Origin of the sequence: Kutzneria sp. NPDC052558 (genome assembly GCF_044547355.1) — a bacterium.
Taxonomy (GTDB): domain Bacteria; phylum Actinomycetota; class Actinomycetes; order Mycobacteriales; family Pseudonocardiaceae; genus Kutzneria.
On the sequence record NZ_JBIUAG010000001.1, the window covers coordinates 68,420 to 181,912 of the forward strand.

Here is a 113,493-nt window from a genome sequence, read left to right on the forward strand (position 1 = left end):
GCCCCCCCGCCGGCGCCCGGGGGGGCGCGTGCGGGGCGGGGGGGGGCCGGGGGCCCGGGGGGGGGGGGGGGGCCCGGGGCGCCCCCCGCCCCCCGCCACCGGAGCCACCGCCCTGCCCGGTCGCGGCGGCTCCGTGCGACCCACGGCCAGCATCCGGCAGTCGCTGCTGGACGGCGTCGAGGTGTGCCGGGTCGTCGTGCCCGCCCTGGCGGAGGTCTTCACCGCCGACCGGGTCGACCTGCTCTGCTACGACGTGCTCACCCCGTACGGCGGGCCGCTGGCGCACCGGCTGGGCGTGCCGACCGTGACCCTGTCACCCACCCACGCCGGCTCGACGTCGAAGCTGCGGCGGCTGCTGATCCCGCCCGACTTCGACACCAGCGAGTACGCCGCCGCCTGGGTCAAGCTCGCCGCCGACCTCGGCGTGCCCGCCGATCCGCCCGCCCCCGTGCGGCAGATCGTGTTCCTGCCCCGCCGTTTCCAGCTCGACGGCGACACCTTCGACGACTCCCACGTCTTCGTCGGCCCCACCCTGGCCGACCGACACGAGGACTGGTCGCCGCCGGGCCCGAAGGTGCTGTTCGTGTCGCTGGGCACCGTCATGAACTACCGGCCCGACTTCTTCCGCGCCGTCATCGAGGCGTTCGCCGACACTGACTGGCACGTGGCCATGGCCGTCGGCGACCGCGTCGACCCGGCGGCCCTCGGCCCCATCCCCGGCAACGTCGAGATCCGGCCGTTCTTCCCGCAGCAGGCGGTGCTGGCCCACGCCGCCGCGTTCCTCACCCACGCCGGCATGAACTCGGTGATGGAGGCCCTGCTGCGCCAGGTCCCCCTCATCGCCTACCCGCAGACCCCGGAGCAGAGGGCCAACGCCGAACGGGTCGAGGAGCTCGGTCTCGGCCGGATCCTGACCGACCTGTCCGACCTCGCCGTCACCGTGACGGAAGTGGCCGAGGATCCCGAGATCCGCGCCAACCTCGCCGTCATGGCCGACGACCTCCGTGCCGCCGGCGGCGCCCCGGCCGCCGCCGACGCCATCGAAGCCGTCCTCGCCACCACCCGCCGCTGAGCTACTCACGTAGAAAAAAAGCAGGGGCGTCAGTGCCAGCCGGTGCAGGTGAAGACGCCGGCGGTGTCGGTGCACGCCCGCACCTTGTAGCCGGGGCCGTCGAACACGTACTTGGTGACCACGTCGAACTCGAAGCTGCCGGTGCCGTTGCCCTTCACGCGGTTCACCCAGCCGTGGTACGTGCCGTCCGGGTCGGTGATGTCCAGGTACAGCCAGCGGTTCTCCGGGATGTGCCCACGGCCCCGCGCGGACTCGTGGTGGTCCGAGCCGAGCACCGTCTCCAGCGAGATCCACGCCGCCGGGAACTGCCGCACCGGCAGCTTGCCGCTGCAATAGTAGAGATGGTCCGCCCCGCACGGCGTCGCGCTGGCCGGCAGCGCCGTGGTCACCGCCACCCCGCCGACCGCGGCCGCGACGATCAACACCCTCGAGATGAGCTTGCGCATCCGAACTCCCCTTGTCGGTTGTGCTGTGGAGGGCAACCAGCGTGCCGACGACCGTCCCCGGCTCGTCCCCATGCCGTCCTTTTCCCAGGTCGACCTGGGTATGCTGGGCGCCCACGAGGGGGGACGGCATGGAGTTCCGGGTGCTCGGCCCGCTGGAGGTCTGGACCGATCAGGGCCGGTTGCCGCTGCCCGCCGTGCGTCACCAGCGGGTCCTGGCGACCCTGCTGCTGGCCCCCAACTCGGTGGTGGCCACGACCAAACTGGTCGAGGCGACCTGGGACGACGAGCCGCCCGCGACCGCCGTCAAACAGATCCAGAACGCGGTCTCGGCGCTGCGGGACCGGCTCGGCGACACCGGCCAACAGATCATCGCCACCGACGGCTCCGGCTACCGGATCACCGTCGACGAGGACCAGCTCGACCTGCTCCGCTTCACCCGGGGTATCGCCGACGCCCGCCGCCTGGCCGAGCGCGGGGCCCTGCGCGACGGGGTCCGGGAGATCCGCGCCGCGCTCAAGCTGTGGCGCGGCCCGATCCTGGACGGGCAGGGTTCCGACGCCCTGACCCGCCGCACGACCCGCCTGGAAGAACAGCGCCTGGCCGCGATCGAGTCGTGTGTGGACTGGCAGCTCGCCCTCGGCCAGCACCGCGAGGTCCTCGACGACCTCATCGAAATCACCGACGAGCACCCGCTGCGCGAACGCCCCCACGCCCAGCTGATGCTGGCCCTGGACCGCGCCGGCCGCTCCGGCGAGGCGCTGGCCGTCTACCAGCGACTACGCGCCGCGCTCGCCGAGGAACTCGGCATCGACCCCGGCCCCGAGCTCCGCCGCCTGCACGAGCAGATCCTGCGCGGCGAGAACCACCTCGCGCCCGAGACCGAACGGCCGCGTGACAAGGACGACCGGGCCGGCCAGCTCGACCGCGCCGCCCAGGAACTGGCCGCCGCGATCACCCGCCAATGGACCGCCGAAGCCGAGGTCCGCTCGCTCAACCGCCCCGAGCCGGTCCCGCTGCGCTGGTCCAGCACCGAACGCGAGGTGGCGGCCGTCGCCTCGACCGTGCTGGGCGCACGCCCCGGCGAAGGCCCGGAACGCCTGGTGCTCAGCGGCGACCTCACCGACGTCGTCGCCAAGTTCCGGCAGGTCCCGGCCCGCCAACTCGTGGTCCTCGGCGAACCCGGCGCCGGCAAGTCCGTGCTGGCGATCCTGCTGACCCTCGGTCTGCTGGCCGATCCGCCCGCCGGCGAACCCGTGCCGGTCCTGCTGCCGCTGGCCTCCTGGGACCCCCACACCGAACACCTGCACGCCTGGCTGGCCCGCAAGCTCGTCGAGGAATACCCCGGCCTGGCCAACACCGCCGCCTACGGCAAGGACGCCGCCATGCGACTGGTGCTGGGCAACCGGATCATCCCCGTGCTCGACGGCCTCGACGAGACCCCGCCGGCCCTGCACACCGCCGCCATCGACGCCCTGGACCGCGCCGCCGCCGGCGGCCGCCCGCTGGTCGTGACCTGCCGCAGCGCCGAGTACGAAGACGCCGTGCAGCGCACCGGCGCGTTCCTGACCCGGGCCGCGGTCGTGGAGATCGAGCCGGTCGAACCCGAGGACGCGCTGGCCTTCCTCACCGCCCGCCGGCGGCTGGGGGAGACCCGCTGGCGGCCGATCGCCGACCGGCTGCGCCGCGACCCGACCGGGGCCCTCGCGCAGGCGCTGCGCACACCCCTGATGGTCGACCTGACCCGCACCGCCTACGCCGACCCGGCCCGCGACCCCGCCGAACTGTGCGACCCCGAGCGGTTTCCCGACCGGGCCAGCATCGAACGGCACCTGCTCGACTCCTACCTGCCGGCGGTGTACCCGGCCCAGCCGCCCCCGCCCGACCGGCCCGCCCGCTTCCACGGCTACCGCCTCGACCAGGCCGAACGCTGGCTGGGCTTTCTGGCCCGGCCCGAACAGCACGACCTGGCCTGGTGGCGGCTGGACCGCACCGAACCCCGGCTGGCCATGGGCCTGTGCCTCGGACTGCCCCCGGCGCTGCTGTTCGCCCTCACCGGCTGGCTCGCCGCCGGCCCGTGGCTGGCCGCCGTCTACGGGGTGTCGTTCGGGGCCGCCGGCTTCGTCACCCACACCTTCGGCCGCCGGCCCGGGCCGCTGCGCGTCGAGGCCCGCTTCCACGGCACCGCCGGCCGCTTCGCCCGCCGGTTCGCCGTCGGCGCGATCATCGGCACCGCCCTGTGCCTGGGCTGGTCCCTGCCGGCCGGGGCGATCGCGCTGTTCGCCGGCGTGTTCGGCCTGGCCGTCGGCGTGCACGTCTGGCTCGACACCCCCATGGACGCCGACCGCGTCGCCAGCCCGCTGACCGTCCTGCGCCACGACCGGGCCGCCACGCTGCTGTTCACCGCCTCGTTCATGGTGTCGCTGGGCCTGTTCTTCGCCCTCGCGCTGCTGCTGACCCCGGACGAGAGCGGCATCGAGATCCTCGACGGCCGCTACGACCTCGAACTCGGCCTGGCCGGCGGCGTCGCCGGGGGACTGCTCGGCCACTTCTTCGTCCCCCGCCTGGGCGGCGTCGCCTACGGTCTGGCCGGCGCGGTCATCGGCGGCCAGATCATCCCGGCCGCCGCCGGCCTGCCCCAGGCCCTGCTGCCCGGCGCGCTGTTCGGGCTCTCGGTCGGCCTGAGCGTCTGCCTGTCCCGCGCCTGGGGCACGTTCGCCATGACCCGCCTCTGGCTGGCCTCCCGCGGCCGGATTCCCTGGCGGCTGCTGCCTTTCCTCGACGACGCCCACCGCCGCGGCGTGCTGCGCCAGGTCGGCGCCGTCTACCAGTTCCGCCACGCCCGCCTGCGTGAACGCCTCGTGCCGCGTTAACCGGTGGACGCGGCGGCCGCCCGGCTTGTAGCGTGCGCACGACCGTGACACCGCCCGAGGAGGTGAGACCCATGAACGCAGCAGCGAAGTGGGTGCTCCCCCTGCCGGTCATGGTCGGGCGATCGACGTAGGTGTCGCCGGGAGCGCCCCAGACACTCCCGAAAGGCAACACCATGTACGACGTGATCATCGCCGGCTGCGGGCCAACCGGCGCCATGCTGGCCGCCGAACTGCGACTGCACGACGTCCGCGTTCTCGTGCTGGAGAAGGAAACCGAGCCCGCGCCGTTCGTCCGCATCGTCGGACTGCACGTCCGCAGCATTGAACTGCTGGCCATGCGCGGCCTGCTCGACCGCGTCGAGCAGCACGGACGCCGCCGCCCGGCCGGCGGCTTCTTCGCCGGCATCCCCGCCCCCGCGCCCGACCTGGACTCCGCGCACGCCTACATGATCGGCATCCCGCAGCCGGTCATCACCACCCTGCTCGAACAGCACGCCCTCGACCTCGGCGCCCAGATCCGCCACGGCAGCACGGTCACCGGCCTCGACCAGGACGACGACGGCGTCACCGTCTCAGTCGCCGACGGCCAGCGGCTCCGTGCCCGCTACCTCGTCGGCTGCGACGGCGCCCGCAGTACGGTCCGCAAACTGCTCGGGGTCGCCTTCCCCGGCGAGCCCTCACGCCACGACACGCTGATGGGGGAGATGGCCGTGGCCGCGCCCCCGGCCGAGATCGCCGCCACCATGGCCGGGATCCGCCGCTCCTGGCTCCGCCCCGTCGGCGACGGCGTCTACAGCGTCGTGGTCCCCGCCGCCGACGTCGTCGCGGACCGCACGACACCGCCCACCCTCGACGACTTCTCCCGGCAGCTCACGGCCATCGCCGGCACCGACTTCGGCATCCACTCCCCGCGCTGGCTGTCCCGCTTTGGCGACGCCACCCGCCAGGCCGAGCACTACCGGGTCGGCCGGGTCCTGCTGGCCGGCGACGCCGCCCACATCCACCCGCCCACCGGCGGCCAGGGCCTCAACCTCGGCCTCCAGGACGCCGTCAACCTCGGCTGGAAACTCGCCGCCCAGCTCCTCGGCTGGGCCCCCGACACCCTGCTGGACACCTACCACGCCGAACGCCACCCCGTCGCCGCCGCCGTCCTCGACAACACCCTCGCCCAGACCACGCTCTCGTCCCCCGACCCGGGCCCACAAGCCGTGCGCCGCCTCCTGGCCGAGCTGATCGCCCTGCCCGAGGTCAACCGCCACCTGACCGAGAAGATCACCGCCCTCGACATCCGCTACGGCCCCGGCCACCTGGGCGGCCGCCAACGCGACCTCGACCTCAAGCACGGTCGCCTCTACGACCACCTCCACCACGGCCGTGGCCTGCTCCTCGACCGCACCGACAAGCTGACCGTCGACGGCTGGCCCGACCGCGTCGACCTCATCACCGACCCCACCGCCGCCCTCGACGTCCCCGCCGTGCTGCTGCGCCCCGACGGCCACATCGCCTGGACCGGCGACGACCAGCACGACCTCGACGCCCACCTCGCCCGCTGGTTCGGCCAACCCGCCTGACGCAGTCCGCTGAGTCCGCCAACCGGCGGACTCAGCGGGCGGCGAGCTTCACGACCAGGTCGCGCAGGCCGGTGAACCGGCGGGCGTGGGCGGCCCGGTTGACCAGCAGGGACGCCGTGACCATGCGTTGGGTCGGGCGGCGGCGGAGCTTGTCGTAGCGGCGCAGGCCGGCCTCGACTCCCAGCGTGCACACCGAATCAGCCAGGGTCACGGCGTCGACGAGGGCCTCGCACGCGCCCCGGCCCATGTCGGGAGTCATCGCGTGCGCGGCGTCGCCGATGAGCGCCACATTGCCGTCCACATAGGAGGGAAGCGGACGGGCCAGGTAGTACAAGTCGTTACGGGCCACGGTGTCCTCGTCGATGCCGGCCAGCACGCGCCGAACCTCGGCGTGCCAGTGCCCGAACCGGCTGCGCACGGCGGCGGCCTCGGCCCCGGGGAAACGCTGCCGCTGCGGGGCCAACACGCAGGCATACCAATTGGTGCGGCCGCCTTCCTGCGGGGTGACGCCGAACCGGGCGCGTTCGCCCCAGGTCTCGGTGAACTCGGCGGTGTCGCCGTCGACGGTGCCGCGCCACGCGGTCGCGCCGACATAACGCGGCCGGTAGGCCTCGCCGAACACCACGTCCCGGGCGGCACTGTTGATGCCGTCGGCCACCACGACCAGGTCATGCCCGGTCAGCTCCCGCACATCCGGGGCCGTCACGCCGAATTCGACCTCGCCGGCGGCCTTGTGCAGCAACCGCAACAGGGGCGGCCGCGACAACAGCCAGATCGGATCCTTCTGGGTCAGCGACGCCACCCGGGACCCGTCGGCCCGTAACAACGAGGTTCTCAGCTGCGGACGCCCCTGCTCGCGCGCCGCCTCGCCCACCCCGATCGCGTCCAGCGCCCGCACCGCGGCCGGCCACAACCCCAGCGCCGTCCCCGTCTCCGGCAGCCCCTCGGCGCGTTCGAACACCCGCACCCGCCAGCCGTCCATCCGCAACCGGGCCGCCACGGCCAACCCGCCGACGCCGCCCCCGACCACCATCGCCGTCCTCGTCATACCCACGAGCGTACTACGGACATAGTATTTTTCACTACGGATATAGTAGGCCGATGCAGGCGCGCAGGAAGGACCAGGTGCTCGACGCGGCCGTCGACGTGCTGGGCACCGACGGCATGAGACGGCTCACCTACCAGGCCGTCGACCAGCGGGCCGGCGTGCCCTCGGGCACCACCTCCAACTACTTCCGCAGCCGCGACGCCCTGCTCGACGGCATCGTCGACCACATCGAGGCTCTGGACCGGGCCGACCTCGGGCGCCTGAGCCTGGCCGCCGACGGCCTCGACGGCGTGGCCCTCACCCTGGCCGGCTTCGTGCGCCACGCCCTCGGGCCGGGCCGGCCCCGCGTCGTCGCCCGCTACGCCCTGTTCCTGGAGACCCTGACCCGTCCCGAACTGCGAGACTCCCTCACCCGCAGCCGCGAGGCGCTGGTCGTGCGAGGCGGGGACTGGATGCGGGCCATCGGCTCCACCGAACCGACCGCGCACTCCCGGATCGTGCTCGACCTGCTGGACGGCGTGATCCTGCACCAGATCGCCATGCCCATGCCCGACTTCGACCCGCTGCCCGGCATAATCGCTGTCCTGCGCGGACTGGGCCTGGGTAGCGTCTGACGCCGTGGACCGAGCCGAGCGGATCGCCGCGCTGATGGCCGCCTGGTCGCCACCAAGCCGACCTCCTGCGCGCCACCGCCCGTCCGCGCGGGAACCCGGCCCTGCCGGCGTAGTCGATCACGGCCGATCGACCATACTGAGGCCGTGACCGACGACCTGCGCGCCGACTGCTCCAACTGCTTCGCCCTGTGCTGCGTCGCGCTGCCCTTCACCGCCTCCGCCGACTTCGCGATCACCAAGAACGCCGGCACGCCCTGCCGCAACCTGCTGGCCGACCACCGCTGCGGCATCCACGCCGACCTGCGGGCCAAGGGCTTCCCCGGATGCACGGTGTTCGACTGCTTCGGCGCGGGCCAGAAGGTCTCCCAGACCACGTTCGGCGGCGTGAGCTGGCGCGAGGCCGGCGACCGCCGGAGGGTGTTCGACGCGTTCACGATCATGCTCCCGCTGCACGAACTGCTGTGGTACCTGGCGCAGGCCCGGACCCTGTCCCCGGCCCGGGCGCTGCACGACCGCATCTCCGCCGCCTACGAGCAGGTCGAGCGGATCACACTGTCCACAGTGGACACCCTGTTGGCCGTCGACGTTCCCGCGCGTCGCAAGGAGGTCAACGAGTTGCTGGTCAAGGCCAGCGAGCTCACGCGGGCCACCGTCAAGGGCAAGAAGCCCGACCGCCGCGGCGCCGACCTCATGGGCGCGAAGCTCAAGGGCGCCGCCCTGGCCGGCGCCAACCTGCGCAGCGCCTACCTGATCGCCGCCGACCTGCGCGGCGCGGACCTGCGGCTGGCCGATGTCATCGGCGCGGACTTCCGCGACGCCGACCTGCGCGGGGCCGACCTGACCGACGCGCTTTTCCTGACCCAGTCCCAGGTCAACGCCGCCCGTGGCGACGCGGCCACCCGCATCCCGGCCGGCCTGAGCCGGCCGCCGCACTGGTCAGCGGCGGGGAAGTAGCCGCTTCACCGCCCGGCACAACACCTCGCGGGCCTCGTCGTCGGCCAGCTCCGGCAGCGCCGAGATGCTGTCGCTCAACGGCGCGATCGCCCGCACCGCCAACACCTGGTCGGGGCTCGGGTCCTCGCCGTAGAGCACGCGGGCGGCCTGGTCCAGCAGCTCGTCCATCTTGCTGGCCGCCTTCATCCGCCCGTGCATCACCGGATCCGCGGCCAGCACGCTGATCGTCGACCGCCTCGACACCGTCAGATCGGCGAACCCCTCGGCCAGCACGTCGATGCGCCGCTGCCGCGTGCCCTGCTCGGCGGTGCGGGCGATGATCGCCGACACGCTCTCGTAGACCGGCTCGCAGATCGACTGAAGCAGCTCCAGCTTGCTGGGGAAGTGGTAGTACACCGCCGCTTTGGTCAGCCCCAGCCCGTCGGCGATGTCCTGCAACGAGGTGGCGTCGTAGCCGCGCTCGGCGAACAACGCCAGCGCGGCGGCCTGAATGCCGGCGCGAGTGCGGCGGGCCTGTTCGGCGCGGACTCCGGTCACATCGTCATCATGGCAGTTTCACCTGCCAGCGGCAAGTGACTCACTTGACGGCCGGCAGGTCAACGGAGCAAGGTGGAGGGGCGATACCCCCTCACACTTTGGAGCAGAAGCCATGCCGTTGCAGGGCGAGTACGAGCCGGGCGCGCAGGATTGGGTGCGGGACCAGGTCGAGAAGTACGAGCGGTCCGGAGGCACCGAGGGCACCGAGTTGCGAGGGGTGCCGGTCATCGTGGTCACCTCCGTCGGCGCCAAGTCCGGCAAGCTGCGCAAGAACCCGGTGATGCGGGTCGAGCACGACGGCGTCTACGCCGCGGTCGCCTCCTACGGCGGCGCGCCCCAGCACCCCGTCTGGTACCACAACTTCAAGGCCCACCCGCTGGTCGAGGTGCAGGACAAGACCGTCAAGAAGGACTACCGGGCCCGCGAGGTCACCGGCGAGGAGCGCGCCCTGTGGTGGGGCCGGGCCACCCAGGTCTGGCCGGACTACGACGAGTACGTCACCCGGACCTCCCGCGAAATCCCCGTCTTCGTACTAGAGCCGGTCGACTGACCCCGCCGATCCGCGGCGGACTCAAGTGTAGGAAGGGGGCTTTCCTCCACTCCGAGTGTAGGAAAGTCCCCTTCCAACCTTCGCTGGCAGACCTACCGCTCCGCCTGACCGCGTGTGAGTGGCTTGTTCGGCGGCCGCTCACACGCACGGAATCCTCAGGCGAAGGCGGCGCGATTGCGGGCGACCCAGTCGCGGAAGGCGCCCGCGGGTCGGCCGGTGATCTCGGGGACGGTCGGGTGCACGACGGAGGTGAAGTCCTCCAGGGCGGTGGCTCGCAGGGCCATGATGGCGTCGGCCATGGACGGGGCGACGCCGTGGGAGATGATCGCCGCCCGGGCGGCGTCCGGGGTGACCTCGACAAAGCGCAGCGGCCGGCCGAGGACCGAGGCGATGATGTCGACCTGCTCGCCGGGGGACAGCGCCTCGGGGCCGGACAGGGTGAGGATCTGGCCGGTGGGGGTGGAGGTCAGGGCGATCGCTGCCACGGCGGCGATGTCGAGGGGATCGATGACCGTGACCCGGCCGGCGGCGTAGGGGGCGAACACCGCGCCTTGCTCACGGATGGAGCCGGCCCACATCAGGGCGTTGGACATGAAACCCATGGGCCGCAGCATGATCCACGGCACGCCGGACTCCCGTACGGCCCGTTCGCCCGCGCGGTGCCACTGCGGAATCGGGTCGGTGGCGGTGTCGTCGCCAGCCCGTCCGCTGGACAGCTTGACGATCCGCTGCACGCCGGCCGAGGCCGCCGCGGTGGCGACCGTCTTGTCGTGCAGGGGAATCTCGGAGCCGCCGGTCAGCAGGAACACACCGTCCACACCGGACACCGCAGCGGCCACCGCCGAGGCGTCGCCGAGATCGGCCGCCACGACCTCGACGCCGTCGGGCAGCCGGGCCCGGGCCGGGTCGCGGCTGGTGGCCCGGACCGGAATGCCTTGCGCCAGCAGCGAATCCACCACAGCGCGGCCGACCTCGCCGGTGGCGCCGGTGACCAGGATCATGTCGTCTCCCTCAGTCGGTCGAGCACGCGGTCGTGCCACGCCAGCTCCGCCTCCAGGCGGGCGACGCAGTGTTCGAAGATCAGCGGTTCCAGCCCCGTGAGGTCCGGGGCGGCGGTGACCTGCTCACGCCGGAACTGCGCCAGCTGCTCGGCCACGGCCTGCCGGCGCACGGTGAACAGCGTGGTCAGTCGGTCGGGGGACAGGTCGGGGGTGAACTGCAGGGCCAGGTCGACCGGATCCGGCCGCAGGCGCACGTCCAGCAGCGCGGCGTCGCGCTGCCGTACCAGCTCGGCCCGGCCGGCCTCGGTGATCTCGAAGACGGTCCGCTCGGGCGGATTCCCGTCACGCTCCGTGCGCGCCACCCGGACCAGGCCCTCGTCGGCCATCCGCTTCAACACGCTGTAGAGCGAGCCCGGCTTCACGTCGGTCCACAGCTCGGTGCGGTCGAGCTGGGCGGCCTGGCGGATCGCGTAGCCGTGCATCGCGCCACCCCGGGCCAGGGCGCTGAGCGCGAAGAGCCGTGTGCTGTTCACGCCGCTAGTCAAACACGACTATGAATCCATAGTCAAACGCGACTACGCCATTGCGGCCGGGATCGGCCGTGCCCTCACGGCGTCGGCCGAAACTCGGTCGTGAGGTGGGGACGACCGCCGTAGCGTGCACGGCCATGAGCGACATCGAACGGGAGTCACTGCTGGAGTTTCTGCAGCGGCAGCGGGATCTGGTGGCGTGGAAGGTGCAGGGCGGCGACGAGCAGGCGTTGCGGGCGGTGAGCACGGCGAGCGGGCTGACGGCGCAGGGGGTGGTGAACCACCTGACCAACTGCGAGCGGGGATGGTTCCGGCAGACCTTCGCCGATCAGTCGGGGCTGACCTTCGACTTCAGCGACGAGGACGAGGACGGGGACTTCCGGGTCCCCGACGACGTGACCATGGCCCAGCTGCTGGCGGAGTACGCCGCGGAGCAGAAGCGGTGTGACGAGGTGATCCTGGCGGCGGAGACGCTGGACCAGAAGGCAGTCCACCGGGATCGGACGCTGCGCTGGATCATGCTCCACCTGATCGAGGAGACGGCCCGGCACCTGGGCCAGTTGGACCTGCTGCGCGAGCAGGCGGACGGGTCGACGGGCGAACGTCCCGAGTGATCGGCGTTCGCCGCATGGGCGGCCTCGATCCCGAGATCACGTGACCGGGCGATCGCCGTCGGAGATCCCGGTCGCGGCAGCGTCGCGGACGTCCTTCCCCTGTTCGGCGAAGGCCTTGAAGTCCTCCATGTGCTGCTGCGACTGCTTGTGGAAGGCGCCGGGCATGAGCAGCCCAACCAGCCGCATCAGCGGGCCGCGGAACCGGTATTCGCTCTCGGACTCCCAGAGCGTCGTCTGCGGGCCGGCTTCGGTCAGCCGGTCGCGCACGACGCTCCACATGCCCGCGGCGACGACCTCGCGGTCGAAGTGAACGACGATCCCGGCGGGGATCCCGTGCAGGTCGGCCGGCTCCCGGCGGGTGATCGTCTCGGTGCCCTCGAACTGCCGGCGCCCCGACTGCATCACGACCCTCGACCGCGTGCCGAGCTGCCCGTGGATCCCGCTCACCGGCTCGTGCGACACCAGGCCCCGCAGCCACTTCGGCAGGTGAGCCGGGTCGGCCAGCAGCTGGGCCACCCGCTCCCGCGGCAGCGCGATCTCGATCGAGTTGGTGTACTTCACGGCGCTTTCCTTCCGGATGGGGGATCACTGTGCGGGCCTAGGGAAGCTCGTGTAGAACCTGGTGGTGGCTTCGACCGCGGCCGCGACGTGCCTCGGTTCGCCACCGGCGGCCAGGTGAGCCTGCCCCCAGGCCGCGGCGCTGCGCCGGATGAACTCGCTGTGCTCACCGCCGCAGATCTCCGGTGACCGGCCGCAACCAGCGGCGCACCCGCTCGGGGTTGGTGATCGCGTCCCAGACCTCCTCGACCCGCGCCTCATACCGACGCCGCACCTCGACGGTGTACGCCTCGCCGGCGGGCAGGCCGGCCTTGCCCATCGCCCGGCGCGCGGCGGCCAACTCCCGCAACACGTCTTTCATGCCATGCCCCCTACACCGCCGGCCGGCTCGCACCAACGCGGAGCATACCAGCCTCCACTTATATAAGCAGCCGGTAGTGTTCGCCGGGCAGATCCTGGACGCCGTCGATCCCGGGGCGCGTTACCCGACCCGGGACACCGCCGCCCGAAAAGGCGATCTTCCGGCCGGGTGATCACCGGGACCACCCCGCATGATCGGGCAGATCCGCAGCTGAGCGCCCATATCCGTCCAAACCTCCGATTTTCCTTGGCCGCCAAGGGCTCTCCTACAGTCGCCGACGAGCGAATCGCCGACTGCTATGGGGCGCCACATGACAGAGATGATCATTCCGTCGACCTATGTCGACGTGCGGGCCGAGGGGTTGATCTCCGCCGGCGGGGTCGCGACCGGGGTGCTGGGCGTGGTGGGCACCGCCTCGGGCGGCCCGGTCGGCCAGGTGGTGACCCTGTCCGGCCTGGCCGCCGCCCGCGACCTGTTCGGCGTGCCCGACGACTTCGACGCCCCGACCGGCGCGGCCCCGCTGACCCTGGTCCGCGCGCTGGAGCAGGCCTACGCCAACGGCGCCTCCTCGGTGCTGGCGGTCCGGGTCGCCGGCGCCGGCAGCGCGGCGGCGACGTTCGTGTTGGGGGACAAGGCAGGCGCGCCGGTGGCTACGCTGTCCGCCCGCGCGGCCGGCACCGACGGCAACAACATCCACGTCACCGTGACACCGTCCACTGTGGCCGGCAGCGTCGCCGGTGAGGAGCTGACCGCCCCGGTCACCGCGCTGCGCCACCCCCGTGTGCTGCCCTCGCCGGCCAACCGGATCCGGGTGGTGCGCGGCACTTCCCGGCGCGTCGACTCGTTCGCGATCACCTACCGCACGGTCGTGGAGAACGAGCGCGTCGCCGCCGCCGGCACCCGCTACTTCCTGTCGCGCACCCCGGTCGCCACGCCGACCGACAGCGCCACGGTCGCCTCGGTCACTACCGTCACCGTGACCTCGCCGACCGGCGCCGTGAAGACCTACGGCAACGGGGACTTCGTCTACGGCCCGGGCGACGCTCCGGCGGCCGGCGTGATCCGCGTGCTGGCCGACGCCGGCGAGCTGGTCTTCGCCCCGACCGAGCAGCCCACCGGCTCAACCGTGGTCGCCAGCTACGGCGTGTTCGCGCCGGCCCCGACCGCCGGCCAGGTGCGGATCACGGTGTGGGACGGCACCCTGGACTTCGCCGCCGCGGACGCGCCCAAGGCCGCCGACGGCGACAAGGTCCAGGCCTGGTACCAGGTCGCGGCGGCCAGTTGCGTGGCCGTGCGCCTGGACCGCGGCTCCATCGTGGAGAACTACGTCGCGCCGGACGGCGCCACCCTGGCCGCCGCGGTCACCGCCGGCTCCACGCTGGCCACGGCCACCGCCGACGCCACGCACGGCAGCGAACTGCCGGCCGCCGGCGTCGACGGCTACTTCGGCACCGGCGCCAACAAGACCGGCGCCAACGGTGAGTCTGCCACCGCCGACGACTACGCCGCCGGCCTGGAGCTGCTGGCCAACCAGACCGTCAACATCGTGGTCCCGGCCGGCCAGGACGCCACCTCGTTCGGCGCTCAGTTGCAGGCCCACCTGGCCGAGACCGAGCAGGCCGACCACGAGCGGATCGGCGTGCTGGGCGCGCCCGGCTCGACGGTGCCGGAGTTCCTGGGCCACTCCATCGCCTCCGACCGGATCGTGCTCGTCGCCCCCGGCATCGCGCTGGCCGGCGGCACGCACCTGCCTCCCGCCTACACCGCGGCCGCGGTCGCCGGCCTGCTCGGCTCGGCGCCGGCGCAGACCAGCCTCACCAACAAGGCGCTGACCGTGCCCGGCCTGGCCGTGGCGGCCAATCGCGGCGAGCAGGCCCAACTGATCACCCGCGGCGTTCTGTCCATTGTGGACAAGCAGGGCTTCCGCGTGGTCAAGGGCGTCACCACCGAGGGCCCTGGCGAGCCGTTCTCGGCCATCCCGACCCGGCGCATCGTGGACTTCGCCAAGTACGGCGTGCGCGCGGCGGCCAACCCCTACATCGGCCGGCTGAACAACGACAGGGTCCGCTCGGCGCTGAAGTCCACTGTGGACGCGTTCCTGACCGGCATGGTCTCCGACGAGGCCCTGACCTCCTACAGCCTGTCGGTGTCGGCCACCCGGGCCCAGGAGATCGCCGGCGAGGTCGCCGTGACCATGACGATCCAGCCCACGTTCAGCATCGACTACATCCGCGTGACGATGGTCCTGAGCTGACCATGAGAAAGGTGAACTCCTGACATGGCGAACGATGTGTACCGCGCTGTCGATGCCAGCCTGGTGGTGAGCGTCGGGGACAGCGCGGCGCCGGAGGGCGCGGCGGCGGCCGGGATCGTCGAGAAGTACGACCTGAGCAACGTGGTGGGCAGCCTGCGCAACGTGGTCGTCAACGCGACCAGCGACGTGCGCCCGTTCTACGAGATCGGCAGCCGGTACCCGACTCACCTGCGGCCGGGCGTGATCTCGGTGACCGGGTCGGCCGAGCGGGCCCACGTCAACGGCGCGCTGCTACGGCTGCTGCTGGGCGACGGCGCGGTCAGCCCGCCGGCCGCGGCCAACTTCGCCCAGCCTGCCTTCAACATCGTGACCACGCTGGCCTCCTCGGCCATCCCCGGCGGCTTCACCAAGGTCACCCTGTTCGGGGTGCGCTTCGACAGCTGGGGCTACCAGGTGCCGCTGGACGACTTCGTGATGGAGCGGGTCACCTTCCAGGCCCTGCGGATCGCGTTCGAGGAAGCGTGACCTCGGTGTTGTCGGCCGGGGACCTGCTCGCCGGCAGCGGCCTGGTCCACGACGTCGAGGTCCCGGCGCAGCTGGTGGACGGCGGCGGCGTGGTCCGGATCCGGGCGCTCACGCTGGCCGTGCTGGCCGCGATCTCCAAGGCCGCGCGGGACGACACCGGGCTGGTGCCGGTGCTGACGATCAAGGAGGCGGTGGTCGAGCCGCCGCTGTCGTTCGACCAGATCCGGCAGCTGCGGGTCGGGCTGGTGCGGTTCCTGCTCGACGAGATCAACGCCATCTCCGGCCTGGACGGCGGCGCGGACGCCGAAGCGGCCGCCCGCAGCACGCTGGGGGCATCACACCTGTTGCTGGCCAAGCACTTCGGCTGGACGCCGGCCCAGGTCGGCGAGCTCACGCCGGGCCAGGTCGCGGTGTACCTGGCCGGGGTACGGCAGCTGGTCGAGTACGACCGGGCCACGTCGTGAGCGACGTGTTCGCGGCGGCCGACGCCGTCCGGTCGGCGGCGGCGCGAGTGCTGCGGCCGCCGACCGGGATCGCCGTGCCGGCGACGGACCTGCGGTTCGAGGATCCCGCCGTGGCGCTGGACCGGGCGCTCGGCGGCCTGCTGCCGGAGCCGTTCGAGCAGGTGGAACCGTTGGTGGCCAATGGCTCGCGGCCGACGGCGCGGGACGCGGCGGCCGGCGATGCGCAGGCGGGTCGGTTCGGCCGCCCAGCGCGAGGCCGGACAGCGGAGGGCCGGCAGCCCAGCGGTGGGATGTCGGGCCACCCGGCGGAACGTGTGGGGCCGGGCGAAGCGACGACGAGCCGGTCTGCCGATGGGGTGTTGGAACGGATCGCCGGTGACGCGGAGCGGGCCGGCGGCCGGGCAAGCGCGCGAGGCCGGGCCGAGGACGGTGCGGAGCCGGCCAGCGGAGCGGATTCGGCCAGCGGGATGCCGGGCGGCCCGGTTGGCGGCGCCGGGACAACGGGCTGGCCGAGTGGCGTCGGGGAGCGGTCGAGTCGTCCGGCGCAGGGCCGGCTGGATGGAGCGGACTGGTTGGACGACACGCGCCAGCCGGAGGCGGTCGGCGCGGCGGGGGAAGCGGTGGAACAGCCGCAGGGTCGGCATCGGTCGGCGGTGCCGCGGGCGCCAGGTCAGGAAAGGAACGAGGGCTTGCTGACGCAGGCGAACGCGGCGCGGGAGTCGGTGCGGCTCGTGCGCGGGGCGGCGTCGTTGACGTCGGTGCTCGAGACGGCCGCCGGCCAGGCGAGGGCGGCAGCGGATGACACCCCGGCAGCGGACAGCAGAGCGGAACCGATGAGCGCGCCGGCGATCGATCTCGACTCGCTGGCCGACGAGGTCGCCGAGCGGCTGCGCGAGCAGTTGGAGTGGGAGTTCATGCGCAGCTACGGAACGGGAGAAATGCCGTGACCGTGGAACTGGGCGGCGTGGCCGTCGCCAATCTCACCGACGTCCGCGTGCGCGAGCGGACGCGGCTGGTCCGGCACGCGGTGCCGGGCCTGGCCGGCGACATCGTGCAGACGCTCGGCCGGCCCTCGGCCGAGATCGGCTTCGCCGGCATCTGCTACGGCCCGGACGCCCCGGCCCAGCTGGCCCGGCTGCGCAAGGCGCACCTGGACGCCGAGCCGGTCGACTTCGTGGCCGAGGCTGTCGGCGACGGCTTCGTCACGCGGGTGCTCATCGAGGCCCTTGAGGTCACGCAGCAGGCCGGCGACCTGGATGAGTTCGGTTTCCGTTGCGTGGTCCTGGAGTACGTGGAACCGCCGGCCCCGCCCGGCGACAACCCGTTCGCGGCGATCGACGACGCCATCGGCGCCAACGCCCTGAGCTACGTCGACGACGTCCAGAACGCCCTCGACCAGGTCGACGGCCTCACTAGACTGGTGGCCGCCGCCCCGGACTTCGGCGACCCCACGGCTCGCCTGCACGACGCCCTCGACGAGTTCACCACGGCCGTCGGCGACGGCCCGGCGCTGCTGGGTTCCGTGCGCGACAACGTCACCGGCGCCGCCGCCACCGTCCCGGGCACCGACGCCGTCACGTCCTCGGCCGCCGCTGCCGCCGGGCAGGCCGGCGAGCTGGCCGCTCACCTCCGGGGCCTGGCCCAGGGATCCCCGGACTCGCCGCTGGCCCCGGTCAGCATGGCACTGCAAAGCCTGGCTCAGAAGTCCGATGTGGACGTCAGCAGCCTCAGCGTCCGCCTGCCCGCCGCCGTTGACGCCGTCGGCGGCGTGGTGCAGCCGGCCAACGTCGAGTACGTGCAGTCCATCGGCGCCGCCTACACCGCCGCGAAATCGACGGTCGCCGACCACCCGCTCAACGCCGGTATCGGCATGGCCGGCAACGTGTCGGCGATCCTGACCCAAGTCGACGGCTCCTTCACCGACAACCTCGGCGCCGGCCTCGGCAAGGTGCTGGACAGGCAGGCCGCCGGCGCCCTCACCCGGACCCTGGGCCAGATGCGGGACCTGCACGACTCGTTCCCCGCGCACGCCGGCGAGCTGATGCCGTTCCTGGCCGACAACCTCACCGGCCTGCCGCCGGACCTGCTCAAGCCGGCCGCCGACCACGTGCGAACCGCCGTCGCCCTGAACTCCACGGTTCAGGACCCGGGGGCCGGCGCGGCCCAGGACGCGCTTGTCGCCGCCCACGCCAAGGCCGCTGCCGCGCTGACCGGCTTCGACCCGGCCTCGGCCGCCTCCTACACGACCCTGCGCTCCGCCCTCGACGGCGTCCGCACGGCGGCCACGGCAGTCGCAAGTGGACTGACCAAGGCTTACGGCGATCTCGGCGCCGCGGTCGACACCCACGACTGGAACTCCGTTTTCGGCTACGGCCCGCTGCTGGACACGGCAGCGGCGTCGACTGGCGGCGTGTCCACGGTGACCGACTTGCTGAACCAGATCTCCGACGTGGTCTCCGGCATCTCCAGCGGCTTCGACCGGGTGCTGGACCCCGAGGAGATGACCCGCCGCGGCCTGATGCTGGCCGACGCCATCGGCTCCGCGCTGTCGGCGTCCCCGCTCGCCACCGTGCGGAACATCCTGCACGGCTTCGTCGACGAGCTCCGCCGACTGCTGGCCGAGGTTCCCCTGGAACAGGTCCGCTCGGCCGTGGAGGACCTGCTCAAGCAGGCCCGGTCGGCACTGGAGACGCTGGGCATCGACCGCGTCGCGGCCGGCGTCGAAGCCGCCTTCGCCGAGCTGGAGGCGTTGGTGGACAGCGTGATCGGCGCGCAGTCGGTCGATCAGGTCCGGCAGGCCGTCGCCGGTCTGGCCGGGCGGCTGCCGCAGCTGCCGGTCAAGGACCTGTTGGCCAAACTGGACTTCCTCGCCACCAGCGCGGCCCAGGTCGTGACCTCGCTGGCCGACGCGGCCACCCCGCAGCTCGACCGGCTCACCGCGCTGGCGGCCCAGCTGACCAGCCTGAACTTCACGCCGCTCGGCGACGAGGTCGTCGGCGAACTCGGGCAGCTGCGGGCCAAGCTCGCCGCCATCAACCCCGACGCGCTGTCCGCGCCGGAGCGGCTGGCGATTGCCGCCGCGCTGGCCGGCCTGCGCGCGATCGACCTGCGCGGCAAGGTGATCGCCGCGCTCAAACAGGGCTACGCCGCGCTCGACACGCAGCTGGGGCCGGCGCTGGGCGTGGTCCAGAACGTGCTCGGCGACCTCGACGGCGCGCTGGCCAATCTCGACCCGGACCTGCTGCTCAAGCCCGTGCACAGCGCGCTCGGTGACGCCGCCGAGGCCGTGCGGGGATTGTCGGCCCGGACGCTGGTCGCGCCGCTGCGCCATCAGCTCGACGAGATCACCGCCGTGCTGGCCGAGGCTCGGCCGGGAGCGGTGCTCGATCCGCTGCGGGGCCCGTATTCGGTGGTGTCGGACGCGGTTGGCCAGCTCGACCCGCAGGTGTGGTTGGCGCCGCTGGGCGCGGTGTGGCACGACGTGGAATCAGCGCTGGGCAAGCTGGACCTCCGGCCCGTGCTGGACGACCTGGCCGCGCGGCAGGACGCGTTGGTGGCCAAGGCCCGCGACACCATCATCGCCGCCCTCGACGGCCTCGCGCTGCCGGAACCCCTGGCGACGTTCGTGACCGGCCTGCGCGCCGCCGTGGCCGGGATGACCGGCGCGATCCTCACCGACCCGGGCGCCGCCCTGCCGGCGGCGCTGCTCTACCAGAGCGCCGAGCAGCAGGTCGCGTCCCTGCTCAAGCCGCTGGACGACGTCTACCAGCGGCTGATCGACCTGGTGCGGGCCGCACCGCAGGACGCCGTCGTGGCCGCGATGAACGCGGTCCGCACCGGCATCGGCTCGCTCGACACCGTTGACCCGCAATCGGTCCTGGCCCAGTTCCGGCAGGCCCGTGACGAGCTCCAACGACACGACCCCGCCTTCTACCTGGAGCCCGTCGGGGCCACGATGTCGCTACGGGCCCGGTTCGACGCCCTCACCGCCAACGCCCCGGCCGAGCGGCACGACGACGTGGCCGCGACCTACACGAGCTTCGGCGCCGTGGCCGCCCTGGTCACGCCGCCGGCTGACGCCGTGCAGGCCCACGAGCACCTCGCCGCCAAGCTCACCCAGCGGGTCGGCGCGCTTGACGCGAGTCCGCTGGCCGGCTCCTACGGCAAGCTGCACGACGGCGTGCTCCGCCTGGTGCCGGACTTCCTGCGCAGCAAGGAACCCCTGACCTCGGAGAGCATCCTCGCCGGCCTGGCCGCGCTCCGGCCCTCGGCGTTGGCCGCGCCACTGGTGCGGGACACCGCCCGGCTCGCGCAAAGCTTCGGCAACGCGCAGGCGGCGATCCAGCCCGTGGTCACGGCGATCTTCGCCAAGATCCGCGACGTGCTGGCCGCGATCAGCCCGGCCGTGCTCAAGGACGCCCTCGACGAGGTGTACGCCGCGGTACAGGACCGGCTCTCGGTGCTCGACCCCGGCGGCCTCGCCCCGACGATCCGCGCCCAGCTGTTCCAGCCGCTGGCCGACGCCCTGGCCGCGGTCGACCCGGCCAAGCTCCGCGACCGCCTCGACGCCGCCTACACCCGCGCCCTGGCCAAGCTGACCACCGGCGTCAACGGCCTGCTCGACGAACTCGCCACCGTGCTGGATCCGCCGCTGCGGCAGCTGGCCGCCGACGTCTCCGCCCTGGTGACGCAGGTCGACGCCGACGTGACCGCCGCCGGCAAGGCCCTCACCGACACCCGGGACAAGCTGCGCGGCCTGGACCTGGTGCGCCTGTGCGGGCAGCTGACCCAGGTGCTGGACAACCTGCGCAAGAACTTCGACAGCGAACTGGACCGGGTGGCCCGCGCCTTCGACCAGACGCTCGCCGCGGCCCCCGGGGGTGCTCATGCCTGACCAGGACCTGTTGGCCCGCCTGGACATCGTGCTGGCGGCTGAGGCCGCCGAACACCCCGCCCCGGCCGACTGCCGGTATGACGGGCACGGCGACGTGACGTCCATTGTGGACGGCGACGCCGTCACCGCCTACCGCTACGACGACCGCCGGCGGCTGGTTGAGGTGGCGCACCCGGACGGCCGGCCAACCCGGTACACCTACGATGAGCACGACCGCCTGGCCAGCGTGGACGACCGAGGTGTGGCCCACCGCTACACCTATGACGCCGAGGGTCGGATCGCCCGCGCCCAGCACGGCCGGTCCGGGGCGATCGCCTACGCCTACGACGAGAACGGCCGCCTCGTCGAGGGCCGATCGGCCACGGTCACCACCCGCTACCACCACGACACCACCGGCCTGCTCGTCACCCAGGCCTGCGACGGCGTCACCATCGAAGCCCGCCTGACCTACGCCGACAACCGCCTCCAGGCCGTCCAGACCGGCACGGCGCACCTGGCCTACGAGTGGAACGAAGGCCGCCTTCGCACCGTCACCGCCAACGGCGACACCCTGGTCGAAGCGCGCCGACGCGACGGCGCGCTGGAACTGAGGCTGGGCAACGGCCTGACCGAGACCCGGGAGTTCGACGGCGACGACGGCCGGCCGCTGGCCGTGACCATCGCCGGCGCCGAATTCCGCCGCACCTACCGTGCCGACGGCAAGCTGGCCGACGACGCCGGCCGCACTTTCGACTACGACCGCCTCGGCCGCCTGACCACCGCCGAAGACCCCGACGGCACGCGATGGCGCTACCACTACGACGACGCCGGCAACCGCGTCCACGACGAGGCGCTGTTCGACGACGAGCACGGCCGCCTGCTCGAACGCGGGGAGTTCGCCTACCGCTACGACGACGCCGACCAGCTCACCGAGGTCCGCAAGGCCGGTGAGATCGTCGCCCGGTTCCGTTACGACCACAGTGGACGGTTGGCCCACGCTGCGTTTCCCGACCGGACCGAGCGCTACCTGTACGGCAAGGACGGGGCCCTGCTCCTGGTCGCGGACGGCGACGGCCTCCCGGTCCGCATCCCCGTGCACACGCCTTACGGCACCCTGGCCGAGCTGCGCCCCGACGGCGTCCGCTACCTGCACGCCGACCACATCGGCACCGTCCTGCTGACCACCGACACCAAAGGCGGCGTCATCGACCGCGTGGCCGTCGGTCCGTACGGCGAGACCACCGGCCCGGCGACGTTCGGCGGCAAGACACACCATCCCGAGATCGGCATCTACGACTTCGGATTCCGCTGGTACGACCCGACAATCGGCCGCTTCCTCACCCGCGACACCCACACCTGCGGCCCCGATGACGCCCGTCTCGTGCACCCCTTCGGCACCGGCGCCCAGCAGGTCGCCGACCGCGACGCCTGGCTGCGTCACTGGCTGGCGCGCCCCCGCCGCCGCAACCGGCACGCCTTCTGCGAGGGCGACCCGGTCAACCGCTTCGACCCCGACGGCCACTGGGCGTTCGGCTGGCTCGTGCTGAGCATCCTCGGCGCGATCTGGACCCTGCCCAACACCGTGTTCGCCCTGCTCATCGAGGTCACCAACCTGATCATGGCCCCGGTGAACTGGCTGGTGCGGGCGCTCGGGGGCGGCGGCTGGCAGGGCATCGGCTTCGACGCGGCCGCCTACGGCGAGCTCAACGCGTTCGGCCTGGTCTTCGTCGGCGGCTGGATGGGCTCGGCGCTGGAGGGCGGCGGCGTCTCCGGCATCACCTTCGGCAACGGCATCTTCATCCGCGAACAGCGCCGCGGACAGAAAAGCCTGTACCACCACGAACTTCGGCACACCAACCAGTACGCGTGGTTCGGGCCGCTGTTCGGCGCCGTCTACCTGGTCGACTGGATCCAGCACGGCTACAAGAACTCACGCCTGGAGACCGATGCGAGGGCCCATGAGTGAGCCCCGCTTCGAGCTGACCGCAGGCTCCCTGCGCTCGACCACCGCCAACCCGGCCGGCCTGCCGACCCGGTTCGTGGTGGAACGGGACATGGACCGCCCGGCCGACGGCCTGCGCATCCGCTTCGGCCAAGCCGTCTCCGTGTCCCCGGGCGACCCGGTCACCCTCGCGCTCGGCTACGACGCCACCGACACCGTCTTCACCGGCGAGGTCGTCACGGTCCGCCCCGGCCCGACCGGCACCGCCGTCGCCGCCCTCGGATCCACGTTGGCGTTGCTGCGGCTGCGCGTGTCGGCGTCCTACGACGACCACACCGCCGGCGCGATTGTGCGGGACCTGGCCGACCGGGCCGGCGTCGACACCGGCACCGTCGAGGACTCCGCCCGGCTGCCGTTCTACGTCCTCGACCAAGCCGTCACCGGCCACGCCCACGCCAAGGCCCTGGCCGACCGCGGCGGCTTCGAGCTCTACACCGACCGCGGCGGCGCGCTGATGTTCCATGCCCCGCAACCGATCGGCGGCGTCACGTACACGTATCGACGAGACCTGCTCGGCGTCGGCGGCCGCACGGTGGCCGACGGCCTGGCCCCGACCGTCGGCGGCGAAAGCCCGTCCTCGCAGAGCGGCCAGGACACGACCCACTGGCTCTCGACCGACGACCTCACCGGAGGCTCCGGGGACCTGCTGGTGCTGGACGCCGCCGCCCGCACCCAAGATCTCGCCGACTCCTTCGCCGCCGGCCGCCGGACCAGCGACCAGCGCGGCCGCCAGACGGTGACGCTGCGGGTGCTCGGCCGCGCCGAGGCCGAACTGGGGGAGCCGTGCCGGGCCGGCGGGGATCTTCCCGACGCGTTGACCGGCGCCGGCTACGTGCGGGCGCTGCGGCACGACCTGGACGTGACAACCGGGTGGACGACCCGGCTGACCGTCGCCACCGGCATGGGCCTGAGCCTCGGGGGATCGCTGTGAGCGGAATGGTGGAGGTCATGCGCGGCGTGGCTCGGGCCGAGCTGGCGACCCGCCGCGGATCCCGGCTGGCCGTGGTCACCGCGACCCACCCGCACAGCGACGACGGCGACGAGAACAACTACGAGGTCGACGTCCGGCTCAAGCACGAGCCCCTGGACCTGACCCGGGTGCCGATCGTGGTGGCCTACCTCGGTTTCGCCGCCACGCCCAAGGTCGGCGACCTGGTGCTGGTCGAGTTCCTGGGCGGCGACCCGGCCCAACCCGTCGTCGTCGGCTGCCTCTACCACTCGGCCGAACGGCCCCCGCGGTATGACGACGGCGAGATCGTGCTGGCCCAACGGCTTCCCGACGGCGGCGACAACGAACTGCGCTTCGCCAAGGACGGCACCGTGCGCGTCAAGGTCGGCGACAAGATCACCCTCACCCTGGCCGCCGACGGCATCACCCTGTCCGCCCCGGACGTGCCGGTCAAGATCGAATGCCAGGAGCTGGACGTCAAGGGCGACACCACGATCCAGGGCGATCTCGTCGTCAAGGGCGGCGGCGGCTCCACCACCATCAGCGGCCACCAGATCACGGGGGCGTGATGGGACAGCTCAATCTCACCGGCAAGCTCGACCTGGTCGGCGCCCTGGCGCTCAAGGACAAGGTCCTGGTCAACGGCGTCGAGGCGCTGGTCGTGGCAGCCAAGGGCGCCGCGCCCGCGGTGATGCTGCCGCCGCCCAGCCCGGTCGACACCGGGACCGATGTCGCGGTGGTCGCCAGCTTCAACCAGACCGTCACCGCCGGCGGCCAGGCGATCGTCACCCAGGGCGTGACCTTGCAGGGCAACGGCCAGATCTGGCCCGGCATGCTGCTGCCCAGCAGCGGCAACCAGACCGTCACCGCCAACGGCTCGCCGATCAACGTGGTGGGGGACAAGGGAATAACCCTGCCCAGCGGCGGCCAGTCGGTGTTCACCAAGAGCGGGCAGGACTGACCATGGGCGCTGTCGCACTGCGGATCACCTCACCCGTCCACGGGACCACCACCACAACCGGCGCGGTCCAGCTGCACGCCCAGGTCGACCAACCGCCGGCCATTCCGCTGTACTACTACTGGTATTCCAGCCTGAACGTGCCCGCGGACCTGACCCACACGGCGCTCAACCCGACCAGCACGCTGGACTTCCCGGCCACGCTGGAGGTCGGCACGCACGTGCTCACCCTGTCGGCCCGCGACGTCGATGGCGACGACCCCGCCAACGTCCGCCTGGTCACTGCCGGCGGTGTCGCCGGCGGCCCGGCCGGATCACCGAGTCCCTGCGTCATCACGGTCTTCAAGGCGACCCTGCTCGCTCCGGCCAGCGGCGCGACACTGTCCAAAGCGGACACCACGCTGACCGTGCGGGCCCCGTCGGCCTGGGCCCGCCAGGACTACCAGGCGATCAACCGCGTCGCCTACACCTTCATGTTCACCGGGGCCAACCACACCGTCACCCCGTTCGCCCCGACCACGCTGGCCTTCCAGGACGGCCCACCGCCGACCCTGACCTACCGCGGCCCGCTGCCCGCGATCCTGCCGGCCGGCCAGTACACGCTGACCTTGCGGGCCCACGACATCGACCAACCGACCGGCGGCGAGAGCGGCCCGATCCCCGTCACCGTGACCGCGTGAAGGAGCCGAGATGACCATGTCACTGGGCCGGGACCTGCTGCTCGACGGCGTCACTGGCGCGGTCGACGTCGGCGCCGACCTGACCCCCGGCCCGGCCGGCGACCTGCGGCTGGCCGACGGCGACCAGACCGTCGTCCAGGCCCTGGCCATGCGGCTGCGGGTGCGCCGCGGCGAGCTGGCGGCGCTGGGCGAACCGGCCTACGGCTCCCGCCTGCACGAGCTCGTCGGCCAGCCCAACAACGACCGCACCCGGCTGCTGCTGGCCGGCCACGCCCGCGCCGCGATCGAGCAGGACCCCCGGGTGGCGCAGGTCCGCTCGGTCACCGCCACCGCCCTGGCCGGCGAACGCGACACCGTGCGGCTGTCCCTGGACGTGCTGCTCATCGCCGAACCGACGCCTCTCACCCTCGTCCACGACGTGTCCCTGGGGAACTAACGTGACCATCGATCCCGGCCATCCGTTCACGATCTCGTTCCCCGACCTGGTGGACGCGCTGCAGGAGCGCGTCCGGGACGGCGTCGAGCAGCCGGCCGCCACCGGTTTCGTGGTGTCGGCCAACGCCACCTCCTACGAGCTGCCGGCCCAGACCGCCGCGGTCACCCAGGTCGCGGGCACCCGCCACGGCGCCTACGGCGTGTTCACCGCCGGCGTCGACTACCAGCTGCGCGGCAACCGTCTGGTGTGGACGGACGCGGCCAACCCGCCCGACCCCGGCAGCCGCTTGGACGTCGACTACACCTACCGCGACGCGCCGGCCGGGCTGACCGACTTCAACACCGGCAGCGTGATCAGCACCCTGCTGCGGGCCGTCGCCCACGAGATGTCGGCCATGTACGCGCAGATGGACCAGGCCTACCGGCGCGGCTTCATCGACGAGGCGACCGGCGTCGCCCTGGACAACGTGGTCGCCCTGCTCGGCGTGCAGCGCAAGGCCGCGCTGCCGGCCAAGGGCGTGATCACCTTCTACCGCAAGCGAATCACCGACGCCCGGGTGTCGATCCCGGCCGGCGCCCGGGTCGCCGACCGCGCCGGCCGCACCTTCGCCACCACCGCGGCCGCCGGCATCGACACCACCCTCGACGAGCTCGCCATCCCCGGCCCCGACCACACGCTGAGGGTCGCCAACCGCATCGGCCAGCTCACCGGTGTGTGGCCGCGCGACGCCGATCCCGCCACCACGCCGCCGCTGCCGGCCTCGACCGGGACCAATCCGCGGACCGTGACCGTGCAGGCGACGGGGGAACTGCGGGTCCGCTACCGGCCGCTCAGCGTGGACGTCGCCGTGCAGGCGATCACGCCCGGTCCGGACGGAAACGCCGCCCCGGACACGGTTGTGGTGATGCCGACCCCGCCCAGCGGCGTCGACGGCGTGACTAACGAAGCCGCCTTCACCGGCGGCGAGCGGGCCGAATCCGACGACCAGCTGCGGGAACGGGCCAAGCACGCCCTGGAGCGCGCCGGCAACGCCACCCTGGACGCCATCCGGTTCGCGGTCCTCGGCGTCTCCGGGGTCACCGGGGTGACGGTCACCGATCACAGCGGCGACGAGTCGATCCCGCTGGGCCAGGTCTGGGTCCGCTGGGCCGGCGACGACGAACCCGCAGTGGCGCAACAGGTTCTGCAGACCGTGGACCGCACCCGCGCCGCCGGCGTGGTGGCCCGGGTGGAACGGATCGGCGAGGTCACCCTGGCTGGCGCCTGGTACGTGCTGCCGTCGGCGGCCGATGGCGCGACCGCCGGGGCCGCCCAGCTGCTCAAGGCGTTCACCGACGCCCTGGCGGCGCTGCCGATCGGCGAACCGCTGTCCCTGCGGCGACTGGCCGCCCTGGCCTACGGCCGGCCGGGCCTGGAGGAGGTCGCCGAGACGGCCCTGGCCTTCACCCGACCCGACGCAACCACCGGCCCGGTGACCGACCCGTTCCTGGTCGGCCCGACCGAAGTCATCCGCCCGACCGTCGGCCGGCTCGCCGTGGTGGTGATCGACCGGCTCGCGGTCACCGCCGCAGGCGCCGTGATCACCGTGACCCTGCTCGACCAGACCGGCCAGGCGGTTCCGTTGAGCAGCTTCGGGTTCGACCTGATGGTGACGGTGAAGGCCCCGCTGAAGGCCACCACCACCGCAACCCCGGTCCTGGTCGGCCGGCACGCCGTGCCGCTGGCCTTCACCGCCGCCCACAGCGCGTCCTTCACCCTCAAGCCGGCCGATTTCGGTTACAACACCACGACCTACGACCCGCACCTCACGGTCGAACTGGCCCTGGCGGCCTTCCCCGGCGTGGCCGGGACCTCGGTGGCGGTGACCGCGCCATGACCCTGGCCAAGACCCGGGACCTGGCCGCGCTGTTCCCGGACGCCTACGCCGCCAAGGACCCCTCGTCCCTGCTCGGCCAACTGCTCGACGTGGTCGGCGCGGAACTGACCCGCGCCGACGACTCGGTCAAGCGGGTGCTCAAGTCGCACTGGGTGGCCTACGCCAGCGGCCCGGCCCTGGACGGCCTGGCCTCGATCTTCGGGGTGTCGCGCCGGTCCCTGCCCGACGGCGCCATCGAACCCGACGAGACGTTCCGCCGCCGGCTGGCCGCGATCGTGCCGCTGTTCACCGGCGGCGGCACCGTCCGCGCGGTGCTGGGCGCGGTCCGCTCCGCCCTCGGGCTGCCGTTTGACTTCGACGCCGTGGCCCTGCCGGCCGGGCTGCGGGCGGACCTCGAAGCGCTAATCACCTTGACCGAGAATCTCGGCGAGGCCGACAGCCTGACCGGCGAGGCCACCCCCGGCGCCGCCGACACGGCCACGGATCTGCTGCTCCAGGTCAGTTCGGCGTCGGTGCTGCCCAGCGACGCGACGATCACGATCACCCTGGCCAAGGGCACCGGCTGGGGCCTGCGCGTGACCGGCCCGGGCGGCATCGGCGTGGCCAGCCGGGCGGACTTCCTTCTGCAACCCGGAGTTCCGCTGGTGCTGACCGGCACGCCCGGCGCCTTGCGGGCCCTGGCCGGCGGCGTCGAGGTCACCCCGTCGTTCACCGCTCTCGACGGCGCCGGCGCGCCCGTGCTGCCGCAGGTGCCGGACGGGCCGAGCGACTGGCGGATCCATGTGCAGGGCGCGCCGTTCGACTTCGCCCGGTTCGACGTGGACAGCTTCGGCCCGCCGGCCGTGCACACGGTGATCGCCTGGCGGCGCGCGACCCCGCTGACCTTCGAAGTGACCGTCCCGTACGACGTGCGGGGCGCGGTGCAGGCCCTGCTCGACCGCTACAACTACCAGGACACCGCCCGCATCTTCGTGTTCGAGGGCCTGCCGCGGGAGGCGATCCAGGAGGTCGTCGACGACGCCCGGGCCGCCGGTGTCACCGCCACCGTGCAGTTCGCCCAGCCACTGGCCGCCGACCGGCTCGACGCCAACGACGTCGTCCGGTTCCAGCTGACCCAGCGCGCCGCCGAGGACGCCGGCCAGCACGACTCGACCACCGGCGGCGCCGGGGTGCGCGCCGACGAGACCCACCCGTTGACCGACCGGACCGTGCTCGGCGGCGTGTTCGACGTGTCCGTGTTCGACGAGCCGACCCAGGGATTTCTGTGAGGGGAGATGTGATGAACGAACGGATCGACGCGCGCGGCGTGCTCACCGTGCGGTTGACCGACCGGGCCGGCCGGGTGTGCATGGAGGGCCGCTACGGCAACCGGATCGTCAAGTCCGGTCGGCTGATGGTCGCGCAGCAGTTCTCGCCACAGCCCGGCATTCCCGTGCCCGGGCCGATCGGCTTCATCGGCGTGGGCACCGACAGCACTGCCGCCGCCGACGCCCAGACCGCGCTGGTGGCCGAACGCGCCCGCAACCCGATCACCAGCCGCCGCTACGAGGACTTCACCGACGCCACCGGCGCCGCCCGGGTCCGGATCGTGCTGACCACGCTGTTCGACTACAACGACGCCAACGGCGCCGCCCCGCTGACCGAGGCCGGCAGCTTCACCACCGCGTCCGGCGGCACCATGTACAACCGCGTGGTCTTCCCGGCGGTCACCAAGACCAATGCCTTCCAGCTGACGCTGCTCTGGAACGTGGAGTTCTGATCATGGCTTACAACCCTCCGGCGAAAAACGCCGGCGACACCATCCTGTCGGCCGACTGGAACGCCGCCAACACCGAGCTCAAGCGGCTGGAGACGGCCAAGCTGGACCATGCCGGCGGCGTGGTCACCGGCGACCTGACGGTCAACGGCACCCTCAACGCCAGCAAGGTGACGGCCGGCTCGATCCCGATCACCGGCCTGGTCGGCACCAAGTACGTGGTGCCGTTCACCCTGCCGCCCAGCTCGTCCACCAGCGGGACGGGGACATTCGACTCCGCGTTCGAGCCGGCCGACTCGGCCACCGGCATCTGCCTGCTGTACTTCCCGGTCATCACCTCGAGCAACGCCACACTCTCGTTCGCCCTGACCTACGTCAACCGGCTGGACTCGGCTTCCAACAAGCAGGTCGTGGGGCCGAGGCTCACCTACACCAATCTCAGCTCCGCCCTGCCGGTCTCCGGCACGCTCTACATTTACGCGGTGAAGGGCGGGCCATGGGCCTGACCACGGCGGTCGACGGGCTGCTGCGCGCCGGCCTGCCCGGTCTGTTCGGCGGCGCGTCGCCCCCGATCGCCCTGGCCGTGACCAGGGTGGACCTCATCGTCGACCCGCTCCCGCAGGCCACCGCCCTGAGCGAGCCACGCGCCTACGACGGCGTCGACACCCTGCCGTTCGCCGCCGCCGGCCCGTACCAGCTCTCCCAGCCGCCGGCCGCCGGCCCGCGCCGGGTGTGGCTGGCGCGGGACACCGGCCGCCTCACCCTGTCCGACGCCCAAACGGTCTGGGACGCAACGGATCCACGCAAGTTCACCCTCGTGCTCGACGGCGTCGATGTCACGGGGGTGACCGGCGTCGGCGTGCAGTACATGGTGATCGCCGTGCGCACTGACCTGACGGCCACCGAGACCGTCCACATCGGACTGACCGGGGACCCGGCGGCGGTGGAGAAGGCCGAGTCCCTCGTGCTGGCGGCAGTCGCCCTGGACCGGGCCACGCTGCTCACCGCCAGCACCGTCAACGATGGCGTCTACGGGTCGACCGTCGTCACGGATTCCCTGACGGTCACCGGCTCCAGCACGATCGACGGCGGCCGGGCGATCGCGCTCAAGGCCCACCTGCGCTTCACCGGCAGCCGCGCGCTGCGCGCCGACGAAGGCGTTGCCATCAAACACATCGGCATCCCCGGCAGTGTCGGCCGCCCGGTCGACATCGCCATCGACGTCGACGCCTGACGATGGTGCGCAATGCCCTGCGCCATCGGGCAGAACCGACACCGCAAGATCCAGATGCCCATTAGCGTCCTACCGATCCGACCATCCTCAAGGGGGACACCAATGTCCGACTTCGCCGCCCTCGCCCAGGCGCTCGCCGTCGTGGTGCAGGACTACACACCGTCCTTCACCCCGCACCCGCTGCCGCCCGGCCCGGTCAACGACTCCTCGCCGATCAACCTCGACTTCAACAACCTCACCAGCGAGCTCAGCAAGATCGCCACCAGCATCAAGGCGGTCAACCAGGCCGCCACCAACCTGGACAGCCAGATCCAGGCGGTGGACGCCAAGGTCCGGCAGATCGGCCTGTCGGTCACCACCGCCATGAGCAGCGGAGCCAGCATTCCCATTCCGGCCGGCTTCTCGCTGGCCGAGACCCGCTTCTTCGCCATCCCGGGCTGCTACAACCAGACCGTCAACAACAACCTGGTGTCCTTCCAGCTCACCCTGGACACCAACGGCAAGGTCACCTACGACGTGCCCAACAGCGACAGCCGGTTCAACGTGGTGACCGGGGTGGCCCTGTCCCGCCAGGGCGGCTGGTGACCGGTGCTCATCGTCTACGAGCGGGACACCGAGAAGATCGTCGGCTCCTGCGTCAGCGTGTTCGACGGCAGCGACTGGCGCGAGGCCACGGTGGAGGAGCTGTTCCGGCATCGGGACACCTCGAACCTGGCCGGGCTGATCGTCGAGGCCGACCCGCGCTACAACATGTACGGGCCGGACGCCTTCCACTTCGTGCACGACGAGCACGGCACGGTGATCGGCATCGAGCACAACCCGCCGGTGCGGCTGAGCTGCGACCTGCCCGACACCGACGGCGACGGCCGGCCGGAGCTGCTGGCCGACGGGCAGTCGGTGGCCACCATCACCGCCACGCTGGCCGAGCCCAAGGCCGGTGTCGAGGTGTCGTTCGCGGTCAACCGCGGGCTGCTGTCGCACAGGACCGTGACCACCGACGAGAACGGCGTCGCCACCGTGCGGCTGCGCAGCATCGCCGAGACGGTGCTGGTGCGGGTGGAGGCCGACGCCGACGGCCACCGCGCCACCGAACTGCGGCTGGAACTGGTGCCGCCGGCGTTCTGACCGGCCAGATCTGAGATCGAGGGAACAGGGTGAAGGTTTCGCTGCGACTGGCGGACGACAGCGGGCAGCGCGCCGCGCAGCTCGCGTATCTCGCCGACAACGGGGTCCCAGTGCTTCGGGATCTCGGGCAGGTGCAGTACGCGTCGGTCACCGCCTCGCAGCGGGATCGGCTCGCCGGCCAGGGCTTCGTGGTGTACGAGCACGTCGAGGCGGACGTGCTCGACCTCCCGGTGATGGCCCTCGATCCCAGCGAGGGAGCGCCGGAGCCGACCGACGAGTGGGCCGCGGCGGCCGACAGTCCGTATCGGCTGGTCCTGTTCGAGACGCCGCCGGACGGCTCGGAGCTGACCGCGGTCGGCGGCATGCCGGTCCGGGACATCCCGGCCAACGGCGGCGTGTTCCGGTTCGACCGCGTGGCCGATCTGTCCACAGTGGATGCTGTCCGCTGGTGGGGTCCCTACCACCCGGCCTACGCTGTCGACTTCACCCTGACCACCCGCGGCGAGCCGTTCACCGTCGAAACCCTGCGGCAGCTGGAGATCGACCCCGACGCCCTGCCCGCCGGCGAAGGCGGGAACCTGCGGGTCGCCCTGTTCGACGACGTCGACCCGGAGGCGACGGCCGCCCGGATGACCGCCGCTGGCGTCACGGTGGTCCTGGTCGACGGCCTGTCGGTGGTGGTCGCCGCGACCGCCGCCCAGCTGTCCACAGTGGCGCGCGTCCCCGGCGTCGCGGCGCTGTCGGTCTACGCCGAGTCGCAGCTCACGCTCAACGCCAGCCGGGTGATCGTCGGGGTGGACCAGGTCCAGCGGGGCGACTCGTTCCGGGTCGACCTGGACGGCGCCGGCGAGATCGTGGCGGTCAACGACAGCGGCATGGACAACGGCATCGCCGACGAGACCAACCACGCGGACTTCCTCGGCCGGGTCCTCGGCGTGCCCGGGGAGATCAGGGCCGACCACGACGACCACGGCACCCACGTGGCCGGCATCATCGCCGGCGACGGCTTCTCCAGCCTGCCGACCGGCAAGCCAGGGCCGCCGGTGGTCGTCGGCATGGCCCCGGCCGCGATCATCATGCCCCAGTTCCACCGCACCGCGTCGGTGGCCAGCGCGCTGCGGGCGCTGCGGTTCGGGGCCCGCGTGCAGAACAACTCCTGGGAGCGCACGCACGCCCCGAGCGACAACCTCTACACCGACATCAGCCGCGACCTCGACCGGCTCCTGTTCACCCACCCCGACCTCCTGGTCGTCTTCTCCAGCGGCAACGAGGAGGTCGACTTCGTGCCCGCCCACGGCGACGGCGTGCTGGACGGCCGGTCGCTCAAGGACGAGCACGTCGCCAAGAACACCCTGTGCGTCGGGGCCACCGAGAACTTCCGGCGGCAAGGCGGCGAGTCTGACAACTACCGCCGGGCCGCGGCCCGGTTCCCACATCGCTGGGACCACCCGGCCTTCGACGCCACCGCCGGCTCGACCAAGCCGTACTCGATGTCCGACAACGTCAGCGAGGTCGCGCTGTTCAGCAACCGTGGGCAGGTCCGCGGCCCGGCCGGACCGGTCGGCCGGATGCGCCCGGACATCGTCGCGCCGGGCACCAACATCCTGTCCACCAAGTCCGGCTCGGCCCCTCGGTCGCACCCCTACGAGCTGCCGCCGCCCGGCATCTCCCAGACCCAGTACGTCGTGTTCTGGGGCACCAGCATGGCCGCCCCCCACGTCAGCGGCGCGGCGGCGCTGACCCGGCAGCACTACCGCACCCTCTACGGCCGGCTGGCCCGCCCGCAGCTCCTCGACACCCCGACCGGGTTCACCTCGCTGCCCACGGTCACCCAGCATCCGGACGGCATCGCCACGGCCTGGGTGAACAACGGCCGGATCCTGGCCGTCCGGGCCACCGCCGGCTCGCTTGTCTCGCTGGGGCTGGCCCCGACCGAGCTGGCGTCGGGCGTGGGCGACGATCCGGCGCCCCGCCTCATCGGCGAGTTCCTGGTGCACCGCAACGCCGATCACGGCGTGGTCGTCACCAAGCTCGGTCGGGACCTCAACCTCGACACCACCTTCGGCGCCGGCGGCCGCGTGACCGTCACCGCCAACGCCGCGACCACCCGTCCGCCGGCGCTTGTGGTGGCGGCCAACGGGATCGGCGTGCTGTGGGCCGAGGACGCCGACAATCAGCTCCGATTCACGGTGCTGGACAAGGGAACCGGGGCCGTCACCACCGCCGCCCGGGTACTCGGGCCCGCGGCCAAGATGTCCGCGCACGGCGGCCTCACCCACGACGGCGACGCGTTCGTCGCCACCTGGACGGAATCCGCCAACGGTCAGGACCGGCTCCGCTGCCAGCGGCTGGACGGCGGCAGCACCTCGGTCGTCCAGCTCGACGGGCCGGCGCTGAACGAGCCGTACCTGGCTTGGGACGTTGTGGCCCAACACTTCCTGCTCATCTGGTGCGACGGCGACGGCGTGCCGCACCTGCGGGTGCTGGCCAAGGACCTGTCGGCCATCGGGTCCGACGTCGTCCCGTTCACGCCGACGCCCGGCCGGACCGTGCGGCGGCCGTTGATCGCCCCGCATCCGGTTGCCGGCGCGGTGTTCTGCTGGGAGGACGACACCCAGGACCTCGGCCGGTTCGACGTCTACCACGCGCTGCTCGGCCCGCACGACCTGCTCGCCGGCACACCGCTGCGCATCTCCGACACCCCGTTCGCCACCAGCGGTTTCGCCGCCACCGTCGACCCGGCCGGCGCGGCCGTCGTGGTCTGGCAGAGCGACGACGAGGTCAACGGCGGCAAGAAGGGCGTGCACACGGTCGCCATCACCACCGGCGGCGCGTTCCGGGCGGCGGAGGACCCGGCCACGCCGATGATCGTGAGCGCCCAGTTCGTCCCCCATCTGCTGGCCACGCTGTCCCCGTCGGCATCGAGCACGTCCATCGCCTGGGCCGGCGGCTCCCGGTTCCTGCTGCGCACCGACAACGGCCGTGCCGACCTCGTGCGCACCAACGCCGACGGCAGCCCCGACCCGGCGACCCCGGCGCCCGGCAGCTACGGCGCGTACCGAACTGCCTTGCAGTGGAACGAAAACGGCCTGCTCGCCGCCGTGACCCCGGAACACGCCGGCGGCCCCACCGTGATCAGGCTCGACGCCCAGGGCGCCCCGGTCGGCAGCCCACGAACCCTGGCCGGTGGAAACGGCCACGGCGCGAGCCCCGGCCTGGGCCGAGCCGGGGCGTTTCACCTCGTCGCCTTCACCGCAGGTCTGGTGCTGCCCAAGGAAATCCACCTGGCCACGCTCACCGACACCCTGGCCGACGGCGGCGACGTGCACACCCTGGTGCCGGCCGTGCCCGACGGCCACACCGTCAGCACCGCCGCCCACAGCTGGTTCTCCTACGCCGAAGACCTGGCCCTGGCCGCGTGGACCGACCACAGCGGCGCCCACACCACGGTGAACATCGCCCGCAGCCGCCGTGGCCGCACCTTCACCAGCCTCGGCCAGATCCCGCTGACCACCGTCGCCGGCGACGCCGACAACGCCGTCCTCGCGCCCCGCCCGGTCGGCATCGTCGCCGCCACCGCCACCCAGCGCCAACACCTCGCCGCGTTCCAGTTCCGTTCCGCCGCAACTGATCCGTGGGAGATCCGGGCCACCCGCCTGGACCGCACCGGCACCCCGACGGCCGCCGCCCGTGACGTCCGCGTCGTGTTCCCGACCGCGCCCGGCTGGGCCGCCGGCCTCGACGCCACCGACCCGCAGCTGGCGTGCACGTACATCGACGAACCCCACGCCAACCCCGGCCTCGACGCCACCCCGGCCCAGGTGTGGGGCCTGTGGAGCCCCGCGTTCGGGCTGGCCTTCCTCGGCCGGCCGACCACGGGCGGCAACCGCACCCTGTACTTCACCGTGATCGACGAGAACGGCGCCCGGCTGTCGATCCCCAGCACCCGGCCGGGCAGAACCACCCCGACCACGGTGACCACCCCGGCCCCGCTGACCCCGGTCAGCGACACCGCCGCCGACGTCGTCGACTACCAGCTGACCTGGACCGGCCGTGCCTTCTGGCTGTCGTGGATCGAGGACGTCGCCGGCGTTCGGCAGCACCGGCAGACCATGCTCACCCGCTACGGCAGCCGCAACGCCTACGACACCCCCAGCGCCGCCCTGATCAAGGCCACCCTGCTCAACGGCGCCGCCAACCTCGCCGACGTCGCCCTGCCGGCGCTGGCCCAGGGTTACGGCTGGGGTCGCCTCGACGTGCAGCAGGCCCTGATCCCGCAGGAGCCCGTCACGTTCCACGCCCGCGAGGACTGCGTCGGCCCCGGCGGCACCCTCGAGTACCAGTTCGACGTGCCCGCCGGCACCGGCCGCCTCCGGGCCACCCTCGTCTGGGCCGACCCGCCCGGCGCCGCCGTCCGCCAGCCGATCACCCTCCACGTCGAGCCGCCCGGCAGTGGCCTGTACGAATACCGAGGCAACCACTTCTCCGGCCCCGTCAGCCAACTCGTCCGGCAGACCGACCCGCTCGCTCCCGTCCGCGACAACGTCGTCCAGGTCATCGTCGACGGCCCCCAACCCGGCCGCTACCGCGTCCGCGTCCGCGCCGGCGCCTTCGCCGCCGCCCCCGAACTGCAACTCCCGCTCCAGCCCGTCGCCCTGGTCGTCGTCGGCAGCGGCAAGTCGACTCCGCTGTCCACCCCCGACACCACCCCGGTCGGCCCCGAGGGACTCTGAGCTCTTCGGGATACTGGGCCCGGCGATCCCGGCAGCGATGGGGGAGTATGCGGGCCTCGGAGGTCGGGCGTGCGGTGGCGGCGGCCGTGGAGATCGCCTCCGCACTCGGCCTGGCCGTCGAGGACACGGTCGTGCTCCAGGCGTCCAACAAGATCACTGTGCGGCTGCTGCCCGGCGACGTGCTGGCCCGGGTCGCGCCGATGGCCGAGCAGGTCCTGGGGTTCGAGGTCGAGCTGGCCCAGAGACTGGCCGCGTCGTCGAGTCCCGTCGCCGCACTTGCGCGGCCGGGCGTCTACGAGCGTGACGGCTTCGCGGTCACGCTGTGGACCTACTACGAGCCGACGTCCGCCCCGAGCACGCCCGCCGACTACGCCTCGGCGCTTTTCCGGCTGCACCAAGGGCTTCGCGCCATCGACATGCCCACGCCGCACTTCACCGACCGGGTCGCCGAGGCCCAGCGGCTCGTGGCCAGTCGCGACGACACCCCCACCCTCGCCGACGCCGACCGTCAATTCCTCGGCGACACCTTGCGCGACCTGCGCCGGACGGTCAGCGCTGCGGGCGCCGACCAGCTCCTGCACGGCGAGCCCCACCCCGGCAACCTGCTCGCCACCGCCCACGGCCCCCTGTTCATCGACCTCGAAACCTGCTGCCGTGGCCCCGTCGAGTTCGACCTGGCCCACGCCCCGCCCGACGTCGCCGACCACTACCCGGGCATCGACCCGGACCTCCTGCGAGCCTGCCGCACCCTCGTGCTCGCCATGATCACCACCTGGCGCTGGGACCGCCGCGACCAATTCCCCGACGGCATTCGCCTGGGCCGCGAATGGCTGGAGCAGCTCCGCGCCCTCCACCGGGATTGACCGGCGGCCCTCGCAGTACCTGGATCGCCCGGAATCCCTGAGGCCGAAATTCTGAGGGGATCAGGTGTCTTGGCCGGGGCCGAGGGCTGTTCGGGCGGCGAGGCGCAGGGTGGGCTCGTCCGCGTCGAGGGCTTGGCGGAGGGTGGCGCGGAACATATCCAGCCGTTGGGTGGCGGCGAGGAGTTCGGACTGGGCACGGGCGAGGTCGGTGCGCAGAGAGGCGATCTGGTCGTGCAGGGGAGCGAGGGACTCGGCGTAGGTGCGGCTGGCGTCGGCAAGCTGGGTGGTGAGGGAGTCGGCGCGGTCGGCGGCGACGGACTGGACGGCGTGGAGGCGTTGGTCGAAGTCGGCGGCCTGGGCGCGGAGACGGGTGTCGGCGTCGAGGGTGAGGGCGGCGCGGAGCTGTTGAGTGGCCTCGGCATGGTCGAGACGCAGCTGCTCACGGTGCTGTAGGGCGGCGGCGCGTTCGGTGTCGAGGGTGGACTGGAGCTCGGCGACGAGGGCCTGAGTCTGGCTGACCTGGTCCAAGGCCTGCTGCCGGACGGTGTGGGCGTCGTCCCGGGCCCGCTCGGCGGCCCGCTGATCGGCCACGGCCTGGTCGCGTTCCCGCAGCGCCTCGGCGGCGCGGCGGTCGGCCGCCTCACGTTCGGAGCGGTCAGCGGCGGCCTGCTCACGAGCCTCGGCGGCTTCGGCCAGGGCCCGATCGCGCTCGGCCAGGGCCTGGTCCCGTTCGGCAGTCGCTCGGTCGGCGTCGGCCAGGGCCTGCTGGCAGCGCTCCTCGGCACTGGCCTTGGCCGCGAGGGCGTCGGCGGCCTCGCCGGTGACCCGCGCGCTGAGGTCGGCCACGGTCGCCTGCACTGGCTCCAGGGCATCGACCAGCGCGGCCAGCCCGGTGTCCAACGCCCCCAGGTCCACGGCAGTCATCGGCTGGTCGGGCCCGTACAGGTGCACCCAGATCTCACGGTGCTCGTCCAGCATCGCGCACGTGATCACCTTCGCCCCCCAGTTCCCGTACCGCTCGGGGTCGGCGGGGCAGTAGGGCGTCGGCCGCCCCCCACGCGGCGAGATCTCCGGCAACTCCCGCCCGCAGTACGCGCACCGGGCCCCACCGCCGGCCGTCAGCGCCCGCAGTGTCGCCTCGCGACGCTCCTCCCGATCCCCACGCCGCACCGGGGGCACCAACCGCCGTTCACCTGCGTCAACGCTCACCCAAGCGACCCTACAGCAATAGGTATCAAAACTCTAACTGGCATGTTCTAGATACATAACTCAAACTGCGGTCCCACTCGATCCAGTCAGAGTCATATGGATAAGTGAGATTATTGATATGAACAAGCGAGGGGTGGCTGCGGCCACCCAGAAGGGGATCACCAGGCCCGCGATCGTCACGGTGACGAAACGGAAAGGGCTAGTGGAGCAGGGAGATGACCAGGTCGGCCAAGGCGGGGGGACGGCCGTCGGAGGGGCGGAGGACGAGCTCGGGCGCGAGGGGCGGCTCGTAGGGGGCGTCGATGCCGGTGAAGCCGCGGAGGTGGCCGGCGCGGGCCTTGGCGTAGAGGCCCTTGGGGTCCCGGGACTCGCAGACGGTGATGGGGGTGTCGACGAAGACCTCGAAGAACGGCACGCCGGCGGCCAGGTGCGAGGCCCGGACCTCGTCCCGGCCCTTGGCGTACGGGCTGATCAGGGCGGCCACGGCGACCAGGCCGGCGTCGGCGAACAGCAGGGCCACCTCACCGGCGCGGCGGACGTTCTCGAGGCGGTCCTGCTCCCCGAACCCGAGGTCGGAGTTGAGCCCGTGCCGCAGGTTGTCGCCGTCGAGCAGGTACGCCGGGCGGCCGCCGGCCACCAGCCGCCGCTCGACCTCGACGGCGATGGTTGACTTCCCGGCCCCGGACAGCCCGGTGAACCACACCGTCGCGCCGCAGCGGCGAGCGGCCCGGCTGGCGTGACGGGTGATGTCGCCGGTCATGGACGCGCGGCCGCGGCGGCAGCGAACTCGGCGTGCAGGCCGGGGTCGAAGGCCTTCACGTAGGCGTGTTGCAGCACCTGCCGGCAGCCGCGCCGCCGCTTGGCGTCCTCGGTCCCGGTCGAGTAGTGGATGGTTCGAACCCCGTCGCGCTGGGCGCGCGAGACCAGGTCGTAGAACAGCAGTCCGAAGTAGACGGGCACGCCCTCGATCGCCGCGTAGTCGAAGCCGGTGGTGCGCACGTACAGCTCGTCCCGCCACCGGAACACGATCACCGAGCCGACCGCGCGCCCGTCTCGGTGCGCGAGGGACACCATGACCTGATCACCGAGGGCGGCCACGAGGGTGTCGCGCAGCCGACGCACAGCCTTGTCGTCGAAGGGACTGCCGTACTTGTGGTTGAGCTCGGCCTCCAGTTCGTCGACGCGGTCGGCGATGTCCGGGCCGAACGGCCGGTGCGTGAAGGAAACGCCGGCCCGCTCGATCTTGCGCATCTCCGGCCGGACCGCCTTGACCGCGTACTCGCCGAGCGACCGCACATAGTCCTCCAGCGAACCGGCCGGCACGTCCAGCACCGAGGCCCGGGCGTGCGGGAAGCTGGCGTAGCCCCGCTCGGCCAGCACCTGCCGGGCCACCTCGTTGTCGTCGTCGACGTAGAGCATGCCGACGCTGCGCAGCCCCCGGTCGAGGGCCGCCGCCTCGGCGGCCGAGGCCAGCGCCCGGGCCGCTGCGAGCGGATCGGCGGCGCGGGCCAGCCCGAAGCCCGTGTGCCCCGGGTTCCGGCCGCCGAGAACGAGCGCGGGCATCAGGCGGGCTCCGAGATCGCCGGCGTCCGGAAGGAAATTGCGGACCAGGAATTCGATCCGGCAGAACGGGAACGGGGAATCGACGGACAGCGGATAGCACGGCAGCGTCGCCGATTCCGTCAGCAGATAGAACGGGGGAATGTCGGCGGTGCGCTCGGCCACGTCCAACCACCCGGTCGAGCCGTAGAAGGCGTGCTGGGCCAGGGTGGAGTCCCACTGCTCCCGGTCCAGATCGGCCAGCGCGCCCACCTGCCGGACGTGCATGTTCGCCTCGCCCCCGTTTCCTTGACCGGACGGTCCGGCCGTTGATTTACTCGGTGTCATGTCGATGTCCGATGTAATTCTCCGCAAGGCGCTCGGGGCCTCTATTCCGCCGGCCACCCGCGCGCCGCTGGCCTCGATCGGGGTCAACTTCGCGGCGTTGTCGGTGTTCGCCACGTTTTTCGGCCCGTGGCTGGTGGGCACGCTGGGCGCGAGCGCCGCCGTGGCATCGACGGCGTACCTGGTGGCGGGCATCGCCGGTGTCGGCGGCGGATACCTCGGCGGCCGGCTCACCGACCGGCTCGGGCCGAGGCCGGTGCTGCTGGTCGGCGGCGGACTCCAGGTGGCGGCCATCGCGGTTCTGCTGATCCCGGGCATCGGCGTCGGCGTGGCGTGCGCGGTGCTGGTGATCATGACGTTCCTGCAGCCGGTGCGCGGCGTCGCGCAGCGGATCGCGCTCGCCTCGTCGGTGCCCGACGAGGAACGCGACGCCGTGTTCTCCGGGTATCGGCTGGTGGTCAACCTCGGCTCGATCCTCGGCCCGCTGCTGGGGGCGGGCCTGGTCGCCGTCGGCTGGGAGGCGCTGCACGCCGAAGTCGTGGCACTGTACCTGCTCTCCTTCCTGCTCGGCCGGCGCGTCGTGGCCGAGCGTCCGACCCCGCCGGCCGCACAACCCGCGAAAAGGCGGGGCCTGTTCGGCGACTGGCGGCTGTACGGCCTGATGCTGGCCAGCACCGCGGCATGGACCGTGGTCTACGGCTACGAGACGGTGCTGCCGATCGCGCTCACCGAGGACTACGGGATGTCCCCGTCGACCTGGGGCCTGCTGTACTCGCTGGGGCCGATCCTGGTGGTGTTCCTCCAGCTGCGGATCACCAGACTGCTGTCGACCCTGCCCCCGGGCCGCCCGCTGGTGGCCGGCGCGGTGCTGATGGGCGCGTCGTTCCTGGTCCTGCTGGCCGTCGGTTCGGCGCCGCTGGCCGTGCTGGTGGCCCTGGTGGTGCTGTTGATCGTCGTGTTCGTGTCCGGCGACATGATCTGGGGCCCGGCCAGCGAGGTCGTGGTGCTCCGGGTCGCGCCGCCAGACCGCCGCGGCGCCTACGTGGGTGTGCTGACGTCGTCGATCTGGCTCGGCAGCGCGCTCGCCCCCGGCATCGGCCTGCCGCTGCGGGCGGGCTTCGGCAACCCGGCGCTGTGGGGCGCGTTCGCCGGGGTCGGCGTGCTGTCGGCGGTGCTCTACGTCGTCACCGACCGGTACGCGAACCGCGAGATCTCCCGGTAGATCTCCACCGCCCGCTCGTACATCCCGGCCCGCTCGGCCGGGATCTCGACCTCGCCCTCGGGCGTGGGCGGCAGGATCGTGTGGCTACTTTCCAAGGTGTGGTGCCATTTGCTCTGCGACAACTCCTCGTCCGGCCGCCACGCCCGGATGCGTCCGTCCCGCCAGTGCAGCATCGCCTCGTCGAACTCCAGCCCGATCCGGCCGCAGTAGTCGCGCAGCACCTCGCCCGGCCGGACGCGGAACTCGTCCCCGTCGACCACCACCGGCTGCGCGTCCCGGACCCGGGTGAACAGCCGGTGCAGCGCGGTGAAGCCGAACTCGTCCTCGGTGAAGTCGGGCTTGAGCGGGGTCAGCGAGCGCAGCACGGTCCTCGGGTGGCGCACGATGAACGTGTTGGTGACGGCGGCCAGCATCTCGTCGGTCAGGTACGGCTCGGCCTGGAACGCCAGGTCCTTGGTGAACCGCACCGGCCGGTCGCCCGCGACCATCAGCCGGGCCGCGTCGGCGGCGGTGAAGGCCTCCTTGTCGGGCTGGCGGCCGTAGCGTGACGAGCGGCGGTCCCGGCTGAAGTAGTAGCAGTCGGTGAATGGCTCGTGGGCGACGGCGGCGTCCGCGCGGCAGGCGAAGGTCTTCTCGAACGCGGTCGACACCGAACGCGGCACCGCCCACAGGGCGACCGCGTGGAACTGTGGGCGGCTCATCTCACGTCCTCGAATCGGAAGATGTCCTCGTCACGCTCGGCCCGCCAGCACAGTTGGCCGCCGTCGGCGGAGATCGCCGCGACCGCCGCCCGGGGCCGGTTGAAGCTCGTCGCCCGGGTGACGCTGTATGCGCCGGCGTCGTGCACGGCGACCAGGTCGCCCGGCCGGATGTCCTCTGGCAGCAAGGCATCCAGCGAAAACACGTCGCCCTCGTAGCACAGTGGGCCGCCGAGGAAGAACGACTGCTGCGGGGCATCCTGGCGCAGCGCCTCGTACCGGTGGCGCTCGGCCACGCCGGCGGTCGGCAGCAGGTTCAGGCCGCCGTCGAGCAGCACCCACGTGCCCTCGCCGGTGCGCTTGACCGTGGCCACCGTGGTCAGCAGTGTCACCGTGTCGGACACGACCCGGCGGCCAGGTTCCCAACACACCTGGACCCCGGACAATCCGTTGTCCGCCAACGCCTTTCGCGCGCCGGCGACCAGCTCGGCCGGGTCGAACACCGGCTGCGGCGGCAGGCCGCCGGTGGCCGCGCGGACCTCGCTCAGCCCGGCCACCGCGCCTTTGATCCGTTGGATGCCCGGCACGCCGAACCCGCCGCCCAGGTTGAGCAGGTCGATCCCGCCCACCCCGGCAACCCAGGCGATCACCTCCTCCAGCGCGGCCAGCAACGCCGGCACGCTGGTGATCTGCGACCCGAGATGGCAGTGGATTCCCCGTAACCGCAACGAAGGGCGCTGCCGAATCGCCCGCACGAGACGATCGGCGTCGGCCAGCGGCCAGCCGAACTTGGACGGCGTGGCCCGCTTGGGCAGCGGCGGCGCGCCGGCGTAGACATCCTGCGGCGGGAAGACCCGCAGACCCACCTCGACCGGCCGGCCGAGACCTCCCAGGAAGTCGATCTCCTGCTCGCCGTCGATGTTGACGAACACGCCGGCGTCGGTGGCGGCCCGCAGCTCGTCCTCGGTCTTCACCGGCCCGTTGAACACGATGTCCTCGGGCCTGAACCCGGCGCGCAACGCGGCCCGCAGCTCGTAGCCGGACACCACGTCCACGCCGTAGCCGCGCTCCCGGACGATCTCGGTGACCGCCGGCAGGTAGTTCGTCTTCAGCGAGTAGAGCAGGCGGTCGGGGGCCACGGCGCGGGCCAGCCCATCCAGGTTCGCCCGCAGCCGATCGGTGTCCAGCACGTACAACGGGGTGCCCCAGCGGGCGCCCGCCTCGACGAGGTCCATGCCGGTCAGCCCATTCCGGCCGGCACGGTGGACGCGCCGTCGCCGGCCATCGCGGCCCGTTCGAACTCCTCGCCGTACTTGCGGTTCTCCCACGAGTTGATGGCGATGATCCACAGGTCCCGGTGCCCGCCGGTGTCGTCGAGCGCGGCGATGTCGGTGGCGTTGTGCCACATCGCGCTGTCGTCGTAGACCAGCGCCTGATTGGGTTGCAGCGTCACCTCGAAGAACGGCTCGCCGCCGCCGCTGGGCATCAGCTGGTTGGTGCCGCCGGTGATGTTGTGCCGGCCGAAGACCGCCAGCATGCCGTACTCGTGGCCGTCCCGGTGCGGGCCCTCGGGCACCGAGATGCCCTGGATCTCCGGGGTGCTGATCACCCGGCACTGGTGCACGTTGAGCTGCCACGCCTTGCCCCGGTCCAGCCCCAGCGCCGTCGCGCCCGCGTCCAGCTGCGGCGACGGGTCGATGCGCAGCGGCGGGAACGGCCGCTGCACGCCGCCGACGAAGCCGTTGACCATCTTGGGTTGCAGGAACGGGCGGTAGGGGAGCAGCTCCAGCGCCCACCTGTCGTGGTCGGCGTCGAAGGTCATGCGGAACTGGGAGAACCGGCGGTAGCGCTGCTTGGCGCCGGTGAACTCGTCCCACGGCAGCGTCTCGAACTCGGCCAGCACTTCCGGCGCCGGCGGCGGAATGTCGATCACCTTGTACTTGCCGTCCCAGGGCGCGGGCATGGTGGGGGCCTCCAGCTCTGTCGGGTTGCGTGCAGGGTTGATCCGCCCCCGGCCGGCGAGCGGCCACGGGCTGGTGGTGGGAAGAGGTCAGCCGACCTCGAGGTCGATCTGGCCCAGCGCGGCGTCGGCGCGGCGGCCGGCCTCGGCCGGTGTGCCGCCGACGGCGACGACGTGCCCGAGCAGCTCGTGGTTGCTGGTCGGCAACGCGATCTCGTCGCCCGGGCCGACCTTGACCTCGACCTCGGTGACTCCCGGGATCCGGGCCGCCAGGTCGAGGCCGTGCACGGCGGTCACAACGCCAGGGCGGCGGGCCGCCAGGTAGCGGGAGGCCGCGGCCCGGCGCCGGGTGGCGTCGAGATGCGGACGCTGGCCGAGGTGCATGCGCAGCACCTGTTCCAGGTAGGGGAAACCGAGCGCCTCCTCGACCAGCACGGCGATCTCGGCCCCGCCGATGCGGGCGTTGACCTCCACCAGCCTCGGCCCGTCGGCGGTCATCTTGATCTCGGTGTGCGCGGCCCCGAAGTCGAAACCGATGGCCGCCAACGCGTCCACGGCGGTCCGCGCGAGCGGCTCGGTCACCTCGGACGGCAGACCGGACGGGAAGCTGTCGCCGGTCTCGGCGAAGTACGGCGCGCCGCCCAGGTTCTTGTCGGTGACCCCGAGAACCTGGGTGCGGCCCTCGAACGTCACCGACTCCACGCTCACCTCGTAGCCGACGAGGTACTCCTCGATCAGCACGCCCGGGCGACGCCGCTGGCCACGGGCGTCGTGCGGCACGTCCGCGATGCCGTGGAACAGCTCCCGCACCCGGTCCTCGGTGAACGCCAGGGCGACCCCGGTGCTGGCCGACTCGGTCATCGGCTTGACCACACAGGGGAAACCGACCCGGCGCGCGGCCTCGACCGCCTCCCGCTCGGTGGCCGCGTGGGCGAACCCGGGCGCGGGCACGCCGGCCTCGGCGCAGACCTGCCGGGTCGCCAGCTTGTCCCGGGCCGTGGCCGCCGCGCGGGGCGACAGGCCGGGCAGTCCCAGCTTCGCGGCGGCCTCGGCGACCAGCGGCAGGTTGTAGTCGCAGTGGGTGTAGAGCGCGGCCAGCGGGCCGAGGCGGTCGACCGCGGCCAGGATTCCGTCCACCGAATTCGTGTCGCCGGTAATCACTTCCGACACGTGCTCGGAAAGCGTCTCGGCATACGTTTCGATGCCGCGATAGCGGTCCGGATCATTGGTGACGAACACCGTTTCGTGCCCGAGTCGGCGTGCGACCGCCAATGGTCGAATACCGCTCGTGGACAGCTGCGCCTCGACAACGACAAAGATTCCCGCAGGCACCCGGCACCGCCCCCATTGTCCCGCTCTCCCCGCCAGTGCCCCCGACACTAGCGGCCGGGCCGGCCGGACGCAATGTCCATCGGTGTCCGAGGTGATCGGTTACCGCGCCACCGTGGGGCGTACCTGTCCCTTTAGGGCAGAAACCGACGGCTCCGTTGCGCCGACCGGCCGGCGAAATCATCGACGGGAAACGCCGAACCAATCACGGAATCGATTGAGCAGGGATTGCTGGTCGTCGCCGACCCACACCACGTGTCCGTCCGGCCGCAGCAAGGCGGCCGGCACGTCCAGTTCCGCGCCGGTGTCGACGACGTGGTCGACCCGGTCGGCCCAGCCCTGGACCGACAGCCGCCCGGTCTGGTCGAGCAGCAGCCCGCGGCCGGCGTGCATGAGCCCGAACAGCCGGCCCCTGGTCAGGGCGATGTCCCGCAGCCGGCGGCCGACCAGGGGATGGGGGTCGCCGAAGTCGTAGCGGATGTCGATGGCCATGATCTTCGCGGCCAGGTGCCGGCGCACCTCCTCGAAGTCCATCAGCTCCGCCAGCAGCCGCCGCACCGCCTGCGGCCCCGGCTCGGTCGACACCAGCTCCATCTGCGCCCGGGTGTTGATCAGCACGTCGGCGGCGACCGGATGCCGCTCGGTCTCGTAGGTGTCCAGCAGCCCGGCCGGCGCCCAGCCCTCGACCGCGGCGGCCAGCTTCCAGCCGAGGTTGAACGCGTCCTGCACGCCCAGGTTGAGGCCCTGCCCGCCCATCGGCGGATGCACGTGCGCGGCGTCGCCGGCCAGCAGCACCCGGCCGTCCCGGTAGCGCTCGGCCTGCCGGATGGCGTCGCCGAACCGGGACAGCCAGCGCGGCGAGTGCGCGCCGAAGTCGGTGCCGGCGGTCGCGACCAGCTGCCGCCGGAACTCCTCGAAGGTCGGCGGCGTGGCGCGGTCCTCGGCCACCCCCTCGGCCGGCACCACCGCCCGGTACAGGCCGTCGCCGATCGGGCCGATCCCGAACCGCTTCTGCTTCTTGCGGATCTCGGTCGTCACGGCGAGCAGCGTCTCCGGCGACGCCGTCACCTCCATCTCGCCCAGCAGGGTGTCCGCGCTGCTGGGCTCGCCCGGAAAGCCGATGCCCAGCAGCTTCCGCACCGTGCTGCGGCCGCCGTCGCAGCCGACGACGTAGCGGGAGCGCAGCTGGTCTCCGTCGGCGAGATCGACCGTCACGCCGTCGTCGTCCTGGCTCAGGCCCACCACCTCGCACCCGCGCCGGATCTCCGTCCCGACCTCGACCGCGTGCTCGGCCAGCAGCCGGTCCGTGGTGGGCTGGACGATGCCCAGGAGGTAGCCGTGCGCGGTGTCCAGGTGCTCCGGCGCCGGCTTCTCGATGCCGGCGAACGCTCCCCGGGCCGGGTGCTTGCGGCCGACGGCCAGGAAGCGCTCCAACAGCCCGCGCTGGTCCAGCACCTCGATCGTCCGCGCGTGCAGGCCCAGCGCCCGAACCACCTTCGTCGGCTCCGGATCCCGTTCCAGCACCACCACGTCCACGCCGTGCAGCCGCAGCTCGGCGGCCAGCATCAGTCCCGTCGGCCCGCCGCCGACGATGATCACGTCTCGCATGGTTCCCCCCGTTGTCGCAGGCACTGTGGCAGACTGCCCGTGATCAAGATAGGGGAGTCGACGTGACGTTGGCGGTGCTCGGCGAGGACAAGACGGCCCGCGAGCGGCTCCAGGAGTTTCTCCGCGTCTACGCCTCGGTCAACACGCGCCTCGCCTACGCCACCGATCTGGGCGTCCCGCTGGAGTGGGTGCCCGGCTACACGCCGCCGGACCCGACCCGCCGCCGCGGTCGCCGGCGAGCCGAGCCCACCGGCCTGGAGTGGCTGAACTGGTGCGCCAGCAACGAAATCCGGTTCGCCGACGTCCGGGTGGAGCACGTGGAGCGCTGGCTGGCCGAGCTCGCCGACGCCGGCTACAGCGACGCCACCCGGGGGCGGATGCTGTCGGCGGTGTCGGCGTTCTACACCAAGTACCTGCTGCGGGAGGGGCTGGCGACGCGGAACCCGGTGTCCCTTGTGGACCGACGGGCCCAGCACCTGAACAAGCCGGCCGGCACGCCGTCGACGACCAAGCGGTGGTCGTTCCAGGCCTGCCGGGCGCTGCTGATGGCGGCCTACCTGCTGGCCGAGCGCAGCCGCGACGGCAGGCGCGACCGGGCGATGGTGGAAATCCTGGTGGGCACCGGGGTTCGGGCCGACGAGCTGGTCGGCGTCAACCTCGCCGACTACCGACGGGCCGGCCCGAACGACATCGGCGTCCTGCGTGTGCACGGCAAGGGCGGCAAGGACCGCGAGGTGGCGCTGGCCCCGCCGGTGGCCGATGCCCTGGAGGACTACCTGGCGGTCCGCGTCGAGCCGGCGGTGCCGGCGCTGCCGGGCCAGGTCGGCACCGCCACTCGCCCGATCTTCATCACCAGCACGGGAAAACGCGTCCACACCTCGCACCTGCAAGCCGTGCTGACCAGGCTCTGCCGGACCTTCACGGAGCCGCCCAAAGCCCCCTGGCTGCGGGATCTGCTGGCGACCCCCGACGGGGAGTTCGTCGCCACCCACCTGGCCCCGCTCCGCGACACGATCCACCCGCACTCGGCCCGCCACTCCTACGCCACCCACGCCGTGGAACGGGGCGTGCCGCCGAGGCAGGTGCAGCGCGACCTGGGCCACTCGGCGCTGGCCACCACCGAGGGCTACCTGCACGACGAGGACAACGTCCGCAACTCCGCCGCCCACGAGCTCGCCCCGGCCCTGCACCGGGGCTGGCTGGCTACTTCCGCCTGAGCAGCGCCGCGATCCCGGCCGCCACCAGCATTCCGGCCTGCACGTCCAGCAGAACGTCCAGGCCAACGACGCCGACCAGGAACCCCGCCAACAGCGTGCCGACGGTCTGCAACCCGGCAAAGCCGGCGTACACGGCGGCCAGCACCCGGCCGACCTGCTCGTCGGGCGCCCGCAGCTGCACGGCGGTCAGCGCCGCCGACTGGGCCACCACCGCCGGCGCGCCGACAGCGGCGAAAAGCACCACGTAGAGCCAAAAAGTCACGGTCAGGTGGGGCAGGTTCCAGACCAGCGCCGAGCACAGGCCCAGCGTCAGGATGCCCAGCCCCATCATCCGCACCGCGCTGACCCGGTTGGCCACGGCGGCGATCAGCAACCCGGCCCCGACGCCGCCGACGGCCTGGATTCCGCGCAGCAGGCCGACATCCGCGTCGCCACCGTGCAACGGACCGGTCACGAACACCACGAACAGGACCAGGAACATGCCCTGCCCCAACGCGATCAGCGCCAGCGACACCCCGGTGGCCCGCAGCGCCGGGTCCCGGAACGCGCGCACCCCGTCCAGCCAGCCGCCCACGTCGGCCCGCACGGCCTCCACGTGCACGCCGAACCGCGGCACCAACAGCAGCGCGGCGATCACCAGCGCCGCCAGGTAGCCGGCGATCACCCAGCCCAGGCCCCACACGCCGAGCACCAGCCCGCCCAGCGAGCTGCCGGCGAGCCGGGCGACGCTGCTGTTGAAGCCCATCAGCCCGTTGGCCGAGGCCAGCCGGTCGGCCCCGACCAGCGCCGGCACCAGGGCGTTGCGGGTCGGCTCGAACAGCGAGGCCAGCGCCGACTGGGCGGCCATCACCAGGTAGATCACGGCCTGCTGGCCGCCGAACAGCAGCGGCGCCGACACCGCGGCCTGGGCCAGGCACACCACCATCAGCACCCGCCGCCGGTCGAACCGGTCGGCGATCATCCCGGCCGCCGGGCTGACCAGCAGCATCGGCACGATGCCGGTCACCATCACCAGCGCCGTCGAGCCGGCCGACCCGGTGGCCTGGTAGACGTAGACCGGCAGCGCGACCTGGAGCATCCACTCCGCGGTCTCGGCAAACAGCCCGGACAGCCACAGCCGCAGGAACGCCGCGTGCCGCAACAAGCCCGGCACCACGCCGGGCGCCGTCGAGTCGACCACGATCCCCCAGATCCGAAAGAGTCCTTCAGACCTTGTCAGCGCCCCACGCCGCCGGCAATCCGCCGAAGGTCGGCCACCGTTTCCCCCACCCTAGGGCACCCGCGTTGCTACCGTGGCGACGTGGCGGAAACGATCAAGCTGCCGGGGCAGCTGCGCGAACTGATCTCCAGTGGGCCGCTGGCCCACCTGAGCACCATCAACCGGGACGGCAGCCCGCAGGTCTCGGCGATCTGGATCGGACTGGACGGCGACGACCTGGTCAGCGGGCACCTCGGGCACTACGCCAAGATCCGCAACATGGAGCGGGACCCGCGCGTGGTGCTGGCCTTCGACGCGCCCCGGGCGCCGGGCCAGTTCCTCCAGGAGCACGCCGTGCTGCACGCCCGGGCCGAGGTGGAGACGTCCGACGACACCTGGGACCTGCTGGACCGCCTCACCAAGGTCTACCTGGGCCCGGACGTCACGTTCCCGGACGAGCGCAGGCCCGGCTTCACCGTGCGGTACAAGGTCCAGCGCATCGGCGGCGTCGGCCCCTGGGTGGCCTGATGTTCTTCGACGTGGCGGCGGTCCTGTTCGACATCGACGGCACGCTGGTCGACTCGACGCCGGTGGTGGAGCGGACCTGGCGGACGTGGGCGGCCAAGCGCGGCATGGACGCCGAGGCGATCCTGCGGGTGTGCCACGGCCGGCGCAGCGAGGACACCATCGCCGACCTGCTGCCCGAGGCCGAACGGGAGGAGGCGGTCGCCGAGCTGGCGCACATGGAGCTGACCGACCTCGACGACGTCACGGCGCTGCCGGCGACCACGGAGTTGTTGCCGGCGCTGCCCTTGAACCGTTGGGCGGCAGTCACTTCCGGTTCGCAGCGGCTGATGCGGGCCCGGCTGACCGCGGCCGGTTTGCCGGTGCCGAAGGTGTTGGTCGCCGCCGACGACGTGACGCGGGGCAAACCCGACCCGGAGGGCTACCTCAAGGCGGCCGCCGCGCTTGGCGTCGACATCCGTGAATGCCTGGTGGTCGAGGACGCGCCCGCCGGGTTGGCCGCCGGCCGCGCCGCCGGGGCCCGCACGCTGGGCGTCGCCACCTCGCACGACGCCGCCGAGCTGACCGCGGACCGGGTCATCGCCGACCTGACCGCGTGTGCGATCGACGTCACCGAGAACGGCCTGGTCGTTCGGGCTTGACCATGCCGCTGCGGCATAGTTTCGACTGTTCCTCATGAGAAGCCAACTGGGGATCGCCGCCGTGGTCGCAGCCGTGCTGTGCGGCTTGGTGGCCACGGCGGCGCCGGCACAGGCCGGCGTTGCGACCCGCTACGCGACGCAGCAACTGAACTGGCGCCAGTGCGCCGCCGACGAGGTGAACCTGCCGGCGGGCGCGGATCCGACGAAGTTGCTCGCCGGGTTGCAGTGCGCCACCTTCACCACGCCCCGCGACTGGGATCACCCGGGCCAGGGCCCGGACCTGACCATCGCGGTCAGCCGCCTGGCCGCCACCGGCACGGCCACCGCGTCGCTGATCACCAACCCCGGCGGGCCGGGCGGGGCCGGGCGGTTCTTCCCGGTCGCCCTCACCGGGCAGGCGGCGCTGCGCGAGCATCAGGACGTCATCGGCATGGACGCTCGCGGCACCGGCAAGAGCACCACCGTGGACTGCGGCGAGGACGGCAGCTCGTTCGCGAAGCTGGACCCGCAGAACCGGGATCCCGGCAACCTCAACAAGATCCTGGACGGCATCGCCGGCTTCGCCCGCGCCTGCCAGCAGCACGCCGGCGCGCTGCTGCCCTACATCGACACCTACCAGACGGTCCGCGACATCGACCTGCTGCGCACGCTGCTGGGCCGGCCGACGATCAACTGGGTCGGCTACTCGGCCGGCACCTGGATGGGCGCGCACTACGCCCAGACGTTCCCGCAGCACACCGGCCGGTTCGTGCTGGACTCCAACACCGAGTTCACCGGCACTTGGCAGGACTCCTTCGGCTTGCAGCCGATCGGCATCGAACGCCGCTGGCGCGAGGACCTCGTGCCGTGGCTGGCCAAGTACGACGCCGACTATCATCTCGGCGCCACCGCCGACGCCGTGTACGCCACCTACCAGAGCATCCGGGCGGCGCTCGGCCGCACCCCGCTCGACCTGGGCGGCGGCGTGACCTACGGCCCGTTCGACCTGGACCTGGCCATCCTCGCCGCGACCGAGGCCACCGGCGAGTGGAAGGCGCTGGCCGCCACCGTCGGCAACGCCCGCACCGCGACCGACCCCGCCGCCTCAGAGCAGGCCAGGGCCGCCGCCCGGGCGGCGATCAAGGCCGTCATCCCGCCGGTCGACTCCAACGCCGGGCCCCAGGTGGCCACCGAATACGCCGTCCGCTGCAACGACACCCGCTACGTCGGCGGGGACCGCGCATCGCTGATCCGCTTGTCCCAGCGCTACATCGACGCGGGCCTGCCGTTGTGGGGCGCGGCCCAGCTGGAGCAGCCGTGCGCGTTTTGGCCCAGCCACCCGAAGCCGTTGCCGACCGTGAACGGCAAGGGTGTGCCGCCGGTGCTGATGGTGCAGGGCGAGCGTGACCCCGTCACCCCGATCGAGGGCGCCCGCGCCGCCCACGCCCGATTCCAGAACTCGCGGCTGATCACCGTCACCGGCGCCGGCAACCACGGCCAGTACTGCCTGGACCAGAACCCCGCCTTGGACGCCATCGTCGACAACTATCTGGTCAACGGCGTCGTGCCGGCGGACCAGAGCATCCCCGGCTCGCCGCTGCCGACCCCGTGACCCGCGTGGGGCCCCTCCCGTTCAAGGGGCCGCACCGCCGTCAGCCGCGGTCCTGGATCAGGCCGATCTCGTTGCCGTCCACGTCCAGCACGCTGGCCACCGTCCGGCCGTTGCCGACTTCCTTGGGCTCCTGCGCGATGCTCGCCCCCGCCTCCACCAGCGCCGCCAGGCCCGCGCTCAGGTCCTCCACGTGCCGGTAGCAGGCCGGGCCGTTGGTGCTGCCGTTGGGCACCAGGCCGACGTGCTGGCCCTCGGCGTCGTAGCCCACGTAGTACGGCGACTCGACGCTCGGGGCCACCCCCAGCAGCGCCGTGTACACCGGCTTCGCCTTCTCCACGTCCTGCACGGGGAACAGCACCGTCTGCAAGATCGCCATGGTTTTCTCCTCCGGTCACATCGGGCGTCCGCCGCCCGTCACTGCTATGACGGACCGCGGACGGAGGATGTGACCCGTGAACGAAGAATGGCTGGCCGGACAGTTCGAGACGCATCGGGACCACCTGCGCGGGGTGGCCTACCGGATGCTCGGCTCGGCCAACGACGCCGAGGACGCGGTGCAGGAGTCGTGGCTGCGGCTGAGCCGGGCCGACACCAGCGAGGTGGAGAACCTCGGCGGCTGGCTGACCACCGTGACCGCTCGGGTGTGCCTGGACATGCTGCGGTCCCGCAAGTCCCGGCGCGAGGACCCCATCGAGGAGGCGCCGGTCGAGGCCACCGTCGCCGGGCCCGAGCAGGAGGCGCTGCTGGCCGACTCGGTCGGGCCGGCGCTGCTGGTGGTGCTGGAGACGCTGGCCCCGGCCGAGCGGCTGGCCTTCGTGCTGCACGACCTGTTCGCGGTGCCGTTCGACGAGATCGCGCCCATCGTCGGGCGGTCGGTCGCCGCCACCCGGCAGCTGGCCAGCCGGGCGCGGCGGCGGGTGCAGGGCGCGGACCACCCCGAGGCCGACCTCAACCGGCAGCGCCGGGTCGTCGACGCCTTCCTCGCCGCCTCCCGTGACGGGAACTTCGACGCCCTGCTGGAGCTGCTGGACCCGGAGGTCGAGCTGCGGGCCGACGAGACCACCGTCGCCAGCTCCATCGCCAACCAGGACAAGGGCGCTCCGCTGCTGTCCGCTCGCATGACCGGCGCCCGCACCGTGGCGACCGCCTTCTCCGGCAAGGCCCGCGGCGCGCTGCCGGCCCTCATCGACGGCAAGGTCGGCGCGGTGTGGATGTACCGCGGCGAGGTCATGGGCCTGTTCGTCTTCACCGTCTCCGACGACCGGGTCGTGAGCCTGGAACTGGTCAACGACCGCGAGCGGGTCGCTGGCGCGGAGGTGGAGGTGCTGCCTTCGCGGTGAGGTAGCGCTGTTCCGGCAGGCTCAGGGTGCGGCGGGCCGCCTGCTCGTAGTGCGTGCGGGCGGCCTCGGGATTGCCGGACAGTTCGAGCAGGTGGGCGCGGACGGCGTCGACCCGGTAGTGGCCGCCCAAGGTCGGCTCGGCCCGGTCGAGCTCGGCCAGGGCGGTGGCCGGGCCGCGGACCATGGCCACGGCGACGATGCGGTTCAGGGTGACCATCGGCCCGGGCGCGGCGGCGGTGAGCAGCTCGTACAGGCCGAGGATCTGCTTCCAGTCGGTGTCGTCGGGGCCGGTCGCCTCGTCGTGCACGGCGGCGATCGCCGCCTGGAGCTGGTATGGGCCGATGGCGGCGGTGGCCAGGGCGTGGGTGATCAGGTCCGTGCCCTCGGCGATCGCCGCCCGGTCCCAGCGGGTGCGGTCCTGCTCGGCCAGCGGCACCAGCGTGCCGTCGGGGCGGGTCCTGGCCGGGCGGCGGGCGTCGGTGAGCAGCATCAGCGCCAGCAGGCCCGCCACCTCGCCGTCCTCAGGCATGCGCCGGTGCAGCTGCCGGGTCAGCCGGATCGCCTCGGCGGTCAGCTCCACCCGGTTGATGGCGGCGCCGGAGCTGGTCGTGTGGCCCTCGTTGAAGATCAGGTACAGCACGCTGAGCACGGCCGCGATCCGCTCGTCCCGCTCGTCATCCGGCGGCGGCGCGAAGTGCGCCCCGGCCGCCTTGATCTTCGCCTTGGCCCGGCTGATCCGCTGCCCCACCGTCGATTCCGGCACCAGCAGCGCGCGGGCGATCTCTCCCGTGGTCAGGCCGCCCACCGCGCGCAGCGTCAACGCCACCTGCGACACCCGGGTCAGCGACGGGTGGCAGCACAGGGTCAGCAGCGTCAGCGTGTCGTCCACTGTGGACACCTCGGCGTCGTCCACTTCGGACGCGAACACCGCCTCCTCCCGCCGGCGGCGGGCCGCCTCGCTGCGCCACACCTCCGTCAGCCGGCGCTGCGCCACCGTGATCAGCCAGCCCGTCGGGTTGCCCGGCACCCCTTCCTCCGGCCACTGCTGCGCCGCCGCCAGCAACGCCTCCTGCACCGCGTCCTCGCACGTGTCGAAGCCGCCGTTGCGGCGCACCAGCACGCCGAGGACCTTCGGCGCCAGCGTGCGCAGCAGGTCCTCCACCTCGGTCGTGACTCTCACAGGTCCAGCGTGCTCATGTCGAGGATCGGCCGCACCTCCACCGCCCCGCCCAACTGCGCGTCCGGCGTCCTCGCCGCCCACTCCAGCGCCCGCTCCTCGGTCTCGCAGTCCACCAGATAGAACCCCGCCAGGTACTCCTTCACCTCCGCGAACGGGCCGTCGCTGGTCACCGTCTCCCCGTCCCGCACCCACACCCGCTTGGCCAGCTCCGGCCCCGTCAGCCCGTTCGACACCACCAGCTCACCCGACGCCGCCAGCTCCTCGCCCAGCGCCATGTGCCCGCGCCCGAACTCCATCCGCTGCTCGTCCGTCAACGTCTCCCACAACGCCCGGGACCGCGGGTTGCTGTGGATCAGGATCAGGTACCTCACGTCCGAAACCTCCTCGCCGGAATCCTCTCACCGCCGGACTGTCGAAGCCGCCCGCTCGCCTTCGACATCCCCCCTCACGATCGGGTTGGCCGGATCGTCGACCCACACCCACTGCCGGTCACGCCGAACCGTGAGTCCGAGTCTGTCCCACGCCGGTCGATCGAACGCGGCCCACTGCGAGTACCCCGCCTCCACCGCATCCCAGAGCCGCAATGGCCCGGCCTGCCGCACAACATGCGCACCCTCCACGGCATCCAGAGCGACGGTGCACCAGGAACCGTCCGGCGCCGTGAGCCGCGCATGGCTCGGCGCGCCGCCGGTGGCATCGAGGACGTACCCGAAAGTCATCGGCTGGGCGCTCGCGAGTTGGGCGAGGAACCACGGGACTTTCTTCGTCCACGGCTGCGCGCCGAGCTCGGTCACCGACTCCGCAGCTGTCGTGTCGACGGATCCCGCCGGCAGGGGAGTCGGTCTCCCTTCGTGCCGCATGGGCATGAATGCCGCCCACTCAGGCAGAAAGCGACCTTCCAGTTTTTCGGCCATCCGCCTCAGGAGCACCAGGTTTCCGCTCTGGCTGCCGCGCTTGACGTCGACCAGAGCCAATCCTCCGGGCACGAGCTGATCGGCCCACGCCCACGGCACCTCGGGTACCGAACAGGTGGCGATGACCCTGTCGTACGGCGCGAACTCGGGCAGCCCCTCCTCGCCGTCGACCACCCGCAACGTCGGCTCCCGGCCTATCGATGCCAGCCTTTCTCGCGCCAGCGCGACCAAGTCTGCGTTCACATCGATCGAGTACACGTTCGCGTCCCCGAGACGAGCCGCCAACAACGCCGCGTTGTACCCGGTCCCGGTGCCGATCTCCAGCACACGATCGCCGGGGCGCACGTCCAACGCCTCCAGCATCCGGACCATCAGACTCGGCTGGCTACTCGACGAGATCGGCTCCATCGCAGCGTCGCCAAGCGCGGTGACCAGCGCCGTGTTCGAATACACGGCGTTCCACCACCGGTCCCCGTGGCTGCTGTCGACCCTCTCCCACCGGCCATTCCGATCCTGCTCATAGAAACAGGGCACGAGGTGATGCCTGGGCACGGTGCTCAGCGGCTCGGCCCAGTCCTCGGTCCGCAGCGCGCCCTTGGCCCGCAGTTCCTCAACGAGCGCCGCCGCCCGTGCCGGCCAGCCCTGAGTCACGAACCGACCCCCTCGGCGAGAAGTGCGGCCAGCGTAGCGGTCACCGGCGCGCCGGTCGCGGACTCGAGCCACCCGTACTGACCACCAGGATTGCACTCGAGGAAGGTCCATCGGCCGTCGAACGTGACCACGAAGTCGAACGCTCCGTAGACCAACCCGAAGTGCCGCATGAAGTGGCGTACGCCCTGCCGCACCTCGACGGGCACATCGATCCGGTCGTAGGTCAGCGCCTCGTAGTCGCGGCGGAAGTCGACGTACGACTCGACGCTGCCGGCCTCGATGGAGAAGGCGAACAGCCGATCACCGATCACGATCAGCCGAGCGTCGTACTTCTTCGGCACCCAGTGCTGGAACTGATGTGCCGTCACGTCCACGCCGCGAAGATCGGCCAGCTCGGTGTCGGTGATGATGCGGCTGAAGGCGACCTTCCGTCGACCCTCTTCGGAGATGCTGGCCGCGCCGAACATCTTGGTGAGAACCTCGGCTCCTGCGGCAAATCGCCGGACCGCGTGCTCCTCGTTGGTGACGAGCGTCGGCGCGACAGCCAGGCCGCACCGCGCTGCCACGGCGAGCTGCGCCGGCTTGTATCCGGCGTCCGCCAGCCGACCGGGGTGGTTGATCCAGAGCACCGGCAGCGAAGTCAGCACTCCGCCGAGCCCGAGCTTGGCCTCCGTGTGCGCATGACGGCGTTCGGTGGCACTGAGCCCGTCCGGAAACCGGAACGCCGTTGGACTGCGGAACCAGACCGACCGGATCGAGGATGCCGGCCACGGGCCGCTGTCCTGGTATGAGCGCATTTCGGCGCGGGCGGCGACCACGCGCGAGGTGGAACTGCTGCGGCTCCCGGCCGGCGTGCCGGTGCAGCGCATTCTGCGTACCAGCACGTCGCCGGCCGGCCGGGTCTGCGAGGTCAACGCCACCAGCATGTCCGCCGAGCTGTACGAGATCGGGTACCCGGTGGAGCGGGCGAGGCCCTCGGACTGAGCTCTCGACGGCGGGATGTCGAATCGCGGCGGGCGGTGTCGACACGGGGGTGACCGACGAGAGGGAGAGCAGTCATGAGCTTTCGGGAGACGGACGAGATCCGGGGCGTCATCACGGCGGCCGAGAGGGCGATGCGGGAGCGGGATGCGGCGGGGTTGATCGGGCGGTACAGCGAGGACGTGGTGAAGTTCGATCTGGCGCCGCCGCTGGGGCGTAGCGGCGACGACGCCCGGGACGTGGGGCGGCAGCAGGCGTGGTTCGACACGTTCGAGGGGCCGGTGGACTTCGAGGTGACGGAGCTGTCGATCCACGTGCACGGCGAGTTCGGGTGGGCGCACTCGCTGAACCGGATGTCGGCGTCGCCGAAGGGGGCGGGGTTCGCGTTCGAGATGTGGTTCCGGGCGACGTACGGGCTGCGCAAGGTCGACGGACGCTGGCTGATCGCCCACGAGCACAGCTCGACACCGTTCTATATGGACGGTTCGCTGCGCGCGGCGACGGACCTCAAGCCGTAGGGGAGCCGAACCAGCGTTCCAACGCCTCGGCCAGGCCGTCGGGGGAGGCGCCGGCCCAGGCGACGAAGCCGTCGGGGCGGATGAGCAGGGCGGGATGGTCGGCCGAAGATCCGGTGACGACGTCGACACGGTCGCGCCAGCCGGCGGCGACGGGGGCGACGCCGGCGAGGTCGAGCAGCAGAGGGCGGCCGGTGCGGCGGAGTTCGGCCAGGCGGACCACCCCGGCTGTGGTGGTGACGGACAGCTCGGGCACGAGGGCGCCGACGAGGGGATGGTCGCCGGCGAAGTAGCGGGTGTCGTGCCCGGACATGGTGTCGACGATGTGCCGACGGGCGGCGACGGGCTCGATGAGCTCGGCGAACAGGGTGCGCAGGGCGGTGACCTTGGAGCCGGGCGAGAGCAGCGCTGACTGGGCCTGGGTCTGCATGGCGACGCGTTCGGCGACGGGGTGGCGCTCGGAGTGGTACGTGTCGAGCAGCCCGTCGGGGGCCCAGCCCCGGATGGTGGCGGCGAGCTTCCAGCCCAGGTTGGCGGCGTCCTGGAGCCCCGCGTTGAGGCCGGGCCCGCCGATGCCGGAGTGGATGTGGGCGGCGTCGCCGGCCAGCAGGACGCGGCCGAGACGGAACCGGTCGGCGATGCGGGTGTTGCGGCCCCGGCTGCGCCGCATGAGCAGCGGCCGGTCCAGCACGGGCAGCTCCATCGGCACGTCGGCGCCGAGCACCCGCCGCACGCTGGCGGCCAGCTCGTCGAGGGTCAGGGGGACGTCGTCGCCGGGGGCGTCCGCCCATTCCATGGTCGTGACCGAGCAGGCGTCGTCGAACCGGGCCCAGATGAACGCCCCAGTTGTGGTGCGGTGGAAGAAAAACGGCGGGATGTCGCCATGTCCCGGCACGGGCAGGCCGCCGGCCGAGGCGGTGGGCAGCACGACGTTGACGGAGCGGCTGACGACGTCGTCGTCGGTGACGCCGGGGAAATCGATGCCGGCCAGCTTGCGGACGTCGCTGCGGCCACCGTCGCAGCCGACGAGGAAGTGGGCGGTGTAGTCCTGGTCGGCGGTCACGGTGATGTGGGACCCATGGTCGGTGAAGCCTGTTACAGGGACTCCACGTCTGATCTCCACGCCGAGTCCGACGGCGTGCTCCTCCAGGACGGCCTCCAGCCGGGTCTGCGGGACCAGGACGGTGTGCATGGGGTTGTCCGGCACGTCGCGCAGGTCCAGGCGCAGGCCGCCGAACATGTAGAACGGCGTCGCGGCCGGCGGGGCGGGCCAGCCGCTGAGCTTCTCGTACAGGCCACGGGCGTCCATCAGCCGGGCCACCACCCCGGCCAGGCCGTTGGCCTTGGGTTCGGTCGCCCGTTCGGGGAGCCGCTCCAGCACCAGCGGCCGCACTCCGGCCAGCCGTAACTCGGCGGCCAGCATCAGGCCGTTCGGCCCGGCCCCGGCGATCACCACGTCGTAGTCCACGTCGATGTCCATGGCGACCACGCTACAGAAATCTGCGTGCCACGCAAAGATGCGGGCCGCGCAAATTGGTGACCGTGGCGACCTGTGCCAGGGTTGCCGGCGTGACTGATCTGCGGGTGACGACCCGCAACGCCCGGTTCCAGCAGTGGGAGGCGTTGCTCGGCAACCGGACCAAGCGGCAGCGCACCGGCGAGTTCCTGGTGCACGGCGTCCGGCCCATCACGCTGGCCGTCGAACACGGCTGGCCGCTGGCGGCGCTGCTGTACCCGGGCGGTCGGCGGCTGTCCAAGTGGGCGGCCGAACTGCTGGACACGGTGCCGGCGACCCGGGTCGAGATGGCCCCCGAACTGCTGGCCGAGCTGGGGGAGAAGGACGCCGACAGCGCCCCGGAGCTGATCGCGGTGGCCGCGCTGCCGCCGGACGACCTGGACCGGATCCCGGTGCCCGAGGACTTCCTTGGCGTGGTCTTCGACCGGCCGACCAGCCCCGGCAACATCGGCTCGGTGATCCGCTCGGCCGACGCCTTCGGCGCGCACGGCGTGATCGTGGCCGGGCACGCCGCCGACGTCTACGACCCCCGCTCGGTGCGGGCCAGCACCGGCTCGCTGTTCGCGCTGCCGGTGGTCCGGGCCGACGCGGCGGCAAATGCACTCGAATGGATCCGCGCCCAACCCGTAACGGTTCACATCGTGGGCACCGATGAGCACGGCACAGCGGTCGTGGACCGACACGACCTGACCGGACCAACGCTGCTGGTGGTGGGCAACGAGACCGCCGGCATGAGCAATGCCTGGCGCGCGGCCTGCGACGACGTGCTGAGCATCCCCATCGGCGGGGCGGCCAGCTCGCTCAACGCGGCCAACGCGGCGTCCATTGTTCTCTACGAGGTAGCACGACAGCGCAGACTGTGATGTATCTGAGGCACCTCCTCATTCATCTTGGTTTACATTGGGTGTTCACCATGGGGAGGTCGAGAAGGTGGACGACGAGACGAGTGCGGCCGAGCGCAGCACGGGGGCTGCTCGGAACCAGGTGCTCCGGGGCCGGCTCAGCCGGGCCACGGAACTAGCGGCGCGCGCGGTGGCGACCGCCGTTCAGTCCGTTTCGCAAAGTCAGGGCCACGGGTCGGGTCCGCTGGGGCATGGGGAAGAGCTGACGGCCGCGCTGGCGGTGCAGGCCTGGGCGGCCGCCTGGCGCGGCGACTCGCAGCTGGCCGACCAGGCCTCGGCCCGGGCCATGCACCAGCTGGACGCCGGCTGGTCCCGTCGACTGCTGGTGGAGCTGCTGGGGGCGCGGCTGCACCTGGGCGACGTGGACGGCTGCCAGCGGCTGGCCGCGCTGGCCGGCGTGGAGACCGACCCGGGCCGGGTGGCGCCGGTGCTGCGGCCGTGGATCTGCGAGTCGATGGTCAACGTGGAGCTCACCCGCAGCCGGCCGGCCCGCGCCGCGTTATGGGCCGAGCACGCGGCCGAGACCGCGCAGCCGTCGATGTGGGGGCACACCGCGGTCATGCACCTGGCCAACGGCCAGGTCGCGCTGGCCCGCAACGACCTCCAGGTCGCTCAGCTGCGGGCCAGTCGGGCGGCCGAGGGCTTCACCGACGCCGGCATGCCCGGCTACGCCGCCCGGTCGCACGCCGTCGTGGGGGCGGCCCTGATCGGCATGGGGGAACGGGACGCGGCGCTGCGGGAGCTGAGCATGGCGCGCAGGCTGGCCGAGAGCTGTGGGGCCCGGGCGCTGGCCGCCGAGCTGGTGGACGCCCAGCTGAGCCTGTCGGTCCGTCGCGCGCCGCAGGTGCGCAGCATGGACAGCCTGACCGTGCGCGAGCACGAGGTCGCCGAGCTGGCCGTGCGCGGTCTGACCAACCGGCAGATCGCCGAGAAGCTGGTGGTCAGCGTGAAGACGGTGGAGGGACACCTGTCCCGCGTGTTCACGAAGCTGGGCGTGCCGTGCCGGACGGCGCTGGCCGCGCCGCTGCGCAAGATCGACGCCGAACTGGTGCACTGACCGCGCCCGCGGGTCGGGGCCGCGGGGGGCGGCCCCGACCCGGCGCGGGAATTACCTGGTGGTGCGGAAATAACGTGAACGTGCGGCAAAAGGGTTGATCTTCCCCTACGATCGCGCCGACCGGCCCGTACACGATTTCCTGGAGCACCCCCGATGCCCAACCGCGTCGTTATGGCGACAGCGGCCACCGCCATGGCGCTGACCGCCACCGCCACCCCCGCGGACGCCACCCCGCTGCCCGTGCCCTACCACGGCGACGCCAGCCAGCTGATCACCGTGGTGGCCGACAGCCCGACCGCGACCACCGCCACGTTCACCGCGTGGCAGCGCACCGGTCTGCTGTGGGACCAGTGGAAGGCGGTGCGCGGGCCGCTCACCGCCAACGTCGGCTCGGACGGCATCGGCCAGGCCAGCGAGAGCGTGTCCAAGACGCCGGCCGGCGTGTGGACGCTGACCGAGGCCTTCGGCCGGCAGGCCAACGACGGCACGCGGCTGCCCTACCGCCAGGTCGGCGACAGTGACTGGTGGGTGTCCGACGTGCACTCCCCGCTCTACAACACCTACTACCACTGCGATCCCGGCACGTGCCCGTTCAACGAGGCCGCCGGCGAGGACCTGGGCAAGGCCGGCCCGGTCTACGACCACGCGGTGGTCATCGACTACAACCGCAACCCGGCGGTGCCCGGCGCCGGCTCCGCGTTCTTCCTGCACATCTCGGCCGGCCGGCCGACCGCGGGCTGCGTGTCCATCCCGGCCGAGGACCTCAAGGCGGTGATGGCCTGGCTCGACCCGGCCCAGCGCCCCGTGATCGACATCGCCGTCAACTGACGTTGACACGTCATGAAGGGCCCCATACTGACGTTCAACGTCAGTATGGGGCCCTTCATGACGTTAAAGCGGGGCGGTCAGCAGCGGGACAGGAACCGGTCGAGGACCTTGGTCCCGAACCGCAGGCCCTCGACCGGGACCCGCTCGTTGACGCCGTGCGCCATCGCGCGGTAGTCGAAGCCCTCGGGAATCCAGAGTGGGGAGAAGCCATAGCCGGGGATGCCCAGCCGGGCGAAGGCCTTGGCGTCCGTGCCGCCGCCCAGGCAGTACGGCACCACCACGGCCGCCGGGTCGGCCCAGCGCAGCGCGTCGGCGATGGCGTCGAACCACGGCGAGTCCACCGGCGCCTGCACCCCCGGCTGCGGGTTGATCAGCTCCCGGCTCACGTGCGGCCCGATCAGCTCGTCCACTCCTGCCAGCAGCTCGGCCTCGCCGCCGGGCAGCACCCGGGTGTCGATGAGCGCCTCGGCCGTGCTGGGGATGACGTTGACCTTGTAGCCGGCGGTCAGCGCGGTCGGCGTGGTGCTGTTGCGGATCGTCGACTCCACCAGCGAGGCCGCGCCGCCAAGCCGCGCCACCGTGCCGTCCACATCGGACAGATCGACCTCGACGCCCAGCGCCTCGCCGACCCGCTCGATGTAGGCCTGCACGGACGGGATGAGCCGCACCGGCCAGCGGTGCTCGGCCAGCCGCTGCACGGCGGCGACCAGGCGGATCACCGCGTTCTCGTCGTTGCGCCGCGAGCCGTGGCCGGCCCGGCCGCGGGCGGTCAGCCGCAGGTGCGAGGAGCCGCGCTCGGCCGTGCCGACCGGATAGAAGTGGATGCCGTCGACCCGGTGCGTGTGCCCGCCGGACTCGCCGATCGCCGCCGCGCAGTCCCGGAACAGGTCGGGATGCTCGGCCACCAGCCAGTGCGCCCCGTAGTCGCCGGCGTCCTCCTCGTCGGCCACGAAGGCCAGCACCACGTCCCGTCGCGGCTGGCGGCCCTGGGCATGCCAGTCCGTGACCACGGTCAGCAGCTCGGCCACCATGTCCTTCATGTCGACCGCGCCCCGGCCCCACAGGTAGCCGTCGCGCAGCTCGCCGGAGAACGGGTGCACGTCCCAGTCCGCCGCCTGCGCCGGCACCACGTCCAGGTGGGCCTGCACCAGCACCGGCGGCAACGACGCATCGCTGCCCGCCACCCGGGCGATCACGTTGGTGCGACGGGGTTTGCGCTCCAGCAGCGTCGGCTCGACGCCGGCCGCCGACAGCTCGGCGGCGACGAACTCGGCCGCCTCGCGCTCACCCTCGCTGTCCCCGCCACCCCGGTTGGTGGTGTCGAACCTGATCAGCTCCGCGCACCGCTCGACGACGTCCACGCACCCTCACCCGTAGATCTTCTCGACCGCGCCGCCGGCGATGTTGGTCACGATCTTGAACGCCTTCATGGCCTCGGTCATGGTCGGGGCGTCGTAGCCGACCCGCAACAGGGAGATCCGCTCCACGGTCGGGATGACCGCGGCCGCCGCGGCCAGGTGCGCGGCGTCGAAGGCGACCTCCATGTGGTGGCTCGACGCCACCGGCTCGACCCGGCCGGCCCGGGCCATGGCCGACCGCGCCGCCTCCTCGATCAGCTTCCCGCTGCGCGCGGGCGGCAGGCAGATAGCCGAGTAGCGGCTGACGCACTCCTTCACCGCGGCCGTGCGGGCCTCGGGCGCGTACTCGGAGGCGTCCTCACACGTCTTGTCGTCGCCGGTGACCAGCAGGACCGGCACGCCGTGCTCGGCGGCGACGGCGGCGTTGAGCCGGCCCTCGCTGGCCCGCACGCCGTCCAGCCACACCCCGGTCACGGAGTTGCCGAGATAGGTGTGCGAGAGCACGCCTTCGGCGCCGGCGCCGGTGTGGTAGCCGAGGAACACGACACCGTCCACACCGGACTCGATGCCCTGCATCATCGACAGCGGCTTGTGCTTGCCGGTCAGCATGCGGGCCCGTTCGTCGAGCTCCTCCAGCAGCAGGTTGCGCTGGGTGTCGTGGGCCTCGTTCACCAGCACGTCGTCGGCGCCGCCGTCGACCAGCCCGCGCACGCAGGCGTTGACGTCGCCGTTGAACATCCGGCGGAACCGCTGCCACTGCTCGGTGCCGGGCTCGACGTCGGCCGGCCACGTGACTCCGGTCGCGCCTTCCATGTCGGCCGAGATGAGGATTCGCACGCTCGGTACGTTACGGGTTGGCGGCCATTGTCGACAATTGTTGACACATTGCCTTACCGAGTGGTTACTTCTTGGCCAAACATGGGGAAGGGGAGGTGCGCGTGATGCGCATCAGACGCATCGGAGTCGGCCTGATCGCCGCCGGGCTGGCGGTCCTCGGCACGCCGATCGTGGCACAGGCTCAGGACACCGCGCAGCCCAAGGTGCTGCGGGTCGCGGTCACGGGCACGATCGCGACGATGAATCCGTTCACGGCCTACCACCTCGGGGACACCGAGATCGGCCGGGTCATGTACGCGTTCCTGACCTCCTACTCGCGGCAGGACTTCAGCCCCCAGCCGGGCCTGGCCGACAAGTGGTCGACCTCGGCCGACAAGCTGACCTGGACCTTCCACATCCGGTCGGGCATGACGTGGTCGGACGGCCAGCCGATCACCGCCAAGGACGTCGCCTGGACGTTCAACAAGATCATGACCGACAAGACCGCGGCCACCGCCAACGGCAACTTCGTGACCAACTTCGACACGGTCACCGCCGGCGACGACAGCACCGTCGAGATCAAGACCAAGAAGCCCCAGGCCACCATGCTGGCCCTGGACGTGCCGATCGTGCCCGAGCACGTGTGGTCCAAGGTCACCGACATCGGCAAGTACGACAACCTCCAATACCCGGTGGTGGGCAGCGGGCCGTTCACGCTGACCAACTTCACCCAGGGCCAGTCCATCACGCTCAAGGCCAACCCGGACTACTACGGCGACAAGCCGGCCTACGACCAGCTCGAGTTCCGGCACTACGACAACGCCGACGCGGCCGTGCAGGGCCTGAAGAACGGCGACGTGGACGTGGTCAGCGGCCTGACCCCGGCGCAGTACAGCGCGTTGCAGGGCACGCCCAACGTCACCACGGTCAAGTCGAGGCAGGCCCGCGACAACGACCTGCTGATCAACTACCAGGCCCAGACCAACACCCGCCAGCCGGTCGGCGACGCCAACCCGGTGCTCAAGGACCCGAAGGTCCGGCAGGCCATCGCCCAGTCGGTGGACATCAAGACCCTGGTGGAGAAGGCCTACGGCGGCCTGGCCGAGCCGGGCGGCGGCTTCGTGCCCGCGGTGTTCGCCGACTACCACTGGAGCCCGGACGCCGGCCAGGAGCAGAAGTTCGACCTGACCGCGGCGGGCAAGCTGCTCGACGACGCCGGCTACCCCAAGGGCCCGGACGGCGTCCGCGTCGGCAAGGACGGCAAGCCGATCACCCTGCGGCTGCTGGTGGACAACGGCATCGCGCAGCAGATGTCGGCCGCCCAGTTCATCCAGGGCTGGCTCAAGCAGGTCGGCCTGGGCGTGACCCTCCAGGCGCTCAGCTCGGACGCGATCACCGACGCCGGCAGCGCCGGCAAGTACGACCTGCAGATCGGCGCCTGGACCGGCAACCCCGACCCGGACGCCCTGCTGTCCGTGCAGACCTGCGGCAACCTGCCCGACGCCGACGGCAACGGCAACACCGAGAACTTCATGTGCGACCCGCAGATCGACTCGTTCTACGACGCGCAGAAGTCCGAACTGGACCCGGCCAAGCGCCAGCAGGACGTCAAGGACCTCCAGGCCCGGCTGTACTCGCTGGACAGCTCCATCGTGCTGGCCTACCCGAACGCGCTGGAGGCCTACCGCTCCGACCGCTGGTCCAGCTTCGGCCTCCAGCCGGCCGACGGCGGCTCGATCACCCACCAGAACGGCTACTACGGCTACCTGCTGGCCCAGCCGGTCGGCTCGGCCTCGAGCGGCGGCGGCGTGAACACCGGCCTGATCATCGGCATCGCGGTGGTGGTCGTGGTGGTGCTGGGCGGCGGCGCGTTCCTGCTGACCCGGCGGCGTCGGGCCGGCGCCGACGAGCGGGAGTAGCCCGTGACCTCACCGGCGGCGGCGCCGGCCCTGGCCGAGCCGAGCCCGTCCGCGCGCCAGCAATCCGCGCGTCAACCGGGCGCGCGGTACGTGCTCGGCAAGGTCGGCGGCGCGGTGGTCAGCCTGTTCGTGATCGTGGTGCTGAGCTTCTTCCTGATCCGGGTGGTGCCCGGCGACCCGATCCGGCTGCTGACCCGCAACACCTCGCTCGGGGCGGCCCAGGTCGCCCAGCTGCGCCACGACTACGGGCTGGACAAGCCGCTGCCGGCGCAGTTCGTGGACTACGTGGTCAGCCTGCTGCACGGCAACCTCGGCCAGTCCACGAACTTCCAGCGGCCGGTGGCCGACCTGATCATGCAGCGGCTGGGGCCGACGGTGCTGCTGGTCGGCGTGGCCACGGCCATCTCCGTGCTGCTGGGCCTGTGGCAGGGCACCCGGGCCGGCTGGCGGCGGGGCAGCCGCTTCGACCGCTTCTCCACCGGCTTCGCGCTCACGCTGTGGTCGGCCCCGACCTTCTGGCTGGGCATGATCCTGCTGGCGGTGGCCGGCTCGTGGTTCCCGACCCAGGGCATGGTCAACCCGGACACCCCGCCGGAGTTCCTCCCGCAGGTGTTCGACGTGCTGCACCACCTGGTGCTGCCGTGCCTGACCCTGGTCGCCGTGCTGTACGCCCAGTACCTGCTGGTGATGCGCTCCTCGCTGCTGGAGGAGATGAACGCCGACTACCTGACCACGGCCCGGGCCAAGGGCCTGCGGGACGACCTGGTGCGCGGCCGGCACGCGGTGCCCAACGCGCTGCTGCCCACCGTGACCCTGATCTTCATCCAGCTCGGGTTCGTGGTCGGCGGCGCGGTCACCGTGGAGACGGTGTACTCGTGGCCGGGCCTGGGCCTGCTGCTCTACCAGGCGTTGTCCGACCACGACGGCGCGCTGTTGCAGGGGCTGCTGCTGGTGCTGGCCGGCGCGGTGCTGGTGATGAACCTGATCGGCGACCTGCTCCTGCACGTGATCGACCCGAGGGTGCGTGCCACATGACCGCTTCGATCGCCTGGCAGCGCCGGCGGGCCGCCGCCGGCCGGGTGTGGGCCCAGTTCCGCACCGACCGCGGCGGCCTGATCGGCCTGGTCGTGCTGACCGTGATCGTGCTGCTGGCCGTGCTCGCCCCACTGATCAGCGACCGGTCCGGTCTGGACGTCACGCACGCCACCGGCGGCATCCTCAAGCCGCCCGGCGACGGCTTCCTGCTCGGCACCGACGAGAGCGGCCGGTCGGTGTTGTTGCTGCTGCTGTGGGGTTCCCGCATCTCGCTGCTGGTGGGCCTGGCCGCCACGCTGCTGTCGGTCGGCGTCGGGACCATCGTCGGCGTGCTGATGGCGCACTTCGGCGGCTGGGTGCAGGCCGTGCTGATGCGCGTGACCGACTTCTTCCTGGTGCTGCCGTCGCTGGTGCTGGCGGCTGTGTTGTCCACGGTGCTGACGCCGGGCATCGGGTCGATCATCGTGGCCATCGGCGCGACCGCGTGGCCCACCACCGCCCGGCTGGTGCGGTCGCAGACCCTGGCGGTGGAGTCGCGGCCGTACATCGAGCGCTCGTGGGCGCTGGGGGCCGGGCACTGGCACGTGATCGGCCGGCACGTGCTGCCGGCGGTGGCGCCGCTGGTGTTCGCCAACACGACCCTGAACGTGGCCAACTCGATCATCACCGAGTCCACGCTGTCGTTCCTGGGCCTGGGCGACCCCAACTCGCCGTCGTGGGGATCGATGCTGCACAACGCCCTGGCCACCGGCGCGGTGACCGCGCGGGCGTGGTGGTACCTGCTGCCGCCGGGTGTGGCGATCGCCGTGGTGGTGCTGGCGTTCATGATGTGCGGCCGGGCGTTGGAGGCCGTGCTCAACCCGCGGCTGAGGGAGCGGTGATGGGCGAGCCGTTGCTGGAACTGCGGTCCGCGACCGTCGACTACCGGACGGCCGGCGGCCTGGTGCCGGCGGTGCGCGGGGTGGACCTGCGCATCGACGCCGGCCAGACCCTCGGCCTGGCCGGGGAATCGGGCTGCGGCAAGTCCACTGTGGCCATGGCGGTGCTGCGCCTGCTGCCGCGCAACGCGGTCATCGGGGGCGAGATCCTGCTGGGCGGCGAGAACGTCACCGACATGAGCTGGGGTCGGCTGCGGGCGGTGCGCTGGGCCGAGGCGTCGGTGGTGTTCCAGGGCGCGATGCACGCCCTGAACCCGGTGCAGCGGGTCGGCGACCAGATCGCCGAGCCGATTCGCTTGCACGGCAAGGGAACCGGCGTCGACAAGCGGGTCGGGGAGCTGCTGGAGCAGGTGGGCCTGCCGGCGCGTCGGGCCCGGGCCTATCCGCACGAGCTGTCCGGCGGGCAGCGGCAGCGGGTGATGATCGCGATGGCGCTGGCCTGCTCGCCGGGGCTGATCATCGCCGACGAGCCGACCACCGCGCTGGACGTGATGGTGCAGGCCCAGGTGCTGGCCCTGCTGTCGCGGCTGGTCGACGAGCTGGACATCGGGCTGCTGATGATCAGCCACGACCTGTCGGTGCTGGCCTCGACCTGCCAGCGGCTGGCCGTGATGTACGCGGGGCGGATCGTGGAGCAGGGCCGGGCCGTGGACGTGTTGCGGACGCCCCGTCACCCCTACACCAAGGCGTTGGCGGCGGCGTTCCCGACCATCGGCGACGCGTCGTCCCGGCTGGCCCCGCGCGGGCTGGCCGGCGACCCGCCCGACCCATCGGCCCTGCCCAGCGGGTGCCCGTTCCATCCGCGCTGCCCGTCCGTGATGCCCGAGTGCTCGACCACCGACGTGCGGCTGCGGCCGGTCGGCGAGGACCGGGTTTCCGCCTGTCTGCTGGAGGTTGAGCCGTGACCGCCCTGCTGCGGGCCGACGAGGTGAGCGTGCGCTTCGGCGCCGCGCGGGCCGTGGACGGGGTGGAGCTGGACATCCGGGCCGGCGAGATCATCGCGCTGGTCGGGGAGTCCGGCTGCGGCAAGACGACCCTGGCCCGGACCCTGCTGGGGCTCCAGCAGCCCACGTCCGGGCGGGTGCTGTACGAGGGCAAGCCGCTGCCCACCGGCACGAAGGGGCTGCGGGAGTACCGGCGGCACGCGCAGCTGGTGCTCCAGGACCCCACCGGCGCGTTGAATCCCCGGCACAGCGTGTACGAGGCCGTCGCCGAAGGACTGCGGATCCACCGCGTGCCCGGCGACGAACGGGAACTGGTCGCCGATGCCCTGTCGAAGGCCGGTCTGCGGCCGCCGGAGCGGTTCTTCGGCTTGGTGCCGCACGAGCTGTCCGGTGGGCAGCGGCAGCGCGTGGTCATCGCCGGGGCGCTGGCGCTGGATCCCAGTGTGCTGATCGCCGACGAGCCCGTGGCCTCCCTCGACGCCTCCGTGCGGGGCGAGATCTTGGCTCTGCTGCTGCGGTTGCGGGACGAGCTGGGGCTGGCGGCGCTGGTCGTGACCCACGACCTGGGGCTGGCGTGGAACATCGCCGACCGGGTGGCCGTGATGTATCTCGGGCGGATCGTCGAGAGTGGACCGGTGGAGCAGGTGCTGACCGCGCCTTCTCATCCGTACACCAAGGCCCTGCTGTCGGTGCTGCCCGAGTCCGATGGGCCCGCCACCGTGCTGGCCGGCGAGACTCCCGACCCCAGCCGGGTTCCGTCGGGCTGCCGCTTCCACCCCCGCTGCCCGCTGCTGGCCGCCGGCCTGCCCGACGAGGTGGCCCACCGCTGCCGGACCGTGGACCTGCCCATTGTGGACGGTTCCGCCGCCGGGGTCGCATGTCACGCCGTGGAAGTCCCCGTCCGGTAGCGGCCGAACCGGGAGGGGTCCCGGTCCCCGGCGGCTAGCGTGCCGGCCAGTCGTCGGGGACGGGAGCGGACCGTGGTCTCAAGGCAGCTCAGGATCGCGCAAGTGATCATGTACGTGCAGGCCGTGGCCTCGCTCGGGATCTGGGTCGTGCAACTGCTGACCATCAGCGAACGCCTCAAGCACAACCAGGACGTCGACGGCTCGGTGTGGTTCGTGATCGTCGCCAACCCCGTGATCACGGCCCTCGTCGCGCTGGCCGCTGTCTTCCTGACCCGGCGGTCCTGGGCCCGCGGCCTCGGCGGCTGCCTCCAGGTGGTGGGCGTCATCGGCGCGCTGGCCAGCGTGATCACCGGCTACTACCAGGCAGGCGTGGCGATCGTGCTGGCCATCGCCGCGATGGTGTTGCTGGCGTCCGGCTCGCCCCGCTCCGCCCACACCGCGCGCGGGATCTCAACCCAGTGAAAGGCCTTGCCGTGTCCCGATTCCGCCTGGCCGCCCTCGCCGCCGCTGTGGTGCTCGTCGCCGGCTGCGCCGGGCCGCCGCCCGAGGTCTGCGACCAATACCTGTGCGAGGGGCCGGCGTACTGGCCGAGCACCGCGACGCAGATCGAGAACGGCTTCGCGGCGGTGTTGACCGCGTTCGCCGTCGTGCCGATCGTGCCCCGCAGCGCCAACGGCCCGGCTCGCCGGACGACGCCGATCGTCAATTGGCGACGGTGAGCACCTGCGGGCCGTCCGCGGTGATGGCGATGGTGTGTTCGGAGTGGGCGGTTCGGGAGCCGTCGGCGGAGCGGATGGTCCAGCCGTCGGGGTCGAAGACGATGCGGTCGGTGGTGCGGGCGAACCAGGGCTCCAGGGCCAGGGTCATGCCGGCGCGCAGCTTCAGGCCCCGGCCGGCGCGGCCGCGGTTGGGGACATGCGGGTCCTCGTGCATGGTGCGGCCGAGGCCGTGGCCGCCGAACTGGGTGTTGACCGGGTAGCCGTAGCCGTCGGCGACGGCCTGGATCGCGGCCGAGATGTCACCCAGCCGGTTGCCTTCCCGGGCGGCGGCGATGCCGGCGTCGAGGGCCTCCTCGGTGGCGCGGACCAGCCGCACGTCTTCCTCCGCGGGCGTGCCGACGATGACCGTGCGGGCCGAGTCGGCGACCCAGCCGTCGATGCCGACGGCCATGTCCATGGTCAGCACGTCGCCGTCCTGGAGCACGTAGTCGTGGGGGAGGCCGTGCAGCACAGCGTCGTTGACCGACAGGCAGATCACGTTGCGGAACGGGCCGTTGCCGAAGTCCGGGGCGTAGTCCCAGTAGCACGACTGCGCGCCGCGGGCCCGGATCAGCTCCCGGGTGCGGTGCTCCAGGTCGAGCAGGTTCACACCGGGCGCCGCCACCTTGGCCAGCTCGGCCAGCACCTGGCCGACGAAGGCCCCGGTGACCCGCATCCGCTCGATCTCGGCGGGCGACTTCAGCTCGATCATGGGAACCTCTCGTGTTCGGTATTTATATACCGACTCTAACCGGTGGCGGTATACAAATACCAGCCCTATCCTGGTGACGTGGTCCGCAACCCGCTCACCCCCGAACAGCTCGAGGCCGGCCGCCGTCTCGGCGCCCAGCTGCGCGCCGCCCGCGGCGACCGGGCGCTGGGCGAGGTGGCGCTGGCCGCCGGCATCTCCCCGGAGACCCTGCGCAAGATCGAGACCGGCCGGCTGCCCACGCCCGCCTTCGGCACCGTCGCCTGCCTCGGCGAGGCCCTCGGCCTGTCCGTCCAGGACCTCGCCGACGCCTGGACCGCCGCCCTACGGCTGCGCAACGCCTCCTGAGCTGGCCGCCCATAACCGGATGGGTTCGTGACCGACTTCTCCAGCTCAACCGGTGCAGCAGGAGTGGCGGCTGTGGGCGACGTAGTGCGGGTCGTGCCACCAGAACTCGGCGTTGGCGGGGTGGTCGGGGACGGGGGCGAGCATGGGGTTGGCGGCGAGGCCGGTTGGGGCGGTGGCGTAGGGCTTGAGCAGGTCGTCGACGGTGAACAGGCGGCCGTTGCTGACGACGCTGCGGACGTTGGCGGCCTGGGTGATGTCGGCGAGCGGGTCGCCGCCGAGGATGGCGAGGTCGGCGTAGGCGCCGGGGACGATGCGGCCGAGGGGCTCGCCGAGCAGCTGGCCGGAGTTGCGGGTGGACGTCAGCAGCGCCTCGTACGGGGTGAGGCCGTAGCGGACCATGGCCCGAAGGTTCATGTGGGTGCTGACGGCGGTGTGGTCGATGGGCGAGTCGGTGCCGTTGACGATCAGGCCCCCACCCCGAACGGTGGCCACGATCTGCGCCACCTGCTTGGCCAGGTTGGCGAGGTTGGCGGTCTGGTCGGTGGTGGCGGCGCTCTGCACGCTGGCCCGGAGGGTGGCGTACTCCCATGACGGGTAGAGGGTGGTGACCCGCTTGTCGGTGAACAGGCTGGTGTCGTCGCGGAACAGGGCCTGCGACCCGAACAGCGTCGGCGTGCGGCCGGCCCCGGCCCGGTTGAACACGTCGATGACATCCTGGAAGCCACTTCCCAGGGCGGTGACGGTCCGCGAGTAGCCGAACCGGTTGGTGGCCCCGATGTGCTCCATGCCGTCGCCGCCGAAGGCCAGGGCCGGATAGTGGTAGTGGGACGTGGCCAGCACGCCGCGGTCGTGCGACCACTGGATGATCTGCTTCTGCCACTCCGGACGCAGCCGGACGTAGCACTTCATCAGGTCGTAGTCGAGGGCGGCGGCGCGGTCGAGCTCACGGGCCAGCTGCGCGGTGTCGTAGGTGGGGCGCATGAAGTTGTAGAAGATGCGGGACCCGTCGATGGCCTCGCCGGTGGCGAAGTAGCGCGGCCCGATCCGCTTGCCGGACTGGAACGACTCCCGCTGCTCGACCATGTGGTACGCGGGGCTGCCGGGCGAGCGGGTGGTGGTGATGCCCAGCGACAGCCACAGCCGGCCCTGCCGGTCGCCGTAGCTGTAGCCCTGCATCTCCCGGTGGTTGTGGATGTCGACCAGGCCGGGCGTGACCACGCTGTCGCGGGCGTCGACCAGCTGGCCGTCCACGCCGGGCGCGCTGGGACGGATCTCCCTGATCCGGTGGCCTTCGACGATGACGTCCACAGTGGACACAAGCGTGGGGCTCTCGCCGTCCCATAGCTTGCCGGCGCGGATGACGATCCGCCCCCGGGGCTGGGTGTTGGTCCAGCTCAGGCCGACCGGGATGGTGCGCGCCGAGCCGTCGAGGCCGATCAGCCGCAGGCGGCCGTTGTTGAGGTAGAGCAGGTGCTTGGAGTCGCCGTGCCAGCTGACGGCGTCGGTGACCTCGCTGTTGACCGGCTTGGGCGTGCCGGCGAAGGCGCCGTCCGGATTGACGTCGACGACGTGCAGCAGACTGCCGAGCACGAAGGCCATCTTGCTGCCGTCGGGCGACCACACCGGACCGTCGTCACCGCGGGTCTGCAGCGAGCGCTGCGGCAGCGGGTCGACGTAGCGGGCGGCGCCGGTGACCCGGTTGACCAGCAGGATCTTGCTCAGGCCCTCGCGGTAGCGGGCCGAGTACGGCACGATCGCGGCCAGCGCGATCACGGCGCCGTCCGGGGACCAGGTGGGACGGCCGGGCTCGAAGGTCGCGTTGAAGACCTTCTGCACCGCGCCGGTGGCGACCTCGACCGTGTAGAGGGCCCCGGTGTGATCGAGGAACGCCAGGAACTTGCCGTCGTTGGACCACGAGCCGGACACGGCGGCGGCGTTGGGCAGGTTGGTCAGCTGCCGGTCCTGGCCGGTGGCCAGGTCACGCAACCAGATGTCCAGCTTGCCGCCGCGGTCGCTGGAGTACGACAGGAACTTGCCGTCGGGCGACCACGCCGGGTCCGACTTCCACCGGTCGTCGTTGGTCAGCGGCTTGGGCGGCTGGCCGACGGTCATGGTGTAGATGTCGTTGAGCGCACGGAAGGCGACCTTGGTCCCGTCCGGCGAGAGCACCGGGCTGCCGATGCCGACCACCGGCTTGGGCCGGGCCGAGTCGAAGTCCCGGCGGCGCTTGGTGTACCTGGCCGGACGGACGTCCACCGGCGCGGTGAAGGCGATCTCGGTGGCCGGCCCGCCGGACAGCGGGCGGCGGCGCAGCGCACCGTCCGCGGTGTAGAGGAAGTCGTTGCCCCGCAAGGAAGCCCGGAACGGGAACACCTCCTCGCCGGTGACCAGCGGCTGTCCGGAGCGGTACAGCTCGGAGGCGGCGGCCGAGGCCGGCGGCGGGGGACTGGTGACGACGTTGTAGACGAGGTCCGCGCCGTCCGGGGTCCAGGCCGGGGCGTGGAAGGCCTGCCCGGCGGCGGCGGTGAACGCGGTGGCGCGGCTGCCGTCGGCCACGGTGACCACGTCGATACGGGTGTTCGCCGCCACGAAGGCGACCTTCGTGCCATCCGGCGACCAGGCCGGCTCGAACTCCTCGACCGGCGTGTCGGTCAGCTGGGTGATCTTGCCGGTGGCCACGTCCAGCAGGTGGATGCCGTAGCTGCCGGTCAGGTCCGAGGAGAACACGATGGTCCTGCCGTCCGGCGAGAACCGCGGCTCGCGGTGGTCGAACGGGCCCTGGGTGAGCTGGGTGAGCCCGCTGCCGTCGGCCCGGATCGTCCAAACGTTGAAATTGCCGTCCCGATAGGACTGGAAGGTGAGCGTCGAGCCGTCCGGCGACCAGTCCGGCTGCGCGATGTCCATCAAGTCGTCGGTGATCCGCTTGGCCGCCCCGCCGGTCGCCGGCACCAGCCACAACACGCCCAGCAGGTCCATCGCGACGGTCCGGCCGTCGGGTGACAACTGACCGGCGATAGTGGTGCCCTGTCGGATCGACAGCGGCTTTCCGGCCCGATCCGGCTCCGCCGCCGCATTCGGGCCACTGGCCAACTCGACGCCGGACAACGCGACCGCGCCGGCCACTCCGGCCAGGAATTCCCGCCTGTTCACCGCGGACATGCCGATCCACCCCCCATGTGGTCCGTTTCGGCCAGACTAGATCCACACGGGCGCGCCGTCCGGGGCTTCTGACTCTTCGTCAGGCCCGGCAGGCCTGCTCGAACCGCCTTCCCAAGCCGACAGCCGTGCGCCATGATCGACAGCAACTCGATCACAGGGGGAGAAAATGGTGAACGTCGGTGTCGTGCTGCCGACCATGACCGCCCGCGGCGAATTGCCGGGGGACGTGCCCGCCGCCGCGCGGCGCGCGGAGGACCTCGGGTTCGAATCGGTGTGGGTGGTCGACCAACTCGTCGCCGGGAGCGGCGTGCCGGTGTTGGACAGCCTGATGTCGCTGGCCGCCGCGGCCGCGGTGACCGAGCGGGTCCGGCTGGGCCTTGGCGTGCTGGTGGTGCCGCTGCGACCGGTGGTCTGGGTGGCCAAGCAGGTGGCGTCGCTCCAGCACCTGTCCGGGGACCGGGTGCTGCTCGGCATCGGGGCCGGCGGCGACCGCCACGAGCAGTCCTGGCTGGCCACGGACGTGCCGCGGCGTGAGCGCGGCCGCCGCACCGACGAGGCGCTGCGGCTGCTGCCCGATCTCATCGCCGGCAAGTCCACCCGCCTGCGGCAGACCGAGATCCAGCTCAGCCCGCCGGCCACCGTGCCGCCGATCATCATCGGCGGCGTGTCCGACGCCGCCCTGCGCCGGGCCGCGACCTACGGGGACGGGTGGTACCTGCTCGGCACGCCGGAGCAGATCCCCGCGCAGATCGCCCGGGTGCGGGAGCTGGCCGAGGCCCAGGGCCGCCCGCGGCCGGAGATCACCACCAACGTCATGGTGGCCATCGCCGGCGACCCGTCGCTGCCCGACCGCGCCACGATGCTGCGCACGCTCACCGACCCCGACGGCCTGTTCGGCCTGCCGGCCGAATTCGCCGAGAACGCCGTGGTCGCCGGCGAGCCGGCCGTCATCGCCGAGCATCTGTCGCGTCTGGCCGCCGGCGGGGTCGACCGAGTGGTGGTCAGCTTTGTCGGCGGTGACTGGCGCCGGCAGGCCGAGCTGCTGGCTCAGGCCGTCTGATTCACTCCGGGTCGTGCCTGGCCACGGCCCGGTGCAGGCGGCCGATGTGGTCGCGCAGGTAGCCGACCAGCTCGGTCGGCTCCAGCACCTCGAACTCGAAGCCGTACATGCTGATGAACACGGCCATGCCCAGCAGCGAGTCGGCCCCGGCGTGCAGGACGCAGCTGGTGTCGTCGACCGGCTCCAGGCGGGCGGAAGTGGGCGTGACCTTCTCGGCGACGCGGTCGATCGGGGCGTGGATGAGGAACTTGCCCTCGAACTTGTAGGCCCGCCCGGTCACGCCCCTGGACACGAAGGTCGCGGCGTCGGCCGGCGGGGTGCGGGGCGGGAACCGAGGGCCCGTCGGGGTCTTGAGCTCCAGCCGGTCCAACCGGAACGTCCGCCAGTCGGCGCGGTCGAGGTCCCAGGCCAACACGTACCAGCGGCGGCCGATGTTGACCAGGCTGTGCGGCTCGACCTGGCGGCGGCTGGCCGAGCCGTCGTGCGAGCGGTACTCGAACCGCAGCCGCATGTGCTCCCGGCAGGCCCCGGCCACCGTCGCCAGGACCTCGGCGTCCACGCTCGGCCCGTACGACGGCGTGTGCACGACCACCGACTGGAGGGCCGAGACCCGGTGTCGCAGCCGGGACGGCAGCATGTGCTCCAGCTTGGTCAGGGCCCGGATCGAGGTCTCCTCGATGCCGGCCACGCTGCCCGCCGCCGCGGTCCGCAGGCTGATCGCCACCGCGACCGCCTCCTCGTCGTCCAGCAGCAGCGGCGGCAGCGAGGCCCCGACGCCGAGCCGGTAGCCGCCGGCCACGCCGGGCGTGGCGTCCACCGGGTAGCCGAGGTTGCGCAGCCGGTCCACGTCCCGGCGGACGGTCCGGACGTCCACCTCGAGCCGGGTCGCCAGCTCGGCGCCGGTCCAGTCCTGACGGGCTTGCAGCAGGGACAGCAGGCGCAGCAGCCGGGCGGAGGTCTCCAACACGGGCCCCAGTCTGCCACCCAATGCGGACAGCTTCTGTCCGCGACGACGCCTAGCCTGGTCGGCATGACCGTGCTGACCCGCCGAGCCCTCAACCGGGCGCTGCTGCACCGGCAACTGCTGCTGCGGCGCTGGAACCTCACGCCGGCCAAGGCGATCGAGCGGCTCGTCGGCCTCCAGGCCCAGGCCACCACGCCGCCGTACTTCGCGCTGTGGACCCGGCTCGACGGCTTTCACCGGGACCAGCTGACCCGGCTGCTCACCGGCCGCCGCGTCGTCCGGCTGGCGATGATGCGGTCGACCCTGCACCTCGTCACCGCCGACGACTGCCTGGCCGTGCGCCCGGTGCTGCAACCCATGCTGGAGCAGGCCTTCGCCCGCACCGTGCACGGCCACGCGACGCAGGGCCTCGACCTGGACAAGATCGCCAGAGTCGCCCGGGAGCTGATCGAGGCCGAGCCGCTGACCAACACCGACCTCACCCGTGCCCTGTCCGAGCGCTGGCCGGACCGGGACGCCACCGCGCTGCTCCAGGTCGTCCGCGCGCGGCTGGCCATCGTGCAACTCCCGCCGCGGGGCGTCTGGGGCGTCGGCGGCCAGCCCACCGGCACCACCGCCGAGTCCTGGCTCGGCCGACCCTTCGCCCCGATCACCGTCGACGATCTCGTGCTGCGCTACCTCGCCGCCTTCGGCCCCGCTTCCGTCCAGGACGCGCAGACCTGGTCCGGTCTGACCCGCCTGCGCGAGGTCTTCGAGCGCCTCCCGCTCAAGGCCTTCACCGACGAGGACGGCGTCGAGCTGTTCGACATTCCCGCCGGTCGGCGTCCCGACCCCGACACCCCGGCCCCCGTCCGCTTCCTGCCCGAGTTCGACAACTCCCTGCTCTCCCACGCCGACCGCCGCCGCATCATCGCCGCCGAGCACCGCCGGCACGTCTTCACCAACAACGGCATCATCCGCGGCACCGTCCTGGTCGACGGCTTCGTCGCCGCCACCTGGAAACTCGCGCCGTCGGCCCTGACCGTGACACCGCTGGTCCCCATCGCCGACCGGGACGAGATCGAAGCCGAGGCACAGCGCCTGACCGCATTCGCCGGTGAGCCGGCGGCGATCAGGATGCTGCCTTCTCCCTGATATCCGTGAGAACAGCGGCAGGCAAAGGCGCTTCCGGATCGGCGATTCCCCACAAACGCGCGGCCGAATTGGCGCTTCGAAGATCGACTCGCTAGCGTGGCTGACTTCCTGAGCCAAGCGGAGAGCAGCAGTGTCCAAGCCCGCAGCGCACGTGAAGGTCACTGCCGACGAGATCAACAATTCGGTCATCGTCGGCGATTTCGCCGGCTCGATCCACATCGATGGGGCGCGCGACAAGTCCGTGACGCCGCAACAACTGCCCATCCGTCCACCGGCGTGCGTGGGCCGGGCCGGCGAGCTGGCGGCGCTGGACTGCCCGGCCCGGATAACCCTGCTGGTCGGCCCTGGTGGCATCGGGAAGACCTGCCTGGCCGTGTGGTGGGCGTACGAGCGGCGCGAGGCGTTTCCGGACGGCCAGCTGTTTGTCGACCTGCACGGCTTCTCGCCGAATCAGCCGCCCCGGGATCCCGTGGACGTGCTGGGCGAGTTTCTCGGCGCGCTCGGCGTCCGCGCCGAGGACCGGCCGGAAGGATGCGACGCGAGGGCCGCGCAATTTCGGTCCCTCGTCGCGACACGCAGACTACTTGTGGTGCTGGACAACGCGGCGGACGCCGCGCAGGTCGAGCCTCTGTTGCCCGGCGGCCCTGACTGCCGGGTCGTCATCACCAGTCGGAACCGATTACGGCGAATCACGACCAAGCACGACGGCGCTTTGTCGGTGCTGGACGTCCTTTCCGTCGACAGCGCGCGAAAGCTGCTGGCCGCACGCGTGGGCGCGGAGCGGGTGGAAGCCGAGCCGGACACGACGGACGAGTTGATCGCGCACTGTGGCGGTTATCCGCTCGCATTGACGATCGTCGCCGGCCAGGCGCGGTGCGCCCCGGCACTGGCTGCGGTGTCCGCCGGTCTACGCGACACGGCGTCCCGGCTGCGTGCACTCGACGACGAGGACGATGCCGAGATCAGCTTCCGAGCCGTGCTGTCGTGGTCGTTGCGGGCGCTGCCACCACGCAGGGCAGTCGTGTTCGCGCAGCTCGGCGTCGCCGCCGGCCCGGACATCGGCCTCGCGGCCGCCGCGAGCCTCACCGGCCTGTCCACCGAGGACACCAGCGCGGAACTGGCCAGACTGGTCGGCGTCTCGCTGATCCAGGAGCACACCGCCGGGCGGTGGCGGATGCACGACCTGGTCCGGCTCATCGCGACCGAGCAGGTCGTCGACGAACTCGCGGCAGCGCGGCGCCGCCTGATCGATTTCTACCTGCACACGGCCATGGGTGGAGACCGGGCCCTGTGCGAGCGTGTGACCAGGGACGATCTCGCGCCACCGGCGGAGGGATGCCAGCCGTCCAAGTTCACCGTGCCGGACGGGGCCCGGGAATGGTTCAAGGCCGAGCACCTGTGCCTGCTGGCGGCGCAACAGGAGGCCGCACGGCAGCGGTGGTGGCTGGAGGTCTGCCAGTTCGCGCGCGCGTTGGACACATTCCACCGGTGGAACGGTCGACTTCACGACAACCTGGAGACCTGGCGGGCCGCGCTCAAGGCGTCGGACAACGTGGACGATCCGATCTTGCGTTCCCGATGCAACCGGATGCTCGGCGACGCCTACACATTGCTGGGTCTGCCGGGCATGGCGCTGCCGCGCCTGCACCACGCGCTCGCGGTGGCCACACAGGCAGGCGATCCGCAGAGCGAGGCGAGTTGCCACAACGCACTCGCACGGGCGTTCGACGTCCAGGGCGACCATGTCTCCGGGCGGCACCACGCTCAGGAGATGCTGCGAAAGCAGCGATGTCTCGACAACGAGCTCGGGATCGCGGTGGCGCTGAGCACGGTCGGCGTGTTCGACTTCCGACTGCACGACATGACCGCTGCCCACGACAACTGTCTGGACGCCCTCGCCCGCTTCCAGGCCCTCGGCTTCCGCCCCGGCATCGCCACCATGTTCGGCAGCCTTGGTGACATCAACCTCGAGCTGGGGCAGTACTTCCGGGCGCTCGAGTACTACCGCAAGGGCGTCGACCTGGCCGTCGAGCTCGAAGACGTCTGCACTGAGGCCGACTGTCGCACCGACATGGGACGCGCCTACCTCCGGGCCGACGACGTCGACGGAGCGGTGCGCGAGTGGCAGCGGGCCCTGGAACTGAGGCGTGTCCAGAATCGCGGGGACGAGGTGGAGCGACTCACCAAGGAGCTGGCGGCACTTGGTGTTGCCGAATCGGCAACATAGTTTGCCGCTCGTCTCGCCTGTGGCGCAGGGTGTACGACAGAGGACACCAAGGAGGGACGCCATGGGACACGGTCATGGGCACGGCCACGGACATGGGCACAGCGACGAGGACTACGACTGGTCGGCGCTGGGGGAGCACCTGGAGCGCAACGCCGAGGTGCACCGGGACTTCCTGGACCAGGTCATGGACTGGCTGCGGGGGCAGGCCGACGAGCCGGCGCGGATCATCGACGTGGGCAGCGGCCCCGGCGTGGCGGCGTGCGCGCTGGCCGAGACGTTCGGCGAGGCCGAGGTGGTGGCGGCCGACCGGTCGCCGGAGCTGCTGGAGCTGGCCCGCAAGCGGGCGGCGCGGCTGGGCGTGCAGATCACCACGCAGGAGGCCGACCTGCCCGAGGCGTTCGGCGAACTGGGCGCGGCCGACCTGATCTGGACCAGCGGCGTGCTGCACCACATCGGCGACCAGCAGGCGGCGCTCAACCGGCTCGGCGCGTTGCTGCGGCCGGGCGGCGTGCTGGCCGTGGTCGAGGGCGGACTGCCGATGCGGTTCCTGCCCCGCGACATCGGCCTCGGTCGGCCCGGATTGCAGGCCCGGCTGGACACCGCCCAGGAGGACTGGTTCACGGCCATGCGCGCCGGCCTGCCGGGCTCGGTGCCGACGGTGGAGGACTGGCCGGCGATGCTGGCCCGCGCCGGCCTGATGCCCAGCGCCAGCCGCACCTTCCTGGTCGACCTGCCGGCCCCGCTGGACACCGAGCCGCGGCTGCTGCTGCGGGACATGCTGGTCCGGCAGCGGGAGATGCTGGGCGACCGGATCGACGCCGAGGACCACGCGGTGATCGACCGGCTGGTGCACGACGACGACCGGGAGAGTCTGCTGTGGCGGCCGGACGTGTATATGCTCAACGCCCGCACCGTCCACTCGGCCCGCAGGCTCGGCGATCGCTGAGGTTTGCACAGTGCAATATGCCGCGCCTGGATCGTTCATGTTGTGCGCCGGGTCACTGTTTTCCGACTCGAAGCAATTGTTTTCTGACACCGTTGTCAGCGCTTCCGGTCAATTCCGGCCCGAGCCGATTCACCATCCACTGTGGACGGCCACGCCCGGTTGCGCCCCGTCGACCGGGCGGCGGGGATCCGCTGGTGGGACGGGTACTTTCCGGTAACTACGAGCGTCACGCCGCCATCAAACGGGTGATGTTGCCGCCCGGTCGACGGCCGGCCGGGCGGCCTGCGGCAACCGGGCGGCCGGGGTCGAATCCCGTGGCCGGGCCGAGCGTCCCGGTCCGTCCACTGTGGACGAATGTGGTCAACGGCACGCGAGAGTTAAATGTTCCGTAACGTCTGGCCACTGGAATTGGTCATGAGAAGCGGCCAAGGTAGAGGCATCTCCCGAGAGATCTCAGTCACCGGCGCCAGGAGGATGGTCATGGCGCAAGCGCACGCCGCCGCCACGCTCAACGCACCAGTCACCACGCGAACCACACTCGTCACCGCGGTCCCCGCTCCCGCGGTCACAAAGCGCATCGCCGTCGGCACGGACGGGTCCTACTGGGGCGACGCCGCGCTGGGCTGGGCCGCCCGGCACGCCTGCGTCGTCGGCGCGGAACTCGACGTGCACCAGGCCGACCCGCGGTTCGTGGACATCCCCGACGACATCCCGCCGGACGCCGGCATCGGCGCCACCCTCCGCTCGATGCCGATGCTGCCGGTGCGCATCCGCCGCAGCGGCCCCGACCCGGTCGGCACCCTGGTCGCCGCCAGCAAGCGGGCCGACCTGGTGGTGCTCGGCTGCCGCGGCTACCACCACGGCACGCTCGGCGTCGGCCGCAGCGTGGTGCCGGTGGTGGCGCGCGCCCAGTGCGACACGGTCGTCGTGCGCGGCCTGCCGTCCTCGCTGCACGGCCGCACCCGCTGGATCACGGCCCTGGTCCGCGGCACTGTCGAAGACGTCTCGGTGCTGGCCCGCGCCGGGAAACTGGCCACCTCGCTGCAGTCCAAGCTGCGCATCGTGCACGTCACCCCGCCGCCCGGCCCGCGCTGGCTGCCCGAGCAGCTCAGCTCGGTCACCGTGCTGGACCGGGCCGGGGCCCAACTGTCCACACTGGCCCCCAAGCTGATCCCGGAGCTGCGGTCGTTCGCCTGCCAGCCGCCGGAGGCCGCGGTCGCGTGCGCCGACTCCGACCTTCTTGTGCTCGGCGACGCCTCGCGCGGGGACCGGACCCACATCGACCCGATGACCAAGGCGGCTGTATATCATTCCCGATCGCCCGTGCTGGTCGTTCGTCACTGAACCAATCCCGCTCGGCCCCTGGCGATCAAGGCCATCGGGGGGCAGAGTGTCACACGACAACCAGTCAGCGCGAGAATCCCTGTGCCGCCAGGAGGGTTCGCATGGCGAGAGTGCTGCCGAGCGCGACGTCGACTCGTCCCCATCACCTTTCCCCCGAGGGGTTCGACCCGACCGTCGTGGTCGGCGCGGACGGCTCGCCGTGGGGCTCGGCCGCGCTCGGCTGGGCCGCGCGGTACGCCTGGCTGCGCGGCGAGGCGCTCACCGTGTACGCCGACGCACCCCGTCCGGGTGAACCTTCGGCGGCAGACCAATTGGCCACGATGCAGCCGCTGCCGGTCAGCATCGTGGAAAGCTCCGACGACCCGCTGCGCACGCTGGTGCCGGCCAGCGAGCACGCCGAGCTGGTGGTGCTGGGCTGCCGCGGCCGCCAGCACGTGACCATCGGGCTGGGCCGTTGGGTCCTGCCGGTGGTGGCCGCCGCGCACTGCGACACGCTCGTGGTGCGCGGCCTGGACGCCGCCGTGCACGGCATGCACTCGGTGATCACCGCGCTGGTCAGCGGCGGCCACGAGGACCGCCCGGTGCTGCGCCGCGCCGCCGCGCTGGCCGAGACCTTCCACGCCAAGCTGCACGTCGCCCACGCCTGGCCCACCCCGTCCGGCCGCACCGCCGGGCCGTCCGGCGACGCCCACGGCCAGGTCCTCGACCACGCCAAGGACTACCTGGCCACGGTGAACCGGCAGCTGTCGGCCAACTTCGAGGCGGTGCGGGCGCAGCCGTACGAGCTGGTGGCCACCCGCACCCACACCGACCTCATCGTCGTCGGCTCCGGCGGCCCCGGCCGCCTCGGCGGCGTCACCCGCGACGCCCTCCACCACGCCCTCTGCCCAGTCCTGGTCGTCCGCTAACCCCTCTTTTTTGTGTCATGAAGGGCCCCATACTGACGTTGAACGTCAGTATGGGGCCCTTCATGACGTTAAAGCGGGGGCGCGTCACATGGGCGGGGGCTCATCCGTCAGGTAGACAGTGGGCAGTTGCCCGCGCCCACCGGACCTGACGGAGACACCGATGAGCAAGAAGGCGCACGCCGCCGACAGCCACGACCTGATCCAGGTGGTGGGCGCGCGGGAGAACAACCTCAAGGACATCAGCGTCGAGATCCCCAAGCGGCGGCTGACCGTGTTCACCGGGGTGTCCGGCTCGGGCAAGAGCTCGCTGGTGTTCGGCACCATCGCCGCCGAGTCGCAGCGGATGATCAACGAGACCTACAGCGCCTTCGTCCAGGGCTTCATGCCCAGCCAGTCCCGGCCGGACGTGGACGTGCTGGAGGGCCTGACCACCGCGATCATCGTGGACCAGCAGCGGCTGGGCGCGGACCCGCGCTCCACCGTGGGCACGGCCACCGACGCCAACGCCATGCTGCGCATCCTGTTCAGCCGGCTGGGCAAGCCGCACATCGGCTCCCCGCAGGCCTTCTCCTTCAACGTCGCCTCGATCAGCGGGGCCGGCGCGGTCACCGTGGAGAAGGCCGGCCGGCAGGTCAAGGAGAGACGCAGCTTCAGCATCACCGGCGGCATGTGCCCGCGGTGCGAGGGCCGCGGCTCGGTCACCGACATCGACCTGACCCAGCTCTACGACGACAGCAAGTCGCTCAACGAGGGCGCGCTGACCATTCCCGGCTACACCCCGGGCGGCTGGAACTACCGCCTGTACGCCTCCTCGGGCTTCATCGATCCGGACAAGGCCATCCGCAGGTACACCAAGCGTGAACTCAACGACTTCCTGCACAGGGAACCGACCCGGATGAAGATCGAGGGCATCAACATGACCTACGAGGGCCTGGTCCCTCGGATCCAGAAGTCCATGCTGTCCAAGGACAAGGAGGGCATGCAGCCGCACATCCGGGCGTTCGTGGACCGGGCCGTCACGTTCACGGTCTGCCCCGACTGCGGCGGCTCCCGCCTCAACGAGGGCGCGCGCTCGTCGAAGATCGCCAAGATCAGCATCGCCGACGCCTGCGCCATGCAGATCAGCGACCTGGCCCAGTGGGTGCGGGGGCTGAAGGAGCCGTCGGTGGCCCCGCTGCTGGAGAAGCTGGTCCACACCCTGGACTCGTTCGTCGAGATCGGCCTGGGCTACCTCGCCCTGGACCGGCCGGCCGCCACGCTGTCCGGCGGCGAGGCGCAGCGGGTGAAGATGATCCGGCACCTGGGCTCGTCGCTCACCGACGTCACCTACGTCTTCGACGAGCCGACGATCGGCCTGCACCCGCACGACATCCAGCGCATGAACGAACTGCTGCTCCGCTTGCGCGACAAGGGCAACACCGTGCTTGTCGTGGAGCACAAGCCGAACACCATCGCCATCGCCGACCACGTCGTCGACCTCGGCCCCGGCGCCGGCGCGGCCGGCGGCACCGTGTGCTTCGAGGGCACCGTCGCCGGGCTGCGCCGCAGCGACACCGTCACCGGCCGTCACTTCGACGACCGAGCCTCCCTCAAGGACAGTGTCCGCACGCCCACCGGCGCGCTGGAGATCCGCGGCGCCACCACCCACAACCTGCGCAAGGTCGACGTCGACATCCCGCTCGGCGTGCTCACCGTGATCACCGGCGTCGCCGGCTCCGGCAAGAGCTCCCTCGTGCACGGCTCCATTCCCGCCGACCTCGGCGTGGTGTCCGTGGACCAGACCCCGATCCGCGGGTCCCGGCGCAGCAACCCCGCCACCTACACCGGCCTGCTGGAACCGATCCGCAAGGCCTTCGCCAAGGCCAACAACGTCAAGCCGGCGCTGTTCAGCGCCAACTCCGAGGGCGCGTGCCCGGTGTGCAACGGCGTCGGGCTGGTGTTCACCGACCTCGGTCCGATGGCCACCGTCTCCACCGTGTGCGAGGAGTGCGAGGGCCGCCGCTTCCAGGCCTCCGTGCTCGAATACACCCTGGGCGGCCGCAACATCAGCGAGGTGCTGGGCATGTCCGTCGCCGAGGCCGAGCAGTTCTTCGCCGCCGGCGAGGCCGCCACTCCCGCCGCCCATGCCGTCCTCGACCGCCTGACCGACGTCGGTCTGGGCTACCTCAGCCTCGGCCAGCCGCTCACCACCCTGTCCGGCGGCGAGATGCAGCGCCTCAAGCTGGCCACGCACATGGGCGAGAAGGGCGGCGTCTACGTCCTCGACGAGCCCACCACCGGCCTCCACCTCGCCGACGTCGAACAGCTGTTGGGCCTGCTGGACCGCCTCGTCGACGCCGGCAAGTCCGTCATCGTCGTCGAGCACCACCAGGCCGTCATGGCCCACGCCGACTGGATCATCGACCTCGGCCCCGGCGCCGGCCACGACGGCGGCCAGATCGTCTTCGAAGGCACTCCCGCCGACCTCGTCGCCAAGCGGTCGACGCTGACCGGCGAGCACCTCGCCGCGTACGTGGGGGCTTAGGCGGAGGCGAAACTGGCCAGGAAGTTCAGGGCTTCCTCGGCCGGGCTTCCCGGGGCGGCGGTGTAGACGACGAGCAGGTGGTGGGCGGCGCCGGGGGCCTGGAAGGTCTCGTAGTCCAGGGCGACCTCGCCGATGGCCGGGTGGTGGAAGTGCTTGCGGCCGTGGGTTTTCTCGTGCACGTGGTGGCTGGCCCAGAGGGCGCGGAACTCGGGGCTGCCCAGGGAGAGCTCGCCGATCAGCCGCACGAGTTCGGGATCGTGGGGCTGCCGGCCGGCGGCCATGCGCAGGATGCCGACGGTGGTGCGGGCGGCCTCGTCCCAGTCGAGGTGGACGCTGCGGGCGTCGGGATCGAGGAAGATCCGGCGGGCCATGGTGCGTTCCCGGGGCGGCAGGTTGGGGAAGTCGGCCAGCAGCGCGGCGGCCAGGCGGTTCCAGGCCAGGACGTCGGTGCGGTCGTTCATGATCACGGCCGGTGTGGTCGGCATGGCCTGGACGACGTGCCACAGGGCCGGGCGGAGGCGGTCGTCGCGGCGGGGGACGGCCACGCGGGGACGAGCCAGGTCGCGCAGATGGGCGCGTTCGGCCTGGCCGAGCCGCAAGGCCCGGCTGAGGGCGTCGAGCACCTCGTCGGACGGCCGGTCGGCGCGGCCCTGCTCCAGGCGCATGTAGTAGTCGGTGCTCAGCGCGGCGAGCTCGGCGACCTCCTCGCGGCGTAGGCCGGGCACCCGTCGACGCCCGGTCGGCGGCAGGCCGACATCGGCGGGGGACACCAGCGCCCGCCGAGCCCGCAGGTAGTCGCCGAGGGTGATCGAATCGGCCATGACCCCAGTATGGGTGGGAAGTCCCGGTCCGAAGGTGGCCCTGTCAGTCTCAGGGAACGGCGGTCTCTTCATCCGACGCCGCCTGGGCCCAACGATCGGCGGCATGACAGTTCTCGCCCCCACTCCCGTGAAGTCGGGTTACTGGGCCACGGTCGTCGCGGTCGGCGGCGCGAGCATGACGCTGCCGTTCTCGGTGACCGGGGCCGCGGTGGCCATGCCGAGCATGGCCGCGCAGCTCGGCTCCTCGGTCGGCGCGGCCCAGTGGATGCTCAACGCCTTCAACATCACCTTCGCGGCGCTGCCGCTGGCCGCCGGCGGCCTGGCCGACCGGATCGGTAGGCGGCGGGTGCTGCTGACCGGCATCGGGCTGGTCGGCCTGCTCTCGCTGCTGATCGCCCTCGCGCCGTCGATGGTCCTGGTCGACGTGGCTCGCGCGGTTCAGGGCTGTGGGGCCGCGGCGGTGCTGGCCTCGGGCGCGGCGATCCTCGCCCATTCCACCTCGGGACGGCGTCGGCAACTGGCCTTCGGGATTCTGGGCACGTGTTTCGGCACGGGCCTGGCGATCGGGCCGCTTGCCGCCGGGGCGCTGGTGGAGGTGGGCGGCTGGCGATCGGTGTTCCTGCTGGTCGCGGCCATGGCCGCGCCGGCATGGCTGTGTGCGACGCGGGCCCCGGAATCCCGGGACACCAACCATCCCGGGATCGACGTGGCCGGGCTGGTCTGCTTCACCGCCGGGCTCGCCGTCCTGTCGTTCGCGCTGGTCGAGGCCACCACCGCCGGCTGGACCGCGCCCGCAACGCTGGTGCCGCTGGGCATCGCGGTGCTGCTGGTCGCCCTGTTCGCCGTGGTCGAGGTCCGCCGGGCTGAGCGGGCGATGTTCGACGTGCGGCTGTACCGGCGGCCCGAGTTCCTCGCCGTGGTGTGCCAGCCGTTCACCGTCACCCTCGGCTTCGTCGTGCTGCTGGTGTATCTGCCCGCTTATCTGCAAGGCGTGGGCTCACGGACCGTGCTGGACAGCGGCCTGCTGTTGTTGCCGATGACCACGCCGGTCCTGCTGCTGCCGCTGATCGCCAGCCGCCTGGCCGCGCGCACGTCGGTACGGGCAGTGCTGACCGGGGCCTCGGTGCTGATCGTCGTCGGGGGCCTGCTGCTGACGACCGTGCACAGCGACAGCTCGTGGCTGGAGTTGGCGCTGCCGCTGCTGCCGTTCGGCGCGGGCGTCGGGCTGGCGTTCGGGGTGATGGACAACGCCGCCGTCAGCACCGTTCCCGTGGAGAAGGCCGGGGCCGCCGCCGGGATCTTCAACACCATGCGCATCACCGGCGAGTCGGTCGCCGTCTCCGGCGCGGCCGCCCTGCTCAGCACGCTGATCGCTGCCGGGCCGCCGTCGCTCGAAGCCGCTCAGGCCGTCCAGGGTCACGTCGCCGAGGCCCACCGCGCCGTCCTGGCCGCCGGCTTCACCGGCGCGATCCACACCCTCGGCGTCATCCTCGCCGTGCTGTCCACGCTCGGCGCGGTGCTGACCTACCTGGCACTCAAGCCTTGAGGGCGAAGACGCGGCGCGCGTTGCCGGTCAGGAACAGCTCGCGCGCCTCGTCGTCCAGCCCGAGGTCGTCGAGGTGCTCCAGCGCCCGGGCCGGCGTGATCATCGGGTAGTTGGAGCCGAACAGGACCTTGCGGCGGCCGCGGCCGCGCAGGTAGTCGACGAGCTCAGGCGGGTAGCGGCGGGCGGTGTAGGCGCTGGTGTCGACAAAGACATTGGCGTGCTTGTCGGCCACCGCGATCATCTCCGTGGTCCACGGGTAGCCGATGTGGCCGCAGACGATGGTCAGCTCCGGGAAGTCCAGCGCCACCTGGTCGATGTACGGGATAGGCCGGCCGGTCTCCGACGGCCGCATCGGGCCGGTGTGCCCGACCTGGGTGCAGAACGGGATGCCCAGGTCCACGCACGCGGCGTACAGCGGGTAGTACAGGCGGTCGGTCGGCGGCAGCTGCCACAGCCACGGCACGATCCGCAGCGCCACGAACCCCAGCTCGGTCACCGCCCGCCGCAACTCCCGCACGGCCCCCATCGGCCGGCTCAGGTCCGCGCCCGCCACTCCGCGCAGCCGTCCGTCCGACTGCGCGACGAACTCCGCCAGCTCGTCGTTGCTGATCAGCGGCCCCTGCGGCCCGTACCAGGCCGACGCCAGCCCGATCTCCACGTCCGCCTCGGCCAGCGCGGCCACGGTCGTGGCCACCGGCAGCGGCTCGGTGCGGGTCTCCATCCCCGTCCACCGCCGCAGCGACTCGAACATCTCGTGATTGGTCTGACGCAGCGTCGGATGCTGCATCCAGGCATCGACAACCGGCATGTCCGGCACTCTATCGGTCCGTCGTGTTGTCGACATACCGACTGGTCGGTACTATCGCGGCGTGCCGCAAACCCGTGCCGTGGACGCCGTCGTGTTCGACTACGGCGGCGTGCTGACCACGCCCCTGAGCTCCGCCACCGGCAGCTGGCTGCGCGCCGACGGCATCGATCCCGACGGCTTCGCCGCGCTGATGCGGAGCTGGCTGGGGCGCGAGGCCGAGCCGGGCAACCCGATCCACCTGCTGGAGACCGGCGACCTCGAGGTGCCGGAGTTCGAGCGGCGGTTCGCGGCCCGGCTGGTCGCCACCGACGGCCGGCCGGTGCCGGCCGAAGGCGTGCTGGGCCGGCTGTTCGCCGCCATGGCGCCCAGCGACGACATGCTGACCCTGGTCCGCGACCTGCGGAAACTGGACCTGCGCACCGGGCTGCTGTCCAACAGCTGGGGCAACGACTACCCGCACGACCTGTTGGCGCAGCTGTGCGACGTGGTCGTGATCAGCGGCGAGGTCGGCCTGCGCAAGCCGGACGAGCCGATCTACCGGCTGCTGCTGGAGCGGCTGGACCTGCCGGCCGAGCGGGTCGTGTTCGTGGACGACTTCACCGCCAACGTGCGGACCGCGCAGCGGCTGGGCATGCACGGCATCAAACACGTCGATCCCGCCAGCACCCGTGCGGCGCTGGCCGAGCTGCTGGGGGAGTCGCTGTGAACCAAGCGCTGCCGGGCCTGGACGTCGAGGCCCTGGCCAAGTACCTGGACGCGGCCGGCGTGCTGGCCGGGCCGCTGGCCGCCGAGCTGATCACCGGCGGCCGGTCCAACCTGACCTACAAGGTTGACGACGGCACGCACGACTGGGTGCTGCGCCGGCCGCCGCTGGGCCACGTGCTGGCCACCGCGCACGACATGGGCCGCGAGTTCCGGGTGATCTCCGCGCTGGCCCCGACCAAGGTGCCGGTGCCCAGAACCGAGCTGTACTGCGAGGACGCCTCGGTCATCGGCGCGCCGTTCTATCTGATGGACCGGGTCGACGGCACGCCCATGCGGTCCCGCGCCGACACCGCCGGGCTGTCCGAGCAGCAGGCCGCCCGGGTCGCCGACGAGCTGATCGACGTGCTGGCCGAGCTGCACGAGGTGGATCCGCAGCAGGTCGGCCTGGGCGACTTCGGCCGTCCCGAGGGCTTCATGACCCGCCAGGTCGCCCGCTGGCGCAAGCAGCTGGACGCCTCCCGCAGCCGGGACCTGCCCGGCATCGAGGAGTTGCACGCCAAGCTGGCCGCCACCGTGCCGACCGCGCAGCGGGCGACCATCGTGCACGGCGACTACCGGCTGGACAACGCCCTGGTCACCACCGACCCGCTGGCCATCAGCGCGGTGCTGGACTGGGAGATGTCCACCCTCGGCGACCCCCTGTCCGACCTGGGACTGTTCGTCGTCTATTGGGCCGGCGTCGGCCGCGCCGAGGACGACCCGATCACCAACGGCGTCAACGCCACCCCTGGCTTTCCCGCCATCGACACGCTGGTCGAGCGCTACGCGCGGCGCACCGGCCTCGACGTCTCCGGCCTCGGCTGGTACGTCGCCTTCGCCTACTTCAAGCTCGCGGTGATCTTGGAGGGCATTCACTACCGGTTCGTGCAGGGCGGCACCGTCGGCGCCGGATTCGAGCGGATCGGCGCCCTCGTCGGCCCGCTCGTCGAGCACGGCGCCGCCGCGGCCGCCGCAGTCAAGGAGGACTGACCTGATGGAGTTCGAGTACGACCAGCGCACCCAGGAGCTGATCGGTCAGCTGACCGAGTTCATGGAGTCGCACGTGTACCCGGCCGAGGCCGCGCACCGGGACTGGGTGCTCGACAACCCGACCTCGTGGGACGCGCCGCCGGTCATCGAGGAGCTCAAGGCCGAGGCCCAGCAGCGGGGCCTGTGGAACCTGTTCCTGCCGGACAAGGAGCACGGCGCCGGCCTGACCAACCTCCAGTACGCGCCGCTGGCCGAGATCACCGGGCGCAGCCCGGCGCTGGCCCCGGAGGCGACCAACTGCGCGGCGCCGGACACCGGCAACATGGAGGTGCTGGCCGGGTTCGGCACCGCCCAGCAGCAGGAGCAGTGGCTCAAGCCGCTGCTGGCCGGGGAGATCCGCTCGGCGTTCTGCATGACCGAGCCGGACGTGGCCTCCTCGGACGCCACCAACATCGCCACCCGCATCGAGCGGGACGGCGACGAGTACGTGATCAACGGGCGGAAGTGGTTCGCCTCCGGCGCGATGAGCCCGCGCGCCAAGATCTTCATCGTGATGGGGCAGACCTCCCCGGACAACCCCGACCGGCACCGCCGGCAGAGCCAGGTGCTGGTGCCCCGCGACACCCCGGGCGTGAACGTCAAGCGCGGCATGCACGTCTTCGGCTTCACCGACGGCGCGCACGGCGGCCACGCCGAGATCGAGTTCAAGGACGTGCGCGTCCCCGTCTCCAACGTGATCGCCGGTGAGGGCGAGGGCTTCGCCATCGCCCAGGCCCGGCTCGGCCCCGGCCGCATCCACCACTGCATGCGGCTGATCGGCATGGCCGAGCGGGCCGTCGAGGCCATGTGCCAGCGGACGGTGAACCGGGTGGCGTTCGGCAAGCCGATCGCCGACCAGGGCGTCGTGCAGGAGTGGATCGCCGAGGCGCGGGTGGCCATCGAGCAGGCCCGGCTGCTGGTGCTCAAGACCGCGTGGCTGATGGACACCGTCGGCAACAAGGGCGCGCACACCGAGATCCAGTCCATCAAGATCGCCACCCCCGCGGCGGTGGAGAAGATCATCGACCGGGCCATTCAGGCCCACGGCGGCGGCGGCGTGAGCCAGGACTTCATCCTGACCACGCTGTGGGCGTCGGCCCGCATGCTGCGCCTGGCCGACGGCCCCGACGAGGTGCACAAGATGTCGCTGGCCCGGCGGGAACTGCGGCCCTACCGGCCGGCCCGCTGAGTCGACGGGTGCTCACCCCGGTGCCGGGGTGAGCACCCGTCTCGCAATTGTCAGAGCTTTCCCAATACGGCGTCGCTCAGGCGGTAGGCCGTGGTCCTGCCGTTGGTGGCGGTCGCGCAGCCGGTGGGCCTGATCGTCACGTACTCCGGATCTCCCTTGTCGTACGCGAAAATCACGACGTCGGTGGTGTTGTCGTCCATCGGGCACATGGTGCCGCGCGGCGGCGGGGTCGTGTCGGCCGCGTTCAGCGCCGCGACGAGGCCGTCGACATCGGTGACGGCCCGCGACCTGGTGAGCGGGATGTGCCCGGCCGGGACCGGCGCCGAGTAGAAGCAGACCGCCGCGGCCGCGGGATTGCCGGCCACCAACGGTTTCGCCGGCCCAGACCCGGGAACCGTCGGCAGGTCCTCCGGACACACCGGCGTGCTCACCGGCTTCGCCGCCGTCTGGACCGCCTGCGGGGCGCAGGCGGCGGCCGACAGCAGCACTCCCGCGATGACTATCGAACGCGTGATGGCGACCATGCCCCGAGGACGGGGCCGGTCACGGTTCGGGTTGCACGAGGTCACGCGACACACAACTCGTTGCCCTCGGGATGGTGCAGCACGACAAGGATCCGTGGCTGGCCGTGGTGGTAGACAAGCACAGTCGATCACCGAACAGGGGAGGACACGATGAGCAGGGTTTGGTTGGTCACCGGCGCCAACAGCGGCTTCGGCCGGGCCGTCACCACGGCCGCGGTGGCCGCCGGGGACCTGGTGGTCGCGGCGGCCCGGCGCACCGGGACGCTGGACGACCTGGTGGCGGCCCACCCCGACCAGGTCGAGGCGATCCAGCTGGACGTCACCGACATCGCCGCCGCCGAGGCGGCCGTGGCCGGGGTGGTGGCCCGGCACGGCCGGATCGACGTCCTGGTCAACAACGCCGGCCGCACCCACGTCGGCGCGGTCGAGGAGACCACCGACGCGGAGCTGCGGGCGCTGTTCGACGTGCACTTCTTCGGGCCGGCGGCGCTGACCCGGGCCGCCCTGCCGCACATGCGGGCCCGTCGCAGCGGCGCGATCGTGCAGCTGAGCAGCATGGGCGGCCAGATGTCGTTCGCCGGCTTCGGGGCCTACAGCGCGACCAAGTTCGCCCTGGAGGGCCTGTCCGAGGCGCTGGCCGACGAGGTCAACCGGCTCGGGATCAAGGTGCTGATCGTGGAGCCGGGGGCGTTCCGGACGAGCCTGATGAGCAACAAGGCGTTCAGCGAGGCGATCGCCGACTACGAGGAGTCGGTGGGCGCGACCCGCCGGATGACCTCGGAGGCCGGCGGCTCGGAGCCCGGCGACCCGGACAAGGCGGCCGCCGCGATCCTGGCCGCGCTGGACGCCTCGACGACGCCGCTACGGCTGGTGCTGGGCGGTGACGCGGTGGACGCGGTCGCCGGCCACCTCGAGAGCGTACGAGCGGACATCGACGCGTGGGAGAAGGTCTCCCGGGCCACCGCCTTCGACCAGGCGTAGCCACTGGCGCACGTCCGTCCCGACGGCCCCGATGTGGCCGTCGGGACGGACCAGCACCTCGACGCCGGGGGCGAGGTCGTAGCCCTCGATCGGTCCGCCGAAGGTCAACACCGTCGCGTGCGTGCCCCGGAACAGGTCGAACAGCCTGGTGCCGTCGGGCAGCATGCCGTCCGGGGCCCGGTCGCCCGCCTGCAACTGCCCCTTCTCGGCGCGGTCGTCCTGGGCCAGCGGGCCGCCGCGGTAGGTGATGTCGAGCTGGTGGATCGCCGGGGCCGCGCCGGTCGTGGGCCGGAAGTTGCGGCGGTGCATCTCGGTGGACAGGCCCAACACCTGCGCCGCGACCGGCATCCGCTCGGCCTCGTAGCTGTCCAGCAGCTCGTCCGGGGCGCCGCCCATGACCGCGGCCAGCTTCCAGCCCAGGTTGTAGGCGTCCTGCACGCTGGTGTTGAGGCCCTGGCCGCTGGCCGAGGAGTGCACGTGGGCGGCGTCGCCGGCCAGCAGCACCCGGCCGACCCGGAACCGGTCCACCATGCGCACGTTGATCCGGTACACCGAGATCCACCGCAGGTCGTGCAGCTCGATGTCGGTGCGACCGGTCCGGTCCAGCATGATCCGCCGCAGGGTGTCCAGGTCCGGCTCGTCCGCGTCCTGCGGCGACACGGCCGCGACGAACTGGTAGTAGTCGGTGTTGGGCAGGTTCCACAGCGAGAACCGCTTCGTCACGTCGCCGGCGTGCGTGATCAGGTGGCACGCCACGCCGTGCAGGCCCCTGGCCTTCACGTCGCCGACCAGAGTCCGCTCGGTGTCGTGGGTCTCCCCGGCGAAGCCGACCCCCAGCAGCTTGCGCACCGTGCTGCGGCCGCCGTCGGTGCCGACCAGGTAGTCGGCCTCGATCCGCTCCGGAATCCCCTTGCGCAGCACGGAAACCGTGACGCCGTCGGCCCGCTGCTCGACGCCCGTGACCTCGGTGTCGAACTCCACCTTGCCGCCCAGCGCGAGGAACCGGTCGTGCAGGATCCGGTCGGTCCGCCACTGCGGGATCAGCCAGGGCTTCGGGTACGGGACGCTGGGGGAGACCTGCGGATCCTCGATGCCCAGCATCTCGTGCAACGGCCGTTCCCAGACGATCTCCGTGCCCGAGTAGAGGCGGAAGTTCGGGAACGGCATGCCTTCGGCGCGCACGGCGTCGAGCACGCCGAGGTCGTCGAACACCTCCAGGGTTCTGGGTTGCAGGCCCTTGCCCCGGGATCCGGGGAACAGCCCCGACTCCCGGTCCAGCAGCCGGCACGGCACGCCTCGCCGGGCCAGCTCGACGCCCAGCGTCAGGCCGGTCGGGCCGGCCCCCGCGATCACCACTGTCATCTCTGTTCCCCCTTCGTCAACAGCACCAGCAGGACGTCGTCCACGACCCGCCTGATGAAGGCCTCGTCGATCTCGCCGACCGCGAGCTGGCGCATGACCATCGCCTCGGCCACGTCGTGCACCAGCTCGCTGTCCGCGTCCGCCGGCAGTTCGCCGCGGTCCACCGCCCGTTGCAGGCTGACCAGGAAGGGCGACAGCTCCTCGTCGCTGACGTGCTCCTTGAGCGCCGCCGCCAGCTCCTGGTCGTGCTTCGCCGCCGCGATCAGGCCGCCGATCAGGGTCATGTGCCGTTCGTCGGCGCGGTCCTTGAGCGTGCGCATCACCGCGTACAGGTCCGAGCGCAGGCCGCCGGTGTCCGGGATCGCCTTGTTCTGCTCCGCGTCGGAGGCGTCCAGCGCCGCCTTCACCAGCTGGGCCTTGTTCCGCCACCGCCGGTAGATCGTCGCCTTGCTGGCCTGCGCCCGCGCCGCCACCCCGTCCATCGTCAGGTTGCCGTATCCCCCCTCGACCAGCAGGTCGATCACCGCCGCCAGGATGGCGTCCTCCCGCTCCTTGCCCCGCACCATGTCCCGAAGTGTACGAAACGGTCTCGTACACTTCAACCCTCTATGGCCGTTCGGCGCGGCCATCCCCGCCACCTGCGCATACGCTGAGATCCGCCAGCCGGACCTGCCTGTGGAGGACCACGCCATGCCCTATGCCGTTGACTTCGAGACCGTGTCGACCGTCGGCCTGGAGACCTCGCCGGTCGCGGACGCGCTCGCCGGGCTGAGAGCCAACGAGGCCCGCTACTTCAAGAACAAGTACGGCCACGTCTTCACCGTCGAGCCCGCCGCCGATGCGGGCTCCACCGTCGACTGGGTGCACGAGATCCTCAAGGACGAGCGCGACATCGTCATCGCCGCCCGTGCACTCGAAGCCACCGAGTTCCAGGTCGACAACATCCGCATGGCCTACGTCTTCTACGAGGACGGCCTGTCGGTCAACGTCATGTACACCCTCGACGACCTCGGCAAGCGAGCCGTCGGCTTCAAGCTCTCCGACGGCATGGACATCCCCGCCGAGCTCGCCGCCTTCAAGTTCGCCCGCCAGAAGTCCAAGCTCGCCGGCACCATCCGCGGCTCCTACTTCGTCATCAAGAAGGAGCACTGACCCGATGCCCGGACCCGAGCAGATCCGCGACAGCCAGCGCCAGGCCTGGGCCGGCCTGGCCGCGGGCTGGGCGAAGTGGGACTCGGTGATCATGGATCAGCTGGGTCCGGTCGGCGCGGCGATCATGGACGGTCTCGGTGTCGTGGACGGCCGGCGCCATCTCGACATCGCCTCGGGCACCGGCGAGCCGGGCCTGAGCATCGCCAGGCGGTGGCCGGCCGGGCACGTCGTGCTGACCGACCTCGTCCCGGAGATGCTCGACGTCGCCGCGCGGCGTGCCCGGGCGCAGGGCATCGCCAACATCGACACGACGGTGTGCGGTGCCGACGAGCTGCCCTTCGACGGCGACAGCTTCGACAGCGTCTCGGTGCGCTTCGGCTACATGTTCTTCCCCGACCTGGCCCGGGCGACGGCCGAGTTCGCCCGCGTGCTCAAGCCGGGCGGACGACTGTGCTCGTCGGTGTGGATCGAGCCCGAACGGAATCCGTGGACGGCGACCGCCATGCGGGCGATCGCGACCGAGGTCGTGCTGCCGACGCCCGCCCCGGACGCGCCGGGCATGTTCCGCTGCGCCGCCCCCGGCCGCGTCAGCGCGCTCTACGCGGACGTCGGCCTGAGCGACATCGCCGAGTGGGACGTTCCCGTCCACCTCGTGACGGAGTCGCCCGACCAGTACTGGCAGGTGGTCAGCGAACACGTCGCGCCGGTCGTCGCCGCACTGCGGCAGGTCGACCAGCCGGCGCGGGAGCGAATACGGGCCCGCGCTGTCGCGGACGTCCGCGCCTTCAAGGCGAACGGCGTGGTCCGGGTCCCCGGCCTGGCCCGGTGCATCGTGGGGACGGCCCCCTAGAGTGACGAGCGTGATCCGCACCGTCCTGGGGGACGTCGATCGGCTCGGCGTCACCGACTCGCATGACCATCTGTTCCTGGCCAGCCGGGTGCTGCCGGGGCAGGAGCTCGACGACGTGGAGGCGGCGTCCGTTGAGCTGCAACGGTTTCACGACGCCGGCGGGCGGGCGGTGGTGCAGTGGACGCCGCACGGGATGAACCAGCGGCTCGACGCGCTGGCCGAGCTGTCCCGGCGGACCGGTGTGGACATCGTGGCGGCGACGGGGCTGCACCAGGCCCAGCACTACGAGCCGGAGTTTCTCGAGAAGTCGTTGCCACGGCTGGAAGAGCTGTTCGTGGCCGACGTCGTCGAGCGCCGCTGCGGGCTGATCAAAGTGGCCGGCGGGTACCACGGCCTCGACCCGCACGCCGTGCGCACGATGACGGCGGCGGCGGTGGCCCATGGCGAGACCGGGGTGCCGGTGAGTGTCCATCTGGAACTCGGCACGGCGGCCCTCGATGTGCTGGACCTGTTGTGCGGCAAGCTCGAAGTGCCGCCGGGGCGGGTGATCCTCGGCCACCTCAACCGCTTCCCGGACCGCTGGGTCCACCGCCGGGCAGCCGAGGCCGGAGCTTTCCTCGCGTTCGACGGCCCGTCGCGAGCCCACCACGCCACCGACTGGATGATGCCCGGTCTCCTCTCCGAACTCGCCGACGCCGGCTTCGCCTCCCGACTGCTGCTGGGCGGCGACACGACAACGGCGGCGGCAAGGGGCGTGCCGGGCATGCCGTACCTGCTGACCCACCTGCGCCCGCGTCTGGAGCCGACCCTGGCCGAACGAATCTTCGTCACCAATCCGACCAGGGCGTTCGGCTGAGCTCAGGCTTCACCGTTCCGCATACCATTCCGTTTGGGCAATGGTATGCGGAACGGTATTCGTCAGCATTCGATGTAGAAGCTTTCGATGCTGTCGTAGATATTGACCGTGCCGCCGATCGGCACATAGTACTCGGCCCCGTCGTACGCGTAGAGATAGATGTCGCCGTGCCCCCTGTTACGGACCGACTTCAATCCAGGAAAGGGGCCGTAGCCGCCGCAGTGCGGCGCCAGCCACCGTGAGCCGGTGCCGTTGTAGCCCGAGTAGTAACACGAGTAGCCGGCGACGCACGCATCCCAGTCCTGCGGACTGACCGACTGCCCGGCGGTCGCTGCCGGCGTGGACGACGTGGTCGGCTCGGCCGTTGCCGGCGCGCCCAACAGTCCGACGGCGGCCAGCGAGAGCCCCCCGATCGCCAGTATTCGTCGTAACATGATCCCACCCCTTTGTGATGTCACATTCCGCCCGTGGACGCTGAGCTGCGAATTGACTGGTCACATATCCCCGTGCGGTCGGCCGTGTCGGCCTGACACAAGTATGAGTGGATCCCCGGCGGGAAAACATCCTTTCGATCTGACGCTAAAGGCTTGACACGACGCGACCTGTGGAACTTGATCAGAGCCGGGCGGTGGTGCGCACACTATTCCGGAATCGTGTCGAGGGACCTCGGGCGGCCAGGGCGGCGGAGTCGGCGGCGGAGCGGGTGATCACCTGGGCGCTGTGCCAGCCGGTGGGAACCTGGTCGGCCAGCAGGGCCTCGCGCATCCGGGCGGCGCGGCGGACGTGGCGCTGGAAGGTCCGTGGATGCAGGACCCGGCCCCGGCTGCGTTGACCGCGGATGGCCTGCTCGACGGTGACGTCCAGCCACAGCATGCGGACGGGCCGCCGGCTGGCCAGGCCGAGCGACACGAGCCAGGCGCGAGTGGTGGCCCGGGTCGACGGGTCGTGCACGACGACCGGCCCCTGCCCCAGCGCCGCCCGCATCACGCGCAGCCGGTGCCACACGTGGACGACCGGCCGGTAGTAGCGGTACGCCAGGCCGGCCGGCAGCAGCGCCGACAGCCGGGCCCGCACCTGGTCGGAGTCCAGCACGGTCAGTCCATCCGCCGCGTGGGCGAGCATCGTGCTCTTGCCCGCCCCGGGCAGCCCGGCCACGACCAGGAGATCGCGCCGGCCCAGTTCGATGGTGATGCGCTCCCTCATGCCCGGACAACGCCCCGGCGATGGTAATGGTTCCTTTACTAGCTCCAGCGGTACCAGCCGTCCTGGTAGCGACGGGCGTCGGCCTCGGTCACCTCGATGCACTCGAACGTCGACGAGCAGCGACGGATGTCCTCCATCCGGAACGACGGCTCCCACCGGCCGTCGCGGAAGCTTTCCTCGTCCATGAGGCCGCCGGACCGGGGTAGCCGGAACAACCCGTGCGGATGCGTCTTGCGGGTCGGGTCCATGACCAGGAAGTAGTACCTGACGCGGTGGTGGATCCAGCGAGACAGGTCGGCCCACTCGATCGCCGCGCGCATCGCCGAGTGGGCGGCGTCGGACTGTGCCTCGTCGACTTCCCGGGCGGTCCAGTCGTACCGGCCGGCGGCGATCTGGCCGAGCAGGTCGGACGGCCGCCAGGCGTCATCAGGTCCGCAGCTGGTGAACACCAGCTCCGCGTTCCCGTTCCAGCCGGGGCTCAGAATCCTGGCCACCGGCTGGTCCCGTCCGTTCTCGGTGACGACGTACGCACGCCGCACGGCCGTCGGGTCAGCCTTGCGTCGAGCCACCTCAGGGTGAAGCGGCTCCGGCTCCTCCACGCCACGGGTTGCCTTGAACTCCTCAGCGGCCTGGGGCTCCACCTCGGTCAGGTCGCCGGCCGGCCGATCGGCGGAAACCCAGCCCTGGTCGGTGAATCGCTCGTAGACGACGGTCTTGTCCGCCACGTGGGCCCGTACGACCTCCCCGTCGACGGCGTAATAGCGGTGGACGCGGTTGATCCAGCGGGCCTGGTCGGCAGCACGGACATCCCCGGTGATCTGAGCTATGGCCGCCATCGCCACCGAGCGACGGGTCGTCGTGCGCGCCTGGCAGTAGTTGCGGGCGTGGGCGAGCCATTCCAGCCGATCCCGCCCGCTCCACGGGCGCCATCGCAGGTCGTAGGTGAAGACCTGCCCCGACGCCATCACCGCGAACGGCGTGCCGGTCCGGTCGAATCGGGACGAGATCAGCTCGTACTTCACGACGCGCCCCTGGTCCGGCGGTACCAGCCGGCCTGGTAGCGCCGGGCGTCGGCCTCGGTGACCTCGAGGTAGTAGTCCCAGCCGCCGTGGTCGGCGTCCATCAGGTACGTCGAGTGCAGCCACTGGCCGTCCCGGCTCAGGTACTCCTCCCGCTCGCCCTGCCGGTGGACCCGGACCAGGGCGGTCACGGTGTCCTTGCCCCGGGGGGTGTCCACGACGAAGTAATACCTGAGCTCCTGGTCGATCCAGCGGGACTCGTCGGCCCGGTGCCGGGCCCGGCCGATCGCGAAGAGGGCGGCGTCGGACTGCTTGCCGTCGACCTCGCGGACCGTCCAGTCGAAACGGCCGGCGGCGATCTGGCCGAGCAGGTCGGAGCTGTCCCAGGTCGGCGTGTCGAAGGTGGTCAGCCGCTCACGGGAGACGTTGTTGGTCAGCACGACGGCGAGCGGCTGGTCGTCGCCGGCCATGGAGACGACGTAGCGGCCCTCCTCGGCGCCCTTCTCGGCGCCGGGATCGACCGGGAACGGCCGGGGCGGCTCCGGGGCCACGTCGCCGGGATTCCACCGGGCCTTGTACTCCTCGGCGTCGTCGACGTCGACCTCGGTCAGCTGGTTGGTCGGCGGCGGCGCCGGCCACCACTGCTCGCCGGCGAACCGCTCGTAGGCGACGGTGTCCCGCGCCGCCAGGGTCGCCCGCAGCACCTCGCGCTCGTGGCGGTAGTAGCGGTGGGTCCGGTTGATCCAGGCCGCCTGGTCGGCCCGCCGGACGTCGCCGATGATCTGCTCCACCGCCGCCTCGGCCTCGTCGACCCCGACCGGTCTGGCCTCCCAGTGCCGCAGCCGGCGTCTCAGGTCGGACCGGCGCCACCGCAGGTCGTAGGTGAAGATCTCGTCCCCGCGCACCACGGCGTACGCGGTGGGGACCCGGTCCCGGGGATTGACGATCACGTGGAACCGGACCATCGGCCACCGCCCTTCTGTTCGGGCGATTCACCCTAACGACAACGAACCGGAAAAACAGTCTCTTTGGGACAGTTCCCACAGGCCGTAACACCGGTCAAAGAAAGTCACGCCAGAACGGGACGGTGGCGACGGGGTCCCAGGCGGGATCGGCGCGGTCCAGGCCGGGGCCGCCGAACTCCTGGTGGATGTAGTCGGCCAGGTCGACGCCGTAGTAGATGATGTCGGTCTGGTACACCGAGAGCACGGGGTGGCCGGAGGCGCCGCGGCCGGCGGGCAGGTAGCGGTGGCCGCACACGGGGACGAGCTGGGGCACGTCGGCGAGGTGGCGGCGGGCGATGGCCAGGCGTTGGTCCACGGTGTGCGGGCGAGGCCCCCAGGCGGCGTCCCACATGACGTTGTGCTCGACGTCGAACAGGACCCCTTCCACCGGCCAGTCCAACATCCGCCGCAGCTCGGCGGGATCGCCGTCCCGCCAGTCGGGCCAGCCGAGCCCGCGGTGGTCGTCGACCGGCAGCCCGGCGGCGAGGAAGGCTCGGTGGTCGTCGGCGAACGTGAACCCGAAGGCGGCCTCGACCTGGGCGAACTCGGCGTCGGTGAGGCCGGGCGTGATGAGGCAGCAGTGCAGCGCGGCCAGGCGGGCCGCGGCGTCCGGCTCGTGGGGCATCGGTCGCACCCTCGCCATCTTTATCGATACGTGACCGCTGTGCCCGACACCTTATGCCACGGTATGAAAGCGCTTCCAGCCGCCACTGCGCGCCTGTCCCGTGTGTGCTCAGTGAGGAGACCACCGTGTCCGCACGTCGCTGGCTGGGCGTAGCCGCAGCCGTTGGCCTGGCCGTCATCGCCCCGGCCCTGCCGCCCGCGTCGGCCGCACCCCAGGCCACCTGTGCCTGGGTCGGCTCGACCGCCCCCATCCCCCAGAGAGTCGCCCAGGTCCTGGCCCAGATGACCCAGGCGCAGAAGATCAGCCTGGTGCACGGCGCCGGCGGCGGCTACGTCGGCAACACGCCGGCGATCCCCGCGCTGTGCATCCCGGCCCTGGGCCTGGAGGACGGCCCGGCCGGTGTCGGCGAGAACCTCAACGGCGTCACGCAGCTGCCGGCCCCGGTGGCCGCCGCGGCGACGTGGGACGTCGACGCCGAGAACCAGTACGGTCAGTTGGTCGGCAGCGAGGAAGCCGGCAAGGGGGCCAACGTCAACCTCGGCCCGACCGTCAACATCGTCCGCGATCCCCGCTGGGGCCGGGCGTTCGAGTCGATGTCGGAGGACCCGTACCTGGCCGGGCAGCTGGGCGCGGCGGAGATCCGCGGCGTGCAGGGCGCCGGGGTGCTGGCCCAGATCAAGCACATCGGCGTCTACAACCAGGAGACCAACCGGAACACCCCGTCCGACAACGCCATCATCGACAGCCGCACCATGCAGGAGATCTACCTGCCCCAGTTCGGCATGGGCGTGCAGCAGGGCGCGGCGTCCTCGGCGATGTGCTCCTACAGCACCGTCAATGGCACCTACGCGTGCCAGAACCCGGCGCTGATGAACGGCCCGCTGCGGACCCAGTTCGGCTTCCCGGGCTTCGTGACCTCCGACTGGGGAGCGACCCACTCGACGGCCGCCTCGGCCAACGCCGGCATGGACCAGGAGATGCCCGGCGGCGACTTCTTCGGCAGCGCACTGCAAACCGCCGTGCAGAACGGCCAGGTGTCGCCGGCGACGCTGGACGCCATGGTCAGCCGGATCCTCACCGAGATGTTCGCCTTCGGCCTGTTCGACAACCCGCGCACCGGCAACACCGGCGCGACCGTCACCTCCACCGCGCACAAGACGGCGGCAAGGCAGATCGCCGCCGAGGGCACGGTTCTGTTGCGTAACAACAATGTCCTGCCGTTGACCACCTCGACCACGCACTCGATCGCGGTGCTCGGCGCGTCCGGCAGCAACTCCCCGCAGACCGCGGGCGGCGGCAGCGCGAAGGTCAACTCCTCCGGGACGGTCACGCCGTTGCAGGGCATCACCAGCCGCGCCGGCGCCGGTGTCACCGTGCAGTACGCGCCCGGCGACACCTCCGGCAACATCGCCCAAGCCGTGACGCTGGCCCGGAGTTCGAACGTGGCCGTCGTGTTCGCCAGCTACACCGAGTCCGAGGGCAGCGACCTCGGGAGCATCGACCTGCCGGGCGTGCAGAACCAGCTGATCACCCAGGTCGCCGCGGCCAACCCGAACACCATCGTGGTGCTCAACACCGGTTCGGCGGTGACGATGCCGTGGATCGACAGCGTGGCCGGCGTCCTGGAGGCCTGGTACCCGGGTCAGGAGGACGGCAACGCCATCGCCTCGGTGCTGTTCGGCGACACCAACCCGTCGGGCAAGCTGCCGGTCAGCTTCCCCAAGAGCCTGGCCGACGTGCCGGCGCACACCCAGGCGCAGTGGCCCGGCACCGGCGGCCAGGTCCAGTACTCGGAGGGCGTGAAGGTCGGCTACCGCTGGTACCAGGCGCAGAACATCGCGCCGCTGTTCCCGTTCGGATTCGGCTTGTCCTACACCAGCTTCGCGTTCAGCAACCTGCAAGTCGGGGCCCTCGACGCCCACGGCAAGACCACGGTGACCGCCACCGTCACCAACACCGGCAGCCGCGCCGGCTCCGACGTCGCCCAGCTGTACGTGGGCGATCCGGCCACTACCGGCGAACCTCCCTTGCAGCTCAAGGGATTCACCCGCGTCACGCTGCAACCCGGGGCGTCCACCACGGTCAGCTTCCCGGTGACGCTGCACGATCTGGCGTACTGGAACAACACCGCGTGGACCACCGCGCTCGGCTCGTACCGGATCGCGGTCGGCGACACCTCCGCCAGCCCCCAGCTGTCCGGCACGCTGACCGTCGCCAGCGCCAACGCCGGCAACACCGTCACCGTGACGAATCCGCAGGGCATGAGCAGTCCGGTCGGCACCGCAGTCAGTTTGCCCGTCCAGGCCTCGGATTCCGCCGCCGGCCAGACCCTCACGTTCACCGCCGCCGGCCTCCCGGCCGGACTGACGATCGCCGCCAACGGCACGATCTCCGGCACCGCGACCACCGGCGGCACCAGCACCGTGACCGTCACCGCGACCGACGGCACCGGGGCCGCCGGCTCCACCACCTTCGTCTGGACCGCCACCACCGGCAGCGGCGGCGGCACCGGCCACATCGGCGCGATCACCGCCGGCGTCGGCGCCAACCTCTGCCTCGACGTCCGCTCCGCCAGCAGCGCCAACGGCACCCCGGTGCAGATCTACACCTGCAACGGCACCACCGCGCAGACCTGGACCGTGAGCTCCGACGGGACCGTGCAGGCCCTGGGCAAGTGCATGGACATCACCAGCGCCGGCACCGCCAACGGCACCAAGATCCAGCTCTACGACTGCAACGGCACCGGGGCCCAGCAGTGGCAGCCGCAGACCAACGGCACCCTGCTCAACCCCAACTCCGGCCGCTGCCTCGACGACCCCGGCGCCACCACCACCCTCAGCACCCAGCTCCAGATCTGGGATTGCAACGCCCAGGCCCAGCAGCGGTGGACCCTGCCGTAATTCCAAGATCAAGGGACCAAAACTCTCGTCCAGTGTCAGGAAGGGGCCCTTCATGACACTGGACGAGAGAGCCGGGGCTGGGGGAGGGTCAGCGCTTGGCCAGGATGTCGACGCCCAGGGCGGTGCGGACGGCGGCGTTGCGCAGGTAGAGGCCGGCCCAGACCAGAACGCCGATGTAGACCGGGAAAAGCATGGACGAGAACAGCGGGGCGTCGATGCGCAGGTTGGCGCAGAAGGCGCCGCCCAGGTACGCGGTCTGGAACAGCGCGCCCAGCACGGCGGTGCGCGGGATGAGGTACAGCACCAGGCAGCCGACCTCCAGCAGGCCGGTGACCAACGCCGCGTAGGCCGGGAAGCCCTGCTGCTGGAAGGACTGCGCGACGAAGTCGGGGTTGGCCAGGTGCATCGCGGCGTCGAACAGCAGGAACAGCACGACAAAGCCGGTGATGCCGCGGCCGATCTTGGTGGCCAGCGGGGTCTTGGCGGCGGGGACGGTGGCGGTGGTGGCGATCGCGGTCATCTCGGGGCTCCGATCCTGGTGGTCTCTCGCGCTCTCACCACTGCGTCGGATGAGGCCTGCCCCGGATCGACATGCCGCCCGAAATTTGTCAGAAGATTTTTCCGAACGCCGCGAGCAGGCCGGCCTTGATCTCCGGCCGACCGGCGGCGACCAGCAGGAACGTGGCCTCGCGGACGAGGCGCTGGGCGTGGTCGCCGGCGAGGATGCCCCGGCTGCCGGTGGCGGCGACCAGCGCGCCGGCCGAGCGGAAGGCGAGCTCGGCGGCCGCGACCCGGGCCGCCGGCATCGAGGCCTGGTCGATCAGGCCGCCGTCCAGCCGATCGCGGGCGTCGGCGACCTCCTTGCGCAGCCGGTCGGCGACCTGACCCTGACCGGCCTCCTCGATCAGCCGGGCCGCGCGCTCGGCCACGCCCAGCGGGGCGCAGCCGTTGAGCCGGGACGCGAAGGCCGCGCTGCCGCCGACGAAGTCCTCGTACGGCATCGTGGCGTAGATCCGCTCGTCCGGCACGAAAAACCCGTCCAGTCCCAGGTGGACCGTGGCGGTGCCCTGGGCCGCGACCAGGCTCAGAGGTTGATGGGTCAGGCCCGGGGCGTCCACGGCGTCGATCACCGCGCTGACGATGGTGTCGCCATCGCGGCCGGCCAGCTGGAGCAGGTCGATCACGCCCCAGCCGCTGACGAACGGCGCCTCGCCGTCGAACACGTAGCCGCCGTCGACCCGTCTGGCCCGGACCTTCGGCGTCGGCGGAATCACCGCCGCGTAGGCCACGCCCCCACGCAGCCGGCCGGCCGCCAGCTCGTCCAGGTACCGCTCGCGCAGCGGCTCGTTGGTCGAGGCGTAGATGCCGCGGGTCAGGCCGTGATGCTGGATCCAGGTGAACATCGTGGCCAGGCAGCCGCCGGCGAGGGCCTCCAGGATCGCCACCGTCTCCGGCAGGCCGAGCGCCTCGTCCACGACGATGCCGTAGAAGCCCTCGGCCGCCAGCAGGTCGAAGTGGCTACGGGGCACCTCACCCGTCCGGTCGACCTCGGCCGCCGCCGGGAACAGCACCTCATCCGCGATGGCCCGGGCCCGGGCGACCAGCTCGTTCACACCTGTCAACCTATGTCGGTCAGGTTCTCCGCGCACCGGAACAGCAACATTGTGAGCCGGCCCCGGTCGTCCGGGCTCAGTCCGGCCAGCATCCGGTCCTCGACCGTGGACACCACCTTCTCGGCCTGCTCCAGCCGCTGCCGCCCCTGGTCGGTCAGCCGCGCCGGCCGGGCCCGGCCGACCGGCGGCTTGTCCGCGACCACCACCAGGCCGTTGGCCCGCAGCCCCGACAGCACGTCCTGCAGCGACTGCCGCGTCACGAAGCAGCGCCGGGCCAGCTCCGCCGAGGACGCCCCCGGCCGCTCGAACAGCGCGCTCAGCACCGCGTGCTGGGACATCGACAGGCCGATGTTGCGCAGCTCCACGTCGGAGGCCTGCCGGATGAGCTGCTGCACCCGCTTGACCAGGTAGCCGGGGCGCAGCTCGGTGTTTCGGGCTTGACTCACGTCAGGATCCTGACACAACGCGGGTGGCCGACTCACTAGTGTTGGCCCATGGGGCTTTCGGCAGCGGAACTGTTCGACGAACTGGGCAAGGACTACGAGACGGCCTTCGCCGGGCTGACCGCCCAACGCGACGAGCTCGACTGGTTGCTGGGGGAGTTGCCGGAGCGGGCCCGGGTGCTCGACCTGGGCTGCGGCACGGGCCGTCCGACGGCCGAGGTGCTGGCCGCCGCCGGCCACGACGTCACCGGGGTCGACGTCTCGCCGCGCATGGTCGAGATCGCCCGCGCGCAGGTGCCGGCGGCCCGCTTCGAGGTCGGCGACCTGCGCACGCTGACCTACGCCAGCGGCAGCTGGCACGCCGTCATCGCGTTCTTCCCGCTGTTGCAGATGACCCGCGCCGACATCGACGCCACCCTGGCTCGCATCGCCGACTGGCTGGCGCCGGGCGGGATCTTCCTGCTGGCCACGGTGCCGGTGGACGTCGAGGGCATCGAGGTCGAGTTCATGGGCAAGGCCGCCGCCGACGTGAGCAGCTACCCGGCCGAGGTGTACCGCGAACGGCTGACCGATCTCGGGCTGGCGGTCGTGCGGGAGCGGATCGTCGAGTTCCGGCCCAACCACATCACCGTCACCGACCCCGAGCGCGACCTGTTCATGGCCGCCCGCAAGCCCTGATTTTCCGCTACGTGAGTGGCTCAGGTGGCTCCTGGAGCGAACTGAGCCACTCACGCGCGCCCGGCTGTCACGTGGAGGCGATAGGGGTAAATCGGTCGACGGGGTCGACAGAATCGACGCCATGGAGTCGGTTCTGGTCAATTTCGTCTACGCGCAGCCGGTGGGCCACGCCGTGGAGGCCCTGCACTACAGCCTCGGCTACCACGCGGCCGACCCGAGCCGCCGGATCGGGGTGGTGCTCAACGCGGACACGCCGGCGGAGATGGCGACGTGGTGCCCGTTCATCGACGAGGTGCACACGATCGAGCTCGACCTGTTCGACCCGAGCACCGATGCCCGGGAACAGCTGGCGAAGATCGGCAACGACTGGGATCACGTCGTGGGTGACGTGCGGCTGACGCAGCCGGCGCAGCGGGAGTTCTTCCCGGGCCTGGCCGCCTACTACGACCAGGCCGAGGCCTACTTCACCGGCGAGAAGGGCTGGGCCGGCACCAAGAAGGGCCCGTCCTACGCACCCCGGCAGCCGCTGCGGCTGGATCTGCCCGCGCCGGCCGAGAGGTCAGGCTTCACGGTGCTGCTCGGCGGCAGCGCGAAACGCAGCATGTACCCGTCGGTCACATCGTGGGAGCTGATCCTCACCGCCCTGGCCGAACGCCTGCCCGGCGCCGAATTCCACCTGCTGGGCAAGCTGTCCGAGGACGGCGGCCGGACCCGCACGACCTACGACCGCGCCGAGTACGAGCGGCTGGCGGCGGCCGTACCCGGTGCGCGGCTGGCATTGGACCTCCCGCTGCGGGACCAGCTCACACTGGTCCGCGCGTCGAAGGTCTTCCTGTCGCCGCACACCGGGTTCGGCATGGCCGCCCTGGCCACCGGCACCCCGTGGCTGTGCCTGTCGGGCAACCGCTGGCCGGAGTTCTACTTCAACGACGGCGTGCCCTTCTACTCCGTGCTGCCGGACCGCGTCCGCTTCCCCAGTTACACCCAGTTCGGTCCCGACCCGGCGGACGTCGAGGACGAGGGGCCACGCGCACCGAGCATGTCGGCCGACCGGATCCGGGCGGACCTGCCGGAACTGCTCGACGCCGCGGCGCTCCTGGCCGACGGCCGGCTGGACCACGCCACCGCGCTGGCCGGTCACCGCGAGCGGCTGGCCCGGTGCTGGGGCGGTGATCTCTCGATGATGTGGTCGATTGACAGTGTCCTGTTCGATCGGGGTGCCGAGCCGATCAGCTGACCGCGGCCAGCAGGGCGCTGCGCTGCGCCGAGCCGACCCCGCCCACCCGACGCGACTCGGCGATCTCGCAGCCGCGCATCAGTTCAGCGGCCCGCACCGGACCGACCCCCGGTAACGCCTTGATGACCGCGATGATCCGCGTTTTGCGCACCACCTCGTCGGTCTCGGCGCGTTCGAACACTTCCGGCAGCTGCACGGTCCCGGCCTTGAGGCCGGCCAGCAGATCAGCACGGGCCTTGCGGGCTCGCTGAGCCTTGGCCAGCGCGTCGGCACGCTGCTGGGCCGTGAGTGCGGGCAGAGCCATGGTGATCCCTTCGACGTCGATGCTGTGACGTTGCGGCGAGTTCCGATAATGGCCTCGACCGGCCCGCCAGCACGGACATTCGACGATCTGCGAAAGAAACCACCCGGTCAGCGCAACGCGGATGACCTCATCGTGAGAGTTCCGGCCATCGCGTCCAGGTCGCCGACCAGACCGAGCGGCACCGTCAGCGCCGCCGGGCGGTGCCCGAAGCCCAGCTCCCACGCGATCGGCACGCCCAGGCCGCCCAGCCGGTCCAGCAGCGTGGCCCGCACGTCGGCGAGGTCCCCGCAACCGGTCCACGAGCCCAGCGCGATGCCGGCGACCCCGTCGAACCAGCCGGCACGCAACAGTTTCGTGACGAGCACGTCCAGCCGGTACGGGTCCTCGTTGACGTCCTCCAGCACGACGATCGAGCCCTCCGGCGGCCGGGCCGCCGACGGCGCGGCCAGCCCGGCCCCCAGCAGGCTGAGGTTGCCGCCGACAACCACACCCGAGGCCCGGCCCGCAACCAGCGGACCGGCGCCCGGCCGGGTCAACACCCGAACGGAGTCAGGTTCGAACACCGTTGAGCGAAAGTGCCCCTGGGCCGCCTCGTCCTCGACGAACGCCAGGGTGGCCAGCATCGGCGCGAACAGCGTCACCAGGCCCAGCCGGGCGCCGACCTGCTCGTGCAGCACGGTCACGTCGCTGGAGCCGGCGAACAGCTTCGGCCCGGCGGCCGCCATCGCGTCCCAGTCCAGCAGGTCGACCATCCGCAGGCAGCCGTAGCCGCCGCGGACGCAGAACACCGCCGCCACCTCCGGGTCGCACCAGGCTTGCTGGAGGTCGGCGGCGCGGTCCTCGTCCGTGCCGGCCAGGTAGTTCAGCGTGGGATGGCGGTCCAGCACGTGCTTGCCGACCCGCACCCGCAATCCCCACGACCGCACGATCTCGACGCCGGCCTCGAGCAGCTCGGGCGGCATCGGCCCGGCCGGCGCGACCACGGCGACCAGGTCGCCGGGCCGCAGCCGGTGCGGGCGATCGCGCTCGGAGCTCACGCTTCCAGCGCCAGCACCGGCACGTCGACCGGCTCGAACTCCAGCACCTGCCCGTAGAACGACAGCTCGGCCTCCAGCGCCGCGATGATCGTCTCGGCCCGGCGGAAGCCGTGCTGCTCGCCGGCGAACGGGATGTAGGCGTGCCGGATGCCGCTGCCGGCGATGGCCCGCGCGAAGGCCTCGGTGTGCGCGGGCGGGCACACCTTGTCCTCCAGGCCCTGCAACAGCAGGATCGGCCCGGCCAGCCGGTCGGGCCGGGCGCTGGGGGACCTCTCCACATACACCTCGCGGTTGCTCTCCAGCGGGCCGAGCAGGCCGTCCAGGTACCGGGACTCGAAGTCGTGGGTCTCGCCGCTGGCGAAGGACACCAGGTCCAGGGCCGGGAACATGGCGTTGCCGCAGGCGAACGGCGAGTCCATGGTCAGCACCGCCGCGACGGTGAAGCCGCCGGCGCTGCCGCCGCGGATGGCCAGCCGGGCCGGGTCGGCGCTGCCCTCGTCGGCCAGCGCCTGCGCCACGGCCGCGCAGTCCTGCACGTCGACCACGCCCCACTGGCCGCGCAGCCGCTCCCGGAATGCCCGGCCGTAGCCGGTGGAGCCGCCGTAGTTGACCGCGACCACGCCGATGCCGCGGCTGGTGAAGTAGGCGAAGTCCAGGCTCAGCGTGCCGGAGACGTCGCCGGTCGGGCCGCCGTGCACGTGGACCACGTACGGCGGCAGCTCGCCTTCGGGGGTGGCGAAGTCGGGATTGGTCGGCGGGTACACGAACGCCGGCACGCGCTCCCCGTCCGGGCTGGTGAAGATCCGCTCCTGCGGCAGCGGCAGGTACGCCTCGTCCAGCGGCAGCGGCTCGCCGACGGTCAGCTCCGTGGTCTCGCCGGTGGACAGGTCCAGCCGCACCGCCGCGGCCTCCCGGCGCGGGCCGGCGGCGACGCCGACGACCACGCCGTTGTCGGCGGAGATCTGCCCGAGCCAGACCGGCAGGTCGGTCTCGACGTCGGTGACGGTGCCGCTGCGCTCGTCCAGCACGGCCAGGGTGCGGCCGCCGCGCAGCACCACGTGCCGGCCGCCGCCCAGCGGCGCGAACCAGCTGCTGCCCAGCCGCCACAGCGGGCCGCCGAGCTCCTCCTCGCGCGGCGCGAGGTTCACGGCCGTGCCGTCCAGGGTGATGCGGTGCAGGTTCCACCAGCCCTGCGGATCGGTCAGCGCCAGCAACGAGTCCGGGCTCTCCCAGCGGAACTGGCACACCGATTCGGTCGGGCCGCCGGCGATCACCCGGTGCTCGCCGACCTTGCCGTCCTCGGTCAGCTCGGCCACGCACAGTTCGGTGCCGTCCCACGGCATCGCCGGGTGGTCCCAGCCCAGCCAGGCCACGTGCCGGCCGTCGGGCGACGGCTTGGGCGCGGACATGAAGTGGTGGCTGGCGGCCAGCACCCGCGCCTCGCCGGAGCCGTCCAGCGGCAGCGCGATCAGGTCCCGCCGCACGTCCAGCGGGGCGTCGCCGAACTGCGTCTCCCGCACGCACCACACCTCGGCGCCGCCCGGGGCGGCGGTCAGGTCGGCGTAACGGAAGCCGTGCTCGCGCTCGGGCTCCGGACTGATCGGCTCGGGTGTGGCGGCCTCGTCGTCCGGGTCCACCAGGTACACCCGCTGGTCGACCCAATGGGTGAAAGCGATCTTGCCGCCGACGAAGGCGAACGGCTTGCCGCCGTACTCGTGCACCCGGTTGCGGGTGTTCCACGGGGCGGCCAGCACCGGCCGGGGTCGGCCGTCGCCGGCGCGCATCAGCACCACCCGGCCGCCCTCATCGGGCCGGCTCTCGGCCCACCAGGCCTCCCCGTCGTGCAGGTCGACCCACTGCACCGACCCGCCCGCCCTGGCCACGTCCCGCGCGGCCAACGGGGAGGTCCACGCTCCGTACGACGCGATCTTCACCACGCCACGACCTTAACGGGTCGGCCCGGGGCGTCCGCTCACAGCGATCATGGCTGTGAACAGGAGGGGACGTGCGGCCGTGTCGCGCCGTGTGCCTTAGGGTCATCAGTGCCATGGCTCGTGTCATTCATGTATTCCGCCAGCCCGACCGGTTCGTAGCGGGAACCGTCGGGGAACCTGGCGACCGCACCTTCTACCTCCAGGCGGCCGAGGACGGCCGCCTGGTGAGTGTGGTGCTGGAGAAAACGCAGCTGTCCGTGCTCGCCGACCGGATCGGGTCGTTGCTGGAGGAGGTGCAGCGGCGGTTCGGCGCCGAGGTGCCCGACAGCGCGCCCGAGGCCCTCGTCGACACCGAGCCCCTCGCGGTGCCGGTGGAGGAGGAGTTCCGGGTCGGCACGATGGGGCTGGGCTGGGACGCCGAGTCCACCGCGGTGGTGGTCGAGCTGCTCGCCGTCACCGAGGACGAGGTGGACGAGGCGGTCGTGCTCGACGACACCGAGGAGGGCCCGGACGCGGTCCGGGTGTTCCTCACGCCGCCGGCCGCCCGCGCCTTCGCCGTGCGTGCCGACCGGGTGGTCAACGCCGGGCGCAAACCCTGTCCGCTGTGCGAGGAGCCGCTCGACCCCAGTGGTCACGTCTGCCCGAGGCAGAACGGCTACCGTCGCACCGAGGACAGCTGAGCCCGCGGTGCTGCCCACCGACCCCGGGGCGCTGGAGCTGATCGAGCGCGGCCGGATCGAGGTGACCGGACGGCTGGTGGACGCCTCCAACGCGACGCTGTTCGGCACCATCAGCCGGCACGGCGTGCAGGCCGAGTGCGTGTACAAGCCGATCAACGGCGAGCGGCCGCTGTGGGACTTCCCCGACGGCACGCTGGCCGGCCGCGAGGTCGCCACCTACCTGGTGTCCCAGGCCGCCGGCTTCGGCCTGGTGCCGCCCACGGTGTTACGGCCGGGCCCGTTCGGGCCGGGCATGGTGCAGCTGTGGGTGGACACCGACGAGGACGCCGACCTGGTCGACATCGTGTCGGCCGACGAGGTGCCCGAGGGCTGGAAGGCCGTGCTGCACGCGACCGACCGGTACGGCGACCCGGCCGTGCTGGCCCATGCCGACCACCCGCGGCTGCGGTTGATGGCGGCGATGGACGTCGTCGTCAACAACGCCGACCGCAAGGGCGGGCACGTGCTGCACACCGCGACCGACGCGGTGTACGGC

General features: G+C 71.9%; 107 protein-coding genes and 2 pseudogenes (1 of these 109 running past the window's edge). 66 read left to right on the forward strand and 43 right to left on the reverse strand.

The annotated features are described in order from the left end of the window. Positions 1-133 precede the first annotated feature (133 nt). On the forward strand, positions 134-1,072 hold the full coding sequence (locus ACIG5F_RS00315) for a nucleotide disphospho-sugar-binding domain-containing protein (protein ID WP_396515038.1): 939 nt from the start codon (positions 134-136) through the stop codon (positions 1,070-1,072). 29 nt (positions 1,073-1,101) lie between these two features. On the opposite strand, the gene ACIG5F_RS00320 is transcribed toward ACIG5F_RS00315, so the two are convergent. Next, entirely contained in the window at positions 1,102-1,518 is a 417-nt protein-coding gene (locus ACIG5F_RS00320; protein ID WP_396515040.1) for a hypothetical protein, read from the reverse strand. Positions 1,519-1,646: 128 nt separating this feature from the next. Here ACIG5F_RS00320 and ACIG5F_RS00325 point away from each other — a divergent pair, with 128 nt between their 5' ends. Both ACIG5F_RS00325 and ACIG5F_RS00330 read left to right on the forward strand, forming a co-directional pair. Then, positions 1,647-4,388 (forward strand): BTAD domain-containing putative transcriptional regulator, encoded by a 2,742-nt coding sequence (locus ACIG5F_RS00325; RefSeq protein WP_396515042.1) that lies wholly within the window; start codon positions 1,647-1,649, stop codon positions 4,386-4,388. 173 nt (positions 4,389-4,561) lie between these two features. Continuing rightward, complete coding sequence (locus ACIG5F_RS00330; protein WP_396515044.1) at positions 4,562-5,959, forward strand: FAD-dependent monooxygenase; 1,398 nt, start codon at positions 4,562-4,564, stop codon at positions 5,957-5,959. A gap of 31 nt (positions 5,960-5,990) precedes the next feature. On the opposite strand, the gene ACIG5F_RS00335 is transcribed toward ACIG5F_RS00330, so the two are convergent. Continuing rightward, positions 5,991-7,007: an FAD-dependent monooxygenase gene (locus ACIG5F_RS00335; protein ID WP_396515046.1), complete on the reverse strand. Its 1,017-nt coding sequence runs from the start codon at positions 7,005-7,007 to the stop codon at positions 5,991-5,993. A gap of 53 nt (positions 7,008-7,060) precedes the next feature. Here ACIG5F_RS00335 and ACIG5F_RS00340 point away from each other — a divergent pair, with 53 nt between their 5' ends. Further along, entirely contained in the window at positions 7,061-7,621 is a 561-nt protein-coding gene (locus ACIG5F_RS00340; RefSeq protein WP_396515048.1) for a TetR/AcrR family transcriptional regulator, read from the forward strand. A 144-nt stretch (positions 7,622-7,765) separates the two neighbouring features. Beyond that, a complete protein-coding gene (locus tag ACIG5F_RS00345; protein WP_396515050.1) occupies positions 7,766-8,575 on the forward strand; it encodes a pentapeptide repeat-containing protein in 810 nt (269 codons plus the stop codon). Here ACIG5F_RS00345 and ACIG5F_RS00350 read toward each other — a convergent pair. Continuing rightward, positions 8,558-9,112: a TetR/AcrR family transcriptional regulator gene (locus ACIG5F_RS00350; protein WP_396515052.1), complete on the reverse strand. Its 555-nt coding sequence runs from the start codon at positions 9,110-9,112 to the stop codon at positions 8,558-8,560. The genes ACIG5F_RS00345 and ACIG5F_RS00350 overlap by 18 nt on opposite strands. Positions 9,113-9,224: 112 nt before the next feature. Here ACIG5F_RS00350 and ACIG5F_RS00355 point away from each other — a divergent pair, with 112 nt between their 5' ends. After that, positions 9,225-9,662 (forward strand): nitroreductase family deazaflavin-dependent oxidoreductase, encoded by a 438-nt coding sequence (locus tag ACIG5F_RS00355; protein WP_396515054.1) that lies wholly within the window; start codon positions 9,225-9,227, stop codon positions 9,660-9,662. Between the two features lie 155 nt (positions 9,663-9,817). Here the strand turns inward: ACIG5F_RS00355 and ACIG5F_RS00360 are convergent, their stop codons facing one another. Both ACIG5F_RS00360 and ACIG5F_RS00365 read right to left on the reverse strand, forming a co-directional pair. Beyond that, positions 9,818-10,663: an NAD(P)H-binding protein gene (locus ACIG5F_RS00360; protein WP_396515056.1), complete on the reverse strand. Its 846-nt coding sequence runs from the start codon at positions 10,661-10,663 to the stop codon at positions 9,818-9,820. Continuing rightward, complete coding sequence (locus ACIG5F_RS00365; protein ID WP_396515058.1) at positions 10,660-11,196, reverse strand: PadR family transcriptional regulator; 537 nt, start codon at positions 11,194-11,196, stop codon at positions 10,660-10,662. The genes ACIG5F_RS00360 and ACIG5F_RS00365 overlap by 4 nt, the downstream gene beginning before the upstream one ends. A 134-nt stretch (positions 11,197-11,330) precedes the next feature. Here ACIG5F_RS00365 and ACIG5F_RS00370 point away from each other — a divergent pair, with 134 nt between their 5' ends. Beyond that, on the forward strand, positions 11,331-11,807 hold the full coding sequence (locus ACIG5F_RS00370; protein ID WP_396515060.1) for a DinB family protein: 477 nt from the start codon (positions 11,331-11,333) through the stop codon (positions 11,805-11,807). Positions 11,808-11,843: 36 nt separating this feature from the next. Here the strand turns inward: ACIG5F_RS00370 and ACIG5F_RS00375 are convergent, their stop codons facing one another. Together ACIG5F_RS00375 and ACIG5F_RS00380 are read right to left on the reverse strand one after the other, a co-directional pair. Next, positions 11,844-12,368: an SRPBCC family protein gene (locus ACIG5F_RS00375; RefSeq protein ID WP_396515062.1), complete on the reverse strand. Its 525-nt coding sequence runs from the start codon at positions 12,366-12,368 to the stop codon at positions 11,844-11,846. Between the two features lie 163 nt (positions 12,369-12,531). After that, positions 12,532-12,726: a hypothetical protein gene (locus ACIG5F_RS00380; protein ID WP_396515064.1), complete on the reverse strand. Its 195-nt coding sequence runs from the start codon at positions 12,724-12,726 to the stop codon at positions 12,532-12,534. Between the two features lie 310 nt (positions 12,727-13,036). Between ACIG5F_RS00380 and ACIG5F_RS00385 the strand changes: the two genes are divergently transcribed. The 20 genes from ACIG5F_RS00385 (at position 13,037) to ACIG5F_RS00480 (ending at position 37,454) form a co-directional block, all read left to right on the forward strand. Next, the gene (locus ACIG5F_RS00385; RefSeq protein WP_396515066.1) at positions 13,037-14,980 is read left to right on the forward strand and encodes a phage tail sheath C-terminal domain-containing protein; all 1,944 of its coding nucleotides are present in this window, start codon (positions 13,037-13,039) and stop codon (positions 14,978-14,980) included. 24 nt (positions 14,981-15,004) lie between these two features. Further along, a complete protein-coding gene (locus tag ACIG5F_RS00390; RefSeq protein ID WP_396515067.1) occupies positions 15,005-15,505 on the forward strand; it encodes a hypothetical protein in 501 nt (166 codons plus the stop codon). Continuing rightward, positions 15,502-15,969: a hypothetical protein gene (locus ACIG5F_RS00395; protein WP_396515068.1), complete on the forward strand. Its 468-nt coding sequence runs from the start codon at positions 15,502-15,504 to the stop codon at positions 15,967-15,969. The genes ACIG5F_RS00390 and ACIG5F_RS00395 overlap by 4 nt, the downstream gene beginning before the upstream one ends. Beyond that, entirely contained in the window at positions 15,966-16,916 is a 951-nt protein-coding gene (locus ACIG5F_RS00400) for a hypothetical protein (protein ID WP_396515070.1), read from the forward strand. Before ACIG5F_RS00395 ends, ACIG5F_RS00400 begins: the two co-directional genes overlap by 4 nt. Next, entirely contained in the window at positions 16,913-20,863 is a 3,951-nt protein-coding gene (locus tag ACIG5F_RS00405) for a hypothetical protein (RefSeq protein WP_396515072.1), read from the forward strand. Before ACIG5F_RS00400 ends, ACIG5F_RS00405 begins: the two co-directional genes overlap by 4 nt. Further along, positions 20,856-22,808 (forward strand): RHS repeat domain-containing protein, encoded by a 1,953-nt coding sequence (locus ACIG5F_RS00410; protein ID WP_396515074.1) that lies wholly within the window; start codon positions 20,856-20,858, stop codon positions 22,806-22,808. Before ACIG5F_RS00405 ends, ACIG5F_RS00410 begins: the two co-directional genes overlap by 8 nt. Next, complete coding sequence (locus ACIG5F_RS00415) at positions 22,801-23,775, forward strand: hypothetical protein (protein ID WP_396515076.1); 975 nt, start codon at positions 22,801-22,803, stop codon at positions 23,773-23,775. The genes ACIG5F_RS00410 and ACIG5F_RS00415 overlap by 8 nt, the downstream gene beginning before the upstream one ends. Before the next feature lie 17 nt (positions 23,776-23,792). Then, a complete protein-coding gene (locus ACIG5F_RS00420; RefSeq protein ID WP_396515078.1) occupies positions 23,793-24,362 on the forward strand; it encodes a phage baseplate assembly protein V in 570 nt (189 codons plus the stop codon). Next, positions 24,362-24,754, forward strand: a complete 393-nt coding sequence (locus ACIG5F_RS00425; RefSeq protein ID WP_396515080.1) for a hypothetical protein — start codon at positions 24,362-24,364, stop codon at positions 24,752-24,754. The genes ACIG5F_RS00420 and ACIG5F_RS00425 overlap by 1 nt, the downstream gene beginning before the upstream one ends. A 2-nt stretch (positions 24,755-24,756) precedes the next feature. After that, a complete protein-coding gene (locus ACIG5F_RS00430) occupies positions 24,757-25,431 on the forward strand; it encodes a hypothetical protein (protein ID WP_396515081.1) in 675 nt (224 codons plus the stop codon). A 10-nt stretch (positions 25,432-25,441) separates the two neighbouring features. Further along, on the forward strand, positions 25,442-25,867 hold the full coding sequence (locus tag ACIG5F_RS00435) for a GPW/gp25 family protein (protein WP_396515083.1): 426 nt from the start codon (positions 25,442-25,444) through the stop codon (positions 25,865-25,867). A gap of 1 nt (position 25,868) precedes the next feature. After that, positions 25,869-27,743 carry a baseplate J/gp47 family protein gene (locus ACIG5F_RS00440; RefSeq protein ID WP_396515085.1) on the forward strand — a complete coding sequence of 625 codons (1,875 nt, stop codon included), beginning with the start codon at positions 25,869-25,871 and terminating at the stop codon, positions 27,741-27,743. Next, a complete protein-coding gene (locus tag ACIG5F_RS00445; protein WP_396515087.1) occupies positions 27,740-29,011 on the forward strand; it encodes a hypothetical protein in 1,272 nt (423 codons plus the stop codon). Before ACIG5F_RS00440 ends, ACIG5F_RS00445 begins: the two co-directional genes overlap by 4 nt. Positions 29,012-29,022: 11 nt before the next feature. Then, positions 29,023-29,502, forward strand: a complete 480-nt coding sequence (locus ACIG5F_RS00450) for a hypothetical protein (protein WP_396515089.1) — start codon at positions 29,023-29,025, stop codon at positions 29,500-29,502. Positions 29,503-29,504: 2 nt separating this feature from the next. Beyond that, the gene (locus ACIG5F_RS00455) at positions 29,505-30,005 is read left to right on the forward strand and encodes a hypothetical protein (RefSeq protein WP_396515091.1); all 501 of its coding nucleotides are present in this window, start codon (positions 29,505-29,507) and stop codon (positions 30,003-30,005) included. Continuing rightward, entirely contained in the window at positions 29,996-30,733 is a 738-nt protein-coding gene (locus tag ACIG5F_RS00460) for a hypothetical protein (protein WP_396515093.1), read from the forward strand. The genes ACIG5F_RS00455 and ACIG5F_RS00460 overlap by 10 nt, the downstream gene beginning before the upstream one ends. 102 nt (positions 30,734-30,835) lie before the next feature. After that, positions 30,836-31,318, forward strand: coding sequence for a hypothetical protein (locus tag ACIG5F_RS00465; protein ID WP_396515094.1), 483 nt, complete (start codon positions 30,836-30,838; stop codon positions 31,316-31,318). 3 nt (positions 31,319-31,321) lie between these two features. Continuing rightward, a complete protein-coding gene (locus ACIG5F_RS00470; RefSeq protein WP_396515096.1) occupies positions 31,322-31,858 on the forward strand; it encodes an Ig-like domain-containing protein in 537 nt (178 codons plus the stop codon). Positions 31,859-31,887: 29 nt separating this feature from the next. Then, positions 31,888-36,591, forward strand: a complete 4,704-nt coding sequence (locus ACIG5F_RS00475) for a S8 family serine peptidase (RefSeq protein ID WP_396515098.1) — start codon at positions 31,888-31,890, stop codon at positions 36,589-36,591. Positions 36,592-36,638: 47 nt separating this feature from the next. After that, a complete protein-coding gene (locus ACIG5F_RS00480; RefSeq protein ID WP_396515100.1) occupies positions 36,639-37,454 on the forward strand; it encodes a phosphotransferase in 816 nt (271 codons plus the stop codon). 60 nt (positions 37,455-37,514) lie between these two features. Here the strand turns inward: ACIG5F_RS00480 and ACIG5F_RS00485 are convergent, their stop codons facing one another. The 3 genes and pseudogenes from ACIG5F_RS00485 to ACIG5F_RS00495 all read right to left on the reverse strand — a co-directional run bounded on the left by ACIG5F_RS00485 (position 37,515) and on the right by ACIG5F_RS00495 (position 40,490). After that, complete coding sequence (locus ACIG5F_RS00485; RefSeq protein WP_396515102.1) at positions 37,515-38,663, reverse strand: hypothetical protein; 1,149 nt, start codon at positions 38,661-38,663, stop codon at positions 37,515-37,517. A 199-nt stretch (positions 38,664-38,862) separates the two neighbouring features. Continuing rightward, positions 38,863-39,393, reverse strand: a pseudogene (gene cysC / locus ACIG5F_RS00490) (adenylyl-sulfate kinase); the annotation flags it as partial. A gap of 26 nt (positions 39,394-39,419) precedes the next feature. Then, positions 39,420-40,490, reverse strand: a complete 1,071-nt coding sequence (locus tag ACIG5F_RS00495; protein ID WP_396515104.1) for a GNAT family N-acetyltransferase — start codon at positions 40,488-40,490, stop codon at positions 39,420-39,422. 64 nt (positions 40,491-40,554) lie between these two features. Between ACIG5F_RS00495 and ACIG5F_RS00500 the strand changes: the two genes are divergently transcribed. Further along, on the forward strand, positions 40,555-41,769 hold the full coding sequence (locus tag ACIG5F_RS00500) for an MFS transporter (RefSeq protein WP_396515106.1): 1,215 nt from the start codon (positions 40,555-40,557) through the stop codon (positions 41,767-41,769). Here ACIG5F_RS00500 and ACIG5F_RS00505 read toward each other — a convergent pair. The 5 genes from ACIG5F_RS00505 to rox all read right to left on the reverse strand — a co-directional run bounded on the left by ACIG5F_RS00505 (position 41,724) and on the right by rox (position 47,364). Beyond that, on the reverse strand, positions 41,724-42,470 hold the full coding sequence (locus ACIG5F_RS00505; protein WP_396515108.1) for a hypothetical protein: 747 nt from the start codon (positions 42,468-42,470) through the stop codon (positions 41,724-41,726). The genes ACIG5F_RS00500 and ACIG5F_RS00505 overlap by 46 nt on opposite strands. Continuing rightward, positions 42,467-43,702, reverse strand: a complete 1,236-nt coding sequence (locus tag ACIG5F_RS00510; protein ID WP_396515110.1) for a diaminopimelate decarboxylase family protein — start codon at positions 43,700-43,702, stop codon at positions 42,467-42,469. Before ACIG5F_RS00510 ends, ACIG5F_RS00505 begins: the two co-directional genes overlap by 4 nt. 5 nt (positions 43,703-43,707) lie before the next feature. Continuing rightward, positions 43,708-44,430: a 2OG-Fe dioxygenase family protein gene (locus ACIG5F_RS00515; RefSeq protein ID WP_396515112.1), complete on the reverse strand. Its 723-nt coding sequence runs from the start codon at positions 44,428-44,430 to the stop codon at positions 43,708-43,710. Positions 44,431-44,517: 87 nt separating this feature from the next. Then, positions 44,518-45,807: an ATP-grasp domain-containing protein gene (locus tag ACIG5F_RS00520; protein ID WP_396515114.1), complete on the reverse strand. Its 1,290-nt coding sequence runs from the start codon at positions 45,805-45,807 to the stop codon at positions 44,518-44,520. 129 nt (positions 45,808-45,936) lie between these two features. Next, complete coding sequence (gene rox, locus ACIG5F_RS00525; protein WP_396515116.1) at positions 45,937-47,364, reverse strand: rifampin monooxygenase; 1,428 nt, start codon at positions 47,362-47,364, stop codon at positions 45,937-45,939. A gap of 62 nt (positions 47,365-47,426) precedes the next feature. Between rox and ACIG5F_RS00530 the strand changes: the two genes are divergently transcribed. Then, positions 47,427-48,581, forward strand: a complete 1,155-nt coding sequence (locus tag ACIG5F_RS00530) for a tyrosine-type recombinase/integrase (protein WP_396515118.1) — start codon at positions 47,427-47,429, stop codon at positions 48,579-48,581. Here the strand turns inward: ACIG5F_RS00530 and ACIG5F_RS00535 are convergent. Then, positions 48,568-49,761, reverse strand: coding sequence for an MFS transporter (locus ACIG5F_RS00535; protein WP_396515120.1), 1,194 nt, complete (start codon positions 49,759-49,761; stop codon positions 48,568-48,570). The two genes, ACIG5F_RS00530 and ACIG5F_RS00535, sit on opposite strands and share 14 nt — an antisense overlap. A 120-nt stretch (positions 49,762-49,881) precedes the next feature. On the opposite strand from ACIG5F_RS00535, the gene ACIG5F_RS00540 reads away from it, so the two are divergent. The 3 genes from ACIG5F_RS00540 to ACIG5F_RS00550 are packed head-to-tail and all read left to right on the forward strand — an operon-like array spanning position 49,882 to position 52,536. Beyond that, a complete protein-coding gene (locus tag ACIG5F_RS00540; protein WP_396515121.1) occupies positions 49,882-50,307 on the forward strand; it encodes a PPOX class F420-dependent oxidoreductase in 426 nt (141 codons plus the stop codon). Next, complete coding sequence (locus ACIG5F_RS00545; protein ID WP_396515123.1) at positions 50,307-50,945, forward strand: HAD-IA family hydrolase; 639 nt, start codon at positions 50,307-50,309, stop codon at positions 50,943-50,945. The genes ACIG5F_RS00540 and ACIG5F_RS00545 overlap by 1 nt, the downstream gene beginning before the upstream one ends. Before the next feature lie 34 nt (positions 50,946-50,979). Next, the gene (locus ACIG5F_RS00550) at positions 50,980-52,536 is read left to right on the forward strand and encodes an alpha/beta hydrolase (RefSeq protein ID WP_396515125.1); all 1,557 of its coding nucleotides are present in this window, start codon (positions 50,980-50,982) and stop codon (positions 52,534-52,536) included. 40 nt (positions 52,537-52,576) lie between these two features. Here the strand turns inward: ACIG5F_RS00550 and ACIG5F_RS00555 are convergent, their stop codons facing one another. Next, complete coding sequence (locus tag ACIG5F_RS00555; RefSeq protein WP_396515126.1) at positions 52,577-52,912, reverse strand: VOC family protein; 336 nt, start codon at positions 52,910-52,912, stop codon at positions 52,577-52,579. Positions 52,913-52,988: 76 nt separating this feature from the next. Between ACIG5F_RS00555 and ACIG5F_RS00560 the strand changes: the two genes are divergently transcribed. Further along, positions 52,989-53,876, forward strand: a complete 888-nt coding sequence (locus ACIG5F_RS00560; protein ID WP_396515127.1) for a sigma-70 family RNA polymerase sigma factor — start codon at positions 52,989-52,991, stop codon at positions 53,874-53,876. Here ACIG5F_RS00560 and ACIG5F_RS00565 read toward each other — a convergent pair. The 4 genes from ACIG5F_RS00565 to ACIG5F_RS00580 are packed head-to-tail and all read right to left on the reverse strand — an operon-like array spanning position 53,821 to position 57,268. Beyond that, positions 53,821-55,056: an RNA polymerase sigma factor gene (locus tag ACIG5F_RS00565; protein WP_396515128.1), complete on the reverse strand. Its 1,236-nt coding sequence runs from the start codon at positions 55,054-55,056 to the stop codon at positions 53,821-53,823. The two genes, ACIG5F_RS00560 and ACIG5F_RS00565, sit on opposite strands and share 56 nt — an antisense overlap. Next, positions 55,053-55,427, reverse strand: coding sequence for a YciI family protein (locus ACIG5F_RS00570; protein WP_396515130.1), 375 nt, complete (start codon positions 55,425-55,427; stop codon positions 55,053-55,055). The genes ACIG5F_RS00565 and ACIG5F_RS00570 overlap by 4 nt, the downstream gene beginning before the upstream one ends. A gap of 27 nt (positions 55,428-55,454) precedes the next feature. Continuing rightward, positions 55,455-56,621, reverse strand: coding sequence for a methyltransferase domain-containing protein (locus ACIG5F_RS00575; RefSeq protein ID WP_396515132.1), 1,167 nt, complete (start codon positions 56,619-56,621; stop codon positions 55,455-55,457). Next, positions 56,618-57,268, reverse strand: coding sequence for a hypothetical protein (locus ACIG5F_RS00580; RefSeq protein WP_396515134.1), 651 nt, complete (start codon positions 57,266-57,268; stop codon positions 56,618-56,620). Before ACIG5F_RS00580 ends, ACIG5F_RS00575 begins: the two co-directional genes overlap by 4 nt. Before the next feature lie 46 nt (positions 57,269-57,314). Between ACIG5F_RS00580 and ACIG5F_RS00585 the strand changes: the two genes are divergently transcribed. Next, positions 57,315-57,605: a UTRA domain-containing protein gene (locus ACIG5F_RS00585; RefSeq protein WP_396515136.1), complete on the forward strand. Its 291-nt coding sequence runs from the start codon at positions 57,315-57,317 to the stop codon at positions 57,603-57,605. Positions 57,606-57,679: 74 nt separating this feature from the next. Next, positions 57,680-58,120 (forward strand): YybH family protein, encoded by a 441-nt coding sequence (locus ACIG5F_RS00590; RefSeq protein ID WP_396515138.1) that lies wholly within the window; start codon positions 57,680-57,682, stop codon positions 58,118-58,120. Here the strand turns inward: ACIG5F_RS00590 and ACIG5F_RS00595 are convergent. Beyond that, complete coding sequence (locus tag ACIG5F_RS00595; RefSeq protein ID WP_396515140.1) at positions 58,110-59,597, reverse strand: FAD-dependent monooxygenase; 1,488 nt, start codon at positions 59,595-59,597, stop codon at positions 58,110-58,112. The genes ACIG5F_RS00590 and ACIG5F_RS00595 overlap by 11 nt on opposite strands. Positions 59,598-59,686: 89 nt before the next feature. Between ACIG5F_RS00595 and ACIG5F_RS00600 the strand changes: the two genes are divergently transcribed. From ACIG5F_RS00600 to ACIG5F_RS00610, 3 genes are all read left to right on the forward strand, one after another. Further along, on the forward strand, positions 59,687-60,496 hold the full coding sequence (locus tag ACIG5F_RS00600) for a TrmH family RNA methyltransferase (protein ID WP_396515142.1): 810 nt from the start codon (positions 59,687-59,689) through the stop codon (positions 60,494-60,496). 67 nt (positions 60,497-60,563) lie between these two features. Further along, positions 60,564-61,592, forward strand: a complete 1,029-nt coding sequence (locus ACIG5F_RS00605) for a LuxR C-terminal-related transcriptional regulator (protein WP_396515144.1) — start codon at positions 60,564-60,566, stop codon at positions 61,590-61,592. Between the two features lie 171 nt (positions 61,593-61,763). After that, positions 61,764-62,420, forward strand: a complete 657-nt coding sequence (locus ACIG5F_RS00610) for a L,D-transpeptidase (protein ID WP_396515146.1) — start codon at positions 61,764-61,766, stop codon at positions 62,418-62,420. Positions 62,421-62,497: 77 nt separating this feature from the next. On the opposite strand, the gene ACIG5F_RS00615 is transcribed toward ACIG5F_RS00610, so the two are convergent. Together ACIG5F_RS00615 and ACIG5F_RS00620 are read right to left on the reverse strand one after the other, a co-directional pair. Further along, positions 62,498-63,781, reverse strand: a complete 1,284-nt coding sequence (locus tag ACIG5F_RS00615; RefSeq protein ID WP_396515148.1) for a M20/M25/M40 family metallo-hydrolase — start codon at positions 63,779-63,781, stop codon at positions 62,498-62,500. A 6-nt stretch (positions 63,782-63,787) separates the two neighbouring features. After that, positions 63,788-64,615, reverse strand: coding sequence for a M55 family metallopeptidase (locus ACIG5F_RS00620; protein ID WP_396515150.1), 828 nt, complete (start codon positions 64,613-64,615; stop codon positions 63,788-63,790). Positions 64,616-64,719: 104 nt separating this feature from the next. Between ACIG5F_RS00620 and ACIG5F_RS00625 the strand changes: the two genes are divergently transcribed. The 7 genes and pseudogenes from ACIG5F_RS00625 (at position 64,720) to ACIG5F_RS00655 (ending at position 71,057) form a co-directional block, all read left to right on the forward strand. After that, on the forward strand, positions 64,720-66,513 hold the full coding sequence (locus tag ACIG5F_RS00625; protein ID WP_396515152.1) for an ABC transporter substrate-binding protein: 1,794 nt from the start codon (positions 64,720-64,722) through the stop codon (positions 66,511-66,513). A 3-nt stretch (positions 66,514-66,516) separates the two neighbouring features. After that, on the forward strand, positions 66,517-67,548 hold the full coding sequence (locus ACIG5F_RS00630) for an ABC transporter permease (protein WP_396515154.1): 1,032 nt from the start codon (positions 66,517-66,519) through the stop codon (positions 67,546-67,548). Continuing rightward, on the forward strand, positions 67,545-68,429 hold the full coding sequence (locus ACIG5F_RS00635; protein ID WP_396515156.1) for an ABC transporter permease: 885 nt from the start codon (positions 67,545-67,547) through the stop codon (positions 68,427-68,429). Before ACIG5F_RS00630 ends, ACIG5F_RS00635 begins: the two co-directional genes overlap by 4 nt. Further along, positions 68,429-69,391, forward strand: coding sequence for an ABC transporter ATP-binding protein (locus ACIG5F_RS00640; RefSeq protein WP_396515158.1), 963 nt, complete (start codon positions 68,429-68,431; stop codon positions 69,389-69,391). The genes ACIG5F_RS00635 and ACIG5F_RS00640 overlap by 1 nt, the downstream gene beginning before the upstream one ends. 38 nt (positions 69,392-69,429) lie before the next feature. Next, positions 69,430-70,338: pseudogene (locus tag ACIG5F_RS00645) on the forward strand (ABC transporter ATP-binding protein); the annotation flags it as partial. A 102-nt stretch (positions 70,339-70,440) separates the two neighbouring features. Next, positions 70,441-70,800, forward strand: a complete 360-nt coding sequence (locus tag ACIG5F_RS00650; protein ID WP_396515160.1) for a hypothetical protein — start codon at positions 70,441-70,443, stop codon at positions 70,798-70,800. Between the two features lie 11 nt (positions 70,801-70,811). Beyond that, positions 70,812-71,057 carry a hypothetical protein gene (locus ACIG5F_RS00655; RefSeq protein WP_396515162.1) on the forward strand — a complete coding sequence of 82 codons (246 nt, stop codon included), beginning with the start codon at positions 70,812-70,814 and terminating at the stop codon, positions 71,055-71,057. Here ACIG5F_RS00655 and map read toward each other — a convergent pair. After that, complete coding sequence (gene map, locus ACIG5F_RS00660) at positions 71,041-71,808, reverse strand: type I methionyl aminopeptidase (protein WP_396515164.1); 768 nt, start codon at positions 71,806-71,808, stop codon at positions 71,041-71,043. The genes ACIG5F_RS00655 and map overlap by 17 nt on opposite strands. Positions 71,809-71,886: 78 nt before the next feature. Here map and ACIG5F_RS00665 point away from each other — a divergent pair, with 78 nt between their 5' ends. Further along, positions 71,887-72,153 (forward strand): helix-turn-helix domain-containing protein, encoded by a 267-nt coding sequence (locus ACIG5F_RS00665; protein ID WP_396515165.1) that lies wholly within the window; start codon positions 71,887-71,889, stop codon positions 72,151-72,153. Positions 72,154-72,198: 45 nt separating this feature from the next. Here ACIG5F_RS00665 and ACIG5F_RS00670 read toward each other — a convergent pair whose 3' ends face one another. Beyond that, positions 72,199-75,312 carry an amidohydrolase family protein gene (locus ACIG5F_RS00670; RefSeq protein ID WP_396515167.1) on the reverse strand — a complete coding sequence of 1,038 codons (3,114 nt, stop codon included), beginning with the start codon at positions 75,310-75,312 and terminating at the stop codon, positions 72,199-72,201. Between the two features lie 169 nt (positions 75,313-75,481). On the opposite strand from ACIG5F_RS00670, the gene ACIG5F_RS00675 reads away from it, so the two are divergent. Beyond that, positions 75,482-76,372 carry an LLM class flavin-dependent oxidoreductase gene (locus ACIG5F_RS00675; RefSeq protein ID WP_396515169.1) on the forward strand — a complete coding sequence of 297 codons (891 nt, stop codon included), beginning with the start codon at positions 75,482-75,484 and terminating at the stop codon, positions 76,370-76,372. A 1-nt stretch (position 76,373) separates the two neighbouring features. Here ACIG5F_RS00675 and ACIG5F_RS00680 read toward each other — a convergent pair whose 3' ends face one another. Beyond that, positions 76,374-77,339, reverse strand: coding sequence for a helix-turn-helix transcriptional regulator (locus tag ACIG5F_RS00680; protein WP_396515171.1), 966 nt, complete (start codon positions 77,337-77,339; stop codon positions 76,374-76,376). Between the two features lie 63 nt (positions 77,340-77,402). On the opposite strand from ACIG5F_RS00680, the gene ACIG5F_RS00685 reads away from it, so the two are divergent. The 6 genes from ACIG5F_RS00685 (at position 77,403) to ACIG5F_RS00710 (ending at position 86,419) form a co-directional block, all read left to right on the forward strand. After that, complete coding sequence (locus tag ACIG5F_RS00685) at positions 77,403-78,470, forward strand: winged helix DNA-binding domain-containing protein (protein WP_396515173.1); 1,068 nt, start codon at positions 77,403-77,405, stop codon at positions 78,468-78,470. 130 nt (positions 78,471-78,600) lie between these two features. Next, positions 78,601-80,697 carry an ATP-binding protein gene (locus ACIG5F_RS00690; RefSeq protein WP_396515175.1) on the forward strand — a complete coding sequence of 699 codons (2,097 nt, stop codon included), beginning with the start codon at positions 78,601-78,603 and terminating at the stop codon, positions 80,695-80,697. A 61-nt stretch (positions 80,698-80,758) separates the two neighbouring features. Next, entirely contained in the window at positions 80,759-81,643 is an 885-nt protein-coding gene (locus ACIG5F_RS00695) for a class I SAM-dependent methyltransferase (RefSeq protein WP_396515177.1), read from the forward strand. A 480-nt stretch (positions 81,644-82,123) separates the two neighbouring features. Then, positions 82,124-82,987, forward strand: coding sequence for a universal stress protein (locus tag ACIG5F_RS00700; protein WP_396515178.1), 864 nt, complete (start codon positions 82,124-82,126; stop codon positions 82,985-82,987). Positions 82,988-83,088: 101 nt separating this feature from the next. Then, on the forward strand, positions 83,089-83,895 hold the full coding sequence (locus tag ACIG5F_RS00705; RefSeq protein WP_396515180.1) for a universal stress protein: 807 nt from the start codon (positions 83,089-83,091) through the stop codon (positions 83,893-83,895). 160 nt (positions 83,896-84,055) lie between these two features. Further along, entirely contained in the window at positions 84,056-86,419 is a 2,364-nt protein-coding gene (locus ACIG5F_RS00710) for an ATP-binding cassette domain-containing protein (protein ID WP_396515182.1), read from the forward strand. Here the strand turns inward: ACIG5F_RS00710 and ACIG5F_RS00715 are convergent. Further along, positions 86,416-87,240: a helix-turn-helix transcriptional regulator gene (locus ACIG5F_RS00715; protein WP_396515183.1), complete on the reverse strand. Its 825-nt coding sequence runs from the start codon at positions 87,238-87,240 to the stop codon at positions 86,416-86,418. The two genes, ACIG5F_RS00710 and ACIG5F_RS00715, sit on opposite strands and share 4 nt — an antisense overlap. Before the next feature lie 103 nt (positions 87,241-87,343). Between ACIG5F_RS00715 and ACIG5F_RS00720 the strand changes: the two genes are divergently transcribed. Continuing rightward, a complete protein-coding gene (locus ACIG5F_RS00720; protein ID WP_396515185.1) occupies positions 87,344-88,786 on the forward strand; it encodes an MFS transporter in 1,443 nt (480 codons plus the stop codon). On the opposite strand, the gene ACIG5F_RS00725 is transcribed toward ACIG5F_RS00720, so the two are convergent. Further along, complete coding sequence (locus ACIG5F_RS00725; RefSeq protein ID WP_396515186.1) at positions 88,776-89,594, reverse strand: amidohydrolase family protein; 819 nt, start codon at positions 89,592-89,594, stop codon at positions 88,776-88,778. The two genes, ACIG5F_RS00720 and ACIG5F_RS00725, sit on opposite strands and share 11 nt — an antisense overlap. A 61-nt stretch (positions 89,595-89,655) precedes the next feature. Between ACIG5F_RS00725 and ACIG5F_RS00730 the strand changes: the two genes are divergently transcribed. From ACIG5F_RS00730 to ACIG5F_RS00740, 3 genes are read left to right on the forward strand one after another with little or no spacing between them, the layout of a single operon-like run. After that, a complete protein-coding gene (locus ACIG5F_RS00730) occupies positions 89,656-90,300 on the forward strand; it encodes an HAD family hydrolase (protein ID WP_396515188.1) in 645 nt (214 codons plus the stop codon). Then, positions 90,297-91,328 (forward strand): phosphotransferase family protein, encoded by a 1,032-nt coding sequence (locus ACIG5F_RS00735; protein ID WP_396515190.1) that lies wholly within the window; start codon positions 90,297-90,299, stop codon positions 91,326-91,328. Before ACIG5F_RS00730 ends, ACIG5F_RS00735 begins: the two co-directional genes overlap by 4 nt. Before the next feature lie 4 nt (positions 91,329-91,332). Continuing rightward, on the forward strand, positions 91,333-92,556 hold the full coding sequence (locus tag ACIG5F_RS00740; protein WP_396515192.1) for an acyl-CoA dehydrogenase family protein: 1,224 nt from the start codon (positions 91,333-91,335) through the stop codon (positions 92,554-92,556). Positions 92,557-92,606: 50 nt separating this feature from the next. Here the strand turns inward: ACIG5F_RS00740 and ACIG5F_RS00745 are convergent, their stop codons facing one another. Further along, complete coding sequence (locus tag ACIG5F_RS00745) at positions 92,607-93,080, reverse strand: hypothetical protein (RefSeq protein WP_396515194.1); 474 nt, start codon at positions 93,078-93,080, stop codon at positions 92,607-92,609. A gap of 150 nt (positions 93,081-93,230) precedes the next feature. Between ACIG5F_RS00745 and ACIG5F_RS00750 the strand changes: the two genes are divergently transcribed. Then, a complete protein-coding gene (locus ACIG5F_RS00750) occupies positions 93,231-94,061 on the forward strand; it encodes an oxidoreductase (protein WP_396515196.1) in 831 nt (276 codons plus the stop codon). Here ACIG5F_RS00750 and ACIG5F_RS00755 read toward each other — a convergent pair. Next, complete coding sequence (locus ACIG5F_RS00755) at positions 93,942-95,423, reverse strand: FAD-dependent monooxygenase (protein ID WP_396515198.1); 1,482 nt, start codon at positions 95,421-95,423, stop codon at positions 93,942-93,944. The genes ACIG5F_RS00750 and ACIG5F_RS00755 overlap by 120 nt on opposite strands. Beyond that, positions 95,420-95,989 carry a TetR/AcrR family transcriptional regulator gene (locus ACIG5F_RS00760; RefSeq protein ID WP_396515200.1) on the reverse strand — a complete coding sequence of 190 codons (570 nt, stop codon included), beginning with the start codon at positions 95,987-95,989 and terminating at the stop codon, positions 95,420-95,422. The genes ACIG5F_RS00755 and ACIG5F_RS00760 overlap by 4 nt, the downstream gene beginning before the upstream one ends. Before the next feature lie 124 nt (positions 95,990-96,113). Between ACIG5F_RS00760 and ACIG5F_RS00765 the strand changes: the two genes are divergently transcribed. From ACIG5F_RS00765 to ACIG5F_RS00775, 3 genes are read left to right on the forward strand one after another with little or no spacing between them, the layout of a single operon-like run. Beyond that, on the forward strand, positions 96,114-96,575 hold the full coding sequence (locus tag ACIG5F_RS00765) for a phage tail protein (RefSeq protein ID WP_396515202.1): 462 nt from the start codon (positions 96,114-96,116) through the stop codon (positions 96,573-96,575). Between the two features lie 4 nt (positions 96,576-96,579). Further along, positions 96,580-97,425 carry a class I SAM-dependent methyltransferase gene (locus tag ACIG5F_RS00770; protein ID WP_396515204.1) on the forward strand — a complete coding sequence of 282 codons (846 nt, stop codon included), beginning with the start codon at positions 96,580-96,582 and terminating at the stop codon, positions 97,423-97,425. Positions 97,426-97,435: 10 nt separating this feature from the next. Further along, positions 97,436-98,281, forward strand: coding sequence for a phosphotriesterase (locus ACIG5F_RS00775; protein WP_396515206.1), 846 nt, complete (start codon positions 97,436-97,438; stop codon positions 98,279-98,281). A 62-nt stretch (positions 98,282-98,343) separates the two neighbouring features. Here ACIG5F_RS00775 and ACIG5F_RS00780 read toward each other — a convergent pair whose 3' ends face one another. The 5 genes from ACIG5F_RS00780 to ACIG5F_RS00800 all read right to left on the reverse strand — a co-directional run bounded on the left by ACIG5F_RS00780 (position 98,344) and on the right by ACIG5F_RS00800 (position 102,132). Continuing rightward, positions 98,344-98,715 (reverse strand): peptidase inhibitor family I36 protein, encoded by a 372-nt coding sequence (locus tag ACIG5F_RS00780; RefSeq protein ID WP_396515207.1) that lies wholly within the window; start codon positions 98,713-98,715, stop codon positions 98,344-98,346. 181 nt (positions 98,716-98,896) lie between these two features. Then, a complete protein-coding gene (locus ACIG5F_RS00785; protein WP_396515209.1) occupies positions 98,897-99,484 on the reverse strand; it encodes an AAA family ATPase in 588 nt (195 codons plus the stop codon). Between the two features lie 38 nt (positions 99,485-99,522). After that, a complete protein-coding gene (locus ACIG5F_RS00790; RefSeq protein ID WP_396515211.1) occupies positions 99,523-100,506 on the reverse strand; it encodes a hypothetical protein in 984 nt (327 codons plus the stop codon). Further along, on the reverse strand, positions 100,503-101,468 hold the full coding sequence (locus ACIG5F_RS00795; RefSeq protein ID WP_396515213.1) for a hypothetical protein: 966 nt from the start codon (positions 101,466-101,468) through the stop codon (positions 100,503-100,505). The genes ACIG5F_RS00790 and ACIG5F_RS00795 overlap by 4 nt, the downstream gene beginning before the upstream one ends. A 94-nt stretch (positions 101,469-101,562) precedes the next feature. Beyond that, positions 101,563-102,132, reverse strand: coding sequence for a hypothetical protein (locus ACIG5F_RS00800; RefSeq protein ID WP_396515215.1), 570 nt, complete (start codon positions 102,130-102,132; stop codon positions 101,563-101,565). A 125-nt stretch (positions 102,133-102,257) separates the two neighbouring features. On the opposite strand from ACIG5F_RS00800, the gene ACIG5F_RS00805 reads away from it, so the two are divergent. Beyond that, positions 102,258-105,032, forward strand: a complete 2,775-nt coding sequence (locus ACIG5F_RS00805) for a glycoside hydrolase family 3 C-terminal domain-containing protein (RefSeq protein ID WP_396515216.1) — start codon at positions 102,258-102,260, stop codon at positions 105,030-105,032. 88 nt (positions 105,033-105,120) lie between these two features. On the opposite strand, the gene ACIG5F_RS00810 is transcribed toward ACIG5F_RS00805, so the two are convergent. From ACIG5F_RS00810 to ACIG5F_RS00820, 3 genes are all read right to left on the reverse strand, one after another. Continuing rightward, positions 105,121-105,552: a DoxX family protein gene (locus ACIG5F_RS00810; RefSeq protein WP_396515218.1), complete on the reverse strand. Its 432-nt coding sequence runs from the start codon at positions 105,550-105,552 to the stop codon at positions 105,121-105,123. 88 nt (positions 105,553-105,640) lie between these two features. Then, a complete protein-coding gene (locus ACIG5F_RS00815; protein ID WP_396515220.1) occupies positions 105,641-106,645 on the reverse strand; it encodes an acyl-CoA dehydrogenase family protein in 1,005 nt (334 codons plus the stop codon). 5 nt (positions 106,646-106,650) lie between these two features. Then, complete coding sequence (locus ACIG5F_RS00820) at positions 106,651-107,091, reverse strand: MarR family winged helix-turn-helix transcriptional regulator (protein ID WP_396515222.1); 441 nt, start codon at positions 107,089-107,091, stop codon at positions 106,651-106,653. Positions 107,092-107,139: 48 nt separating this feature from the next. Here ACIG5F_RS00820 and ACIG5F_RS00825 point away from each other — a divergent pair, with 48 nt between their 5' ends. Beyond that, positions 107,140-107,766 carry a class I SAM-dependent methyltransferase gene (locus ACIG5F_RS00825; protein ID WP_396515224.1) on the forward strand — a complete coding sequence of 209 codons (627 nt, stop codon included), beginning with the start codon at positions 107,140-107,142 and terminating at the stop codon, positions 107,764-107,766. Between the two features lie 121 nt (positions 107,767-107,887). Continuing rightward, positions 107,888-109,003 (forward strand): hypothetical protein, encoded by a 1,116-nt coding sequence (locus tag ACIG5F_RS00830; protein ID WP_396515225.1) that lies wholly within the window; start codon positions 107,888-107,890, stop codon positions 109,001-109,003. Here the strand turns inward: ACIG5F_RS00830 and mihF are convergent. The 3 genes from mihF to ACIG5F_RS00845 form a co-directional block, all read right to left on the reverse strand. Next, the gene (gene mihF, locus ACIG5F_RS00835) at positions 108,996-109,307 is read right to left on the reverse strand and encodes an integration host factor, actinobacterial type (protein ID WP_211769026.1); all 312 of its coding nucleotides are present in this window, start codon (positions 109,305-109,307) and stop codon (positions 108,996-108,998) included. The two genes, ACIG5F_RS00830 and mihF, sit on opposite strands and share 8 nt — an antisense overlap. Positions 109,308-109,414: 107 nt before the next feature. Then, entirely contained in the window at positions 109,415-110,344 is a 930-nt protein-coding gene (locus ACIG5F_RS00840) for an LD-carboxypeptidase (RefSeq protein ID WP_396515227.1), read from the reverse strand. Then, complete coding sequence (locus ACIG5F_RS00845; protein ID WP_396515229.1) at positions 110,341-112,281, reverse strand: prolyl oligopeptidase family serine peptidase; 1,941 nt, start codon at positions 112,279-112,281, stop codon at positions 110,341-110,343. The genes ACIG5F_RS00840 and ACIG5F_RS00845 overlap by 4 nt, the downstream gene beginning before the upstream one ends. A gap of 110 nt (positions 112,282-112,391) precedes the next feature. On the opposite strand from ACIG5F_RS00845, the gene ACIG5F_RS00850 reads away from it, so the two are divergent. Both ACIG5F_RS00850 and ACIG5F_RS00855 read left to right on the forward strand, forming a co-directional pair. Continuing rightward, on the forward strand, positions 112,392-112,958 hold the full coding sequence (locus ACIG5F_RS00850; RefSeq protein ID WP_396515230.1) for a DUF3090 domain-containing protein: 567 nt from the start codon (positions 112,392-112,394) through the stop codon (positions 112,956-112,958). A 7-nt stretch (positions 112,959-112,965) separates the two neighbouring features. After that, positions 112,966-113,493: the 5' portion of an SCO1664 family protein gene (locus ACIG5F_RS00855; protein WP_396515232.1), read on the forward strand. It continues 267 nt past the right edge of the window; the window shows 528 of its 795 coding nt (coding positions 1-528); the start codon lies at positions 112,966-112,968; its stop codon lies beyond the right edge, outside the window.

Coding starts and splice junctions, on each gene's coding strand:
- ACIG5F_RS00320 (WP_396515040.1), bottom strand. CDS start 1,518: ATGCGCAAGCTCATCTCGAGGGTGTTGATCGTCGCGGCCGCGGTCGGC.
- ACIG5F_RS00325 (WP_396515042.1), top strand. CDS start 1,647: ATGGAGTTCCGGGTGCTCGGCCCGCTGGAGGTCTGGACCGATCAGGGC.
- ACIG5F_RS00330 (WP_396515044.1), top strand. CDS start 4,562: ATGTACGACGTGATCATCGCCGGCTGCGGGCCAACCGGCGCCATGCTG.
- ACIG5F_RS00335 (WP_396515046.1), bottom strand. CDS start 7,007: ATGACGAGGACGGCGATGGTGGTCGGGGGCGGCGTCGGCGGGTTGGCC.
- ACIG5F_RS00340 (WP_396515048.1), top strand. CDS start 7,061: ATGCAGGCGCGCAGGAAGGACCAGGTGCTCGACGCGGCCGTCGACGTG.
- ACIG5F_RS00355 (WP_396515054.1), top strand. CDS start 9,225: ATGCCGTTGCAGGGCGAGTACGAGCCGGGCGCGCAGGATTGGGTGCGG.
- ACIG5F_RS00360 (WP_396515056.1), bottom strand. CDS start 10,663: ATGATCCTGGTCACCGGCGCCACCGGCGAGGTCGGCCGCGCTGTGGTG.
- ACIG5F_RS00370 (WP_396515060.1), top strand. CDS start 11,331: ATGAGCGACATCGAACGGGAGTCACTGCTGGAGTTTCTGCAGCGGCAG.
- ACIG5F_RS00380 (WP_396515064.1), bottom strand. CDS start 12,726: ATGAAAGACGTGTTGCGGGAGTTGGCCGCCGCGCGCCGGGCGATGGGC.
- ACIG5F_RS00385 (WP_396515066.1), top strand. CDS start 13,037: ATGACAGAGATGATCATTCCGTCGACCTATGTCGACGTGCGGGCCGAG.
- ACIG5F_RS00390 (WP_396515067.1), top strand. CDS start 15,005: ATGGCGAACGATGTGTACCGCGCTGTCGATGCCAGCCTGGTGGTGAGC.
- ACIG5F_RS00410 (WP_396515074.1), top strand. CDS start 20,856: ATGCCTGACCAGGACCTGTTGGCCCGCCTGGACATCGTGCTGGCGGCT.
- ACIG5F_RS00415 (WP_396515076.1), top strand. CDS start 22,801: ATGAGTGAGCCCCGCTTCGAGCTGACCGCAGGCTCCCTGCGCTCGACC.
- ACIG5F_RS00420 (WP_396515078.1), top strand. CDS start 23,793: ATGCGCGGCGTGGCTCGGGCCGAGCTGGCGACCCGCCGCGGATCCCGG.
- ACIG5F_RS00425 (WP_396515080.1), top strand. CDS start 24,362: ATGGGACAGCTCAATCTCACCGGCAAGCTCGACCTGGTCGGCGCCCTG.
- ACIG5F_RS00430 (WP_396515081.1), top strand. CDS start 24,757: ATGGGCGCTGTCGCACTGCGGATCACCTCACCCGTCCACGGGACCACC.
- ACIG5F_RS00435 (WP_396515083.1), top strand. CDS start 25,442: ATGACCATGTCACTGGGCCGGGACCTGCTGCTCGACGGCGTCACTGGC.
- ACIG5F_RS00445 (WP_396515087.1), top strand. CDS start 27,740: ATGACCCTGGCCAAGACCCGGGACCTGGCCGCGCTGTTCCCGGACGCC.
- ACIG5F_RS00450 (WP_396515089.1), top strand. CDS start 29,023: ATGAACGAACGGATCGACGCGCGCGGCGTGCTCACCGTGCGGTTGACC.
- ACIG5F_RS00455 (WP_396515091.1), top strand. CDS start 29,505: ATGGCTTACAACCCTCCGGCGAAAAACGCCGGCGACACCATCCTGTCG.
- ACIG5F_RS00460 (WP_396515093.1), top strand. CDS start 29,996: ATGGGCCTGACCACGGCGGTCGACGGGCTGCTGCGCGCCGGCCTGCCC.
- ACIG5F_RS00465 (WP_396515094.1), top strand. CDS start 30,836: ATGTCCGACTTCGCCGCCCTCGCCCAGGCGCTCGCCGTCGTGGTGCAG.
- ACIG5F_RS00480 (WP_396515100.1), top strand. CDS start 36,639: ATGCGGGCCTCGGAGGTCGGGCGTGCGGTGGCGGCGGCCGTGGAGATC.
- ACIG5F_RS00495 (WP_396515104.1), bottom strand. CDS start 40,490: ATGCACGTCCGGCAGGTGGGCGCGCTGGCCGATCTGGACCGGGAGCAG.
- ACIG5F_RS00500 (WP_396515106.1), top strand. CDS start 40,555: ATGTCCGATGTAATTCTCCGCAAGGCGCTCGGGGCCTCTATTCCGCCG.
- ACIG5F_RS00505 (WP_396515108.1), bottom strand. CDS start 42,470: ATGAGCCGCCCACAGTTCCACGCGGTCGCCCTGTGGGCGGTGCCGCGT.
- ACIG5F_RS00510 (WP_396515110.1), bottom strand. CDS start 43,702: ATGGACCTCGTCGAGGCGGGCGCCCGCTGGGGCACCCCGTTGTACGTG.
- ACIG5F_RS00515 (WP_396515112.1), bottom strand. CDS start 44,430: ATGCCCGCGCCCTGGGACGGCAAGTACAAGGTGATCGACATTCCGCCG.
- rox (WP_396515116.1), bottom strand. CDS start 47,364: ATGCGAGACGTGATCATCGTCGGCGGCGGGCCGACGGGACTGATGCTG.
- ACIG5F_RS00545 (WP_396515123.1), top strand. CDS start 50,307: ATGTTCTTCGACGTGGCGGCGGTCCTGTTCGACATCGACGGCACGCTG.
- ACIG5F_RS00550 (WP_396515125.1), top strand. CDS start 50,980: ATGAGAAGCCAACTGGGGATCGCCGCCGTGGTCGCAGCCGTGCTGTGC.
- ACIG5F_RS00555 (WP_396515126.1), bottom strand. CDS start 52,912: ATGGCGATCTTGCAGACGGTGCTGTTCCCCGTGCAGGACGTGGAGAAG.
- ACIG5F_RS00590 (WP_396515138.1), top strand. CDS start 57,680: ATGAGCTTTCGGGAGACGGACGAGATCCGGGGCGTCATCACGGCGGCC.
- ACIG5F_RS00595 (WP_396515140.1), bottom strand. CDS start 59,597: ATGGACATCGACGTGGACTACGACGTGGTGATCGCCGGGGCCGGGCCG.
- ACIG5F_RS00610 (WP_396515146.1), top strand. CDS start 61,764: ATGGCGACAGCGGCCACCGCCATGGCGCTGACCGCCACCGCCACCCCC.
- ACIG5F_RS00625 (WP_396515152.1), top strand. CDS start 64,720: ATGCGCATCAGACGCATCGGAGTCGGCCTGATCGCCGCCGGGCTGGCG.
- ACIG5F_RS00635 (WP_396515156.1), top strand. CDS start 67,545: ATGACCGCTTCGATCGCCTGGCAGCGCCGGCGGGCCGCCGCCGGCCGG.
- ACIG5F_RS00640 (WP_396515158.1), top strand. CDS start 68,429: ATGGGCGAGCCGTTGCTGGAACTGCGGTCCGCGACCGTCGACTACCGG.
- map (WP_396515164.1), bottom strand. CDS start 71,808: ATGATCGAGCTGAAGTCGCCCGCCGAGATCGAGCGGATGCGGGTCACC.
- ACIG5F_RS00670 (WP_396515167.1), bottom strand. CDS start 75,312: ATGTCCGCGGTGAACAGGCGGGAATTCCTGGCCGGAGTGGCCGGCGCG.
- ACIG5F_RS00685 (WP_396515173.1), top strand. CDS start 77,403: ATGACCGTGCTGACCCGCCGAGCCCTCAACCGGGCGCTGCTGCACCGG.
- ACIG5F_RS00695 (WP_396515177.1), top strand. CDS start 80,759: ATGGGACACGGTCATGGGCACGGCCACGGACATGGGCACAGCGACGAG.
- ACIG5F_RS00700 (WP_396515178.1), top strand. CDS start 82,124: ATGGCGCAAGCGCACGCCGCCGCCACGCTCAACGCACCAGTCACCACG.
- ACIG5F_RS00705 (WP_396515180.1), top strand. CDS start 83,089: ATGGCGAGAGTGCTGCCGAGCGCGACGTCGACTCGTCCCCATCACCTT.
- ACIG5F_RS00710 (WP_396515182.1), top strand. CDS start 84,056: ATGAGCAAGAAGGCGCACGCCGCCGACAGCCACGACCTGATCCAGGTG.
- ACIG5F_RS00715 (WP_396515183.1), bottom strand. CDS start 87,240: ATGGCCGATTCGATCACCCTCGGCGACTACCTGCGGGCTCGGCGGGCG.
- ACIG5F_RS00720 (WP_396515185.1), top strand. CDS start 87,344: ATGACAGTTCTCGCCCCCACTCCCGTGAAGTCGGGTTACTGGGCCACG.
- ACIG5F_RS00725 (WP_396515186.1), bottom strand. CDS start 89,594: ATGCCGGTTGTCGATGCCTGGATGCAGCATCCGACGCTGCGTCAGACC.
- ACIG5F_RS00740 (WP_396515192.1), top strand. CDS start 91,333: ATGGAGTTCGAGTACGACCAGCGCACCCAGGAGCTGATCGGTCAGCTG.
- ACIG5F_RS00745 (WP_396515194.1), bottom strand. CDS start 93,080: ATGGTCGCCATCACGCGTTCGATAGTCATCGCGGGAGTGCTGCTGTCG.
- ACIG5F_RS00750 (WP_396515196.1), top strand. CDS start 93,231: ATGAGCAGGGTTTGGTTGGTCACCGGCGCCAACAGCGGCTTCGGCCGG.
- ACIG5F_RS00755 (WP_396515198.1), bottom strand. CDS start 95,423: ATGACAGTGGTGATCGCGGGGGCCGGCCCGACCGGCCTGACGCTGGGC.
- ACIG5F_RS00760 (WP_396515200.1), bottom strand. CDS start 95,989: ATGGTGCGGGGCAAGGAGCGGGAGGACGCCATCCTGGCGGCGGTGATC.
- ACIG5F_RS00765 (WP_396515202.1), top strand. CDS start 96,114: ATGCCCTATGCCGTTGACTTCGAGACCGTGTCGACCGTCGGCCTGGAG.
- ACIG5F_RS00770 (WP_396515204.1), top strand. CDS start 96,580: ATGCCCGGACCCGAGCAGATCCGCGACAGCCAGCGCCAGGCCTGGGCC.
- ACIG5F_RS00780 (WP_396515207.1), bottom strand. CDS start 98,715: ATGTTACGACGAATACTGGCGATCGGGGGGCTCTCGCTGGCCGCCGTC.
- ACIG5F_RS00785 (WP_396515209.1), bottom strand. CDS start 99,484: ATGAGGGAGCGCATCACCATCGAACTGGGCCGGCGCGATCTCCTGGTC.
- ACIG5F_RS00795 (WP_396515213.1), bottom strand. CDS start 101,468: ATGGTCCGGTTCCACGTGATCGTCAATCCCCGGGACCGGGTCCCCACC.
- ACIG5F_RS00800 (WP_396515215.1), bottom strand. CDS start 102,132: ATGCCCCACGAGCCGGACGCCGCGGCCCGCCTGGCCGCGCTGCACTGC.
- ACIG5F_RS00810 (WP_396515218.1), bottom strand. CDS start 105,552: ATGACCGCGATCGCCACCACCGCCACCGTCCCCGCCGCCAAGACCCCG.
- ACIG5F_RS00825 (WP_396515224.1), top strand. CDS start 107,140: ATGGGGCTTTCGGCAGCGGAACTGTTCGACGAACTGGGCAAGGACTAC.
- ACIG5F_RS00830 (WP_396515225.1), top strand. CDS start 107,888: ATGGAGTCGGTTCTGGTCAATTTCGTCTACGCGCAGCCGGTGGGCCAC.
- mihF (WP_211769026.1), bottom strand. CDS start 109,307: ATGGCTCTGCCCGCACTCACGGCCCAGCAGCGTGCCGACGCGCTGGCC.
- ACIG5F_RS00850 (WP_396515230.1), top strand. CDS start 112,392: ATGGCTCGTGTCATTCATGTATTCCGCCAGCCCGACCGGTTCGTAGCG.